We start from the raw sequence: 115,343 nt of genomic DNA, 5'->3' as shown, positions 1-115,343 counted from the left end.
CGATTGGCCGCCTACGCGGGCACCATCCAACGGCCGCTCACCGCCGCCTACGCGCGCTACGTGGAGGCACTGGCGGATGGGGCCGAGGGACACGCGGCCCGCGCCGCCGAGGGCTTCCAGGCCGCGGGCGCCCGCGTGATGGAGCTGGGCGGCTGGCCCTTCCTCCGGCGCGAGTGTCTGGTGGCCGAGACAGGCGCGCGCGTGGACGCGGATCAACGGGCCGAGGCCCGCGTGGCGCTGCGCCGTGCGCAAGCCTTCTTGGAGCGGCTGCCCTCCGCCTGGTACGCCGCGCTGCTCACGCGCCACGAGGGACTCTTGCTCGTGCGCGAGGGACGTACTCGCGAGGCACGCGAGAAGCTGGAGGCGTCCCTGGGGACCTTCCGGCTCGCGGGCGACCTGCCCGAATCCACCCTCACCCGCCTCGCGCTCGCGAGACTGGCGCGCGCGGAAGGGGACCCCGCGGCCTCCGAGCAGGCCGCGACGTGTGAAGCGGAGCTGCGCCGCTTGGGCGTGGCGATTCCTCTCGAGCCGCCGGACGCGCCGCCCCCGGACCCACGCGTCACCGAGCCGCACGCGCACGACACCGGGCCGCGGCTGGGCGCCGAAGCGCTGGTGGTCCCTTTCGAGCGACTGAGCGTGCGCGGCATGGGCGCGCCCCTGCTCCAGCGCGAGCTGCTCTCCATCCTCGATGGCCTGTTCCCCGGCCGCGCGCCGCGACTGGAGGAGCTGGACTCGCAAGGCGGCGCCACGCGGCTCCTGGGTGACAACGCCCCCCCGGCCACCGAGTGGGTGGAGTTCGGGGACGGCTGTGGCCGGCGCCTGCGCGTGGGGCTGGTGGGGCCGCTGCCCGTGGACGGCCGCGCGCTGCTCACGACGCTGTCCCGGCTGGCCGGCTTCGCGCTGGAGGTGGCGGCGCTGCGCGGCTTCGCTGAAGTCCCCTTGCCCGAGGCGCCCGCCGAATCCGACGCCGAAGTCCCGGGCTTCATCGCCGCCTCGTCTCCGATGAAGCGACTGCGCGCGGAGCTGGCGCGCCTGTCCCCCAGCCGCGCCACCGTCATCGTCACGGGCGAGTCAGGCTCCGGCAAGGAGCTGGTCGCGCGCGCCCTGCACACGCTGTCCACCCGCGCGCATCATCCCTACGTGGCCTTCAACTGCGCCGCGGTGCCGCGCGACCTCTTCGAGGGACAGCTCTTCGGGCATCGGCGCGGGGCCTACACGGGCGCGGCCACGGACCACCCCGGCGTCATCCGCGCCGCGCACGGCGGCACGCTCTTCCTGGACGAGATTGGCGAGCTGCCGCTGGACGTGCAGCCCAAGCTGCTGCGCTTCCTGGAGAACGGCGAGGTCTTCCCGCTGGGCGAGACGCGCCCCACGCACGTGGACGTGCGCGTGGTGGCCGCCACGCACCGCGACCTGGGGCAGCTCGTGCGCGAGGGGCGCTTCCGCGAGGACCTCTACTACCGGCTCCAGGTGGTGCCCGTGCGCGTGCCGCCGCTGCGCGAGCGCCGCGAGGACATCATCGCCCTGGCCCGGCACTTCGTGCGCCACCTCACGCCCGAGGGCAACGAGCCGCCGCAACTGGGTCCGGATGCGCTGGCCGCGCTGGTGGCGCACCCGTGGCCGGGCAACGTGCGCGAGCTGCGCAACGTCATCGAGCGCTCCATGGCCTTCGGGCCGCTGCCTGCGGTCCTGGGAACCGAGCAGATGCGCATCGCGGGCTAGGCCCGGAGCCCGGCCCGCGATGCGCTCCACCCTTTTCCCCACACCCCTGTGGGAAGCCTCGGGCCGAGGAACACCCCAGGTCGGGCAGGGGGGGAACCTCCGACCCGGGGTGCGACTGCTGCTGCGTTCACGGCCTCGAAAAGACGCCCGCGGGTCGGCGAGGGGGGGGCACCGACCCGGGGCAAGGAGGCGTCCAACATGACGCCTCCGAAATCCGTCACGTGGCAGACACAGAGCATCTCGCGTGCCAGCGCGCACGGGCCGGTTCCCCGCGTTTGGAAATCATCCCGTGCATCCAAACCCGGGCTCGGGAGCATCCGACCGGGCGTATCCGGATACGGTGGACCGTTCGCGGAGAGCAGGCGGGCTGATGGACGGCGCATCGCGAACGTGGCGGCGCGCGGCGTGGGCGTGCGTTAGTGCGGGCGCCATGACGTTTCCCGCCTCGTCGCGTCGGTTCCGGATCTTCAGCTCCCTGGTGCTCGCCTACACCCTGGGCGTCATCCTCTGGGGCGCCTTCGTCCGTGCGACAGGCTCGGGGGCGGGCTGTGGCGCTCACTGGCCGGTGTGCAACGGCGAGGTGGTTCCTCGCGCGCCCACCCTGGCCACCGTCATCGAGTACACCCACCGGCTGACGAGCGGACTGGCCACGGTGCTGGCCGTGGCCCTGTGCGTCTGGGGCCTGCGCGCCCACGCCAAGGGGCACCCGGTGCGCCGCGCGGCGGTGATGTCGCTGGTGTTCATGCTCACGGAAGGGTTGGTGGGCGCGGGCCTCGTGCTGCTCGAGTACGTGGCGGACAACAAGTCCATGGGGCGCGCGGTGTGGATGGGCATCCACCTCATCAACACGTTCCTCCTGGTGGGCGCGCAGACGCTGGTGGTGTGGTGGTCGGCCGGGCGCGCGCGCGCGACGTGGCGCGGACAGGGGTGGACGGGCGTGCTCCTGGCCGCGAGCGTGGTGGGACTGCTGGTGCTCGGGGTCAGCGGCGCCGTGGCCGCGCTGGGCGACACCCTCTTCCCCGCGTCCAGCCTGGCCGAGGGCATTCGCCAGGACATGTCCGACACGGCGCACGTGCTGGTGCGCCGGCGCGTGCTGCACCCGCTGCTCGCGGTGGGAATGGGCGCGCTGCTCGTGCTGGCCAGTCGCGTCGTCGCGCGGATGCGACCTTCGGCGGAGGTGCGACGGGCGTCGATGCTGCTCGTCATCGTCTACGCGGCGCAGCTCTGCGCGGGCATGGTCAATCTGGTGCTGCTGGCGCCCGTGTGGATGCAGCTCGTGCACCTGCTGCTCGCGGACCTGGTGTGGATGGGCGTGGTGCGGCTGTGCGCCTCCGGGCTCGCGGTGGACGCGCCGGGTTACGACGCGAAGCAAGCGCCGGTGCTATCAGGGGTCGCCTCGCAGGCGTAGCCCTCGGGGCACCACCCCGCGCTCCACCAGCTCGAACAGACCACTGACGAGCAGGGCCAGCACGGCCGCGGGCACCGCGCCCTCCAGAATCAACCCCACGTCATCCAAGCGAATGCCCGTGAGGATGGGCTGGCCGTAGCCCCCCGCGCCCACCAACGCGCCGAGCGTCGCGGTGCCCACGTTGATGACCGCCGCCGTCTGGATGCCCGCGAGGATGGAGGGCGCGGCCAACGGCAGCTCGATGCGCCACAGCCGCGCGCGCGGTGGAAGCCCCAGCGCCTCGGCGGACTCGCGCAGCTCCCCTGGGATGCCCGAGAGCCCCGCGGTGGTGTTCCGCACGATGGGCAAGAGGCTGTAGAGGAACAGCGCCGCGATGGCCGGCCGCGAGCCGATGCCCAGCAGCGGAATCATGAACACCAGCAGCGCCAGCGAGGGCACCGTCTGCACGATGCTGGTGAAGCCCAGCACGCCCTGCCCCAACCGAGGCCGCCGCGACGCGAGCACCCCCAGCGGCACCGCGAGCGCGATGGCCGCCGCGAGCGACACGCCCACCAGCGACAGGTGCTCACGCGTGCGCCGCCACACGCGCGACACAGCGCCCTCATCCCGGACCTTCGCCGCCACGCCCAGCCGACTGGCGAGGAAGTCGGCGGACACGCGCGACTCGGGCACGCGCTCCAGTCGCGCGCGGGCGTTGAGCGCCACCATGTCCTGCTCGGACAGGTGCCCTTCGAGCCGCAGCACCGCGTCTGCCACCCGCGGCTCCCGCTCCGCCCAATCCGCGCGGTACACGAGCACGGCGTCGTAGGCGGGAAAGTGGTGGAGGTCATCCTCCAGCACGCGCAGCGTGTACGCGGCGATCTCCGCGTCCGTCGAGTACAGGTCCGTCACGTCGATGGCGCCCGAGTCCATGCCCCGGTACGCGAGGTCGTGGTCGAGCCCGCGCACGTCACGCTGGGGGAGCTGATAGCGCGCGCGCAGCGCGGGCCAACCATCCGCGCGGTCCATGAACTCATTGCTGAAGCCCAGCTTCAGCTCGGGGTGCTGACGCAAATCCGAGATGCGGCGGATGCCCGACTTCTCGGCCTCCGCCTCCTTCATGCCCAGGGCGTAGGTGTTGTTGAAGCCCAGCGGGCGACTCATGCGCAGGCCCTCCTCCGCGAGCGCCTTCGCCAACGCCGCATCGTCCGCGAGGTGGCGGCGCGAGAAGAGCTCCTGCCGGAGCGTGCCGGTGTACTCCGGATAGATGTCCAGCTCGCCTCGGCGCAGCGCCTCCCAGAGCACCGTGGTGCCGCCCAGCTCACGGCGGTGAACGGCGTTGGCGCCCGCGCCGCGCGCGAGCTGCGTCACCATCTCGCCCAGGAGCACGGACTCGGTGAACTTCTTCGAGCCCACTCGCACGGGAGGCCCGCCCCCTTCCGTCACCGACGCCTCCGTGCACGCCCCCAACAACAGCAGCCCCAGCACTCCGCACAGCGCCGCCCTCACGACGCCACCTCGTCACCGGAGAGCGGCAAGGGACGCTGCGCCTGGATGAAGCGGGTGACGAAGGGATCCGCGGGCCGCGCCTCCAGCTCTCGCAACGCGCCCTGCTGCACCACCCGCCCCTCGCGCATCAGCACGAGGTCATCCCCCAGGAACGCCGCCTCCGCGAGGTCGTGCGTCACCAGCACCACCGTCTTGCGCAGGCGCGCGAAGATGCCGCGCAGGTCCGCTTGCAGCTCGTGGCGCACCAGCGGGTCCAACGCGCCCAGCGGCTCATCCAACAGCAGCACGTCCGGGTCCAACATCAGCGCGCGCATCAGCGCCACGCGCTGCCGCTGGCCTCCCGAGAGCTGCGCCGGATAGCGCTCCAGCGCCTCGGCGGGGAAGCGCGTCAGCTCCAGGAGCACGTCCAAGCGCTCACGCGTGCGCGCCGCGGGCCAGCGCAGGTGCTGGGCCATGAGCGTGACGTTGTGCGTGCCCGTGAGGTGCGGAAACAACCCGCCGCCCTGAAGCGCGTAGCCCACGCGGCGCCGCAGGGCGAGGAGCGGGTCGCCTTCTGCTGGCAGAGGCTGTCCCTCGAAGAGGACGCGGCCGGTGTCCGGGCGCGACAGGCCGTTGAGCAAGCGCAGCAAGGTGGACTTGCCACAGCCGCTCGGACCGAGGAGCACCGTGGTGCGGCCGGACGGCAACGTCAGTGACAGCGGATGCAGTGCCCAGGTGGAGCCGAAGCGCTTGGACACGTCCTCCAGCTCGTACACGGGCACCGTCCTTCAGCGAGGGGTGAACACACCATTGCACGCAGCGGGGAACCCCAGCGCGCCCGACGGGAAATCACAGGCCGCGAACAGCGCACCGCCTTGCCACGTCACGGCGGCGGCCCACAGCACGCGCGCGCCCTCGGGCCCGGGCGTGGTGAACCGGAAGCAGCGCGTGGGCCGCACCTCCAGCCGACAGTCCACCTCCTCCACGGGCCCCGAGCCGGGCAGCGCGTCGTGCAACTCCGCCACGCTCTGGTCGCGCCAGCGCGCGAGCCCCGTGGTGTTCTCCGTCGGAGCGAAGACGCTCCATGAGAACGTCGCGTCCTCGCAGCGGATGCGCCCGGACCGACTCGTGGAGCTGGCCAGACGACAGCCCGGAGGCACCGTCAGCACGCGCCACGGCAGGCGCGGCGGCAGCAGCAGCGCGGCGGGGTCCAACACGTCGCCCTCGGGGTTGCCATGCGCGGCGAGGAACTCGAAGCGCTCCAGGCACCGCGCCAGCTCCGCGCGGTCCTCTCCCGGAACGATGCAGCCGAGCTGACGCCGCCGCCCCGCCAGGGGCGCCACCACCGTGACGTAGCCCGACGCGCGACACGCGCCCTCCGGAGCGCGGGCGGCGAAGCGCAGCGCGGGCCACGACGCCCCCACGAGCGGCAGCGACTCACGCGACTCCGTCAGCCCCGCAGCGCCCAATCGCGCGATGACGCGAGCCCGGGCCTCCGCGAGCGCCCGCGCGGGCTCCAGGTCCTGACGCTCCTCCAACCACAGCGACATCCCCGCGCAGCGCCACGTGCGAGCCGTGGGACTGTCCGGCAGCGGCGTGCAGCCCGCGAACAGGTCACGCGCCTCGGGGACGAAGGGCCCCTCGGACGTGGCGCCAACGAGCGGCACCGCGGGGGGCGGCGGCGCCGGGGTGGCGCAGGAGAAGAACAGCGCCGTCGCCAGCACTGCCCCCGTCATCCAGGCCCCGGTCCTCATGGGGCCGGGATAGGCGCCGGGCCCGGGCCGCGTCAACCGGCCCGAGCCCCGGACGACCACCGGACTACATCGCGAGGGCTACGGCATCTTCGACGACTTCATCTGCTTCTCGAGCTGCTTCGCCGTGCTCTCGTGGCTGTCCACCACGGTCTCGGTCTTGTTGAGCAGCGCGAGGAACGTGGCGTCGTTCTTGTACTCACGACGACCGTCGTTCAAGAGCTCGCGCCCGTCCTTCTGGTCGTCCGCGATGCGCGACAAGAAGGCCTTGTCGAACTCCTTGCCCTGCTTGGCCTTCAGCTCGTTGATTTCCTTGCGGTCCTCATCGATCTGCTTGCCCAGCTTCTCGCCGACATTCTTCATCTTGTCGTTGTAGCCCTGCTGCATGCCGGAGCCACCGACGCCCTCCTGATTGCCGGAGAGGTCCACGGTGTCGACTTCGATCTGCTTGCTCTGGGCCCAGGCCTTCAGGTCCGCTTGATTGCTCTGGTGGTCCTGGAGCAGCTGGCTGGCGAAGGCCTTCACTTGCGGATCCGTCGCCTGTTGCTCGGCCAATTGCGCCAGGGCGATCTGCTTGGAGTTGAAGAGGGCCAGCCGCCCCACGTACTTCGTCCGCTTGGCGGCGGCTTCGCCCACTTGCTTGTCCTGCTTCGCCATCTTGTCGTCCGCGTGCGCGACGACGCCGAAGCCGAACGCCCCCGTCATCATCGTGGCCAGGACGGCTCGCTTGCCCCACGTGTTCTTGCGCATGTCTGCCTCCCATCGAGTGACGCCGAGGGAAGCTGCGAACGCCTGACGAGCACCGGCAATCCGAGCCCGCCTGCCCGCCCCTCCCCACGGGGCGACGGAGCGCCCGTGGGGAGACACGCCCGAACCCCGCACCGCGTCGTTACAGCGCCTTGCGAGGCTCACCCGCCGACCCGGCCGGGGGACGAGCAGCCGGCGCGCCACTCCGCGCCGACTCCTTCGCGGACATCGGCAGGCCCTGGGTCGCCGCGAACATGCGCGCGAGCATCGCCTCGGCCAACCCGGACTGCCCGCCCTGGCCACCGCCCACCGCGATGTCCGGCACGAGCTTCACGCCGTGCTCGGCCAGCACCGTGGCGATCTGCATCGCGGTGTACGCCGCCGCGCCCAGCGCCTCCTGTCCCATGCGATACGCCTCCGCCTTCGCCAGGCCCACCTGACGCACGGCCTCGGCCTCGGCCTGCGCCCGCGCGGCGCCCACGCGGCCCACCTGCTCGGCCTCGGCCTCCGCTTTCGCCAGCCCCACGCGCTTGAGCGACTCGGCCTCGGCTTCCGAGCGGGCGCGCACGGAGGCGGCCTCGCCCTTGGCCGTCTCCACCTGCGCCCGCGCGTTCTGCTCGCAGATGCGCACCTGCTGCTCGCTGCGCACCACCTCCGACTGGATGTTGGCGATGGCCAGCTCGCGCTGGAGGTCCTGCCGCTTCACCTCCGCCTCGCGCTGCACCTCGTACGTGCGCTGAAGCTCCTCGGCGATCTTCCGGTCCGTCTGCGTCTTCATCAGCTCCGCGGGCGGCACGATGTCGCCAATGAGCGTGTCGATGCACTCGACGTCGTACTCCTGCAACGCCACCTGGATGGCGTCATAGGCCTGCTGCTGCCGAGCGCTCCGCGCCGACAGGAAGTCCAGCACCGTCACCTCCTGCGCCGAGTTGCGGAAGTAGTTGCCCACCACCGGCTGGAGCACGTGGTCCACCAGGTTCTGCATGCTGCCCACGCGCGAAATCACGCGCGGCGCGTTCTTGGCGCCAATGTGGATGATTTGCGACACGTCCAGGCTGAACCCGAAGCCGTCCTTGCTGCGCACCAGGATGCTGGACAGCTGCGAGTCGTAGTGGTGCGCCTCCGTGCGGTTGGCCCAGTTGAGGACGATGTTCGTCGTGGGCACCAGCTCCACCTTCATCACGCGCGTGTTGAGCGGGTGCTTGCCCGGCAAGAGCGGCTCCACCCAGACACCCTTGCGCCCGCGCTCCACCAGGTCCCCGTGCGTGAACGCGTCACCGGACACGTCCAGGTGCTCGCGCCCCACATAGGACACCACGACGCCCACGTAGCCGATGGGAATCTCGGTGAGCGGAATCAGCTCCACCTTCACGAACCACGGGTTGAGGTTCCACGCGCCCGCGAGCAGCACCTCCTCCTGCAAGCCTCGGCAGCCGCCCGCGTCGATGAACGCCTGCGGACGCTGGAAGCTGTCGTGGTCCGGGATGATGGGGCCGGCCATGTCGCCCGCCGGCACCGGCCGACCGTCGTTCGCCGTCACGATGCCCACGCGGTCCGGGGGCACGTGGAACACGCGCAGCTCGGTGGGGTCCACGCCGTGCCGCTTGGCATTGGCCACGGTCACCACGTCGAACAGCGCGGGGTTGATGCGGTACGTGCCCGCCGTGAGGATGGAGAGCTGACGGCCGCGCTCACCGCCATGGTCGAGGAACGCCTCGGCGTCCTGGAAGCCGTCGCACTCCACCGCGCACCCCAGGAGCCGCTCGCCGGGCAGGGGCTGACCGTCATTGGCCACCACCAGCGCGACCTCGCCGGGTGGCACCACGATGAGCGGCACGCGCTTCACCTTGTAGCGCCAGCGCCACAGCCCAAGGTGCCAACCCGGGGACAAGAGTCGCGCCTGATACCCCGCCTCGCCCCCGCGCGCGATGAGGCGCCCAGGCGGCAGCGCCGCGCCGAAGCGCTTGATGACCAGTCCGGACTCCCCCTCTCCAATGACGACGCAGCCCACCTTGAACACGAGCCAGAGCAGCACGACGGGCACGCCCACGCCCACGCCGAGCAGCACCTCGTGGGACGCCATGAAGTCCAACATCCGATGTGACCTTCCTTTCGAAGTCGCCTGCTCGGCACTGCATCCACCAGGCCACACGCCAACCCGCTGGAATCACTTGGAGCGGGTGGCGGGGCGTCGCGACGAAACCGAATTGGATTTCCGCATGGCCGGTGATTGATTTCGGCGCATGGCCAACATCCGGTGGGAGGGCCCGCCCCCTCCGTCGTCGCTGTCCGCGCGGCTGACGTCGGCGGGACATCGGCTCGTCACGAGGGGCACGGCCGACATGGTCGTGCTGCACACGGCGGGCGGGGCACGCGTTCCCTCCGCGCCCCCAGGTGGACGGCCGTGGGTCTGGGTGTCGCGAGCGAAGCTCTCACCGCAGGCCTCCACCGAGGCCGCGCTGGCGGGCGCATACGACGCCGTGTGGCTGGGTGGGCCCGCGGGGACTGAGCGCTTGATGGCGCGGCTCGCGGAGCTGGCGGCGCCAGAGACCGCGCCCACCGAGGCGAGCACCTTCGTGGCACGGAGCGCGGCGGCGCGTGCCGTGCTGGAACAGATGGCGCGCGCGGCACGCACGTCGATGCCCGTGTTGATTACCGGGGAGACGGGGACGGGCAAGGAGGTGACCGCGCGCTTGCTGCACGTTTGGAGCGCGCGTCGCGAGGGCCGCTTCGTCCCCATCAACTGCGCCGCCATTCCCAATGAGCTGATGGAGGGAGAGCTGTTCGGCTACGCGAAGGGCGCGTTCTCGGGTGCGACGCACGGCTTCGACGGGCAGCTCATGGCGGCCGAGCGCGGCACGGTGTTCCTGGATGAAATCGATGACACGCCGCTGTCGCTCCAGATGAAGTTGTTGCGCGTGTTGGAGGACCGGGTGGTGACGCGGCTGGGAGAGTCCGAGCCGCGCAAGGTGGACTTCCGCATCCTCGCGGCGACCAATCGAGACTTGCGCGAGCTCATCGCGAAGGGGGCGTTTGGGGCGGACCTGTACGAGCGACTGGCCATCGTGAGCATTCAACTGCCCCCGCTGCGCGAGCGCGCGGAGGACCTGCCCGCGTTGGCGGAGCACTTCATCGCGCGCTTCCAGCGCGAGGAGCCCACCGCGCCGCAGGGACCGCTGCACGTCACGCCCGAGGCACTGGCCGCGCTCCAGGCGTATCCCTGGCCCGGCAACATCCGAGAGCTGCGCAACGTGCTGTTCGAGGTGCTCGTCTACAAGCGGGCGGGCACGGAGGTCCTCCCGTCGGACCTGCCGCGCCGCGTGTTGAAGCGAGGACTGGAGCACACGGCGCGCGGCTGTCTGGACGCGAGCGCCCTGTCACGGGCCATGGACGCGGGCACCTTCAACCTGCGAGCGGAAGTCGAGTCACTCGAGCGAATGGCCTTGTCGGTGGCCCTGGAGCGCGCGGGAGGAAACGCCGTGCGAGCCGCGGCCCTGCTGGGCGAAGTGGGCCGAGGCCGCAGCGCGGACCCAGGCGCCACCGTGCGAGCCATGATGCGCCGACTCACCGTGGGCAGAACCGCCTGACGCCCCGTCAGCGGGGCACGGGCTTCCCGTAGGCGCGCTGGAGCAGCGCATCGCTGGACAGGCCACTGGATTTGGCTGCCTCCACGTCCAGTCCCTCGCCGTGGCCCTTGCCCTGCCCCTCGAACACCACGCGCTCGCCGTCGAACGAGGCCTGCCGTGGACACGCCAGCAACTTGAGCGCCGAGCGCAACAACTCGCAGGGCAGCGTGCGTGCGTCCTCGTACGGCGTCCCCGCCTCCACCACGCCGCGCAGATACAGCACACGCCCCGCATCGAAGCGCAGGGACACCAACCCCTTCCCCAACACCGCCTCCACCTGCTCGCGCGGGCGCTCCTCCTTCCAGGGCTCATCACCTCCCTGGGAGAATGGCAACCACGCATCCCAGGGCAGCGCCGGCAGCGACAGCGCGCGCGTCTCTTCCCTCTTCGCCCGCACCGTGCCTCGAAAGGCCTGACAGTGCGTCGTGTCACAGACGGCCCGGTCCGGATGCCGACTGTGCCGCTCGTTGTGCGCCACCACGCGCGCCAGCGCCACGCGCGCCTCGCCCGTCAAGAGCGCGTCCTCCGCCGTCACCACGCCCGCCACGTACTGGAGCCGCGTGGTGCGAAAGACGAAGTCCGAGCCCCGCCGCGCCTTCAAGGCCCGAGGCGTCGTCGGCACTCCCGGCGGCGGTCGATACGCTGGCGGCACGTCCCACGTGAACACCCCCGCGTAATCTCGCCCCTCCTCCGCTCCATCGGGGAAACGCACGCGCCACGGCATCCCCAGACACACCGCGGGTCCCTTCGCCACCAACCCCGCCAGCGCAGAGAACGCTCCCGGCACCGCGCGAGGAACTCCGGCCTCCAGCGCGAACCCAAGTCCCGGGCACCGCGCCTCGACGACAGTCGGGGCCACCAACCCCAGCACCTGTACGCGCGCCGCCTCCGCCCCTCCACGCCCCTTCCCCCGCGCCAGCACCTTCGGGACCTCGTCCGCGAACTGCCGAGGCATCTTTCCAGGCCGCAGGAGCACCGCCACCACGTCCCCATCCACCGCGACAATCCACCCGAACTGCGGGCGGCTCGCCGCGTCGCGCACCGTGCCCGTCTTGGTCGCCACCCCCACCAGCGCCGAGGACGCGGGCAAGTCGCTCAATGTCCCTCGCGCAGCGTTGTCCGCCAGGAGCGCCATCACGTCCGGACGCGCCTCCGCGAGCAGCCGGTAGGCCTGCGCCATTCCCCATGGGGACACCGCCCGCGTGGAGCGCAGCCCGATGGCCTCCGCCATGTCCACCGCGTCACCCGCGAGCCCCACCGCGGACAGCACCGGCCCCCAGGCCCCGAATGACCGAGGCGCCGAGCCCGCCGCCTCCCAATCCAGGAAGTACCCATTGCACGAGCGAAGGAGCGCCGTGCGCGCATCCACCTTGTCGGGCAGGCCCGGCCCACACGCCCACTCCTGCACGCCCTCTCGCCGCGGCAACACCGGCTGCTCACGCGACGCCGCGTACACGAAGGGCTTCAATGTCGAGCCATACGGCAGCGCACGCCGCACGTCGCCCTCCGCCAGCAACACCTCGCCCGAGTGCCGACTGAGCACCAACGTCGCGGGCGCGGCCTCGCGCACCGCCACGTCCGCCAGCTCATCCAAGGACAGCGGCACCAGCCACCGTGCGCCGTCCTGACACTGGCGCAGCCGTCGCGTCAGCGACGCGGGGAAGCCCGGGCTCTCTCCCAGGATTCGGGCCAGCCCGCGCCGAGCCCGGAGCGTGTCCACCGACGGCGCGAGCGCCACCTCCGTCGCCGCACGCGACAGCGACTGGTACGGGGCCTCGCGCCACGCGGCCAGCTCGCCGCTCGTCATGAGCGCGAACGCCTCGTGGAAGAGCCGGTCCTCACTGGACGCGGGACAGGCCCACCACAGGAACTGATGGGCCAGCTCGTGGCGCAGCGCCACCCGCAGCCGCTCGTCCAACACGCCCGGCGTGTTCTGCCGCAGCTCCACCCATCCCGGCCGCCCCTGCGCGTTGCGCTCGGGGGACAGCACGCTGCCCTTCTGGAGCACCACCGTGCCGGGAGCCCGCGTGGGCGCGCTCCCGGCCTGGGCGACGTACACCGCCTCCACGGACGCCCACGCGGCCTCCGCCTCGCGGCGAAGGTCCGCCTCGGGCGTCACGTCGCCCCGCGTGACGAAGGTGGGAGAGGCCGCCAGCAGCGTGGCGACCACGGCGGCCCACCCCATGAACTACAGGTCGCCCTGGGGCTTCTGCGAGGGCGCAACCTTCAGCACGTCCGCGGCCGTGCGGCCGTGGATGCGCGCCGCGTACATGTCCTCGATGGTGGCGGGCGGCGCCGAGAAGGTGCCGGCGAACTGCGCGCGCATCACGTAGCCGATGACGCGCGGCGTGTTGCTCCACCACGCGGGCTCCTCGAAGAAGAAGGTGGCCCGCTCCGGGCTGAGCTGCCGGCGCTTGAGCGCCTCGGCCGCCAGCGGCAGCGCGTGCGGAGGACCGCGGAAGGCCTTGTCCTCCTGGAGCGGCACGAAGCCCGCGGGCACCGCGTCCTCCACCACGTAGTACGCCGACCGCGCCCGGTTCTCCCCGCGCGCATCCAGCGTCAGCTCGACGTAGACCTCCTCGCCCTGCGACACGGGGGTGCCGGACTCCAGCTTCACCTTCCCACCCTCGCGAAGCACGTAGTACGCGCGCTGGATGGACATGCCCTCGGACTTCGCCTGAACCGAGGAGAGCGGCGTCAGCGCGGACGCCTGCAGCGTGGCCACGCCATCGAAGCCGCCCACGTCCACCGTGCGCGTCCCCGGCGCCAGCGTGGCCACCAGCCCCATGCCGCGCGGCGCGAACTTCACCGCGCCCTTCGTGCCCTTCACCTCCGGCGGCGACATCCCACGGAACGCCTTCGCGTCGCGCTCGATGAGCCACAGCGAGTGCAGCAGCGCGGTGCTCCGGTCGAACGTCGACAGGTCCGGCTCGCTCAGCAATTCCAGGACGCGCTTGCGAGCACGGGTGACATCCAGTGTGCCGAACGAGGCCGCGTGCGCGGTGATGGCCGTCAGGCCCACGCGACGCAGCGGATAGCGGAAGAACGCCTCGGACAGCTGCGGCTCCTGGCCCTGCTTCAAGCTGGCCAGGGTGGCGAAGCCCTCCGTGCTCCGAGCCACCAGCGCGTTGATGCGGTCCTGGAGGGCCGCCTCCTTCATCACGCCCGCCTTCTCCGCCGCGAGCACCGCGAGGGCCAGCGAGTACAGGTCGCCCGGCTGTGCGCCCTGCACGAGCGCACGGACCCGCGCCGCCTGCCGCGGCCCCTGCAACCGCGCCAGCACGTACGCGCGCGTGGCCTCGTACTCCGGCGGCAGGTTCTGCTGTCCGTCGAGCCACGTCGCGGTCTCGGTGATGCGCGGGTCATCGCGATCCGCCAGCCCCGCGTCCACCGCATACGCCAGACCATCCATCGCGATGAGGGTGAGCGGCAGGCTCGGCTCGCTGTAGCCGCCAAACCACGTGAAGCCGCCACCTCGGACCTCCAGCGCGAGGATGCGCGCGGTGCCCTGCACGGCGCGGCTGCGCGCCTCCGCCAGGAGCGCCTGCGTGTCGGTATCCAGCTTGTCCAGCGTGCCCGCCTTCTGGAGCACCTGGTACAGCGCCACGTTGGGCACCGTGGTGGAGACAAGCTGCTCCAGGCATCCGTATGGGTATGTGAGCAGCTCCCGCACGTTGGTGAGCGCCGCGTCCACCAGCGAGGGTTGGAGCACGAGCTGCACGCTCGTCAGCGTCGCCGAGTCCGCCGCGGGGAGCGCCAGCGCGCCACCGCCCCACGCGCTCACCTTCACCGCGTCCTCCACCGCGGCCGGCCGCACGTCGAAGCCCTTCGTGTCCCGCAGCGGGTCCCTGCCACCCGTCACCGCCACCGCGAGCTGCGCGGCGCCCGTGGCCGAGGCCTTCAGCGTCACCGGCACCACCTTCTCGCCGCCCTTGGCCAGCTCCACCTTGGCCTGCGACTGGTCCGCCTTGAGCGCCCCCGCCGACGCCAGCTTCACGTCGAGCACCTGGCTGCCCTCGGCCTTCTCCCCTGCCGACAGCCGCACGGACGCGAGCGCCTCATCGCCCTCACGGAGGAACTGCGGCAGCGCGGCGTACAGGTTGATGCCGCCCCGCGTGGCGAACTCGGACGTGCCCTCGCCGAAGCGACCGGACGTGTCCGCGGCCACCGCCGTAATCACCCACAGCGTCTGGTTGGACGGCAGCGTGAAGCGCACCGTCGCGCGGCCATCCCGGTCCGTCACCACCGCGGGGTCCCAGTGCGCGGTGTCCTTCTCCAGGTCGCGCGCCTGACGGCTGGGCGGCTTGATGGACGCGAAGGCGTGGTCCGGCAGCCCGGACAGCTTGCGCGCCAGCGCCTCGCCGTAGCCGTAGCCCTGGAACTCGGACGAGTAGAAGTTCGAGACGTTGTTGCGCGCGGGCGGGTAGAAGAAGTCCAGCACCTTGGGCCGGAACTCGCTCTGGATGGCGTACACCGCCTTGTCCACCACGCCCACGGACACCTGCGCCACCACGCCCCGGCCCTCGCTATCGGTGACGCGCAGCTCGAGCGCCTGGTCACTCAGCGGCGCCGTCTCCGCGCGCTGCGGCTGCACCGTCACGGTGAGCGTGCGCTCGCGAGGCACCACGCGGAACGCCACGGTGCGCTCCTCCCAGCGGCCCGAGGCCGTGGGATACGCCACGGACGCATACACCGCGCTGCCGAAGCGCTTCTCCACGTCGAAGGCGTGCACCAGCGTGCGGCCCTTGAGCGACACGAGCTGCGTGCCATAGAGCCCCGCGCCCGTCAGCGTCACCCACACCGAGCCCGCGTCCCGTCCAGCCGGACCCCAGCCATCTGGCAGCAGCGCCACCAGCCGAGCCGTGTCCCCCGGCTCCAGCGCGCCCGACAGCGACGCCAGCGTGAGGTTGGGAACCTGCGCCACCGGCTCGTCCTCGGCGCCGATGACGAGCAAGGACTCCTCGCCCGTCCACGCCTCGCCCCGCTTGTCCTTCAACGTCACGCGCGCCAGCACCGCGCCCACGTCTCCCGTGGGCACCTTCTCCCGATGCGTCCCGTCCGCCGCCGTGGTGAACGAGCGCTTGCCCAGGCTCTTCTCCTTGCCGTCCGCGCGCCGCAGCACGAACTCCACCTCGCCCTGCGTGGTGCCATAGGCCTTGCCCGACAGCGTGGTGGCGCGCATCGACAGCATCGCCTCGCCCCCCTTGGACACCACCGGCTCCGAGTAGCGCGCCGTGCCCAGCACCTCCACCTTGGACAGGAAGAAGGCCGCAGTGGCGTTGGCGAACGTCTCCTGGTCATCCCGCGCGCGCACGGTCAGCGTGTAGCGGTACGGCAGGCGCTCCTCGCCCGGCTTCAGCTCGGGGACGGCGATCTCGATGGACGCGTCACCGCTCGCGTCGAACGCGCTCGCGCTGGACCACGGGTCCTCCGTGGCGCTGCGCTCCGCGACCGACGAGTACAGGCGCTCGGGGACGCTCAGCTTGCCCTCCGTGGTGGAGGCGGTGCCGTACGTCACCGCGCTGCCCTGCCCGCCCTTGCCCGCGTCATCCACCCACGCCGGCGCATCCAGCAGGCTGCGGTAGAGGAACACCTCGTACTTCGCGCCCGCCGGGATGCCGCCCGCGTAGCGGCGCGCGTGCACCTTCGCGCGCAGCGTCTTGCCGGGCACCACCGTCTCCGAGTCGGGCTCCACCTCCAGATAGAACGTGGGCTTCACGTAGTCCTGCACCCGGGCCTCGCCCTGGTACGGATGCGTGTCGAGCTCCGCCTCCACGCGCAGCACCCCCGTGCCCAGGTCCTCCGGCACCTTCAGCGTGCCGTTGAACGCGCCGAACTCGTCCACCGTCGCGCGCGTGGTGAGCGCGCGTCCCTCCTGGGACACCAGCTTCACCAGCACGTCGCGCTTCTTCGGCGTGAACAGGCGCGCCAGGAAGGTGTCCGGCTGCCGCACGAGCCCGCGGAACTTCACCTCGTTGCCCGGCTTGTAGATGGGCCGGTCGCTGTAGATGAACACGTCCGGCGCCACCGCCAGCGCGGAGTAGAAGTCCGTGTCCACGATGGCCGTGTCCGCGTCCACCGTCGCGGTGGCGATGAGGCGCGGCTCGTCCACCGCCAGCGTCACCTCACCCTTCGCGTCCGTCGTGCCCGCGGGCCCCTTGCCCTTCGACAGGTACACCTGCACGTGCGCGCCCTCGCGCGGCTTCTGGTCCCGCCCCGCCACGCGCACCAGCACCTGTCCATCCGTCTGCTTGAGCTGCACGGACAGGTCGCTGACCACGAGCACCACCTGCCCCTCCACCCGCCCCTGCACGAGTTGGAGGACGTAGGTCCCGGGCGGCAGCGGCGCGAGCACCACGCGGCGCTCCTGGAAGCCGCCGCTGTAGCCGCTCGTGTCGAAGCCGGGGACGTTGAAGTCCCGCTCCGACCCACCCAGGTCCAGGTTCAGCCACTGGCTGCGCACCACGGAGAAGCCCGGAGGCGTGCCCACCAGCTTCTCCGGCCCCTCGGACACCTTCGCGAGCTGCTCGCCCGAGGACGAGGCCGCCGGCGCCGGCGGCAGCACGCCGATGAGGTCCTCGCGGATGGGCAGCGACATCGAGTTGAGCAGCCACCGCCCCGGCGAGTGCACCGCGTTGAGGCCTCGGCTGAGCGCGCGGCCCGGGTTCACCAGGGTGGGCGGCGCCTGATACGCGCGCCGCAGGTCCGTCTGCGCGCGGATGAACGCGTCCACGTTCTCCGGCTTGAGGACGCGCAGCTCCACGGGACCCTTGTCCTCGAAGGCCACGTCCACGCCCACCGGCTCCTGGCTGCCATAGGAGCGCGGCACGGTGATGTAGAGGGGCTTGGCCGCGGCCACGCCGGACAGCGCGAGCGCGACGAGCGCCACGATGCGATGAGCAATCTTCATGACCCGAAACCTCCAGGAACCAGCGCGTCGCCCTTCACCGTGCCGTGAAGGCCCAGGTACGGGAGCGACTCCAAGTCACGGCGGGCCGCCTCGATTTCGGGCGGCACGGCCTTGGGAAGAGGCGCGTCGCGGCCCGCGCGCACCTCGGATGCATAGCCATCTCGCGTCAGGCCGCTGAGCAGCCGTCCCAGGTTGACGCCCAGGGACACGGACGCGGGCGTCCGCAGACCCGCGACCACCGGGCCCGCGGCGTTGAGCAGGTTGGGGCTCTTGCCCTCGCAGGCGCGGCGCAGGCGCTCCAGCTCCTCCGCCGTGCTGGCCAGCGCCACGTGGTTGCACAACGTGGCGCGCTGAAGCGTGTGCGAGCCCCCCGTGAAGAGCTTCTCCAGCGCGGGCGCGTCCTCCTTGCGCCCCCAGAGCAACGACAGCGCCATGGGCAGCGACGCGTCCCCGCGCGGCGTCCACACCACCGCGACCTGCCGCGTGACGGTGGGGCCCTTGCCGCCGCCCTCCACCTTCCAGAAGTCCTTGAGCGCGTCGGGCTCCATGGACGCGGGCAGCTTGAGCTGGAGCGTCAGCAGCACCGGCGCGTCCTCGGGAATCAGGCGCAGCAGGTCATCCGACAGGGGCGCGCTGTCCAGCCGCGCGGGCCCGTCCATCAGCTCGCCCGCGATGCCCTTGCCCACCAGCCGGTCACCCTCCACCGCGAACTGGAGGCGCGTGTGCTCGCCCAGGCCCAACACGTGGCCGAGCAGCTGCGCCTCGCGGCCGTACGACTTGGGGTCGAACCCCAGCTCCACGTCCACGCCCGAGTCCCCGTCCAGCTTGGGAAGCCCCGTGCACAGGCCCTGGAGCACCACCACCGGGTGCCGCGCGAGCACCAACCGGTCCTCGGACCGCGCCGCCCACAGCGTCTGCTCCGCCACCAGCCAGCGCGACAGGTGGAAGCCCCCCGCGGGCGCCTGACCCTCCCCCCCCGGGCACCCCTCCGCGGTCATCTCGCTGCGGCGCGCCACCTTGTCCAACGCCTGCCACGCCGACGTGGAGGCCGAGTCCGGGCGCGGCAGGATGAACGCCGGAGTGCCCGCGCGCGCATCGCCGCTGAACCACACCGCCCGGAAGGGCACGTCCAACAGCCGGCCCGCCACCACATCCAGCACGGCGCCCTTGAAGTCCGCCTTCAAGTCCTCGCCGGTCGTGCCGAAGAAGGCCGCCCACCCGCCGATGAAGCCCTTGCCCACGGGCTGCGCGAGCGTCTGCTTCAGCCACGCGTTGCGCACCATCGCGTCGCGCACCTTGCCGGGCGCGTACACATCCACCCAGACCGCGGCGGGTGCGGCGCTCCCCGGAACGTCCATCTTCACCGCCTCGGCGGGGACCTCCGGCAAGCCCTCCACGGAGGCACCCGCGGTGGGCGGCCCCTGGCGCTCGCCCGTCGAGAACGACGCGCCCGAGCCGATCCCCGTCCCGCTGCGACGGCCCAGCACGAAGGCGCCCGCGACCAGGGCGCCGATGAGCACCACGCCCGCGGCGATGAGCACGCCCTTGGGAGGTCCGCCGGCCTTGCGGGGACCCGAGGGCGGCGCCGCGGGAGGCGGCGTGCCCGAGGGGCTCGTGGGAGATGTCATGGCATCCACTCCTTGAATCGGAAGAAGCCCAGGAACGCTGCGTTCTGGGGCACCGGGCGCCACTCCAGGGGCGCCTCGGCGGAAAGGGTGTCGAGCACGCCCGTGCGCACCACGGCGCCCGGCTCGCCCGGGTGATAGACAACGCGCGCGGGCGCGTGGGCCCGGTCCTCCGGGCGCACCACCAGCATGAGGTGGAACACAGGGCCCGCGTCGTGCTCCTGGCGGAACGCGAGGATGTCGCCCGTGCGCAGCGACTCGCGCGCGGCGGCATCACGGCCCAAAGGGCCGAAGCTGTGCGTCAGCAGCGTCTCCGCGTCCGCGAAGTCCACGGGCGCCCCCCGCGTGTCCCGCCACAGCGGCGAGGCGAGGCGCCCCGCGTCCACGCGCTTGTAGGCGACGCGATAGGCGAAGCGAATCAGCCCCGCGCAGTCCCGCTGCTCCGGGTGCCACGTCGCGTCCATGCGCTGCACCTGCGCCAGCGCGATGCGCGCCACTTCCTGGCGCAGCCGCACGGCCCGCGCCTCGACCGAAGTCGGCGCCACCGGAGCCGGCAGCACCGGCTTCGGCGCCACGGCCACCGGTCCGGTGGCCACCAGGGACAGCATCAGGGACAGGGCAAGCATGGGAAGCGCGACCGGGGCGGTGGCCCAGGCTCAGTAGTCGCCCTCGCCACCGGAGTCGCCGTTCGCCTGGATCGCCTTGAGCGCCGCATCCAGGTTGGTGGGCCAGCCGGAGCCCTGGGGCTTGGGGTCCTGCGAGGGCACGTAGGTCTCCGCCTGGCCGTCGCCCAGGATGTTCACCCACGCGAGCACACGGGTGGTGCCGGGCGTGGCCAACGGAATGCGCACCATGCGGCGAATCTCGTGCGGCGTGCCCTCGAACAGGACCAGGTTCAGCGTCGCCACGGTGTGCGCCTTGTCACCGCTGGGCCAGTAGTTGGTGGCGATGAGGTACACGCCCTTGGGCGGCGCGCGGTGGACGTAGAGGTACGGGCCGTAGGCGGGCTGATCGAAGTCACCGCCCTGCTCGTTGAGGAAGAAGGTGCCGCCGGACGGGCTCGCCGTGTTGGCCCAGTACACGTGGGCCATCGTCTTCACGTCGAGCGTGCTGCCCGACTCGCTCTTGTCCGTGGGCTCGTAGATGTGCAGGTCCGTGTACACGCCATCCGTGTCGCTCGTGAGGATGGCCTTGAGCGGCACCGAGGGGACCTGCGCGTAGCTGGTGGCCTGCGTGCGCGCCGTGCCGGCCTGATTCGTCGCCATCACCGTGACGACGTTCTTGCCGCTGGCCGCGGGGAACTTGCGGCTGAAGCGCCCGTTGTTCGTGCGCATCAAGTAGCGGTCGCCGTTGATGGAGACGACCACGGGGTCGATGGTGGTGTCGCTGAGCGTGCCCTCCACCAACATCATCCGGTCCACCGTCCAGCCTCCAGACGGAGCGGACAGACGGACGGTGGGCAAGGTCTTGCCCTTGCCAATGGGCACACCGTGCTGACGAGAAGGGGCCTCGGGCGCGGCTTGCGACAGGAGCACGGCGAGGAGGACAGGAAGCATCGCGGGGCTCATCCAGGTAGGCAAAAGGGCGACAGGAGCGTCGTCGAACGGACAGCGTGGGGCAGCACCGTCGCCCATTTCAAGCCGTCTGCCAACTGACTCCCGGCGGGCCGCTCGTGCCAGGTGAGTCCCGGACCGCACGGACCGAGGTCACCCAGCCACGCCCGCATCCAGGCGCGTGGCTGAGGCCCCACGGACCGTGGCGGCGCACGGCGGGTCTACGCGGGCGGACGCTCCCAGTCCTGCCCCTGGACCAGCCCCGCCACCATCGCGGCGATCTGATCGCGAATCTTCTGCACCTCATCCTGCGACTTGCCGGCGGGGTCCTCGAGCGGCCAGTCCACGCGCTGGAGCGCGGGCGGCGCGTTCGGGACAGGCCCGAACGTGCCCAGGGCGACGAGCATCAGCGCCTCGCGCGTCATCGCCTCCGTGAGCAGCTGCGGCTTCACGCTCGACAGGTCCACGCCGATGTCCGCCATGGCCGCCAGCACTTCCGGGCGCACCTTCTGGCCGGGCTCCGAGCCCGCCGACAGCGCACGCGCCTTCGTGGGGTCCGCCAGCAGATTGAAGAAGGCCGCCGCCATCTGGGAGCGACCCTCGTTGTGCACACACGCGAAGATGACAGTCTTCATCCGTACCGCCTCCAGAGGAGCGTTGGCAGTCATTGCGTCCCGCCCGTCCGTTCGAACTAGCACATCCAGCGCGAGTCCGGGCGTCGAAGGCAACGGAGCGTGAAACAACGTTTCAGAGCGTCGCTCCAACCATGAGTGCGTCATGCCCCACGGGGTGGGTGATGGTTCCAGGTGGACACTGCCCCGCTGAACATCCGACCAGCATGGGACCCGTCGCACCCTGGCTGTGCCTAGCTTCGCCGCCGACATGGAGCACACGCCGGCATGGATGTGGTGGGTCTTCTGGGCGCTGCTGCTCACGCTGCTCGGCGTGGATCTCCTCGCTCACAGGGGGAGCCGGGGACAATCCCGCGGGGCAGCCCTCGCGTGGACTGGAATCTGGGTGGCCGTGGGGCTGGCCTTCGGTGGCTTCGTGTGGGCCACGCGGGGCGGCGAGGCGGCCAGCACGTACCTGGCGGCCTGGCTCATCGAGAAGAGTCTGAGTCTGGACAACCTCTTCGTGTTCCTCGTCATCTTCCGAGGCCTCGGCGTCCCCCCCGCCCTGCAGCACCCGGTGCTCTTCCTGGGCATCTTCGGCGCGCTGGTGCTGCGCGCGGGCTTCATCTTCGCGGGCGCGGCGGCGCTGGAGCGCTGGTCCTGGGTGTCCTACGTCTTCGGCGCCATCCTGCTCGTCACCGCGTGGCGCGTGCTCCGCGAGGACCCCGCGAAGCAGGGCGACAGCCGCGCGGTGCAATGGCTGTCACGGCGCCTGCCGGTGACGCGGGAGCTGGAGGGCTCGCGCTTCGTGGTGAAGCGCGAGGGCCGCTGGTTGGCCACGCCGCTCTTCCTCGCGGTGGTGGGGCTGGAGGTGACGGACATCCTCTTCGCGGTGGACTCCGTGCCGGCCGCGTTCTCCGTCACCCACGACACGTTCCTGCTCTACAGCTCCAACGCCTTCGCCATCCTCGGCCTGCGCGCGCTCTACCTCGTCATCGCCGAGGCGGTGGGGTCGCTCGAGTACCTGCACTACGGGCTCGCGGGGGTGCTCGGCTTCGCGGGCCTGAAGATGCTGCTGGCCAGCTGGGTGGAAATCTCGCCGCTGCTCTCCGTGGCCCTCATCGTCGTGCTCCTGGGCGCCGCGGTGGGAGCCAGCCTCCGCCACGCACGGCGCCACCGCCCCACGCGGCGCGAGGCGGAGGCCTGAGCCGAGCTACTCCTTGTGCTCGGCGGTCGAGTCGTCGTCGGAGTCGTCCGAGTCGGCCTCGGTGGCCTCCTCGGAGCCCGAGCCCGGCATCGCGCCCGCGCCGTTCGCGGTGAACAGGTCAAAGGCCGGGTTGGCCACCTTGGCGATGCGCGCCTCCATCGGCTTCATGAGCGCGAGGTTGGCGGCCATCGTCGCGCGCTGCTCAGGGGACGCGCCGTTCTCCTGCGCCTCGTGCAAGTCATCGAGCTGCTCCTGGAGGCCCGCGCGCAGCTGCTCCGCCTGGGTGCGCGCCGCGCCGGTGAGCGAGTCACCCGCGAGGTCCTGGTCCAGCTTGGCCACCTGCTTCTCCAGGGCGGCGCGACCCTGGCGAGCCGCCTCCTCCTGGGCCGTGCCCATCGCGGTCACCAGGGTGGACACGTAGAGGGCCTGGGTGATGGTGGTGAACTCAGCGGGGGACATCTTCTGCTTCGTCAGGCCGGACACATAGGCCTCGCGGCAATCCGCCACCAGCCCCGACATGGCATTGGCCGCCTGGAGCAGCTCGGTCACGCCCGGCCGGTGTCCCTGGTCGCGCTTCGCCTCCAGCTCGTGGCTCTTCTCCGCGAAGGCCGCGTAGGCCGGCAGCGCGCCCTCGCGCACGGCGAGGTAGGCCTCCAGCCGCGCGGCGTCCAGCTTCAGGACCTGTCCGTCCGGCGGCGCGGTGAACGCGTAGGTCGTCTGGAGATGGGTCAGCGCCTCCTCCTGCTTCTGGAACCGCGCCGCCGCGGTCCCCAGGTTCGACGACTCCACGGCCTTCTTGCCCACCAGGAACAGGCCAATCCCCGCCATGAGGCCCAAGATGAGGAGCGCTCCACAGCCGATGCCGACGCCAATCAGGACCTTCTTCATGATTTCCCCCTCCCGGTAGGGAAGCGCTGACGTGAGGGGCCGTAGCTACCCGGGCTCGGAGTCCAGAGCAAGCCACGGGCCGGCCGGGAGCCCGGAGTCCAGGCGGCGCGGCAGCGCCACCCGGAAGGATGTGCCCTCTCGCTCGGTGGACCGGACCCGCACGGAGCCGCCATGCGCGTCCACCACGTGCTTCACGATGAACAGGCCGAGCCCCAGCCCATGCCCCTGGCTCGGCCCCTGGGCTCCTCCCGCGCGCTTGAGGGGCTCGAACAGGTGCGGCATCAGCTCGGGCGGGATGGACGGGCCCTGGTTGTGCACAGACAGCACCACGGACTGGGCCTCGCCTCGCGTGCGCACGAACACCGGGCACTGCGGGTAGCCGTACGACAGCGCGTTGTTCACCAGGTTGGTGATGACCTGCGCCAGTCGGTCGGCGTCCCACACCCCATGGCCATCCCCCAGGCACTCCACGTGCAGTCGCCGCGTGGGGTGCGCCAGCTGCACCTCCTCCATCACCTGGCGGACCAGGTCGTGCAGGTCCACGGGGCGCGGCTCCATGCGGATGCCACCGCCCAGCCGCGCCTGGGTGAAGTCGAGCACATCGCGCAGCATCCGCGCGGCGCGCGCGGCGCTGGAGCGAATGCGCGCCACGGCCTTGCGCCCGCGCTCGTCCAGCGTGTCCTGTCGCTCCAGCGTTCCCGCGGCCATGGTGATGGCGGAGATGGGGTTGCGCAGGTCATGCCCCACGATGCCGATGAGCAGCTGTTCGAACCCGGCCCGGCGCTTCGCCTCCTCCTCGGCGGCGCGGCGCTCGGTGATGTCCTGGAGCGCGCCCACCATGCGCACCGGCCGGGCCAGGGCGTCGCGCACCAGTCGGCCGCGGTCCTCGATGACGGCCCACGTGCCGTCCCCGCGCAGGAAGCGGTACTCGGCGTTCCAGTCCTCACCGCCTCCGTCGAGCACGGCGCGGAAGCCCTGGATGATGCGCTCGCGCTCGTCGGGATGGATGCGGCCGGTCCACCACTCCAGGCTCGCGGGCACCGAGCCCCAGTCCACGATGCGGAACACCCGGGGGGCCAGCTCGCTCCAGCGCATGATGCCGCTCATGGGGTCCCAATCCCAGATGACATCGCGGGTGGCCTGGGTGGCCAGGCGGTAGCGCGTCTCCGAGGCCCGCAGCTCCTCCTCCGCGCGCCGCCGGTCCGTGATGTCCACGGACAGGCCCGACACGCTCGTCACCTGCCCGTGGAGGCCACGCACCGGGGAGAAGCGCACCTCGAACCAGACATCGAAGAGCTTCAGCTCCGCGGTGAAGGACTCTCCCGCCAGCGCGCGCAGCGAGGCCTCGCGCACGTCCTCGCGCCCTTGGAAGATGTCGAAGATGGAGCACCCCAGCAGCGAGTGGGGATCCATCCCCACCGAGCGGACGCCCTCGCCCTCGAACAGCGTCATCACGCCCCGGGTGTCCATGGCCCACAGCACGATGGGCAGGTGGGTGAGCACGCGCGTGAGCTGCTCGCGGACCTCGTCCCGCTCTCGCTGGGCGCGCCGCGTCTCCAGCAGCTCATCCGCCGCGACCTGCGCCTCCTCGAGCCGCCGCGGCAGTCCGCCTCGCGCGAGGCCCGGCTCCGGCGGCTCGTTGTCCAGCGTGCGCGCCACGGCGTGCGCGAGGCTCGTGTCGATGGCTCGCGACAGCGCGCGGAACGCGGCCACGTCCACCACCTGATGCTCCTCCTCCAGGACATCCAGGACCACGTCACGCAGGAGGCCGTACTCGCGCACCAGCACCGCCGCGTCCGCGCCCGCCCGCGAGCGGACGCGGCCCTGCTCGCGAGTGAACGCCTCCACGGCCTCGAAGGCATCTGGGTCCCGCAGCGCCGCGAGCAGCGCGTCCATCAACCGCGGCAGGCCCACGTGCTGAGGCGGCGGACTGGCGCCGAGCAGCACGCGCACGCGCGCCTCCCAGCGGCGGAGGATGTCCGCGCGTCGCGCCTCGACCCGGTCGGCGAGTCCGTCGGAGGTCACCGCCCGCGGATTCACGGCGCGCCCTTTCTCCACGAGCACGACGCGGTCACCGGGGCCCGGTGACGCGCGCAGCCGCCTCTTGCCGCAGGAGTCTTCGTCACGCGACCTCGTCTCCCCCATGGCCTGCCCGAAGTGGATGGAAGATGGTCACGACCGCGCGGGCTTGGATACAGCCGCTGGGGCATGTGCGCACCCCATCCTCCTGACAGGCTCGGACACGAAAGGCTGCCACCCCACCGTGACACTTGCCAGCGAGCGCCACCCGTGCGGGTAGGCCGTGAAAGAGGCGACGTGTAGGTACACTGGGCTCCTACCCGGAGTCTGGGTCAGACTGCGGGGCCACACAGTGGCGGGAGATGCACACCATGGGACTGGCTGAACGCAGGGCCGCGAAGAAGTTCGAGGACACGCTCTATCCCCCTCTCAAGCAGCAGGTCGAGACCGCGGCGCACTTCGCCGTTCCCATTGACGTGAACTGGCAGAGCCTGGCGACCGACGAGCAGGCCCATCTGTACGACGAGTGCTGGCCCAAGGTGTTCTTCACTCCACTCACCGAGGCACTGGAGGGCATCACCACCGACGACATGGGGCGAGACGCTCTCAAGTCGGGACTCCATCGCATCGTCATCCGCAACACGGGTGGCATCTACTCAGCGAGTGGAGGCTTCGTGACCTTCGAGGGCGGCGTGCTGACGCTCGACCACGAGCCGTGCACCAACGTGGATGACATTCGCGATCGCCGTGATGCCATCCAGAAGACGCTGGAGAAGGCGCTCTAGCCATGGCCTCGGGCACGGACGTGCTGGCGCCCCTGGAGACATGGGGCACCTGGAGCGTGAGCGAGGTCCTCGAAGCCCTGGCCGCGCTGGCCGAGCGGCGCCGGGCAGGCCTGCCCGTGCGCCTGCCGTATGTGACGCTGCACCTGCGCAGCGGGAGGGACGCCGAGGGCTTCGTCCGTGACCTCGTGGAGACCCGGCACGGCCACACCATCGTGATGCACGTGCCAGGACATGACGCGCGCCTGCCCCGCGCGGACGCGACGTTCATCCCGGCCGCGGCGGTCGAGTCCCTCAGCGTGCACGAGGTCTCCGTGCTCGACATGGTGGACGCCGAGACCCCGGCCCCCACACCGCTCGCGGTGAAGCGAATCCTCGCCGCGCTGTCGGAGCGACTGGGCCGAGTGCTCGGGTCGCCCCTCCGAGTGGAGTGGGAACCCAGCACCGAGCCCGAGGACCCCAGCGATGCACATGCGCTCGCGTACCTCGCGGAGCGCTCCACCGAAGTGCTCGACACGCTCGCCATGAGCGCCGACTCTCGCGATGCCCTGCGCGCGAAGGTCCACCAGGTCCGCTTGCGCGTCGCCCGGGACTCCGCCGTGGCGCTCACCGACGGGACCCTGATGCTCACCACGGGCCATCGGCCGCGAGACTGGTTCACCCGCGCCGAGCTGTCCCGAGCCGTGGCGGCCTTGCTGTAGCGCCCCGGCCCTCATTTCCGACACACCTCGGGACACGCTGACCACAAGCCGAGGCCCGCGCGCCGGGCCTCGGCCTCCAGCGCCTTGAACTCGGCGCGCCGGGCCTTCCCCGCGGGAGGCACGAAGAGGACACATCCATAGCCGCGCTCCACCAACAGCGCGTTGACGTCGCGGCCGTCCACGGAGACATACGCGAGCCGCCGCCCATAGCGGTCCTCGCAGGCCTCGCCGTCGGACAGGTGCACCACGCGCCCCGCCACGAGGCTCCGATTGAACGCCTTCGCCTCCGCGCCATAACACTCGTGCGCGCCTCGGGTCGTCTCCGGCGTATCGACCAACAAGTAGCGAACCCGCTCGCCACCTTCGAGCACGAGCGTGTCTCCGTCGATGACCTCGGCGACCACGCCCGACCCAGGCCCGCAGGGCGAACCGCCACAGGCCGCGAGCCCCAACCCCAGCACGAGCATCACGGCGCGCATGCGACGTTCTCCCGGCCCGGCGTGCCCCGGTCTCCCGCGCCGTATCGCGCGCTCACCGGCGCGAGACAGAAGTTGCCCGGCACATCGTTCCCCACCGCGTCACGCACACCGGGCCGGAGCTGTGAGGCCACGCCCGGAGTCGCCGCGCTGGAGTACGCCACCATGTCGAGCATTCGCCCCTCGAGCGACAGCCGCAGCCAGTGCGCCCCCGCGCCGTTCACGAGGTTGAACCCGAAGGTCCCCAGCACCGCGGGCAACCCACCGTTGAGCGCGGCCTCCTCGCTGCGCGCGATGACGCCCAGACCTCCCGCCTTCAAGTTCAGACACAGCGGGGAAGACAGCAGGCTCGACCCACTCTCGCTGGAGAGCACCAGTCCGTTGAGGTCCACGTCGCGCAAGGCCAGGACCTCCACCCATTCCCCCACGGTGTCCGCGACCGCGCTGGGGTCCGCCATGAACTCCGTCACCACGAGCATGCCCGGGTCGGGACTCCGAAGCGCGCGGGCCCTCCCAGTCGTCCGGTCGATGCACGTCGGGCCCGTGATGCCCGCATCACTCCCCGCATCCGAGAGACCGGCATCCACGCCCGCATCCCCGGTGCCCTTCACCGAGCAGTCGCGGTTGGCACGTCCGGGAGTCCCCAAGTCACCGCGCGCACCGAAGGGCTCCGTGGCCCGGCACCACGCGTCTGGCGAGTCGTTGTCTCGCGCATTCGCACGCGAGGCAGACAACTGGACCGCGACGCCTTCCTCCGCGCCGCTCAATACGACGCCATCGATGAGCGTGTCACCGGAGCGGAGCCACACGCTCCCGCCCGCGTTGCGCAAGTCCATTCCGAATGTGGCCACCGGCGTGGGCAGTCCGCCATTCAGCGTGGCCTCCCGTTGTCGGGCCAGCACCGCGTACTCCCCCGCCGCGAGCGACAGACACCGCGACGACTCCAGCGTCGCCGCCGCCGAGTCCGTTCCCAGGCTCACGCCGTTGAGGTCCACGGGCTCGGTGGCGAGCACCTCCACCCACTCCCCCAAGGTGTCGTCCCCGCGAGGGTTCGCCATCACCTCGGTCAGCACCAGAGAACCGGGGCGAGGACGCAGCAGCGGGCGCGGCCCCACCGCTCCCGGTGGCACACAGGTCTCCCGCGTCCCGGCATCCACACCCCCATCGCGGATCAACCCTCCATCCGAGGTGCCTCCATCCGGAGCCGTCGAGGCACAGGGCTGGTTCGGCTCGCCAGGGCTCCCACGGAACCCTCGCGTGGCCGCGCCCGGCGCATCACACCAGCGCGAGGCGTCGTCATTCCCTTCGGCATCGGGCACCCACCGCCCGTCGTACGTCCGAGCCACCCCGGCCTTCGCGGGCGCGGAGAGCGACACCTCGTCCAGCACGCGCTCACCACACCGCAACCCGAGCACTCCACTGGCATTGCCCAAGCCCCCCAAGGCGTCACCGTACGCATGATCCACATGCTCCGGCAGCGGTCCTTCGCGCACGTCACCGAGCACGAGGTAGCCATTGGCCGGAATCACCACGGACTCCATGAAGGCATGGTCGCGCGCCTGCGAGCCATCCGCCCTCGCCGCATAGAGCGTCACCCCTCGCAGGTCCACGGCGGCTCGCGGCGTCGCATGAACCTCCACGTACTCGTGGCCGGTGTCCGGTCCCTCGGGGTCATTGAGGAACTCGGTGATGACCACGTCTCCAGGGAGCAAGCCCGCACAGACCTCACTCACCGCTCCCTCCTTCGCGCCTCCACATCCCATCCCCCACGCCAGCACCCAGGCCCCACCCACGCTCCCCATCAGACGCTTCACGCTCACGCACCTCTCCCACCAGCCGCGTCAGAAACGGCTCTCCCACTCCAGTTGGAACACATGCCGAGACACCGCCGTCGGCACTCGCTCTGTCCCTGCCTCGAGCTCCCACGCGTAGCGCGCTCGCACGGAGACCGCGCGATGCGCGTCCCATGCCACCTCCGTGCTGGCCCGGGTCGCGCGTTGAGGCCGAGTCCAACTCAGGCGCCCGCGCAGACGCAGGGACGCATGAGGCCGCAGCCGCAGGTCGAGCACGGCGCGCGTCTCATCACGGGCCTCGCTCGTCGCGGAGTCACGCGTGCGAGCCACACCGAGCTGCGCGGCCAGCGACACCGCGTCACCGAGCCTCGACTCCACACGCCCCGTGACACGCAGCCCCGCGTCCGCACAGGGCGCTCCGCCCGCGCGCTCGACACAGTCGCCCGATTCACCGACCCCCGAGTCCTGGTACTCCCCCCAGAGTGACGGCTGGAGCCACGAGACCTCGGTCCAGTCCACCCGTGCCGATGCGCGCAGTCGCACCGTTCCCGCGGTCCCCGGCGCCGCGCCATCTTCAGGGAGCGCCCACGCATCCACCTGACCTCGCGCGCGCCAACTCCTCCCGAGTCGCTGCACATAGCGCGCTCGCGCGCCCAGCTCATTGCGCGCGCGCGAGCCCTCCAGCGAATCCGCCCCCGCGGGCGCGCCGGTGTAGGGATTGGCGAAGCCCCGGGCGTAGTAACGCAGCAGCAACTCCAGCTCTTGCTCCTCCGCGGAGAGCACGGTGCGCTGCACCACGCCCACGCCACCCCCACCCTCGGGAGCGGAGTCGAAGCTGCGCGCCACCTCCAGGAAGAGGTCCACGGGCCCCGCCCCCACGGCCGCATCCACTCCCGCCGCGCCGAAGCCGCCGCCCATCGGGTAGCCCGCGCTGGGGCGGAAGTCGAGCGAGGCACCTTCGACGCTCCACACGGGACGCGCGCCCCACGCGGTCGCGCCCACCCGCACGCGCGAGGACCATCGCAGCGTCGCGTTGCCTCCTCCTGCCCACTCTCGGAATACGCCCGGCAACAGGCGCGCGCTCAGCGTGCCTTGCGGCGTCCGCTCCTTCTCCACCCAGACAGGCACCGCGGGACAGGACCTCCCCCTGCACGGCCCTGCCTCACGCAGCATGGAGGAGGACAGCGAGCGGGACTGATAGGAGCCGAACGCGGTCAACACCCCCTCCGCGCGCTCCCCCACGACACCTCGCACGGTGGCCGCCGCGCCCCGGAAGCCTTCGCTCCAACGAAAGTCCGGCGTGACTTCCTCCGCTTGGGACTCCGCGTCGCACGCGCCCGCGCCCAGGAAGCACCAACGTTCGGGAGCCCCCGCGCCACGGACCTCGTCATCCGGCACGAAGCCCTCGGGCGTGGGCAGCCCCGTCGTGTCCAGCGTGAGCCGCTGACCGAAGCCCAGTCGAAACGCGCCCACCAACACCCGCGCACGCGCGAACGTCCCCTGCACATAGAGCTTGGGGAGCACCACGGCCCGATGCGGAGGGCTCACGACGAGCACCTCTCGACGAGGCTCCCACGTGGGCGGCTCGAACCGACGGCGCGCGAGCGCGGCCAACAGCCCCACGCTCCATCCATCCGGGCTTCGCGCGCGTGCCTGGAGCGCGAGGGGCGGCATCAGCCGATCCGCCATCGCGAAGGCCGTCAGGAGCCGCACGTCTCCGGAGAAATGCGCGGGGCGCTCTCTTGTCCAATATGGCCGCAAGGTTCGCCGCTCGTCGTCGGAGAGCGCGGCGATGAGTCCTCCCGGCGCGGACGACTCCGCGCGCAGGAGCGCGTCCACGCGCGCGTACGTCAGCCCTGGCAACGCATACAGCCAGCCTCGCGTCGCGGACCGCGGATCCACCCCCGTGCGCCGCAGCAGGCGCAGCCCGTCCCATGCGTCCTCCGAGATGGCGCCGTCCTCGTCTTGGGACTCCAGCGCTCGCGCGTCGTCCGACTCGGGCGTGAGCACGTGCGGCGCCGCGTGCCCTCGGGACGCGGTGAACAGCAGCAACAATCCCAGGCAGAGGACCCAACGCACGCTCCGGCCCTCTGCAGGACCGAGACCACCCTTCCCTACAAGAAGGACCGCCGTGCGGGCATCCCGCCCGCGAAGCGAGCGTCCATGCGCGAGACGCGGACCGGGCCGACCGCGCCATCCATGTATGCTGGCGGGCACGCCACACGCAGCGACCGGGGTGCCCCCGGCCCGTGGCTCGCCATGGGATACGTCCACATCGTCCGAGACTTCCCCTCGACCCCGGAGGGCTTCCGCCGCACCGTGCGCATCTACACCCCGGACGGGTACGACGCCGCGGCCGAGCACCGCTTCCCGGTGCTCTACATGCACGACGGGCAGAACGTCTTCGCCCATCCCGAGTCCGCCCTCTTCGACACGTGGTGCGCCAACCTCGTGCTCGAATCGATGGTGAACGAGGGGCGCTCGGAGCCGTGGATCATCGTCGCGGTGGACTCGGGCACCGGCCGGCTCCAGGAGTACTCGCCCTGGGACGAGCCTCGCAGCGGCGTGAAGGCGCGCGGCGAGGCCTATGCGCGCTTCCTCGTGGAAGAGCTGAAGCCATACATCGACCGCACCTACCGCACGCGGCCCTCCGCCGAGTGGACCGCCACCATGGGCTCATCCCTCGGAGGACTGTTCTCGCTGTACCTGGGCCTGCGCTCGCCCGAGGTCTTCGGCCGCATCGGCGCGCTGTCCCCCACCGTGATGTGGAGCGGCAACCGCCTGTTCGACCAGTGGACGCAGCACAGCCGTCAATGGACGCGCATCTACCTGGACGCGGGCAGCCACGAGTTCATCCAGCCCGCGGGCGTGCCGCTCAACTACGGCGAGGCGACGCGCGACTTCTACTTCCACCTCAAGCGCCTGGGGTACGCGGACCACGAGCTGTTCCTCGTGCTGGAGCCCGGGGGTGGGCATCACGAGCGGGACTGGCAGCGGCGCCTGCCCTTTGCCTTGCGGTGGCTGCTGGGTTGAGGCGCCTCGAGTGAGCCCTCGCCGTCCGCTGCCCTACGAGCAGCGCCTCGTCTACGTCCAGGTGGTGGAGGGACTCCTCACGCACGGGCTCCAGGGCCGCGTGTCCCTGCGGCTCAAGGAGCGGCTGCGGCGCGCGGGCATCGACTTGGATCGCCCGCTGATGCCGGCCTACTCCGTCCCGCTGTGGATGTACTGCCTGTCCATCATCGTGGAGGAGACCCATCCCGACGTGCCGCCCGAGGAGGGCTATCGCCGGCTCGCCATCGCGCACGTGGAGGGCTACGGGCACACGCTCATCGGGCGCGCCTTGTACGGGGTGATGCGCCTGCTGGGACCGCATCGCTTCGTGCAACGCATCCCGCAGCTGCTGCGCGGCACGGACAACTACACGGAGGCGGACCTCACCGAGCGCGAGCCCACGCGGTACGAGCTGCGGCTCAACTCGAACCTGCCCATGCCGGGCTACACGGAGGCCCTGCTGGAGTCCATGCTGCGGCTGGGCGGCGCCACGTCTCCGCGCGTGACGAAGCTGCACGCCGACGCGGACAGCACCCTCTTCGCGCTGTGCTGGCAGGAGCGCTGAGCGTCAGGGCGTGGCCTGGATGAAGCGCGCCGCCGCGTGCATGGCCTCCAGGTCCGCGTGCCGGGTCAGGTACATCTCGTTGCCCAGGAGGCTGTGGTAGACGGCCGGCAGCTCGCGGTGCAGCAGCAGCTCACGCCCCAGGTGCTCAACGATTTGCGCGTGCGAGTGCAGGTACTTCCGCTCGGCGCGCCGCGCGCTGTGACACACGTGGAAGCGCGGCGTGTAGCGGAAGTCTCCCACGGGGTCTCCCGTCACCACGCGAGCCCAGAGCCGGTACACGTCGATGTCGCACGTGTAGTTCATCATGTCCGTCATGAAGCCGCCCGGTGGACGCAGGTTGGCCTCCAGCGCCACGAAGCGCCCGTCCGGCAGACGGAAGAACTCCAGGTGGAACCAGCGCTCACGCAGCCCGAACGCCGCCACCACCTGCCGGCCCAACACGTCCAGAGCCGGAGGAATCTCCTGGAGGCTCCAGAACGAGATGTCGCGCTGCTCCAGCACCGTCTCCATGCCCCCATCGCTGTATTGATGGCTGAGCGCGAAGACGATGGCGCCGTGACGGTCCACGATGCCGTCGTACGTGACGATGGTGCCGCGAACGAAGGGCTGCGCCACGTATGACGTAGGCAACGGCTGCGCGAGCGCGGTGTCGACCTCGGCGTCGCGGGTGACCTTGAACGTGTGCGCGGCGCCCACGCCCACGTCCGGCTTGAGCACCAGCGGATAGCCCACGCGCGCGGCGAAGGACTTCACCTGCTCGGCGTCGCGCACGCGCTCCAGGTCGGGGTGCGCCACGCCCGCCTCGCGGAACACCTCCGCCATGCCCGACTTGGAGCGCAGCCGCGCCATCGCCTCGGGCAAGAGCCCGGGCACATGGAAGTCCTCGCGCAGCCGCGCCTCGGCCTCCAGCCAGGACTCGTTGAGGGACTCGATGCGATGGATGCGCCCGTGGCGCCACGTCAGATAGCCCGTGGCGCGCAGCAGCGCGTCGTCATCGTGGAGGGTGGGGACCAAGAAGTACTCGCGCATCGCCTCGCGCAGCTCGGGGCGCAGCGAGTCGTAGGGCGCGTCCCCAATGCCGAGCACGGTGACGCCACGCTCGCGCAAGGCGGAGACGAAGTGGAAGTAGTGGGGCGGGAACTGGGGGGAGATGAAGACGAAGTTCATGGCTCCTGTCGGGCGCGACCCGCTCCGCCACCATAGCGCGCTCCAAGCGCGGCCTGAACGCCACGGGCCGCCGCGGCGCGACAGCCCACCCCGTCAATCGCGCCGCGGCGCGAGGTCCTTCACCGAACTCACCGCCACGTCCACCTCCGCGAGGATGCGGCGCGCGTGCGAGAGGAACACCTCGCCCGCGGGCAGTAGGCGCATGCCACGCGGAACGCGCTCGAACAGGCGCGTGCCCAGCTCGTCCTCCAGCGCGAGGATGTGGCGGCTGAGGGGTGGCTGGGTGAGGTGGAGCCGGCGCGCGGCGCGTCCCACGTGCCCCTCCTCGGCCACCGCGACGAAGGATTGCAGGTGCGTGATGCTCACGGGCGCAAGGCTAGCCCGAGCCGCGCCCGCCTCGCACGCCCCGCCGGCGTCATGCCGAGACAGCATTGGACCGCTCAACACAGCGGGTGCCACCTTGCCCGCATGAACATCCCCCTCTTCAAGGGACAGGAGCTGGAGCGCATCCGCCGCGCGAGCGAGGCCGCCGCCCGGACGCTGACCCACGTGGCGGAGCGCCTCACCCCGGGCATCACCACGGCGGACATCGACGCGTGGGTGCGCGAGGACACGGCGCGGCGCCAGGGCACGCCCAGCCAGTTGGGCTACAAGGGCTTCCCCGCCTCGGTGTGCACCAGCCGCAACCAGGTGGTGTGCCACGGCGTCCCGCGCGCGGACGAGCAGCTTGGGCTCGGGGACATCATCAACGTGGACGTCACCACGTGCCTGGAGGGCTACCACGGAGACTGCTCCGCCACGTTCTGCGTGGGCGAGGTCTCCGAGGACGCGCGCCACATCGTGGACGTGGCGCGACGGTGCCGTGACGCGGGCATCGCCGTGCTGCGACACGGCGTCCGCATGGGCGACGTGGGCGCCGCCATCGATGAGCTGGCGCGCGCGGAGGGATGCAGCGTGGTGGAAGAGTTCGGGGGACACGGCATCGGCCGGAGCATGCACGGCCCGCCGCAGGTGTCCCACGTGGGGCGCCGGGGCACGGGCATCACGCTGCGCTCGGGCATGGTGCTCACCATCGAACCCATGGTGAACCTGGGGCGCCCGGACATCCGCATCCTCCCCGACGGCTGGACGGTGGTGACGGCGGACGGGAGCCTCTCGGCCCAGTTCGAGCACACCGTGCTCATCACCCGCGACGGCTGCGAAATCCTCACGGGCCCGGTGCCTCCCGTGACGTGAGGCCGCAAGTTCCCCGGCGGGAAAAACAGGCGGGTCGTACATTGGGCCTCGATGAAAGGACCCGCGATGACGTCACTGGATGAGCTGTTCCCTTCCGACGCGCAGATTCCCGAGGCCGTGCGACTGCCGGCCTACCTCGAGCAGCGGGAGTACCTGGTGGACGGAGAGCTGCGCCGCTGGGAGGGCGAGCTCAACCCGGTGCAGAGCCCCGTCTACGTGCGCACCGAGCAGGGCCCGCAGCCCCGCGTGATTGGCGCCACGCCGCTGCTCACCTCGCGCGAGTCCCTGGCGGCCCTGGACGCGGCGGTGAAGGCGTATGACCTGGGGCGCGGCGTCTGGCCCACGCTGCGAGTGGCCCAGCGCATCGAGCACGTGGAGCGCTTCCTCGCGGCCATGCGCCAGCAGCGCACCCCGGTCGTCAACCTGCTCATGTGGGAGATTGGCAAGACGCAGGGCGACTCGGAGAAGGAGTTCGACCGCACGGTGGACCTCATCGTCGAGACCATCCGCGCGCTCAAGGAGCTGGACCGCACCTCATCCCGCTTCGTCCAGGAGCAGGGCATCATGGCGCAGATTCGCCGGGCGCCCATGGGCGTGGCCCTGTGCATGGGCCCGTACAACTACCCGCTCAATGAGACATTCAGCACGCTGTTCCCCGCGCTGCTCATGGGCAACACCGTCGTGTTCAAGCCCGCCAAGTTCGGCGTGCTGCTCATCCAGCCGCTGCTGACCGCGTTCCGCGACTGCTTCCCGCCAGGCGTCATCAACATCATCTACGGCAAGGGCCGCGAGACGGTGGGCGCGCTGATGGAGAGCGGCAAGGTGGACGTGTTCGCGTTCATCGGCACCAACAAGGGCGCCAGCGAGCTCAAGCGCATGCACCCGCGCCCGCATCGGCTCAAGGCCGTGCTCGGCCTGGACGCGAAGAACCCGGCCATCATCCTGGAGGACGCGGACCTCGACAACGCGGTGAAGGAGTGCGTCACCGGAACGTTGTCGTTCAATGGCCAGCGCTGCACCGCGCTCAAGCTGCTGATGGTCCACCGCAGCATCGTGGGGCCCTTCCTGGAGCGCTTCACCGCCGCCGTGGAGAAGCTCAAGCCCGGCATGCCGTGGGAGCCGGGCGTCTCCATCACCCCGCTGCCCGAGCCCGGCAAGGCCACGTACCTCCAGGGGCTCGTGGATGACGCGGTGGCCAAGGGCGCGCGCATCGTGAACGCACGCGGCGGTCAGTCCGCCCGCTCGTTCTACGCGCCCACCATCGTGTACCCGGTGACGGGCGACATGCGGCTCGCGACCGAGGAGCAGTTCGGGCCCGTGGTGCCGGTGATGGTCTTCGACGACGAGGACGAGGTGGTGAAGTTGGTGGTCAACTCCAGCTTCGGTCAGCAGCTCAGCCTGTTCGGGCGGGACTCGGCGCGCATCGGCCGGCTCATCGACGCGTTCTCCAACCAGGTGGGCCGCATCAACATCAACTGCCAGTGCCAGCGCGGCCCGGACACGTTCCCCTTCAACGGCCGGAAGGACTCGGCCGAGGGCACGCTCTCCGTGGCGGACGCGCTGCGCGTCTTCTCCATCCGCACGCTCGTGGCGGCGAAGACGACGCCCGACAACACCGCGCTCGTGCAGTCCATCCTCACGCGGCACGAGTCGTCATTCCTCACCACCGACTTCCTCTTCTAGTCGGAGGCCGGCCGGCTCCCTTGAAACAAGGAGCCGGCGGGGAGCCGGCTCCCACGCGACGGGGGAGCCGGCGTCACCTCGCCTCAGTTCTTGTTGAGCGGGCGGTAGCGGATGCGGTGCGGCTCCAGCGCGTCGGGGCCCAGGCGCTTCTTCTTGTCCGCCTCGTAGTCTTCGAAGTTGCCCTCGAAGAAGAACGCCTTGCTGTCGCCCTCGAACGCGAGGATGTGCGTGGCGATGCGGTCGAGGAACCAGCGGTCGTGGCTGATGACCACCGCGCAGCCCGCGAAGTTGAGCAGCGCGTCCTCCAGGCTGCGCAGCGTCTCCACGTCCAGGTCGTTGGTGGGCTCGTCCAACAGGAGCAGGTTGCCGCCCGCCTTGAGCATCTTCGCCAGGTGCACGCGGTTGCGCTCACCGCCGGAGAGGTCCTTCACGCGCTTCTGCTGGTCCTGCCCCTTGAACGCGAAGCCCGCCAGGTAGGCGCGGCTGGGCACCTGCCCCGCCTTGCCCAGGTCCAGGTGGTCCAAGCCGCCGCTGACCTCCTGGAACACCGTCTGGTCGCCGTTGAGCGCGTCGCGGCTCTGGTCCACGTAGGCCATCACCACCGTCTCGCCCACGCGCAGCTCGCCCGCGTCCGGCTTCTCCACGCCCGTCATCATGCGGAACAGCGTCGTCTTGCCGGCGCCGTTGGGGCCAATCACGCCCACGATTCCGCCGGGGGGCAGCTTGAAGTTCAGCTCGTCGATGAGGAGCCGCTCGCCGTACGCCTTGCGCAGCCCCTTGGCCTCCACCACCAGCCCGCCCAGCTTGGGCCCGGGCGGGATGATGACCTCGCCCGTGGCGTCGCGCTTGTCCTGCGTCTGGTTGAGCAGGTCCTCGTACGCGGAGATGCGGGCCTTGCTCTTGGCCTGACGCGCCTTGGGCGACGCGCGCACCCACTCCAGCTCGCGCTTGAGCGTCTTCTGCCGGTGGCTCTCCGACTTCTCCTCCAGCTCCAGGCGCTTCTGCTTCTGGTCCAGCCAGCTGGAGTAGTTGCCCTTCCAGGGCACGCCCTCGCCGCGGTCCAGCTCCAGAATCCACTCGGCCACGTTGTCGAGGAAGTACCGGTCGTGGGTGATGCAGACGATGGTGCCCTTGTACTCCTTGAGCGCCTGCTCCAGCCACGCGACGCTCTCCGCGTCCAGGTGGTTGGTGGGCTCGTCCAGCAGGAGCAGGTCCGGCTTCTCCAGGAGGATGCGGCAGAGCGCCACGCGGCGCTTCTCACCGCCGGACAGCCTGGACACATCCGCGTCGCCGGGCGGCAGCCGCAGCGCGTCCATGGCCATCTCCAGCGTGCGGTCCAACTCCCAGCCGTTGCTCGCGTCGATGGCGTCCTGGAGGCGGCCCTGCTCGGCGAGCAGCTTCTCCATCTCCTCGTCGCTCATGGGCTCGGCGAACCTGGCGCTCACCTCGTTGAAGCGGTCCAACGCGGCGCGGATCTCCTTCAGGCCCAGCTCCACGTTCCCCTTCACGGTCAGCGTGGGGTCGAGCTGCGGCTCCTGCGGCAGGTAACCCACCTTCGCGGTGGGGTCCGGCTTCGCGATGCCGAAGAACTCCGTGTCCACGCCGGCCATGATGCGCAGCAGCGTGGACTTGCCGGAGCCGTTGGGACCGATGACGCCAATCTTCGCGCCCGGGAAGAACGACAGGTAGATGCCCTTGAGAATCTCCTTGCTGTTCTTGACCTTGCGCAGGTCCTGCATCGTGAAGATGAAGTTCTGGGCCATCGCGGCTCTGCCTGTCTCCGGAGGGTTGGGGGACCTGCGGATACTAGGGAGGGCCAGCGGGCGCAAGACGGGACCTCGCGACCCCGCCACGCCTCGGACAGTCCCCGCTGACCCGAGGGGCGCGGTGCGTTGGCGCACTCTGCCCTGACGCCTGGGCGCCAGGGTGTTAGAGGAAGCGGCGCCATGTCCGAGCCTCCTTCTCCCGCCCTGGAGCTCCAGGGTCTCTCCAAGCGGTACGGCAACTTCACCGCGCTCCAGTCGGTGGACCTCTCCATCCGCCCCGGCGAAATCTTCGCGCTCCTGGGGCCCAACGGCGCCGGCAAGACGACGCTCATCGGCAGCGTGTGTGGCCTGGTGCGCAAGACCGCAGGGACCATCCGCGTCTTCGGCCGGGACCTGGACGCGGACCCGGTAGGCCCGCGCTACGAACTGGGGCTGGTGCCGCAGGAGATCAACTTCGACCCGTTCTTCACCGTGGCCGAGTCCCTGCGCATCCAGCAGGGCTACTACGGCCGCCCGCGCGACGACGCCCGCGTGGACGAGGTGCTCACCGCGCTCAACCTCCAGGGCAAGAAGGACTCGCTGACCCGCGCCCTGTCGGGCGGCATGAAGCGCCGGCTGCTCATCGCCAAGGCGCTGGTGCACAAGCCGCGGCTCGTCTTCCTGGACGAGCCCACCGCGGGCGTGGACGTGGAGCTGCGGCGCGACCTCTGGACGTACGTGCGCAAGCTCGCGTCCGAGGGCACCACCATCGTGCTCACCACGCACTACCTGGAAGAGGCCGAGGAGCTGGCGGACCGCGTGGGCATCATCAACGAGGGACGCCTGCTGATGGTGGAGGACAAGGCCGCGCTCCTGCGCCGCTTCGGCGAGAAGCGCCTGGTGGTGACGTTCGCCACGCCGCTGCCCGCGCTGCCCGAGGCGGGTCAGCGCTTCGCCGCGCGCCTGTCCGACGACGGCCGCACGCTGACCTACGTGGAGCGCGATGGCTGCGCGCCCGCGGGGGACCTGCTCCGCGCGCTGTACGCGGCCGGGCTGCCCATCGCGGACGTGGAGACGCGCCGCTCCCGCCTGGAGGACGTGCTCATCGAAGTGCTGCGGGGCCGCCCCTCCGCCTCCGCCGCCTGAACACCCCTTTCGCGCGAAAGTCCTCCGCCGCCATGAACGTCCTTGGGATGCAGACGCTGTTCGTGAAGGAGGTCCGGCGCTTCATGCGCGTGCCGGGCCAGACCGTCCTCTCACCCCTCATCAGCACCACGCTCTATTTCATCGTCTTCGGCTACTCCATCTCCGGCCGCGTCCACGAGGTGGAGGGCCAGCCCTACCTGCACTTCATCGTGCCGGGGCTCGTCTTCCTGGGCATCGCCAACAACGCGTTCCTCAACAGCAGCTCGTCGCTGTTCATCACCAAGATTCAGGGCACGGTGGTGGACCTGCTCGTCGCGCCGCTGGGGCCCGGTGAGCTGATGGCCGGCTTCATCGGCGGCGCCATGGTGCGCGGGCTCGTGGTGGGCGGGCTCACGTGGGCGGTCGCCGCGCTCTTCTCCGGCTTCAGCCTGGAGCACGCGCTGGTGACGGCCTACTTCCTGTTCATCTCCAGCTACGTCTTCAGCGTGCTGGGCATGCTCGCGGCCATCTGGGCGGAGAAGTTCGAGCAGATCAACTTCTTCCCCACCTTCGTCATGCTGCCGCTCACGTTCCTCGGCGGCGTCTTCTATTCCGTGCGCGAGCTGCCCTCGCCGTGGAACACCATCAGCCTCTTCAACCCCATGGTCTACATGGTGGAGGGGTTGCGCTACGGCATGCTGGGCTCCAGCATCTTCTCGCCCGTGGTGGGCGGCGCCATCCTCGCCGTCGTGGCGGCGGTGGCCACCGGGGTCGTCTACGTCGTGCTGCGCTCCGGCTACCGCATGAAGGCTTGACGCGCGCCCGCCCCCGCTCCGCCACGGCGCGGGGGCGCACAGCAGGTCACATTCGAGCCGCCCTCACCACCTCTGTATTTCCCGTCCGGTGAGAAAGAGGGATATCCTCCGGTGGCTCATGGCGGTGCCTTTCGGGAAGTACGAACTGCTGCGAAAAATCGCCTCCGGCGGGATGGGCCAGGTGTTCCTGGCGCGTGAGCACGGAACAGGCTTCGAACGCCTGGTCGTGCTCAAGCTCATCCTCCCGCACCTGGCCGAGGACGAAGAGTTCCTCGACATGTTCCTGGAGGAAGCGCGACTGGTGGCGCGCCTGTCCCACCCCAACCTCATCACCATTCTCGACCTCACGGAGATTGAAGGCCGGCACTGCCTGGCCATGGAGTACGTGCAGGGCGAGGACGTGCGCCGGCTGGACAAGTTCGCGCGCGCGCAGAACCGGCCGCTCCCCATGGGGCTGGTGCTGCGCGTCATCGCGGATGCGGCGGCGGGCTTGTCCTACGCGCACAACGCGCGTGACGCGCAAGGCCAGCCGCTGCGGCTGGTGCACCGCGACGTGTCACCGCAGAACGTGTTGGTCGGCTTCGACGGTGGCGTGAAGGTCATCGACTTCGGCGTGGCCAAGGCGGCCACCAGTGGCCAGCAGACGGCCACCGGCGTGCTGAAGGGCAAGTACCCGTACATGTCACCCGAGCAGGCCAGCGGCCTGTCCGTGGACGCGCGCAGCGACCAGTTCGCGCTCGGCGTGGTGATGTGGGAGCTGCTCACGGGCAAGCGGCTCTTCAAGGGCGAGTCGGACCTGATGACGCTGCGTCTGGTGAAAGACTGCCAGGTGCCACCGCCGTCGCAGCTCAACCCGGCGGTGCCCGCGAGCCTGGACGCCATCGTGCTCAAGGCGCTCGCGCCCACCGCGGACGGACGCTACGCGGACTGCGCCGCGTTCCGGTTGGCGCTGGAGGACTACGCGCTCAACGAGCGGCTGCCCTCCAGCAGCGCGCACCTGGCCGCGTACCTGCGCGAGCTGTACACGGACCGCATCACGAAGGAGGCGGATCCGGCGACGTTGGACCAGCTCGCCGAGGACGCGGACCTCGACTCGCGCTCCAACTCGTCGCGCAGCGGCGTGCCCAGCGCGATGCCGCGCCCCACGAACTCGCGCGCCGTGCCCCGGCCCGTGGGCGTGCCCTCCACCACGCGCTCGCGGCAATCGACCCCGCCGCAGGCTCCGCCACCCGCGGCGCCCGCCCCGGGGAAGGAGGGCACGCGAGGGACCGCGCGCCTGCCTCGGCCGGACTTCGAGTCGCGCAAGCCGCGGTGGCTGCCGGTGGCCGCGGGGGGCGCCGCGCTGGTGCTGGCGGGCGCGGCGGTGCTGATGCTGCGCGAGCCCGCGGGCGCGGCGAGCGTGACGCCTCCGCCCCTTCCGCAGGCCCAGGCGCAGGTCCCCACGGCTCCGGTGGAGCAGGTCCCCGTGAAGCCGGAGGTGGAGCAGCCCGCTCGGCCCGAGACGCCGGAGTCCGTCTCGCTGCTCGTGACGAGCGAGCCTCCTGGCGCCGCGGTGCAGGTGGCGGGCGAGGCGCATGGGAACACGCCCGTGCAGCTCCCGATGGTGCCCGGCGCGCCCGCGGTGCAGGTCACGGTGGCGCTCAACGGCTACGAGCCGGTGACGCGGCTGGTGTCCGCCGCGGACGCGCCCCAGGTCCGGGTGGAGCTGCCGCGCCGCGCGGTGAAGCCGCCCGGCGGCGGAACGAAGCGCACACCGGGCACGGGTCCTTCGCTCGGCATCAAGACGGGGCGCTGACGCCCCGTCTCGGTTGCCGCGCTAGCGCTTGAAGTGGTCGGCGAGCACGCTCGCCACGCTGGCGGTGAGCTTCTTGCCGGTGGGGATGTGCAGGAACTCGTTGGGGCCGTGCGCGTTGCTGGACGGCCCCAACACGCCGGTGATGAGGAACTGCGCCTCCGGGAAGCGCTCGCCCAGCATCCCCATGAACGGGATGGAGCCACCCTCGCCCATGGCCATGGCCGGCTTGCCGAAGCAGTTCGTGGAGGCGGTCTGCACCGCGCGCGACAGCCAGGGCGCCAGCGGCGGCGCCTCCCAACCCGCGCCGGCCTTCTCCCCCTCGAACGTCACCTTCGCGCCGTAGGGCGGCTCCTTCTCCAGCGCGTTCTTCAGCGCCTGCGTGGCCGCCTTGGAGTCCACGCGCGGCGGGATGCGCATGGACAGCTTCACCGCGGTGTAGGGCCGCAGCACGTTGCCGGCGTTCGCCAGCGACGGCATGCCCTCGATGCCCGTCAACGACAGCGCGGGACGCCACGTGCGGTTGAGCACCAGCTCCGTGCCGTCCTCCGTCACCGGGCGCGCGCCCTTCACCCAGGGGAACTTCTCGTACACCTCGCCGCCCAGGGACTCGGCCGCGGCGCGAGCCTGGTCACGGCGCTCCTGCGGAATCTCCGTGTGCAGCGCGTCCAGGAGGATGCGGCCCGTCTTCTCGTCCTCCACGCGCGACAGCACCTGCCGCATGATGCGGAACGAAGAGGCCGCCACGCCGCTGGCGTCTCCCGAGTGCACGCCCTCGGTGAGGATGTCCACGCGCAGGTTGCCGCCCACCAGGCCGCGGAGGCTGGTGGTCATCCACAGCTGCTCGTAGTTGGCGCAGCCCGAGTCCAGGCACACCACCAGCGAGGGCTTGCCGATGCGCGGCGCCAGCGCCTCGATGTACGCGGGCAGGTCGTAGCTGCCGCTCTCCTCGCACGCCTCGATGACCACCACGCAGCGCGCGTGCGGCAGGCCCTGCTCCTTCAGCAGGCGGATGGCCGCGAGCGACGCGAAGGCTGAGTAGCCGTCATCCGCGCCGCCTCGGCCGAAGAGCTTGTCGCCCTCGCGCACGGGGGTCCACGGCGAGAGCCCCTCGCGCCAGCCCACCATCTCCGGCTGCTTGTCCAGGTGGCCGTACAGCAGCACGGTGTCATCCGAGCGCGCGCCGGGAACCTCCATGTAGATGACGGGCGTGCGGTCCTTGCCGTCCGGCGTCTTGAGGCGCACCACCTCCACCGTCAACCCCGGCAGGTGCGCCGCCTGCGCGCGGCACCACTCCGAGATGAGCTGCACCGCCGCCTCCATGTGACCGGAGCGGACCCAATCCGGGTCGAACGAGGGCGACTTGTTGGGGATGCGGATGTAGCGCTCCAGGGCAGGAATGATTTCCTGCTCCCAGATGCGATCGGACGTAGCGAGAGCGGTGTTCACGTTCATGGCGGCGGCATGCTGTGCACGGGCTCGCTTCCGTGTCGATTGGAACGCGTCACCGAGCCCCAGAAAGTAAAGCATTCCGCTCCATCCCGGCCGCCCGGAGCACGAGCGACCCGGCGCCCTCCCCGGCTGAACCTCCTAGGGCTGGATTTCGCGGACACTCAGCCACTTGAAGTCCACGTCCAGCGCGTTGTCCCAACGGAACGTTGCAATGGGACCGCCCCAGGTGATGGGCATGGCGGCCGTGGTGCCGCCACAATGCTGCGCGTCACCGCCCCAGCCGCCGTCATCCACCAGGTCGTAGACCTTCTTCCAGGTGATGCCGTCCGCGGTCTCGTTGACGTACATCTCCAGCCGCACGCCGAGCTGGGTGGTGGACACCGGCACGTTGCGCATCACCGCCTTGAGGCCCACCCAGCGCCCCAGGAGCGAGGTGGTGGCCATCACGAACGGCGTCTGCTCGTACGAGACGTGCCACGTCTCCTTCTGCCATCGGGCGCGGCCGTCGAAGTGCAGGCCCGCCTTGTAGCTGCTGCCCTCGCAGCCCAGGTGCAGGTCGTTGTGCTTGCCGCCGCGCGCGTACCAGTCGAAGTTGTCCGCCGGATCCAAGGTGGAGTTGAGCTTCACGAAGCCGGTCATCTCCACGTTCTTCCAGTCGTTGGGGGCCTGCATGTAGCCCCGGCCCGCCAGCACGTCGCGGTCATAGGTGGTGATGAGTTGCGCGTCGTAGCCGGTGGACGTGAAGACGCCCATGCGCACCTGCTGCTTGCGCATCTTCCACGAGCCATCCGCGTTGCGCGTGATGATGCCCTGGGGGTCGAACCGGCCGTCCCCCGTCGCGTTCTCCGCGAGGAACCACTGCTCGCCGCCGACCTTGTCCGGGTAGAGCATGGTGACGCCGAAGGGGTCCTTGCCCAGCTCAGGGTCGGGCTCTGGCGCGAGGGGCGCGACGGCCAGTTCGGAGATGCGCGCGGACTCGGCGGGGGCATCGCCCAGCACGGTGATGCGCACGTAGCGCGCGACGCGGGGCGCGAACGTGTAGCGCTCCATGGCGGACGTCGTGCCGGACGAGGCGCCGGAGAACACGCGCGTGTACGTGATGCCGTTGGTGGAGAGGGCCAGCGTGAAGCGGCGCGTGTGCGCGTCGCCGTGCAGCCACGCGATGTCCACCGCGTCCACCGTCCGCGCGTCGCCCAGGTCCGCGCGAAGCCACGGCCGCGAGCCCTGACAGGCCCAATACGTGTCGAGGTCTCCGTCGATGGCGGACACGGGGCGGTGACCATCATCGCCGCTCGCCTTCGCGGCCACGAAGCCCCCGGCGGCCCGCGCCTGCGCGCCGAGCGTCAACGTCAGGACGAGCCACCGCGCGAGCCGTGGCGGCGCGCGCCGGCGGGCGCAGGGCGGTGCCATGGCGGCGAAGCCACCTCGGTCGGGATGCGTGGGATTGCCCATCCGTCCTCCTCGCCCCGACCTCCCCGTGTCGCACCGCTCAACGCCCCAGCCGCACCACCGCGGCCGAGGGCCCGTGGAGGTGCAGCCTCCCCGCGTGAAGGGGTGACTCGGAGACAGCGCCCCCGAAGCGCGGGGCCTCGCTCCACAGCAGCAGTTCCGCGGAGGGGAACGCCTGGTCCAGCGTGCCGCGCAGGTTCAGAACGACCGCGAGCCGGTGGTCCCCCGTCCACCGCTCCAACAAGAGTGCGTCCGGGCCCAGGGCGCGCGCATCGTGGAAACCCCGGTGTCGGTCTCGGAGGCTGGGGTCGGTGGCGCGCAGCCGGAGCAACTCTTGATAGAGCGCGCGCACCTCGCGGTGGCCGGGGCGCTCGGCCTCGCTCCAGTCCAGCCGTGAACGCAGGAAGGTCTCCACGGCCTGAGGGTCGGGCACCTCGGTGCCGGCGAAGCGCGCGAACGCGGCGAACTCCTTGCGGCGGCCCTCGGTGACCTGGCGCCCCAACGCCTCGTGGTGGTCCGTGAAGTAGAGGAACGGTGTGGTCGCGTTCCACTCCTGTCCCATGAAGAGCAGCGGCGTGTGGGGCGCCAGGAGCAGCACGGTGCTCATGGCGCGGAACGCGGCGGGGGAGACGTCGTGGCCCAGCCGCTCGCCTCCCGCGCGGTTGCCCACCTGGTCGTGATTCTGGAGGCAGACGACGAAGCGCCACGGCTCCAGTCCCTCGGAGGAAGTGCCGCGCGCGTGCCCTCGGCTGGGGGAGCGCTGGCCCTCGTAGAACCAGCCCCGGCGCAGGGTGCGCGCGATGTCCTCGGCGCTGCCCGTGTAGTCCTGGAAGTAACCGTCGCTGTCGCCCGCGAAGGCGCGGCGCAGTTGGTGATGAAAGTCATCCGCCCAGACGCCATCCAGGCCGAAGCCCTCGTCGGAGGGAGGTCGCAGCAAGCGGCGCTCGTTGCGCTCGTCCTCGGCGATGACGATGACCCGGCGGCCCGGCGCCACGTCGCGCGCGCGCGACGTCAACTCCGCGAGCAGGTGGGGCTCGCCGTCATCGAAGAGCGCGTGCGTGGCATCCAGGCGCAGGCCGTCCACGTGGTAGTCGCGGATCCACATCTCCACGTTGGAGAGCACCAGCGAGCGCGCCAGGGCGGACCGCGCGCCGTCGTAGTTCACCGCGTCGCCCCATGGGGTGTGGTGGCGGTCGGTGAAGTAGTCGTGGGCGAAGACGCGCAGGTAGTTCCCGTCCGGCCCGAAGTGGTTGTAGACGACGTCCACGAGCACCGCGAGGCCATGCGCGTGGGCGGCATCCACCAACCGGCGCAGCCCCTCCGAGCCGCCGTAGCAAGTGGAGGGCGCGAACAGGTCCACGCCGTCGTAGCCCCAATTGCGTGAGCCCGGGAAGCTGGCCACGGGCATCAGCTCCAGCGCGGTGATGCCCAGGTCGCGCAGGTCGCGCAGGCGCGGAATGAGCGCCTCGAAGGTCCCTTCCGAGGTGGCGGTGCCCACGTGCACCTCGTAGAGGACGAGCGAGCGGGGCTCGGGGCCTTCCCAGTCCGCGTCCGTCCAGGCGAAGGCGTCCGGGGCCACGACCTCCGAGGGACCGTGGACCCCCTGCGGTTGGGAGCGCGACCAAGGGTCGGGGAAGGGGCCCTCGCCGTCCACGCGCAGCTTGTAGCGGAGGCCGGCGCCCTGTCCGTCGAGCACCGCGCCGAAGCAGTCACCGGGCTCGGGGAGCATGGGGAGCGTGCCGCGATCGGAGCCATCCGCGTCGAAGAGCACCACCTCCAACCGAGCATGGCCCGGGGCCCAGACGCGCCAGTGCACCCGAGGGCCCGCCTCCACCCAGGCGCCCAACCTGGGCGCGCGCGACCGTGACTCGTCGGACAGGACCATGTCCGACCCAGTTAGCGCAGGAGCCTCACGCGCGGGAGGAATCCCTGCGGCGCGTCCGCGCGCGGCGCATCCTCGTGTTCACCGCTGGACCCCCGGTCTGCCCGCGAGTGGGCATCGACGAAGGCCCATGAACCCACCCCGGCTCGAGCACCCGGCCCCGGTGCCAGCAAGCACCCCAGGGCCCGCCGCGCGAGGGCCCGCTTGTCGCGCCCGCACGCGCCCGAGACAATGCGCTCCGTGCGAGCCGCGCATCGCGGGCCCGCCCCTTCCCGGAGCCTCTTCGGATGAGCCACCACCCCGCCGGTGCCCCCCGCCAGCCCCTCGACGACGACACCGACGTGCCCTCGCGCCTCCGCTCGCTGGAGGTGCTGTCACCTCGGGACATCGACGCCCGCTTGTCCGAGCACGGCTACCGCGGCCAGCCCGAGGCGCGCCGCGCCGCCTCGGTGCTCGCCTACCGCCACATGCAGCGCCTGCGCCGGCTCCACCTGGAGGGCATCCCGCCCGAGCCCGGCACGCGCGAGAACTGCCTCTTCCTGGGCCCCACCGGCTCGGGGAAGACCTTCCTCGTGGAGCTGCTGTTCCGAGAGATTCTCGGCGTCCCCACCGTGCTCGCGGACAGCACGCAGTTCTCCGAGACGGGCTACGTGGGCGATGACGTGAACACGCTCCTGTCGCGGCTCCACGAGGCCGCCGGACAGGACTCCGAATGGGCCGCGTGCGGCGTCATCTGCATGGACGAGTTCGACAAGCTCGCCACCCACCGCTCCGATAGCCGCTTCGCGGGACAGCAGACCACCAAGGACGTGACGGGGCTCGGCGTGCAGCGCAGCCTCTTGCACCTGCTCTCCTCCGCTCGCGCGGACTTCCCGCCGGACTTCGGCTTCACCAGCCGCACCCGCGCGCAGACGCTGGAGATGTCCTGCATCACCTTCATCGCCTGCGGCGCCTTCAGCGGCTTGAAGACCACCGTCGAGGGGCTCGCCCATGAAGAGCGCCTGGGCTTCGGCCGCACGCCCGGGCGCGACACCGCGTCCATCGCCTCGCGCGTGACGGATGACCAACTGGAGAACACCACCGCGTTCGCGCGCTTCGGCTTCATCCCCGAGCTCATCGGCCGCTTCAACCGCATGGTCTCCTTCGCGCCGCTCGACGCGAGCACCCTGATGGACATCCTCCAGCACAACGTGCTGCGCGCGTACGAGCGCGAGTTCGAGCTGGAGGGCCTGCGACTCCAGGTGCCCCAGGACGTGCGCGAGCACGTGGTGGCCCGCGCCCTCAAGCGCGAGACCGGCGCTCGCGGGCTGCGCGCCACCCTGTCACCGCTCCTGGAGCGCGCTGCGTACGAGCACTTCGGGCAGCCCCGCGCGAGCACCGTGCGCCTGGTCCTGGAGGGCACCGAGGTGCGCGCCCTCTCCACCTAGCCCCGCGAGTCCCGGCAGCCGACGCGGCAAGGGCGCGTCCGCAGTCCCCCCGACGCGACGGGGGACCAAGCCCGTCGCTCACCGCGGGGCCACGCGCCTTACGGTTGGCCATGAAACGGGAAGCGGAGGCACCTGCATGCACCACACTCGTGAAATCCCCCGCTCGGGCTGGGCGGACTATCTCTCCCTGCTGAGCAGCCTCGAGCGCGACCATTGGGTGCGCATCGAAACGGACAGCGAGGACACGGGCGAGCAACCCCTGGCCCAGCGGCTGCCGCTCATCGAAATCGCCCTGGAGGAGAAGGGCAGCGACCAGGGCGCCATCGAGGTCATGGTCGGCCGCCCAGGCGACGAAATCACCCACCGCATCTTCTCGCCGAACCACATCTACGCGGAGGAGAGCGACAGCGGCGAGCTGGAGTGCCTCGACATCGAGGACGCGGACCACGTCAAGACGCTCATCTACTTCGACGAGCCGCGGGCGAGCGAAGAGCTGCCGTCCACCACCTGACCCACCTGTCCCCACGAGCGACGCCCGAGGGGCAGGCATCCGCCATTCCAGGAGGGTGCCTGCCTTTCTTCGCCGTCCTCGCGCACGATGGGGCCCATGGACGTCGTCACCTGGGCAGTCTCGCTGTGGCCCCACGTGGTGGCCATCCTGACCGTGCTGGTCAGCGTGCTCGCCACCGCGCACGCGGTGCTGCACAAACGGGATGTCCGCGCCACGGTGGGCTGGGTGGGCGTGGTGTGGCTGGTGCCCGTGCTGGGCGCCGTGCTGTACCTGCTGCTCGGCATCAACCGCATCCGCCGCCGCGCGCGCTCCCTCACCTTGCGGCAGGAGCACGGCCGCTACCCTTCCGCGCCCGCCGCCCCGCCCCTCACCGCCGAGCACGTGGGCCTCCAGCAACCCGCCGCCGCGCACCTCGCCCCGCTCGTGCGACTGGGTGACGCGGTGATGCACCGGCCGCTGCTCCCGGGCAACCAGCTCACCGTGCTCGACTCCCGCACGGACGCCTACCCCGCCATGCTGGAGGCCATCGCCCAGGCGCGGCACACGCTGTCGCTGGCCACGTACATCTTCGACAACGACCCCGCGGGCCATCTGTTCGTGCGCGCGCTCTCCGCGGCCGTGGGGCGCGGCGTCCAGGTGCGCGTGCTCGTGGATGCCGTGGGCTCGCGCTACACGTGGCCTCCCATCATGGGGCGCCTTCGCCGCGCGAAGGTGCCGGCCGCGCGCTTCCTGCCCTCCTGGGCGCCCTACCGGTTGCCCTTCATGAACCTGCGCAACCACCGCAAGGTCATGGTGGTGGACGGCCGCGTGGGCTTCACCGGGGGCATGAACATCCGCAAGGACTTCCTCCCGGGCGAGCACGCCGCCCGGGACTTGCACTTCCGTCTGGAAGGCCCCGTGGTGGGACAGCTCCAGGAGATCTTCGCCGAGGACTGGGCCTTCACCACGCATGAGCACCTCCAGGGCGAGGCCTGGTTCCCGGTGCTGGAGCCTCGGGGCTCCGTGCTCGCGCGCGGCATCCCCGACGGCCCTGACGAGGACTTCGAGACGCTGCGCATGGTGCTCCTCGGCGCGCTCGCGACGGCGCAGAAGTCCGTGCGCATCCTCACGCCGTACTTCCTCCCGGACGCCGCGCTCATCACCGCGCTCAACGTGGCCACGCTCCGCGGCGTGCAGGTGGATGTCCTGCTGCCCGAGCGCGGCAACCTGCCCGTGGTGCAGTGGGCCAGCACCGCGCAGCTCTGGGAGGTCCTTCGTCCCGGCTGCCGCGTCTTCCTCACCGCGCCCCCGTTCGACCATGCGAAGCTCATGGTCGTCGATGGCGTCTGGTCCCTGGTGGGCTCCGCCAACTGGGACCCGCGCTCGCTGCGCCTCAACTTCGAGTTCGATGTGGAGTGCTACGACCCGGTGCTGGCCGCGGCGCTGGGGGCCCTCATTGACGCGCGCCAACGGAACGCGCGGCAGCTCACCCTGGAGGAGGTGGACCGCCGCGCGCTGCCGGTGCGCCTGCGCGATGGGCTGGCGCGCTTGCTCTCGCCCTATCTATGAGGCCGCGTCACAGCAACACGCGGCGCGCCCGCCAGTAGGTCTCCTTGGCCGTCCGGAAGAACGCCGAGTCCGCTGGCACGAGTGAGCGCAGCAGCTCCGCGGACTGCGTCTGTAGTGGGCGGATGCAGTGCGTCTCCACCTGCGAGCGCAGGAAGCCGAGCGGATCCCTCCGGCGATACTCTCCGAAGTATTCGCGCAGCTCGTTGCGCGTGCGCGCCTGCCCGTTGTCCGCGTACTTGGCCACATAGGGGCTGAAGTCCGGGTAGAGACCTCGCGCCCCGAACTCGCCGTGCAGGGTCGTCTTCATGAAGTTGCCGATGAGCAGGTCATCGAACACGCGATAGCGCACCGCCGTCGCGAGTGACTGCCGCGGCGCCTCGAAGGTGATGCCTCGACGGAAGCGGCGGCGGTGGAACTCGACGACGTGGTCCTGGCCGCCCACGCGGAAGCGCACGAAGTCCAGCGCGTCCTTCAGGTGATGGATGGCGCGGAAGTATTCCTGGAGCGCGTGGGCCTCCTCCTTCTCCAACAGCTCGCCCCAATCGTCACCGAACTCCTTGGGGTCCACCGGGTGAAGGGCCCGCTCCCGCGGATGGATTGGCTCCACCGCGTCGCGCGTGAAGTCGCGGCGGATGAACGCGGGCAGCAGCGTGCACGACTCGGACTCGAAGCCCCGCGCATAGTCGTCCAGCGTGGTGGTGTACGCGGAGGCCCAGACGCTGTCCGCGCGCTGGTATTTGTGCATGGAGCTGAAGGGCACGAAGTAGCGCACCCCGTACTGCTCCGCCTGCCTCGCGATGGTGCGGCCCACGGGCGTCTTGCGCGCGGCATAGGGCGGGATGCGCTGATTGTCCTCGGTGAAGAAGTTGATCATGTCCGCGTCGCCGTAGCCGGACAGCGCGAGGAGATAGGACTCTTTGTACTCGCGGACCACCTTGCGCACGAAGCGGCCCCAACCCCGGTCGCCCGCGTCGTTGAGGTTGACGAGCAAGCGCCCGCCCACGTCCACGAGCAGCACCGAGTCCTGGTTCACATCGGGGATGCACAGCACGCGGATGTGCGGCGACAACTGCGTCCACACGCGGTCCGGCAGGACGTGCACGGAGAAGCCCATGCCGCGCAGGTCATCGCGGATGCGCCCGCCGAAGTGGTTGGCCACGAGGAGCGTCCGGTCCCGCAGCTTCTCCAGCGTCTCCATGCTGAGGTGATCCGGGTGTCCGTGAGACAGCCAGACGAAGGGGCACTTCTGGATGGCGGCGCGCTGCTCGGCGGGGACCTCGTGAGACAGGGTCCAGCTTCCGAAGTATGCGCTGCCCTCCATCCATGGATCCGTGACCAGCACGGGGCCATGGTCATGACAGATGAGCGTGGCGTTGCCGATCGTCTCGAAGCCCAGTTCCATCGTGCGCCCCCTCCTGCCCGGGTTTGGAGCCGAAAAAGTGAAGCCCGCGGTGCCCCCACCCCACTGCCCCGGCGGACCGGGGCCATGACTCCGCGTCTGGTCGTCCGCCCTGCCCTCCGTCGAGCGGGCCGAGACGTTCCACGCTTGCCGCCTTCCCTCGGGACACGCGGAGCAGCGCCGGTGGAGCAAGTGGGTGGGCCCCGTCTCATTCAGGCAGGGCAACCCCTCGACCACGGGCCGCCCTGCCCCCGGCCGGCTGGCCCCTGTCGAGCGGGCACGAGCCTCGACACTGAACGATGCGCCCTACGGATTCACGCCAGGGATTGCGACGCGCGAAGCACACTCACGTCATGACAGGGTCAGCGCAAGCTGACTCGGTGACAGATGACAGAGGAGGAGCGACGGATCAGTCGGCGCAAGGCACGGTGCGAGCGGGCATAGACTCCGGGCACCATGAAAGAGCGCTTCCTCTACGCCGATCTCTGGACTTCCTCACCCTTGGCCCATCTGCGCGAGCGCGTGGCGGAGGCCGCCGCATGGTGTGAAGCCCATGCAGCGCGCGGCGACAATGAACGATGTCTGCGCAAGCTCAACAACCCCCTGGATGTCGAGCGGTTCGGCATCTTGAACCAGACACCGGACTGGCTCGTCAGAGACATCTCCTCTCAGCGCACGAAGGCCCTCTTGACCCACCGCATCCCAGTTTCCCCTTTCGAATGGGACAAGCTCCCGGGCCGGCTCCTCGTCTACTGGCCCGACGACAACACCAGCGATGGCGGCGCGGCGAGCGTCACTGCGGAGTTCTTCGATATCCACAACACCCCGCCCTGGGACACGTGGGCCGGCTACTTCGTCGACTCGAAGTACTGCGATCCGCTGGAGCCCGAAGCGATGCGGAGATACGTCCTCGCGTACATCCCAGCGGCGTTCGTGGACCTGGTCGAGGAGGGCATCGGGGTCAACCCCGAGTACTGCATCATGTGGCTGGAGGACTCGAAGACGACCCTGTCCCGAATCCTCGCCGAGGCGGGCTATCGCTGGCGCGGAGCCCGCGACTCAACCCCGACGGGCCACCAGTGAGAGCAGCTGCGCGCCGTAGCGCTCCGTGAGCGCGGGGCCCACGCCGTGGATCGACATCAGCTCGGCGCCCGTGGCGGGCCGAGCCGAGGCGATGGCCCCCAACACCCGGTCCGTGAGGATGCGGAACGCAGGCACGCGCCGCTTCCGAGCCTCCGCGAGCCGCCACGCCTTCAGGGACTCCACGAGCACCGGGGAGGCCTCGGCCGTGGCTGCGCCCCGTCCTCCCGCGCGACGCGTGCGAGCCCCCTCGTAGGCAGCCTCCTCGTCCCCAGAGGGCTCGCTCCACTCCTCCTCATCCGCCGAGAGCCGAGACGCGTTCCACGAGGCCCGCTGTGGAGGCGCCTCCGGCAACGCGCCCTTGCGCCATCCCGCCGGCGACTTCGCCCCAGAGCTTCGCGGAGTCGCTACGTCCTCCGAGCGTCCCTCGCTCGCACGCACACTGTCCCGCGTGCCCGCGCGCCCCTTCGCCGCGCTCTTTCGCGAGGCGCGCTTGGGCGTCTTCGCCGCACCCTTGCGCGAGCCCTTGCGCTTCTTGGACGCGGAGGGCTCCTGCGCCGCGGGGAGCACCACCTGTCCTGGAGCAATCGCGCGCGTGCGGCGCCCCGTGTCCGTCAGGGCCAGCCGCTGGAAGTGGATGACCTGTCCATCCTTCTCGAACGAGTCCTCGTCCAGCCGCGCCAGCCCCGCGCGCACGAGTCCGCCCACCAGCCGCTCGAAGTCGCGGCGAGCCAGGGACTCGCCATACAGCTCACGGTGCATGCGGCCCGTGGCCTGGGCGTCCCGCTCTTGCAGCGACTCCAGGATGCGGCCCAGCGCATGGGCCTCCACGGCCGAGGGCTCGCTGAAGCGCACCATCGCGCAGGAGTCGGGCGCGCAGACATCACACAGTCCACACGCGGCCCCCGAGTCCTGCACGTCACCGAAGTGCGCCACCAGCTGACGCATGCGGCAGCCATGGGCCTCCGCGTACCGGCCCATCTGGTCCAAGTGCAGTTGCTTGCGCTCTCGCTGCGCCACATACGCGGGTACCCAAGACGGCCGCCCGCGCTGCACCGTCTCATCCGGCGTCATGTCCACGCCGCCATGAATCCAGAGCTGCTCCAGCGACTTGTCGAAGACGTCCGGATCCATGCGCACGCGAGCCTGGAGCGCGACCTTCGGCTCCGGCACGCCAGCGGTGGCCTGATAGAGCCGCTCCAACACGCGGGGCTCTGGATAGTCGCGCTTGTGAAAGAACTCGTGCGTCCGCCGGTCCACGAAGGAGTGGAGCAGGACCGCACGCGAGGGCTTGCCGTCTCGGCCCGCGCGCCCCAGCTCCTGGTAGTAGCCCTCGATGCTCGCGGGCAAGGCGGCGTGGATGACGGTGCGAACATCCGGCTTGTCGATGCCCATGCCGAAGGCCGTCGTCGCGACGATGACCTCCAGCGAGCCCTTCAGGAAGGCAGCCTGAACACGGTCGCGCTCGGCGGGAGAGAGACCCGCATGGTACGCGGCGCACGGGAACTCGGAGGAGAGTGCTTCCGCGTACTGCTCGGCGTGCTTGCGCGTGGCCGCGTAGACGATGGCGGGCCGGTGCTCGGCCTCCGCGAGCAGTTCGCGGATGGCGTCACCGCGTCCGCTCGGGTTCAGTTCACGGACTTCGATGGCGATGTTGGTGCGCCGGAAGCCGTGGATGAACGTGCGCGCTGGACCGTTGCTGCCCCCGGCTCCACGCAGCCCGAGTTGCTGAACGATGTCCTTCTGCACATCCGGGGTCGCCGTCGCGGTGAGGGCCACGACGGGCGCGGGACGCAGCAGGGGCAAGCGCGCGCCCAGCAGGCGATAGTCGGGTCGGAAGTCATGCCCCCACTGCGAGATGCAGTGCGCCTCATCGATGGCGATGAGCGCGGGCATGCGGCGCGCGAGGAACTCCCCGAAGCCGGGAACGCCCAGGCGCTCGGGCGCGATGAAGAGGAAGTCGAGTCTGCCCTCCAGGTAGTCCGCACAGACCTGACGGGACGCGGCGCGGTCTCGTCCCGAATGGATCCGGTCCGCCGCGAACCCCAAGGACTGGAGCCGAAGGACCTGGTCCTCCATCAGCGCGATGAGCGGGCTCACCACGAGGGTCGTGCCCGCGCGAGCGAGCCCCGGGAGTTGGTAGCAGAGCGACTTGCCCGCGCCCGTGGGCATCACGAGCAGCAAGTCCTCACCCTCGGTGGCCGCGCGACACACCGACTCCTGGTACGGGCGGAAGTCCGAGAACCCGAAGGCGGCCTTCAGCAGCCCACGCAGCTGGTTCGAGGGGGTGGGGGCGCGATGAACCCGATCAGGCCGGCTCGCCTCGGACTGCGCGCGGCGACTCTTTCGCGCGGGAGCAGGGACGTCATCTTCCTCCTGGTCTTGCGCACGCCGAAGGTCACGAGACGCCGTGCGCCCATCCCATCCCAGCGGCGCCGATGCGCCAGCGGCCCCGCTCGAAGACCGCGCACTACCACTCGCCTCCACAACGCGCGGCGAAGCGCGATGCCCCTCGCGAGGGTCTTCACCCGAGCCCCTCACACGGGACATCGCGTCAGCTGAAACACTGCCCAGGGAGTCGGGCCGGCTCCGCGTCTCCGACTCGAATCGCGTCCCCTCGCTGCCCGCCCGCGCGGCTTGTGCAAGCCTCCCGCCGAGAGAGTCCGCCCCACCTCGAGACTCCTCGGAGTCAGCACGTCCCAACATCGCGCGCTGGCGCGGAGACTCCATGCCGCCCAGGCCCGCCTCGGCATGCGCACGGCCCATCGCCCCGTGCCGAAGCGAAGCCTCCGCGCCGCCCAGGCCCGCCTCGGCATGCGCACGGCCCATGGCCCCGTGCCGAAGCGAAGCCTCCGCGCTGCTCAGGCCCGCCTCGGCATGAGCACGGCCCATTGCCCCGTGCTGAAGCGAAGCCTCCGCGCCGCCCAGGCCCGCCTCGGCATGCGCGCGCCCCTGTGCTCCACCGAAGCGCTGCGTCTGCCCATTCGACGGGGGCGGTGAATACGCGGAGGTCGGCAGGCCTCTTGCTGCGCCGGCCACCACGCGGCTGTCCGCGAACGCAGAATCCACGGGACGACGTGCGGGAGACGCGGACGGCAGGGGCGCGGCCCCCTTGGGCATGCGGCCCACGACCTCGATGACGTACTTCTCGATGCCGCGCAGGAACTCGTCGAGTCTTCCCTCGCCTCGCTCGATGCGCTGGAGCCACGCCTCCCACTGGCCCGTCATCGCGGGCGTCTTCACGTCCGCGTGCACCACCTGGATCAGGTGGATGCCCTTCTCCGTGGCCTCCAGCCGCTTGCCCTGGCGCAGGAGGTACTCGCGCTCCAACAACACCTCAATGATGGAGGCGCGCGTGGCGGGCGTGCCCAGCCCGGTCTCACGCATCGCGTCCGCCAGCTCCTTCTCATCCAACGAGCGCCCAGCGGACTCCATCGCGGTCAGCAACGTGGCGTCCGTAAAGCGCGGCGGCGGACGCGTGCGCTTCTTCACCGCCTTCACGTCCTCCACGGTCTGGGGCTGCCCCCGCTGGAGCATCGGCGGCAGCACCTGCGAGTCATCCTCGGGCTCGTCGTCCTTGTCCTCGCCCTTGCGCGAGTCCCGGAGGCGCGGCGCCTTCTGCCCGCCTCCGATATCCAGCACCTTCCACCCCACCCGCTCCACCTGCGTGCCCGCGCTGTGGAAGCGATCCACCCATGGACCGGATGCGCCCGGTGACGACACCGCAGTGATGACCGTGGTCACCTGCCACACGTGATCTTCATGCCACGCCTGGAGCAAGCGCCGGCACACGAGGTCATAGAGGCGCTGCTCATCTGGAGACAGCCTCACCGACTCCGGCGAGGTGAGCGTGGGGATGATGGCGTGGTGGTCCGTGACCTTCGCGTCATCCACGTACCGCTTGCCCAACGGACGCGTGCCCGTGCCGGGAGCGAGGTCCTCCTCGTAGGGCGCGCGGATGGAGCGCACCACCTCCGGCAAGGTCTCCGCCACCGTCTGAGACAGGTGGCGGCTGGACGTGCGCGGATAGCTCAGGAGCTTGTGCTTCTCATACAGCGCCTGGGCGATCTCCAACGTCCGCTGCGCGCTGAAGCCATACAGGCGGTTGGCGTGGCGCTGAAGCTCCGTCAGGTCATACAGGAGCGGCGCCGGCATGCGCTTGGTCTCGGAGTCCAGCGACTCCACCGCCGCGCGCCCGCGCTTCACGCGCGCGATGACGTCTCCGGCTTCGGCGCCGTCCGCGTCCAGGCGCCGCGACTCGCGCACGCCCTCCATGCCGGGAGGAATCACCGGCTTTCCATCCGGTCCCGAGCGGAACCACGTGCCCTGATAGTGCGTCCCGGGCGGTACGTCCTTGCCCTGCGGCGCGAAGGTGGCCACGACCTCCAGGTAGTCGCGCGGGACGAAGTCGCGGATGGACAGCTCTCGCTCCACCACCATGGCCAGGGTGGGCGTCTGCACGCGCCCCACACTGAGCACGTCGTCATGCGCCAGCGAGTACAGGCGCGACAGGTTCATGCCCACCAGCCAGTCCGCGCGGCTGCGGCCCATGGCCGCCGCGTACAGCGGCTCGTAGGCGCGGCCGTCCTTCAATTGGCGGAAGCCTTCCCGGATGGCCTGTTCGGTGAGCGAGGACACCCACAAGCGCCGCACGGGCTTGCGGCATCCGGCGGCCTCGTAGATGTACCGGAAGATGAGCTCGCCCTCGCGACCGGCGTCCGTGGCGCACACCACCTGGGACACCTCGGCCGCGGTCAGCACGCGCCGGACGATCTCGAACTGGGAGCGGGTCTGCTCGGAGACGACCAGCGGCCAGTCACCGGGCAACATGGGCAGGTGCGCGCGACTCCAGCGCTTCCACTCGGGCCGGATGTCGTGAGGCTGAGCCAGGCCCACCAGGTGCCCGATGGCCCACGTCACCAGATAGCCATTGCCGCGGAGGAACCCCTCGCCGCGCTCATGGGCGCCGAGCACCCGGGCGATGTCGCGCGCCACGGCGGGCTTCTCCGCCACCACCGCGGTGATGGACCCGCGCCCCGCGCGAGACGCCGTGCCTTCCGCGCCCACGTCCCGGGAATCCGATCTGTTCCACCCGGGCGACTCGCCCATTGCGTCCCACCTCACGGCTTCTCCCCTCCCGCCCTGTCCGCCCTACCCCGGACGAACCCGCGCCACACGCGGCCCACCTGCTCCCCTATCGCCTCAGGCTGACATGAGGGAGGCCCCCGTGTCCCTACTCATGAGGGCTGCCCGGGCAGCGAACAGCCAGCCGACTCGGCCCGTCAGGCGCCGCCCCGGCGCCAGCCGCCTCACGCAGCCCAGCGTGACGCTCAGTCGTCCTCGTCATCATGCTTGGGCGAGGGCGGCATCTCCGTGTTGTAGATGTTGATGGAACCTTCATCGATGCTCTTCTGCGCCCCGAAGACGAGCGTCTGAAGATGCGACGGGAACACCGTGTTGGGCACATGCATGCCAGACGCCCCCCAGTAGTGCCCGAAGGCATCCGTGGGCAGGATGAGCTTGTCCCCCAGCACCCGGGACGCGTCCTGAAGCACTTCGTAACAGGTGCGGCAGGGCGTCTTCACGCCCCCGATGAAGGCGGGCTGGAACAGGCTGATTCGCGACGCGCCATTGAGCTGCATCAAGATGGGGTAGAAGAGCTGCTCGGCGTGGATCTTCTTCTTCGTGAAGTAGACCTGCCCCTCGCCCTTCGTGAGCGCCTTGGGGAGCACCACGTAGATCTTGCCGGTCTCCACCGTCGAGTCGACGCTCCAGAACGGGTAGCCCTTGCGCGTCTTGTCCTTCAAGACGGTGATGCCCCGAATGTTCGCCGCGCTCCACCGCATGGCGAGCCGCATCTGACTGAACACGTACTCCCACTTGAATCGGAAGTAGTCCGGGTAGGTGTTCTTGACGATTTCATCCCGGTACACGCCGAGCTTCGCCTTGTGCTCGTTGCCGAAGTTGCGCAGCGACGTGTCGTAGCTCCCGGTCGTCAACCCCGGCAGCTTCAGCTTGTCCAGGAACGCCGCGACCGAGCCGTCCGACTGGAGCGCCTCCAGCAAGGCCTTGGAGAACGTGTAGTTGTTCGTGGAGAGGAAGAGCGAGCCATGCGCCCACATGGCCTGGACCTCCACCGGGTTGTTCGAGTCACCACCGCCGTTGAACTCCACCACGTACACGAGCGAGCAGAGCCGCCGCAGGAACGAGTTGGGTCCCAGTTCGCGGTAGTCCCACGTCAACGACCGGTCCACCAGCTTGGCGCCGTTGACGACGACCGGAGAGGACTTGCTCATCTTCGGGTACGTCACGCCGTTGATGTTCTCGGAGTGCCCCAGGTCCGACTGATACTGCGTGAACGGCACCGGCGTGCCCACGTGCATCGTCGTCTTCATCGGGTCGCGCGCGTCGGAGAGTTCCCCGAAGCGCTTGTTGAACGCCTTCCGGAACTTCTTCTTCTCCTGATAGCGCGACTCGCTGCGCGCCAGCTTCGCGCTCGAGGAGGTGGACCCCAACGTGAACAGCCGAACCTGGTCATCCTCCTGCTGGAACGGGAACAGCGTGCGCTTGGTCTTCTTGATCGCCTGCAATAGCTCCTCGTTCGCGGTCTTCTCCAGGTCCTCGGTCTGATAGAGGCCCAGGTCCGTGACCTCGTCGGGCGGCAAGACCCCCGGGTGCTTGCGCTTCTTCAGACGCTCGGGCTTGTTCCGCACGTGCGGCTTGACGAAGTAGACGTCATCCACCTGGGCGCACTTGGGGCACCGGGGACGAATGCCTTTCTGTGTGGGGTAGTCCAGCGCGGAGCACATCCCAGACGTGTAGTCGCACTTCCGGCAGTGGAAGATGTAGTAGTTGACCGCGATGCGCTCGACCTTGTTGCTCGGGCCGAACTTCTTCGAGCACTCGGAGCACTGCGCTGGCTCGTCAGGCAGCTCGCTCTCGGGGATGAGGTCGCTCACCTTCTTGCAGCTCTGACACTCGAAGTAGAAGAACATCCGGTCGCTCCCTGGCTCGGGTGCCCATGCTTGAGGCACGCCCCCCAGGCGTCAAGTGGCGGACAAGCCAAGCCTGCGCCGCCTGTCCCCGCTCGGCGGGCTGCGGCACGCGGGCGCCGTCGTGTCCAGTTCTCCACGGAGCGCGCTTGCTACCGCTCCGCGAGGAGGACACACCATGGCACTCAAGGAATACCCGAGAGGAAGCACCTTCCCAGGCGTCATCGGCCGCACGTGGGAGCAGTCATCTCCTGCGTGGCCCGCGCCCATCCGCGCGCGCCAGGGCGCGCCCAACGTGCTGTTCATCGTGCTGGATGACACGGGCTTCGGCCACCTGGGCTGTTATGGCTCGCCCATCCGCACCCCGAATCTGGACCGGCTCGCGCGGGGCGGACTGCTCTACAACAACATGCACACCACGGCGCTCTGCTCGCCCACGCGCTCGTGCATCCTCACCGGGCGCAACCACCACTCCAATGGCATGGCGACCATCACCGAGGTGTCGCTCGGCTATCCCGGCTACAACGGCACCATCCCGTTCGAGAACGGCTTCCTCTCCGAGATGCTGCTGGAGCACGGGTACAACACGTATGCGCTGGGCAAGTGGCACCTGACGCCCGCGGAGCAGACCAGCGCGGCGGGGCCCTACAACCGCTGGCCACTGGGGCGCGGCTTCGAGCGCTTCTATGGGTTCCTGGGTGGAGACACGCACCAGTATTACCCAGACCTCGTCCACGACAATCACCCCGTCCCTCCGCCGCGCACGCCCGAGGAGGGCTACCACCTCACCGAGGATCTGGTGGACCGCGCCATCGGCTTCATCGCGGACACCAAGCAGGTCGCGCCCGACAAGCCCTTCTTCCTCTACTTCGCCACCGGCGCCATGCACGCGCCGCATCACGTGCGCAAGGAGTGGTCGGACAGGTACCGCGGCCAGTTCGATGACGGCTGGGACGCCTACCGCAAGAAGGTCTTCCAGCGTCAGCTGGAGCTGGGCATCGTGCCGCCCGGGACGCAGCTGTCTCGGCATGACCCGGACGTGCAGGACTGGGACGCGCTCCCACCGGAAGAGAAGCGCCTCTACGCACGGATGATGGAGGTGTTCGCCGGGTTCCTCGAGCACACGGACCATCACATCGGCCGGCTGCTCGACGCGCTGGAGGAGAGCGGCGAGCTGGAGAACACGCTCGTGATGGTCATCTCCGACAACGGCGCCAGCCCCGAGGGCGGTCCGCATGGCTCGGTGAACGAGCTGAAGTTCTTCAACAACACGCCCGAGTCCCTGGAGCAGAACCTCCAGGCGATGGATGCGCTGGGCGGCCCGCAGTACTTCAATCACTACGCCTGGGGCTGGGCCTGGGCGGGTGACACGCCCTTCCGCCGCTGGAAGCGCGAGACGTATCGCGGCGGCACCACCGACCCGTTCATCGTCCACTGGCCGCGAGGCATCCCCGCGCGCGGCGAGCTGCGCACGCAGTACTGCCACGCCATCGACATGGTGCCCACGGTGCTGGACTGCCTGGGAATCTCGCCGCCCGAGCAGATTCGCGGCGTCACCCAGTCCCCGCTGGAGGGCGTCAGCTTCAAGCACTCCTTCACGGACGCGCAGGCGCCCAGCCGCCACGTGACGCAGTACTTCGAGATGTTCAGCAACCGCGCGCTGTACCACGACGGCTGGCGCGCGGTGTGCCCCTTCCCGGGCCCGTCGTTCAAGGAGGCGGGTGAGGAGTTCGGCGCCTCGAAGCTCGATGAGGACCGGCTGCGCCGGCTCGACGCCGAGGGCTGGGAGCTGTACCACGTGGCCGAGGACTGCTCCGAGACGCGCAACGTGGCCGAGCAGAACCGCGGCAAGCTCATCGAGATGATCGCCCTCTGGTACGTGGAGGCGGGCAAGTACCAGGTGCTGCCGCTGGCCTCGCCGGACCGCGCGGTGTTCTCCGCCGAGCGGCCCCAAATCTCCCCGGACCGACAGCGCTACGTGTACCGGCCGAACACCTCGCCCGTGCCGGAGAACGTCGCCGCGCACGTGCTCAACCGCCCGCACACCATCACCGCCGACGTGGAGGTGACGGACGGCGCCGAGGGCGTGCTGCTGTGCCACGGCGGCATCACCGGCGGCTACAGCTTCTTCATCAAGGACCACAAGCTGCACTACCTCTACAACTTCGTGGGCGAGCGGGAGTTCCACCTCGAATCCGCGGTGGAAGTCCCACGCGGACACGCCGAGCTGCGCTTCGAGTTCGAGCCCACCGGCAAGCCGGACCTCGCGCAGGGACGCGGCACGCCCGGGCGCGGGCGCCTGTACATCAACGGCGATCTGGTGGCCCAGAGCGACATCGACGCCACCATGCCGCTGGTCATCAGCCTGGGCGAGGGCCTCACCTGCGGCCGGGATGACTACTCACCCACCAGCTCCATGTACGAGGCGCCCTTCGTCTTCACCGGCGATCTCCATCAGGTCGTGGTGGACGTGTCCGGCGAGCACCTCCACGACGAGAAGGCCGAGCAGAACGCGCTGATGGCGCGGCAGTAGCCAACCACCCCGGGGATGCGCCGGCGTGGCGCATCCCCGGGGGCGGCTTCACTGCGCCTTGGCGGAGCCCTGCTGCTGGCGCCACGCGGCCAGCACCTCGCGCTCGCGCGCGTCCGCGATGCCCGCCTCCAGTTTGCCTTGACGCGCGGGCGGCAGCGTCTTGAACCACGCCAGCGTGTCGCGCACGGTGTCCGCGGTGGGCCGGAAGGAGAGCCCCTGCGCCAGCGCGCGGGCAATGCCCACGCGGCCCATGCCCTTGTCCTCGCTCGTGCGCGAAATCCACACGGGCATGTCCGACCACGCGTTCACCTTCTGCTTCGTGAGGAACGCGGCCTCCGCCCAGGTGAAGCGCGCGTCGCTGCCCGTGGCCTGCTTGCACGTGTCGAGCAGCGCGCGCATGGGCACCGGCTCTTGCGGGCCCGTGGCGTTGAACGTCCCCGTCAGCTTGCGCTCCACGCCGTGGATGAGCCACGCGGCCAGGTCGCGCACGTCGATGAACTGCACCGGGTCCTCGCCGTCGCCCGGCGCGAGCACCTCGCCGCCGCGCGCCACGCGCACCGGCCAGTACGTGAAGCGGTCGGACGGATCATCCGGCCCCACGATGAGCCCCGGACGGACGCTCAGCGACCGGCCCGGCATCGCCGCCTCCGCGGCCTGCTCGCACAGCGCCTTGAGCGCGCCGTAGGACTCCTCGGTCACCTTCTCCATCGTGGGGTCGGCGATGGTGGCCACGGGCGAGCGCTCGTCGATGCCGTACTCGCGCAGGTCCTTGTAGACGGAGATGGAGGACACGAAGACGTAGTGCCCCACGTGCGGCGCGAGCAGCTCTGCCGAGGCCTTCACCAACCGGGGGAAGTAGCCGGACGTGTCGATGACCGCGTCCCAGGCGCGGCCCTCCAGGGCCTTGAGCCCCTCGCCCTTGCTGGGGTCGCGGTCGCCGCGCAGCTTCTCCAGGTCCGGGAACAGCTCCGGACGCGTCTTGCCACGGTTGAACAGCGTCACGACGTGACCGCGCGCGCGCGCCGCCTCCACGAGCGCGGGGCCCAGGAACTCCGTCCCGCCGAGGATGAGGATGCGCTGGGACCTGGCGGGGCCCGAGGCCTCCGCGCCTTGCTCGCGCGAGGCCGGCGCCTCCGAGCCGCCCGTCTTCGTCGTCGCACAGCCCAGGGCCTGGGCCGCGCCCAGCACCATCGCGCCCTGAATCACACCTCTGCGAGTCCACCTCATGTCGGGGTTCCTCCGGGGTCCAGCAAGGGACGCTGCATGCCCGCCTCAGCGAGCCGGGGCATTCTCTACTGGAGCGACCCCTTCGGGGGATGCGGATTCCACGCGCGCGCGCTGACGTCGGGCCAGGAACATCGACACGCTCAGCCACAGCCCCGCCAGCGGCACCGCCACCAACGACAAGCCCACGTTCCCCAGCCCCAGCGTCGTGAGGCCGCCCTGGAGCCACGAGCTGACCGTGTCGCTGCCTCGGTACACCACCGTGTCGATGAAGCTCTTGGACTTGTAGCGGGCCTCGCGGTCCACCGTGGTGAAAAGAATCTCGCGAGAAGGTCGCTCCAGCGCGTAGTGGCTCGCGCCGCGCAGCGACTTCACCGCGATGAGCATCCACAGCACGGGCATCGCCGCGAGCGCCAGGAACCCCAGCGCGGTGAGCACGGGCGCCACCGCCATGGCCGCCGCGAGCCCCAGCTTCGAGATGACCCGCCCCGTGACGAGCGCCTGCAGCCCCAGCGTCAGCACCTGCACCCAGAAGTCGATGTCCGCGAACGCCGCCGTGCGCGCCGCCGCGTCGCTCGCGTGCGCCGCCACCAGCTGCACCTCCTGGTAGTACAGGAACGTGGAGGTGGCCGCGTACAGCAACACCTGAAGGCCCATGGCCAGGAGGAAGGGCGAGGTGAACATCAGCCGCAGCCCCGCGAACATGCTCCCGCCCACCGGGCCCTCGGAGGTGGGCGCCTGGTGCTGCACGTCATGCGCCCACCGGCTGAGCTTGCGCACGCAGACCGCGCTCACCTCCAGCATCACCGCCGAGACGAGGATGAGGTTGAGCGGCCCCACGGACTCGGCCAACCGGCCCACCAGGAACGGGCCGACAATCATCCCGGCCGTGCCGCCCGCCGCGATGAAGCCGAAGAGACGCTTGCCCTGCTCGCTGGCGAAGACGTCCGCCATGAAGCTCCAGAAGATGGAGACGACGAACAGGTTGTAGACGCTCAGCCAGACGTAGAAGACCCGCGCCACCTCCGCGCGCGCCACGCCGAAGCGCAGCAGCACGAAGAAGACCACCAGGTTGGCGAGGAAGAAGAGATAGACACGCGGGATGACGATGCTCCGAGGCCACCGCGCCACCAGCGCGGAGAAGGCCGGCACCGCCACCAGCATCACCAGGAACGTGGCGGTGAAGAGCCACGACAGGTGCTTCACGTCACCCGCCGTCCCCATCTCGTTTCGGATGGGGCGCAGGATGGCGTAACCGCACATCAACGTGAAGAAGTAGAGGAAGGACCAGAGGACCGCTCCGACCTCCTCGTCCCGGACATCCACGAATCGCTTGAGCATGAGGGAAGGTCGCGCGTCTCGCCGTTCTCGGTGAGCGGGAGCAAACCCTATCTCAAGATCGCTATTCCCGGATTCCACTGAAGGAGGCGCGGCATCGCTCCCGGGTCAGGAGTGGGACGCCGCGCCCCGTTCGGCCCTCAGCGCGACGCGAGGACCTCGCGCACGGTGGCCTCCACGCGGGGGAGCGCCTCTTCGATTTCCGCCACGGACGTAGCGCCCACGGAGAGGCGGAACCAGCCGGAGTCCTCGTTGAGGCCGAACGCCTGGAACGGCACCACCGCGAAGCTGGCCTTCTCCAGCAGCCGCTTGCGGATGTCATCGTTCGTCTTCAGGTCGCCCTTGCCCACCAGGTCGAAGCGGACCGAGAGGTAGATGGCGCCCTGCGGCGCGATGGCGCGCACCGGCAGGCCCGCGGCGCGCATGCGCTCGAAGCCCTGGTACAGCGCCTCCAGCCGCACGTCCACGCTGCGGCGCATGGCCTGCAGGTACGTCTCGCACGCGGCGGTGTCGTCCAGGTAGCGCGCCGTCGCCACCTGCTCGGCCTTGGGAGCCCACGCGCCCACGTGGCCCAGCACGTCGCGCATGCGCGAGATGATGGACGGCGGCCCCACGCCCCAGCCCACGCGCACGCCCGTCGCCGCGAAGGCCTTGCTGATGCCATCCACGAACACCGTGTACGGCGCAATCTCGGGCACCAGCTCCACGGGCGTCACGTGCTTCGTCTTCCCGAAGGTGAGCACCCAGTAGATGTGGTCGTACATGAGGATGAGCGGCTTCTGGCCGCGCTGCTCACGCGACTTGTTCTCGTCCACGATGCGCTGGGCAATGGCCCGCAGCGCGCCGGGGTCCACCATGGTGCCCGTGGGGTTGAGCGGGCTGCACAGGCATAGGAGCCGCGCGGTCGAGAGGTGCGGCGCAAGTTGCTCCAGCGTGGGCATGAAGCCCTTCTCTGGATCCGTGGGCACCACCACGCTGCGGGCCCCGAGCATGTGCGCGTAGTGGTTGTTGTTCCACGAGGGCACCGGATAGATGACCTCGTCGCCGGCATCGAGCACCGCGCGATAGGTGCCGTAAATGATGGGCCGCGCGCCGCCGGCGACCACGATTCCCTCCAGCGGGTACTTCAGGCCCAGCGAGCGCTCATAGAAGCGCTGCACCGCCTGGCGCAGCTCCAGCACGCCATCCGAGGGCGGGTAGTTCGTCTCGCCCGCCTGGAGCGCGGTGCCAATGCCCTGCCCCAGCCCCTGCGGGATGGGGAACTCCTTGGGGCTGAAGTCACCCACCGTGAGGTTGCACACCTTGCGCCCCTTGGCGACCAGCTCGCGAATCTCCGCCGCGATGCGGAGGATTTCGCTGCCAACGAGCCCGCGCACCATCGTGCCAACGGTCGAGTCGTCACGCGTGGGGCGCGGAAGGGAAGTGAGGTCCAGGGCCATGAGAGGGTCTCTCCAGTTCCGGAGTCAGTAGAGGGGGGCACGCGACACCGCGGCCCGGCGGACCCTACACGCCGGGCGCCCCGCATGTCTCAGCCACCTGCATGTGCGCGGACCGCGAAGCACGGGCATGGGGACGACGCCCCGTTCCGCTCGGGCGCGGGGCGACCGGGCATGGGTGTCAGTCCCGTCACACTCACGCCGCAACGAATTCCGAGCGAGCCCCGAGAGGCCGATATGCCCCGGAACCCGTCCCGTTCCAGGGCATGCGACATCCACCCCACCCCGGAAGAGCGTCCCGTCCGTGCGCGTCGCGCGCGGCGGCCGCCGTCCCTCATGCCGAGGCCCCGCCATGAAGCCCCTGACGCAGCACCTGCTCGCCCTCTCGTCCCTCCTCTTGCTCGGCGCGGGCACCGCGCGGGCCGCGCCGCCCTCGTCCATCAACACGCGCATCTTCGGCACGCGCGCCATCGTGGCGTGCGACCCCGTGGGACATCAGTGCGGCATCGCCGTCATCTCGTTCCCCACGGGCATCACGGCCCTGGTGCCGTACGGGCGCTCCGACCTCGCGGTCGCCACCATGGCGCTACCCTCGGTGGATGATGCGCAGGCCGTCATCGCGCGCATCGACGGCGGCGCCGCGCCCCAGGCCGCCATCGACTCGGTGCTGGCCGAGGACCCCTATGGCCCCATCCGCCAGCTCGCCGCGGTGAAGCTGCACCCCGATGGGAGCATCACGCTGGGGCAGACCTCCGGAAACCAGACGGCGGACGCCACGTGCTCCGTGAAGGGCGCCACCTACGTCGTGCAGGCCAACAACATGTCCACCGGCAACCTCTGCCAGGCCATGGCGGATGGCTTCGAGCACGCCACCGGCAGCTTCCCGCGGCGACTGCTCCAGGCGCTCCAGGCCGGCGCGCGCGTGGGCGGGGACAAGAATGGCGAGCGCTCGGGCGTCGTGCGCGTGTGGAACACCACCGCGGACAGCGCCTTCTACACGCACGTGCTCGCGGACGCCGTCGTCAACAGCAGCTACAACGCGCTGGAAGAGCTGGACGTGCAGCTCCACCGCTACCTGGGCGTGCTCGCCGTCCAGGACCCCGCGGACCGCATCGCGCTCGACAAGCCCACGGCGAAGCGCCTCAAGAAGGTGCTGCACCGCACGGGCTACTACGAGGGCCCCATGGATGGCACGTGGTCCAACGCGGCGGATACGGCCCTGGCCGGACTCGTCTGGAACAACTGCTTCTTCGAGAAGCCGACCACCGTGGTGAACGGGACGCGCATGGTGGACGGCCCGCTCGTGCGCTTCATCCTGGACGTGGACCCGCGCGCGCTCGCCCCCGCCACGTCGGCGCCGTGACATCCCCGGCGCGCTGAGCCCTGGCTCCCAGGTGCCCTCCCGTGCGAGAGGAGGGCACCGGCCCCACCCGGAGGGCCGTTGGGAGGACACGCGATGCGGCGGTCTGGACGTGGGATGCGGTCGCTGTGGCTCGTGGGCGCGCTGCTCACGGCGGGGGGATGTTCCAAGAAGGACGAGCCCGCGCCCGAGCGCACCGTGGCGCCCACGCCCACGCCACCCCTGGGCACCCTCCCTCGCGAAGGCGAAGCCGAGGCACGTCCCCCTGTCCACGTCGCCTCGGGCAGCGTCCTCCCCCAAGCGCCGACGCCGACTCCCCCCGGCCCCGAGGAGAGCGCTCCCGCCGCCGAACCAGACTCGCCCGCGTGGACCTCCAGCCCCACCGAGGTGAAGCGCCGTGAGCAAACCCAGGCCACGCTCGTCTCGGTGCGCACGGGCCCCCACGAGGACTACGACCGCGTGGTGTTCCAATTCGAGGGCGCGGAGCTGCCCGGCTATCAGGTCGCCTACGCGAAGACGCCCGCGGTGCAGTGCGGCTCGGGCGACCCGGTGAAGGTGGAGGGGCAAGGGCCGCTGGAGGTGCGCTTCATCCCCGCGCGTGCGCACACGTCCGAGGGCAAGGCCACCGTGAGTGACCTCACGCTGAAGCCCGCGCTGCCCATGGTGCGCGAGCTGGTCCGCACCTGTGACTTCGAGGCCGAGGTGACGTGGCTGCTCGGCACCGCGCGCCCTACGAGCTATCGCGTGCTGGAGCTGAAGGGCCCGTCACGCATCGTGGTGGACGTGAAGCACTGAGGCCGAGCGCAGGGCGTGGTCGCGGGCTCGCTGGCGCGCGATGAGTTCGCGAGCCTCCGCCTCGGTGTCGGCGAACTCGAGCGGCACGCGCCACCGGCCCAGCAGATAAAGGGCCAGCATCAGCGCCTTGGCACCCGCGCGCTCGACCGGGCCCGTGCCCAGGTACACCTGGCCCTTGAACCACGCCTCGCTCGAATGGTGGACGAGGTGGTCGCGCGCCTCGCGCTCCAGCGTCGAGTTCGCCACGTCGGAGATGACGTAGAGCGGATGTCGCGCGCCCAGCTCCTCGCAGATCTCCAGCACCCGCTTCACATCCTCCAGCCGTGAGGGCCCGACGAAGCGGAAGACGAGCAGGTCCGGCGCCTCGAAGGTCGCGCGATGCGTCCCGAATGCCCACTCACGAGGAGTCGTCACGGCGAGGCTCAGCTCCATCCCGAAGACCAGCGGCGCTCGAACTGTTCTCTAGATAGAAGATATCGGCGCCACACGGAAGACAGCCTCCCTCGTGGGCAGGTGGGTCGCGCGAGACGAGCACTCGCACTTCACGGGTCGCGGCCTACTCCCCTGCGTGGGACAACTGGTCCAGTCGGCGCAACAGCGCGGCGTGACGGGTGCGTGACTCCGCGCCACGCGCGCGCAGGGCCAGCGCCAACACACGTGGCAGGTCCAGGGCCGCACCCACGCGGAGACGCTCGCGATAGCGCTGCGCCCAGTCCTCGGGCACGCGCAGGGACCAGTTCCGCGCATCCACGGTGCCCGGCACGTTGTAGGTCTCTTGCATCCCCAAGAGGTCAGCGAAGAAGACCATCACGTTGCGCGCGCGACACGCGAAGAGGTCCGCGAACTTCGCCTGAGCCAACTCGGCGGGGTTCTCCGCGAGCCGTCTCGCGAAGTCCTCACGGCCCTCCGGCTCGGGATGCAGGCGCTGGGACAGGTACGCCGCCTGCGCACGCGAGGCGCCACGCCACTGCCATGTCCCCACCCAGCGCCACAGCGAGGGCGTGTCGTGGTTCCCCACCATCACCCAGTCGTCGGGCGCCGCGTTCTCGCTGCGGTACACGTCGGAGGGGTTGTCGAGGGCTGCCTTCTGCGTCACGCGGAAGCGCCCCAGGCCATGGCGCGCGAGCACGCATCCCAGCTCATAGGGCATCGTGCTGAGCACCTCGCACAAGAGGTCCTCTCGTGCTCGCCCTTGGCGCTGCGCGGTCCGCACCACCGCGTCGAAGAGGACGCTGTAGCGCTCCACCTGCGCGGGCGTGAGCGAGCGCACCCAGCCATCCGCGTGACGGGATTGCGTGCGGTCCAGTTGCTCCGGCCCGACGATGGCGTAGCGAGCCAGCTCGGGATGGTCTGGCAGGTCGGGAGAGGAGAACAGGCGCGCGCCCTGCTGCACCGCGCGCAGGGCATCCGGTTCTCCCGCGCGGTACACCCACGGACACACGAGCCCGTGAGGATGGTCGATGCGCAGGCCGTCGTACTCGCCCAGCATCTTTCCCAGCCGTGCATCCATGAAGCGCAGCACGGGCCCGGGCTGGCGCGCGTCGGCTTCGAAGTAATGCGCGGGATCCATCACCGGATAGTTCCAGGGCTGCCCTTCCGGGTTGGTGCGACTGGGAGGGGCGCCCATCAGGTCCGTGCGCAGGAACAAGCCCCGCCACGCCCACGCGTCCCGAGGCGAGAAGCCAATCTGGAGGTCGCCGTAGAACTTCAGCCCCCAATCCACCGCGCGCTCGCGCAGCTGCGCGTGTTGCGAGTGCACCAGGAACTGGAAGAAGGCGTAGCGGTCCAGGGAGGTCGCGTGCCGAGTCTCCAGTTCGTGCACACGCGCCTCGGCGGCGTCCGCCTCTTCGGGGTGCGGACTGAACAGCCTCGCGTCGAGCGATGGCTCCCAGTGCCGCCAGTCCGCGTCGCCACGCTCGGCGCCGAGCACATCGAAGAGCGAGTCCGGCGTGAGCCATGATGCGTTGTCCCGTTGGAATGACGCGAAAGCCCGCGAGAGTTCGGTGGGTTGTTCTCGTTGAAAGGTGGCCCACGCTTCGTCGAGCGCGGCGGACTGCGCGCGGAACGCGAAGCCGTAACGGACGTCCGGGCGTGAGGTGAACGGGCGCTCGGAGACGAAGCGGGCCAGCGTGTCAGGCGAGAGCAGTCTTCCCCAAGGACCATGCGGGTCGGTGAGCGGCGTGAGCGCGACGTTGAGCACGTTGCGCGAGAACAGCGTGCCGTCGTACGGCGACGCGTTGTACTCGGTGGTCTGCCCTTGGGGCCCGAGCTGGACGCCGGTGAAGCCCAGGTCGCGCGCGAAGGAGAACAGGCGCGCGGCGCCCTCCGAGTACGGCGAACCCCGGCCGAAGTCCTGCCCCGGCAGGCCCGGGAAGCTCGGGTCCTGGATGCTGAGCACCCAGCGCGTGACGCCCAGCGCCGCCAGGGCCTCGGTGACGACCTTGCGATGATCTTTGGGCAGCGGTGTCAGGCTTGCGTCTCCAGGGAGAAGCGACCCTAGAGCCCCGGCGCGCTCACGCCAACCGCTCCGGCGCGCGGACGTTCAGCAGCGACACTGCGCGACCGCGAGCACGTCACGTCGTGAGGGGATGGACGTGCACGACGCGGCCGACGACGTCTCGACGAGGCGCCCAGCCATTGATGCGGCCCACGTTGTTGCCGATGAGCAGTTGCTCCGCCGTGGCCCGCTTCACGAGATGCAGGAGGACCCCACCCCTCCACCGCACCAGCACGATGTCATCGACCTGAACGTCACGCGGGTCCACCGGGCTCAGCGTCACGCGCTGATTGTCCTCGATGCGACCTCGCATGGACCCGCCTCGGGGCCTCACCTCCACGCGCGACCCGCGTGACAACGCCTGCACTGCCTCTGTCGCCCAGCCCAAATTTCGACTCCGTCATTCGAGGGAAAGACGGGCCGACGCCCGGACCGGGAGCGACTGACAGCTGCGCGCGCCGACGAGCCACAAGTGGAGACAACCTTCAAGAAGCGCGGGTCTTCGAACCACGCGAGCGCGGAGAAGCGCGGGAGTGGAGGGCCGCGCAGCGGAGCTCGAGGCGCGAACAACTAGCGGCTGGGGAGGCTTGGGCCACGCTGGGCTGGAAGAGAGGGCGAGATGAGCGCCCTGGAGGAATGCCAAGCCGCTGGACAAATGAAGTCGCTACCTCTGCGCGACAGACACCAACAAGAAGCGCCCGTGTCACGAAAGCGTGCCCCCAGAGGCCCGGGGGCACGAGCTTCGAGCGTGAGTGCCGTCATTGCGGGGAGCGATTCTGGCTCTGTTGAAGGTGCGACAGGGGGCAGACCTACTGCCGCGAAGTGTGCCGCGCCCTGGCGCGCAGAGCGCCACAACTTCCTCTCGCCCAATCAGACCCGGAGAAAGCTGATGCAGTCGAAGCAGACGGCCTGATTACGACCAACCTGGTGTCTCAACAACCCGGTGCGACACACGATCCACTTTCTTTGTAAAGATGGCGGCCACATTATCCATGTGCAATCAGCCCACTGCCGCTCCTTTCGAGTACTTCAAAAACACGGGCGAGTAAGGTCGCTCTCGCTCCGAAGCAAGACTACTTTGGAATTTCAGGAACACTAAAAGTCAGTGGAGCTGGTGCGCCAGGGAAGACTGCTTGCATCCTGACGTAGAATAGCTGCCCCCGAAACAAAACGTCATGGCCAGAACTCTGGAGACGCCAGAGCCATCGATAGACTTCAGCGAACTGCGAACCCGGCAACAGCGCGGTCAACCCACTCTCGACTCCGCTCTGAGATCCATCCGAGAACACGGTCGACGCCGTCCATGAGTCAGGCCAAGCAACGCCGCCATTGGTCGAAAACGTGACGGGCACAAACTCAAGCAAGACAGCATCAGGAATATAGACACGAGCGTCGACCGGAACACATCCAGCCAACCCATCTAGAATCCTTAGAAATGCGGAGGGAGTGCGAGGGCGATCCCCTTTACCTTCCTCCGGCTCCAGTATTCCATTAACCACCATTTGTCGCACCCCCTCATCGCGCAGTCGCCATTGCAGAATGTATTCTGGAGCATCAGTACCCTCAGCAGCAAAAACAAACGAATCAGCCAATCCCGCCCCCTGTTCTCGCACCAAAGAAGACAAGGCTCGACACTGCACAGAAGACATTCCTCCGCGCCAGAACGTTGGCGCCTCGTCCAAATTTCGAGACACCCTCCTCAAAATCCGGCCATCGCCATAAATAGCAATCTTCGGCGACCGATCTAGACAGGGAAATGGACATAGCGACCACAAGACAACCTCAGGCTTCAAGCCAGTATCAACCGTACCCGAAGGAGAGCTAAGTCCTTTGGGGACGCACCCCCCCGACAGCCCAATGAGACAAAAACACACCAAATTTTTGATAAATCCCACGCAATCACCGACCAATATCGCGCCTAGTCGTCCCTGCCAGCACTGCGCCCCTATACGCAGCCAATCGCCGCTGAATTTGCTCACGCGAAGATTGCCAATCCGCCTCCGAAGCAAATCCCTCCGTCTGGAAAACTTTATTTACCTTGCCGTCGGCCAGGCCCGACAAGATATCCGAAATATGATATTCCTCGCATTCAGGGACCGGCATCGAGCGATTCTCAACCATGTCTCGAGTAATTGCAATCTTGGCCATGTCGTTTCGATAAGAGCCTATTTCGGTAGGGAAGAAGGTCGGCCTCCTGCCGGGTTGAAGAGGCAGGAGGACGCGGCCATGGGGTAGTGAAGAAGGACGACGGCTGGCGGGCATTGATTGGCGCTGGCTGGCGTTGGACGGGCCCCAGGGCAAAGCGCCGCTGGGCGGGGGAAGAAACCGGCCTCAATCCCACCGACAGAGCGAAGCGGGGCACCAAGCGCAGTCTGCTGACAGACTCGCGCGGCGTCCCCCTCGGCCTCGAGGTCGCTGGAGCCAACACGAACGACTTCAAGCTGGCGCGCTCCACGCTTGAATCGATTCCCGTCCGACGGCCCCTGCCAAGTCGGGGCAGTTGCCAGACGCTGTGTGGTGACCTGGGGTATGCCTTCAGGTCCGTGCGCGAGCTGGCCCAGGAGTATGGCTTCACGCTCCGGGCCCCCAGACGACACTCCCAGGTGAGGCCCCGGTGCGCACAGCGTCGACGCTCTTCGCCGCGATGGGTCGTCGAGCGAACCCACTCCTGGCTCAACCGCTTCCGACGTCTGCTGGTGCGCTGGGAGAAGCGAGAGGACACCTACGTCGCGATGCTGCACTTTGCGCTGGGCATCATCACTTGGTTCCACGCGCTCCTACCGAAATAGGTTCTTAGAGCCCCGGCGCGCTCACGCCAACCGCTCCGGCGCGCGGACGTTCAGCAGCGATACTGCGACCGCGAGCACGTCACGTCGTGAGGGGATGGATGTGCACGACGCGGCCGACGACGTCTCGACGAGGCGCCCAGCCATTGATGCGGCCCACGTTGTTGCCGATGAGCAGTTGCTCCGCCGTGGCCCGCTTCACGAGATGCAGGAGGACCCCACCCCTCCACCGCACCAGCACGATGTCATCGACCTGAACGTCACGCGGGTCCACCGGGCTCAGCGTCACGCGCTGATTGTCCTCGATGCGACCTCGCATGGACCCGCCTCGGGGCCTCACCTCCACGCGCGACCCGCGTGACAGCGCCTGCACTGCCTCTGTCGCCCAGCCCATGTTTCGACTCCGTCATTCGAGGGAAAGACGGGCCGACGCCCGGACCGGGAGCGACTGACAGCTGCGCGCGCCGACGAGCCACGAGCATCGCGACAGATTGTCCGCGGCCACTGTCGCGCTTGGACAGGAATGCGCTGACGGCGGAGCTGCGCGCGTCGAGTCAAGCGAACCCAAGAGGGAGAAGCGCCGCGGCACACGCCTTGAAGATGGACGCGTGTCATGTCCATTCCGACGCAGGTTCCTCCGAAGCAGTCCTTCGCCCGCATCGCCCGCAACATCTGGCTCACATTGTTGGGGATGTTCGTGTTGCTCCTCATCATCGTCGCGGTCGCCCCTTGCAACCTGGAGCACCCCGAGGACATCGCGAAGCTGGATCTGCACCACATCCGCGCTGCGTTGAAGCTCTATTACAACAAGCAGAGACACTTTCCCTCGACGAAGGAAGGCTTCGCGGCCCTGGTGGCGACCCAGAATCTGGAGAAGATTCCCACGGACCCGTGGGGCCACGAGTACCACTACGTGCTCGATGACGAAGGCCCACGCGTCTGGACGAATGGCGCGGACGGAGCGCCCGGTGGCGACGGACTCAACGCGGAGATCACCATGGCCCGGTTCGACGCCGAGCTGATCTGCGAGATACCGGCGAGCGCCTCCTCTGCCACGAATGGGGCGAGGGACACGGCCCCCACCCACCCCGTGCCTCCCGCCTCACGCCCTCCGCGTTGAACATGCGGCGCAGCCGACTCGGCAGCCACGCACCTCTGTCCGCGAGGATCGCATGAACTTCACCGCTCCCTCTCGCCCACCTTACTCGCCCTGGCGCGTTCTCGTGCTCCTCCTCCGGAATATCCTGGCCGTGTTCGGCGGACTCGTTGTCCTGTGCATACTGCTCAGCAGCACCGGGGTCCTTCCACACTTGGGCGAAATACCCAAAGACGAGCGAGCGATGGAGGACCTGCGTGCCATCCGCACGGCGCTGAAGCGCTATTACAAACAGCAGGGGCACTTCCCCTCTGTCCAGGAAGGGATCCCGGCATTGGTGGCAACACGGCACCTGGACAGGATTCCCACAGACCCGTGGGGCCGTGAGTATGACTACTCACTCGATGATAAGGGTCCACACGTCAGGGCGTATGGCGCGGACGGAGCCCTCGGCGGAGAGGACTCCGACGCGGACATCGAAATGGACCCCATCGAGGCCGAGTTCATCAATTCCTCGCCCGCGAACGTCACTCCTGCCGTGAATGGGGTGCCGGACGCGGCTCCCCTCCCCCGTGCGGCTCCCGCCTCGCGCCCTCTGCATTGAACACTCGGCGCAGTCGATTCAGCAGCCACGCTCGACCGTCGGAGAGAATCTCGTAGACGGTTGGAATCACCAGCAGCGTGAGCAGCGTGGAGGTGATGACGCCGCCAATCACCGCTCGGCCCAGCGGTGCACGGAAGTCGCCGCCCTCGCCGTGCCCCAGCGCCACCGGCACCATGCCCGCGATGAGCGCGAACGTCGTCATGATGATGGGCCGTAGGCGGATGCGCCCTGCTTCGATGAGCGCTTCGCGCAACGGCGTGCCTCGCGCATGCGACCACTTGGCGAAGTCGATGAGCAGGATGGCGTTCTTCGCCACGATGCCCATGAGCAAGATGACTCCAATCAAGCTCATGATGTTCAGCGTGTCGCCCGTCACCAGCAGCGCCAGCACCACGCCAATCAGCGACAGCGGCAGCGACACCAAGATGGCCAGCGGATCCACGAACGAGCCGAACTGGACCACGAGGATGAGATACATCAACAACACCGCCACCCCCAGCGCCAGGAACACCCGACCGAACACCTCGCGCTGATCCGCTGACTCCCCGCCGAGCGACATCACGTAGCCCTTGGGAATCGTCACGCCCTTGAGCTTCACGTCGATGTCTCGCGTCACCTCGGAGAGCGAGCGCCCCTGCACATTCGCCTGGACGTTGATGACCTTCTCTCGGTTCAAGTGATTGATTTGCGCCGGGCCCAGCGTCTGGCGCACCGATGCCACCTGCCCCAGCGGCACCACGATGGGCGCACCATTGGGACCCGCTCCAATGACCAGCGGAAGCTGCGCCAGATCCGAGGGCTGTGTGCGTGACTCAGGCGCCAGTCGCACCATCACATCCCGCGTCTTGCCCGAAGGGTCCACCCAGTCTCCCGAGTCGAGCCCCGCGAAGGCCGGTTGCAGCGACTGCGCCACCTGCCCCACTGTCACGTTGAGCTGTCCTGCGAGTCCTCGGTTCAGCTCCACCTCCAGCTCGGGCTTCTGGCCTCGCGTGGACAGGCCCACGTCCACCGCGCCAGGAACCTGCCGGACCGCCGCCATCACCTTCTCCGCCAATGCGTTGAGGGGCTGCGTCTCCGGGCCGCGCAGCTCCAACTGGATGGACTTCAGCGCGCCTCCAAAGCCACTGGTGAAGACAGAGGCCGTGGCCCCACCCACTTCGAGCAACTCGCCTCGGAAGACGCGGCCCAGCGCATCCTGGTTCTCCTTGCGCTCGGTCCTGGGCTTCAGGCGCACGTACACCAGCGCCTGGTCCACGCCGGGCGCGCGCAGCGGCAGCGGCGTCCCGATGGTCGAGTATGTGTAAGCCACTTCGGAGTGCGCGCGAATGCGGCGCGACACCTCCTCCACCTTGCGCCGCGTGTACTCCAGACTGGAGCCCGGCGGCGTCTCCACCAGCACCTCCAGCTCGCCGCGGTCGCTCACGGGGACGAAGCCCGCGCCACCAATCGTCGCCTGGAGCATCACCGCCCCCACGAGCGAACCCACCGCGAGCAGCACCATCACCAACCGATGGTCCAGCGCCCACGCAATCACGCCCTTGTAGCGATCCGCCTGCCGGTCGAACCAATGATTGAAGTACGTCAGCCCTCGGGAGATGAACCCTCGGCGCGCACCGGACTCCGTCTGGGGATCGGCCCAGTACGCGCTGAGCATCGGGTCCAGCGAGAAGCTGACGAACAGGGACACCAGCACCGAGCACGCGATGGTCAGCGCGAACGGCTTGAACCACTGCCCCGCCACGCCGGACATGAAGGCCACCGGGATGAACACCGCCACGATGGAGAACGTGGTGGCCGCCACCGCGAGCCCGATTTCATGCGTGCCCTCGCGCGAGGCGGTGAAGTGGTCCTTCCCCATCTCGATGTGGCGCACGATGTTCTCGCGCACCACGATGGCATCGTCGATGAGGATGCCAATGGCCAACGTCAACCCGAGCAGGGACATCGTGTTGAGCGTGAAGCCAAACACCCAGACGCTGATGAAGGACGCCAGCGCGCTCACGGGCAAAGCCAGTCCCGTGATGACCGTGGAGCGCCACGAGTTGAGGAAGAGGAACACCACCAGCACCGTCAACAGCGCGCCCTCCACCAGCGCCTGCTGCACGTTCACCACCGCGGCGCGCACCCGCTTACCCGCGTCTCGCACCACCTCCAGCCGCGCCTGCTCGGGTAGGCGCTGCTGAAGCACGCGCACGCGCTCGCGCACGGCATCAGCCACCTCCGTGGTGCTGTATCCCTTGGACTTCAGCACGTCGATGCCCACCGCCTTGCCCCCGTTGAAGAGGGCCTCGGTGCGCGGCTCCTCGGTGCCGGCGAAGACATCCGCTACTTCTCCCAGGCGCACCGTGCGTCCGCCTCGCTCGGCCACCGCCACGCGCGCGAAGTCCTCCGGCGTCTCCAGGCGGCCTCGCAGGCGGATGGTGCGCTCCTCCAGCTCCGTGTTGAGCCGCCCCACCGGCGCGGCGAGGTTCTGGGCCTGCAGCGCCGCGACGATCTGCGCGACGGACAGGCCCGCGGCCTGGAGGGCGGCGGGACGGACCTGCACCGTCAGCTCGCGGTCCAGGCCCCCCACCACCGTCACCTGCGCCACGCCCGCGACCGACCGCAGCTCGCTCACCACCAGCGGATCCGCCAGTCGTGACAGCGAGGGCACGTCGAGCGAAGGCGACGTGAGGACCAGCGACATGATGGGCTGCTGAGACGGATCAAACCGCGTGAGGATGGGCTCCTTCATCTCTTGCGGCAGGTCCGCTCGCTTGCTGGAGATGGCGTCGCGGATGTCCTGAGAGGCCTGCTGCACGTCCTTCGAGAAATCGAAGAAGACCGTGAAGTTGGCCAGGCCATCCGTCGCGCTGGAGGTCGTCTTCTTCGCGTCCACGCCGCTGATGCTGAAGATGGCGTCCTCGATGGGCTCGACAATCTCTCGCTCCACCGTGTCGGGCGAGGCCCCCAGGTAGACGATGGACACGGCGATGACCGGCTGCTGGATGTCGGGGAACTCGTCCGTCTCCAGGTTGAGGAGCGCGACGATTCCGAAGACGACCAACGCCACCATCGCGGTGATGGTGACGATGGGACGCTTGATGGCGAAGTCCGAGATGAACACCGAGCGACTCCCGTGAGGATGAAGGCCCGCGCTACGGGGCGCGCTCCGGAACCGAGTCACGCCCCGCGCCGCCCACGCCCTGGTTCGGAGCGCGAGGCGCTGGGGAGGCGGTCACCTTCACGGGCGTCCCCTCGGTCAGCTCGCGCGCGGAGCCGAGCAACACGAGGTCTCCGTCCTGGAGGCCAGAGCGAACCTCCACGGCCTGCGCCACCTCGTCACGCAAGCCCAGTGTCACGGGAGCCCGCGCCACCTTGCCATCGTGGATGCGCAGCACGGAGGGTGGGTCGCTCCGCGGATCCAACGCGTCCAGAGGCACGGCCAATCCCTGGCTCGCGGTGGAGGCCACGCGGCCCTGCGCGAAGAGCCCCGAGAGCAGCGCCCGCGAGTCATTGGGGACGTCCACATAGATGCGCACCTGCCCCGTCGTCGGATCGACCGCGGGGTTGATGTGCTCCACCTGCCCGCGGAACGTCCGCTCGCCGTAGCCGGTGACATGGAACTCCACGGGCGTGCCAGCCTTCACCTGCGCGAGCTGCACGGCGGGCACCGCGGCCTCCAACCGAAGCGAGCGCGGATCCACCACCGTGAAGAGGGGCGAGCCCACCTGAACGATGTCGCCTGTATGCACCGCGCGCTCACTGACCACGCCATCGAACGGCGCGACGACGCGCGTGCGGGTGAGCTGCTCTTCCGCCAGCTTCAGGCGCGAGCGTGCATCCGCCAACTGTCCTTCCGCTTGCGTCCGAGCGAGCTGAGCACGCTCGAAGTCGCGTTGGGTGATGACCCCCGCCTTCGCCAGCCGCGAGTTGCGCGCCTCATCCGACTGGGCCACGCGGAGCGCGTTGTCCGCCACGCGCAGCGAGGAGCGGGCCGCGAGCACCTGGGCCCGCAGCGTCCCTTCGTCGATGCGCGCGAGGGGCTCGTCCTTGTGCACCGGCTGGCCGGGCTCCGCCTTCACGTTCAAGACGCGGCCACCGACCTCCGCGCGCATGTTGGCGGCCCTCGGCGCCTGGAGCGTGCCGGAGAGGACCGGCCCGCTGCGCAGCTCGGCCGGCTTCACTTGCACCACGTTCTCCGGCCCCAGCGTCACCGAGGCCGGAGTGGCTGGCTCCATTTCGTTGGAGCGCGCGCGACAGCCCGACGCCAGCATCGCGAGCACCGACAGCCCACCACTCCATGCCCACCGCCCACCCATGGCGTGTCTCCTCGCGCTCCCAGCCACCGCTGCTCCACCTGGAGGTGCCACCGGCGGGTTAATCACCGAGTCCCGACGCGCCCACCGAGGGGCCCGCGCGCGCTCCGCCACCGAACGAAGCGCGCGCCCAGGCCGTCCAAGGGCGGACATCACCGAGCCCGTCCCCGGCCTCCCATCACGGCGCGACGGGAGGAATGGCGCCCAACGGCGACTCACTCATCAGGAGCGTGCCGGCTTGGAAATGGGCCGACGCGCCGCAGTCCGGACGATTCAGCCGTCCCGGGCAGCTCACCTCCGTGTGCGCGCGTGTCACGGCGGTGAAGCAGCGCGAGCCACTCACGTCCCACTCCGCCTCGGGGACCCACGGCTCGGTGTCCTGCTGCACGCCGATGGCGTCGTAGACATTCACCCACTGCCCATCTTGCGTGTGGGATTCCCCATCGCCACAGAAGTCCGCGCGCACCATGCGCGTGCAGGCCTGGTGGTACGCCGCCAGACTCCGACCGTCCGGCCGCAGCGCCCACGGCTTGTAACCAAAGTGGATGCACTTCGCGATCGCCGCGCCCTCGCATGCGAAGGTGAAGGCGGACGGATCATCCAGCTTCGCCCCCCCCGCGCCGGGCACCCCCTGGCGGTAGTCCCAGCGCCCCGCCGCGGGGATGGCGCGCAGCGGCTCGTCGTTCGGGCCCCGGCAGATGGAGCGCCACTGCCCATCCTTGTCGAGGAAGGACACGGCATAGGACCACACGTCGTGCTCGGCTCCAGCGCCCTGGTCGGCGTCATCCACGCGCAGCTCCACCGCGCCCCCCTCCCCCAGACGCCCCTTGAAGCGCACCCCCACGAAGTCCGCGCCCGACAACACGTGCGTGCCGATGTTCCCCACGAAGGAGGAGCCCACCAACCGCACCGAGTCGAGCGGGCGCAGCGTGGGTCCCTGCCGCGCATTCGCATAGTCCACGGCGATGAGCATGCCGCTCAAGTCCGAGCCGTTGAGGTTGCGCCCATTGAGGTTGCGGCCGTTGAGGTTGCGCCCATTGGGTGTCGACAGCTCCGCCCCCTGCGAGGACGCCGCCAGGGGCACGGGTGGCCCCCACTCGCTTCCGCAGCCCCACAGCACTCCGGCAACCACCACCACCCCCAGCACCTTGCTCGCGCTCACGGTACACCTCCCGACGCCACTCCTCCGTCTTGCGTCCTGCGACCTCCAAGGTTTGCAGCCGGGGTCCGTGGAGCAAGGTGCGAGCAATCCCCGGTACGGTTGCGATGTCGGTCACGCGTCAATCGTCTGGCACGGCCGGACAGCCCGGCGCGCCGAGAGACCTGCGCGGGGAGCGCGACTCAGGGATTGGACGGCGGTGGATCCGCGCAGACGCGCAGCCCCAACGCCACGTCGCGCAGCGACGGCTCGGGCAGCTCGCGGTTGCTGGAGCGCGCCGAGGTCGATGCGAATGAGAAGCTTCCACCTCGCGCCACGGGACGCCCGGGCTCCAACCACGAGCGGGTCCATTCCCAGACGTTGCCCGCCATGTCATCCGCGCCGAATGGGCTGCGCGACGCCGCGTGGCTGCCCACTTCGTCCGGACCGAAGCCCCCGGGCTCCTTGCCGTACGTCGTGTCGACGTTCGCCTCGTCGGGCTCCAGTCGGTCTCCGTGCGGGAACTCGCGCCCGTCCACACCGCGCGCGGCACGCTCCCACTCCAGCTCCGTGCACAGCCGCGCCCCCGGCACGCGCCCCGTGGACGCGAGCCAGGATGCATATGCCTGCGCATCCGCGAAGGTGATGCCGCTCACCGGGAAGCGCCGCCAGTCCTGTTCGGCGCGGCGCTCCCGCTTCGCGTAGCGCAGCGGCTCACCGATGCGCGCGGTGTACGGCGTGTCCCCGGGCTGGAAGCGCAGGCGCCATGTCCCTCGCTCGGGCTCCAGCGCGAGCAGCCCGACGTAGCCACCGCTGCCCACGTGCGGACGGCGCCGCGCGCGCTCGGAGGCAGGCAGGGCCTCCAGGTACTCCAGCCACTCCGCGAAGGTGGTCTCGTTTCGCGCCACGAGGAAGCCCGGGACCTCCACGCGATGCTGGGGCACGGTGTTGAAGAACTCACGCACGCTCGCCTCGGCGGCGCTGCCGAAGCGCACGTCTCCGGGCGGGACATACGTGAAACCGTGAGGCAGCGTGCCCGCGCGCAGCATGGGCACCACGAGTCGCCGCGACTCTCCGCGCTGCAACAACACGGGCTGCACCGCGTCCTCATGGCCCGGTGCGCGGGCGGTGAGCTGATAGCTCCCCGGTGGCACGGGGACATCGCGCCACGGGCCCACGCCCACGCTCATCGGCGGCCCGAGCACCTCGCGGCCCTGGGCATCGCGCGACACAGGGCGCAGCTCCACGGTGGCGTTCGGAGCCAGCCCCTCCAACGCGAAGCGCGCGGGCGCGGTCCACCGGCGCCACCGCTCCCCGCTCGTGTCATACAGGCGCAGGCGCTGGAGCAGCGCGGGCAGGCCGCCCGTCTCACCTTCGACCTCGGCCCACAGCGCTCGCTCCAAGAGGAAGTCCGCCAGCGCCGCGCGCACATCCGCGCGAGAAGGCGCCAGCGCCAGTGCGCGCTCCAATCGGTCCGCCACCGCGTCGAAGCGACGATGCAGCCGCGAGGCTCGCGCCGAAGCCCGTGCCCAGGCCTGATCCGCCTCGGCCTTCTTGCCCGTGTCGTAGAGCTGGAAGGCGTCGGCACGCTCGGCCTCCAGGGCCTCATGCTCGATGCGGACCTCTTCGTCGGACCGCGTCGCTTCGATGAGCTCATGGCGCACGCGTGCGTCCAGCCGCCAACGCTCGCGAAGCTGGAGCCCACCATAGAGGAGCGCGAGGGAGAGCAGGAAACCCACCGCGAGCACCTGCCGCACCCGCCGACTGCGCACCATGGTGCGCCGCGACTCCTCCAGGAAGTCCCGCTCCCGCCGCGTCAGCTCACTGCTGTCCAACACCGCCGCTTCAGCGAGTTGACGCGGGCCCCACAGCGACTCACGCGCGAGGCACAGCCGCTCCCACTGCGCAGCGGCGGCCTCCAACCGAGCCTGCACCTCGCGGCGCTCGCCCGCATCCGCCAGCCATCGCGCGAGGGTTCTCCAGCCTGTGAGCAGCGCCTCGTGCGCCACCTCGTAGGCCGTGCCCTCTTCCGCCTCACGCGCCACCAACAGTCGAGCCTGGACCAACGCCTCCAGCGCGGCGCGGTAGCGCGGATCATTCCCCACCAACTCCCGGTCCGTCTTGCGCGCGCGCGTCCCATCCGCCGTCACCAGCCGAAGCAGGACCCCTCGCGCGGCCGCGCGACGCTCGGGGAGCAAGAGCGCCACCGCCTCGTCCGCGTGGCGTGCCAGCGCCCCAGCCACGCCCCCCATCGAGTCCAGCGCGGCCTGGGTCATGACACCGGCCGCGCCATCGCGCGCATCCCACAGCTCCGCGAGCGCGAACTGGAGCAGCGGCAATCCACCATCCGCGGCCGAGGAGGCCACCAGCGCACCGACCATCGCTTCCGATTCGAAGCGCACGCCCTTCACGCGCGCCGGCCCGACGATGGCCTCGCGCGTCTCCTCGGCAGACAGGGCGCGCAGGAGGTACAGCGCGCGCGGCACGTCCGAGCCCAGGCCCGGCACCGACGTCAGCCGCGTGAGAAAATCGCTGCGCCCCGTGGCGAGCACCCGCAGTCCACTCGGCCCCTCCACCAGCGAGCCCAGTGCCGAGCCCGCGAGCTGCGCCTCCTCGGGCGACGCGAGGGTGATCAACTCCTCCAGTTGATCCACATAGAGCACCAGACCCTCGGCGGCGCCGAGCCGCACGCGCAGCCAGCGCACCAGCGAGCTTGGGTCGATGCGCATGGCCTCGGCCAACGCCTCGTCCTGCAACTGGAGCAGGGGCGCCACTGCCGCGGCGAGCGCCGCCACGGGCCTACGGCCGGGCACGAGCCGCGCGGCATGCCACCGCCGTCCATCTTCCAGTGCGCCATCCGCCACGGCGGGGAGGATTCCCGCGAGGCACAGCGAGGACTTGCCCACGCCCGAGTCGCCGGTGATGAGCAGGAACGTCTCGGCCTTCAGCCTTTCCAGCACCGCGCGCTGCTCTCGGCGGCGCCCGAAGAACAGGGCCCGGTGCTCGGCCTCGAACGCCTGGAGCCCACGATAGGGATTGCCCTCGGGCACCTCCACGGCCGCGTCCTCGCGGGACAGCAGTTCGAGCGCGTCGAGCAATTGCGTGGCGGAAGCGAAGCGCTCGGCGGGGTTGCGGCGCAGACACCGGTCGACCGCGGCGGCGAACGATGCGTCCACGCTCGGAGCCACCTCGGCCAGGGGGCGCACTTCGCGGGAGCGCACGACCTCGGACAGCTCACGCCAGGGCACGTCACGAAAGGGCCCCACGCCCGCGCACAGCTCATACAGCACGATGCCCAATGAGTAGACATCACTGCGCGCTGTCAGCTCGTCACCAGCCCATGCCTCCGGCGACATGTAATAGGGCGTGCCCACCAGCGCGCCGCGCGGCAATGAGGGCAGGAACAGCCCCCCCAGCGAACGTGCTCCCAGCATCGCGCCCGGCTCACTGGCCAGGTCCAGCGGCAGGGCTTGTGCGCCCAACCCCGCGGGCCGCTTCGGCTCATCCGGCACCGCCGCATGGTCCAGCAACTTGGCGAGCCCGAAGTCGAGCAGCTTCACCTCACCGCCCTCGGTGAGCACCGCGTTACCGGGCTTGATGTCGCGGTGGAGCACGCCTCGGTGATGCGCGGCCCCGAGCCCTCGCGCGAGGTCCCGTCCCATGGCCAGCGCGCGCTCCCACGGAACGGGCCGAGCGAGCTGATCCAAGCTGACACCTCGGATGAACTCGGACACAAGGTAGGGCTGATTCTCCAGCTGCCCCACGCGATACAGCGTCACCACGTTGGGGTGCTGGATGCGCGCCGCGGCGCGAGCCTCCACGAGAAACCGAGACAGCGCGTTGGTGCCCAGCGCGGGGATGAACTTCACCGCGACCGGGCGTTCGAGCAGCGTGTCTTGGGCCAGGTACACCCGACCGGTCCGCCCTCGACCAATGGGCCGCACCAGACGGTACTCATCGAACTCCTTGGGAGGAGTCCACGTGTCGGACGAGGAGCTGGCGGCGGGTGGGCCCACACGGGGTGGCCTATACATCTGCGCCACGAGGAGCAACCCGACCACGGGAGGAAGCGAGGCGCGTGAGGACTCACGAGCCAGCGGTGTCGGCTGGCCGGCAGTCGCGGTGTTCCGAGGCTCACTCCGCGCTTCGCTCCGGAGTCACTCGGGAGTGAAGCGCCCCTTGCCCTTGCTGGGCTTGAGCATGTCTCGAATCTTGTTCTCCAGGTCCTGCGGCAGGCAGGGCTTGGCCACGAACTCGTCCGCGCCCGCCCCCAGCGCGTTCTCCGCGTTGCCCGCCAGCACGTGACCCGTGAGCGCCATCACCGGGATGTCTCGCGTGCGCGCGTCCTGCTTGATGCGCCGCGTGGCCTCCCAGCCATCCATCACCGGCAGCGACAGGTCCATCAGGATGATGTCCGGCTCGCCCTCCTGCGCCTTCTCCACCGCCTCCACCCCGTTGCGAGCGGTGTCGACCTCGAAGCCCACGAACTCGAGGTACTCCGCATACATCTCGCGGGCGTCGTCGAAGTCATCCACCACGAGGATTCGCTTTCGCGCGCTCGCCTCGGAGGAAGCATCCTCACCCAGGGGAACTCCCGGAGCGGTCATGGCCGTGTTCTTCATGGAGCGAGGGCCTCGCATGTAGGGAAAAGGCGGCGCTGAATCTATTCACGCGCCGCCCAACGTGCCCACGCTCCGCGCTCCTGTGTGAGAGGCACGGCGGAGTCATCGCGTGTTCGGAATCCAACGACAGAGGCCGTGAAAGACAGCGCCCCCGTGGAGACATCTCCACGAGGGCGCCGGACTTCAGGATGCGTCGCGAGCCAGAACTACGGGGCCGGCGTCGGGATGGGCAGCGCGGTCAGCGTGGCGAACGTGAGGTCCGTCTGCTGCTGGATGCCCCACGCCGTCGTGTACACAGACGACTGCGGCGCCACGCGCTTGAACTTGATGGTGGCCGTGGGGAAGAGCAGCGACGGGTTCAGCTGCTTGCCACCGTAGGTAAAGTAGAACCGGGTGGTATAGCCCGTGTTGAGCAGCGGGAAGACCGGGGTCTCCGCGGGGGTCTTGGTCCGGATGGGGCCGACCGGGTCAGCAGGGAGCAGGGGGAAACCCGAGAACGGGACGCCCCCCTCGTAACCCAGCTCTCCAATCGCATCGCCAATCTTGTTGCTGCCGTTGAAGTCCGCGTTGAAGAAGACCTCGGACGGAGCAGTGCCGTAATCGAACGCGAGCACCTGGTTGAAGTTGACGTAGATGTTCTCGTTCGGGTCCAACAGCCCGTTGATGCCGCCCGCGGACTCCTCGTAGTTCGCACTGACGACGGCGACATTGTTCGGCGGCGTGGAGACGTCACCCGCGTAGAAGGCGTGCGTCTGGGTCACGGAGTTGGCGCCCGAGAGCGAAGCCGCGCGGAGATAGAGATTGTACTCCTGGCCCACGCTGATGTTCTGCGCCGGGGTCACGGTGAGCACCGTGTTGCCCATGGACAGGGCCTTGTTCACCGACAGCAGCTCGCGGCCGTACTCGTCCGTCATCTGCACGACGAGCGAGGCGGGCTGGATCGGCTGGTTGAAGGAGAAGTAGAGCGCCTCGCCCGGCTTCAGCATGTTGAACTGGGGCTTGAACGAGCCGCCCGAGAACGAACGGAGCGAGGAGTAGCTGATCGACAGACCCATGTTCGGGTCGTAGGCGTACGGCAGCTCCAGCGGGTGCACGTAGGCATAGGAACCCGTCGCGATGTCCGCGCCCGAGAAGTTCCGCACGATGCCGCCCGTGTCGATCACTCCGTCGCCGTTGGTGTCCGTGGCGTTGACGACCAGCCGATAGGAGCTGCCCAGGCGATCCATCTCATTGGGGGACGGAACCTTGTCGAAGGTGACAATGCCCTCCGCGCTGGACTCGGCCTCGACCACGACGCTGCTGCTGGCGTTGCTGCCGCTGCTGGAGACGATGCGGCCCGCCGTGTCGATGGACAGGGTGGCCTTCGCCTGCGCCGCCGGGCGACCGTTCGGACCGATGAGGCCGAACTTCACCGTGCTGTCCGACGAGCCGAGGATGACGGCGCCGATGTTCGCGTTGCCGTTGTTGAGCGGGACGTTGCCGGCCGTCGAGGGAACCGTCGCGGCCGTGCGCAGGGGCGCGTAGCCATTGCGCGTGAACGTCAGCAGCACCTGGGCGCCGCCCGGCACGTCCGGGAACACGAAGTTGCCCGTGGAGTCCGTCGCCGCCGTCTTCGGCTGAGCCGAGCTGCCAATCGTCATCGACACCGTCACGCCATCCAGCGGCGAGTAGCGGCTGTCGAGCACCTGCCCGGACACGGTGCCCTTCGGCGTGGCCGGCACCACCACCGAGACGTTGTTCGGGTCACGAATGCCATCGGCAATTCCATCACCGTTCGCGTCCGTCGGATCCTTGCCACACCCGATCGCCAGCAGCGGCACCACGGCCATCACCAGATGCTTCTTCATCGTCCCCACCTTGTTTGCTTGAATTTTCACACCCGGGCTTCCCCCAAGGGCGCAATGGCCGACACTCTCCGACCTGGGCCCGCCGCGTCAAGACGGCCACCCGAGCACCCATCATGGGTGGTAGCATGTCGCCTCATGTCGGACGTCAATTCACCGTGTCTGGGCTGCGCCATCGTCAGCGGTACCACGCGCCCCGTGGGCGGAGTCCTCGCGCGCGCGTCGGGCTGGGTCCTCCATGGCGTGGCGGGGCCCAGTCCCGTCCCCGGCTGGGTCGTCCTCTCCAGTGAGCGCCATGTGCGTGGCTGGTACGACTTGGAGGACGACGTCGCGCGCGAGCTGGGGCCACTCACCGCGAAGGTGATGCGCGCTCAGCGCGCGGTGCTCGGCGCGGAGCACGTCTATGCCTTCGCCATCGGTGATGTGCTGCGGCACTTCCACCTGCACCTCGTCCCGCGCTACGCGGACACGCCCCAGCGGCTGTGGGGGCGCGCCGCCTTCGATGCGCTCCCGGGCGATCACCGCGCCGCGGAGGAGCTCGAGGCCGCCGCCCGCTCACTGGCCGCCGCGCTCGCGGGCTGAAGCTCCCATCCTTCGCTGACAGTGCGGCCCCGTCCACGCCTCGGTCGCGGGCCGCCTCTCCTCTTGAATCCCGCCCTCGCGCCCGGCCTACGTCTCAGGTCGGTCTCCGGACTGGCAACCGGGACCGAACATGGACCGGGCCGAGCGGAGAGGGAAGAATGGCTCGCGCCCCATGTCATCGTCCCGTCTGGCTCCGTGGCTGCTCTTCGTGTTCCTCACCGCCTCCGTCCCCGCGCTCGCGGACAACACGGCGGACGAGGCGGATATCGCCTTCGAGCTCGGCAACGAGGCCTACTCCCGAGGCAACTACACCGAGGCGCTGCGCTCGTACTTCAACAGCTACCGCCTGGTGCCCAACCGCAACGTGCTCTTCAACATCGCCCGCTGCTTCGAGGCGCTGGGGAAGTTCAACGAGGCGTACCGCTACTACAACGACCTGCTGGGTGAGAACCTGCCGGACGAGGACGCCTCGGAGGTCGCGCGCTCGCTGGAGCGGCTGCGCCCCAAGGTCGCCCTGGTGAAGGTCACCACCAGCCCCAAGGGCGCGGACGTCTTCGTGGACCGCATGGACCTGGGCAGCCGGGGCCGCTCACCTCAGACGCTCGCGCTGTCGCCCGGCCGCCACAAGGTGATGGTGAAGAAGGAGGGCTACCGTCCCACCGAGTCCACCGTCACCGTGGCGCGCGGCCGTGAGGTCCCGCTCGAGTTCGACCTGAGCCTCATCACCGGCGGCGTGGAGCTGACCGGCTCGCCCGAGGGCGCGGAGGTGCGCGACTCCCCCAATGGCCCCGTGCTGGCCCGCGTCCCGGGCAAGCTGCGGCTGCAGCCCGGGCAGCGCGTGCTGTACCTGCGCGCGCCCGGTCACGCGCCGGGCCAGTACGTGGTGGACGTGCCCGCGGATGGCAGCGCCACGCTCGCGGTGGCCCTCAACGTCCAGTCGCGGCCCACGGGGCGCGTCGTCGTCACCGCCACCCGAGACGGCGCCGCGGTGCGCGTGGACGGCAGGCCCGCGGGCTTCACCCCCGCCGTCGTCACCCTGCCCGAGGGGGAGCACGTGCTCGAGGTGGAGAGCCGTGACGTGCGGCCCCTGAGGCAGAAGGTCACCGTGGTGCCGGATCAGGAGCTGAAGGTCCACGCCGACCTGCACTACGAGCCGCCGCCCGTGCGCGCCGCCTCCAAGAGCCTGCTGTCCGTGGACGAGGCCCCCGCCTCCACCACCGTGCTCTCTCAAGAGGAGCTGCGGGCGTTTGGCTGGCACACGCTCGCCGAGGCGCTGGCCGGCGTGCGCGGCATGTACCTCACCGACGACCGCACGTACACGTACCTGGGCGTGCGCGGCTTCTCTCCGCCGGGCGACCTCAACACGCGCGTGCTCATCCTCTGGGATGGCCACTCCATGAACGACGTGTGGGCCGGCCAGGGCTACGCGGCGCACGACCTGAGCGTGGACCTGGACGAAGTGGAGCGCATCGAGGTGGTGCGCGGCCCGGGCAGCGCGCTGTACGGCACCGGCGCCTTCTTCGCCGTCATCAACGTGGTGCCGCGCGAGTCGCTCGGCCCGGATCGCAACCTGGAGCTCACCGGCGCGGTGGGCGCGCTGGGCATCACGCGCGTGCATGCCACCGCCGCGTGGGAGGGCGACGACCGCTCGGTCCTCTTCAGCCTCGCGGGGATGAAGTCCGTCGGCGCGGACACCACGCGGCTGGGGGAAGGTAAGGACAACCTCGTCTCCGGCCTGGATGGAGAGAAGGCCGCCACCGGCTCCTTGCGCGCGCGCCTGGGCAACCTGTCCCTGGTGGCGCATCTGCACGCCCGCTCGAAGAACGTGCCCACCGGCCCCTATGACTCGTTGGTGGGCGTCCCTGGCACGCGCGTGGAGGACCTCCGCGCCTTCACCGAGGCCCGCTACGAGCGTTCGCTGTCCGAGCGCATCACCTTGTCGCTGCGGGGCTCCGCCGACTTCAGCCGCTACCACGGCTACTTCGTCTACAACCAGGACGCCAACGGCAACTCCGAGCCCAACACGGAGGCTGGCGCCGCGGACTGGCTCACCGGCGAGGCGCGCCTGGGGTTGGCGCTGTTCGAGGGCAATCACCTCTCGGTGGGCATGGAGGGGCAGGCCCAGCTCCGCGTGGATCAGAAGAGCATCGGGCCCGCGGGCAGCGCGGCGCTGGAGACGAAGCAGCGCACGCTCCTGTCGCTCTACCTGCTGGACGAGTGGCGCCTGCACCCGCGCCTCTCGCTCTCGCTGGGCCTGCGCGTGGACAAGTACCTGGACCTGGACGCGGTGCCGCTCACGCCCCGGCTCGCCGTCATCGGGCGGCCCTACGACGGTGGGCTCACCAAGCTCGTGCTCGGTCGCGCCTTCCGCGCCCCCAACTATTACGAGCTGTATTTCCAGGACAACTTCGTCACCCAGCGCCCGGCGGATGACCTCAAGCCGGAGACCATCACCACCTTCGAAATCGAGCACTCGCACGACCTCACGCGCGAGCTGCGCGTGACGGTGGCCGGCTACCACAACCGCATCTCCAGCCTCATCGCCACGCTGGAGGAGAGCGTGGAGCCGCAGCGCTGCGGCTCGCCCGTGGGCACCTCGCCCTGCCTCGTGAACGTCAACGGCGCGGGCACCACGCTCGCGTGGGGCGCGGAGGCGGGCCTGCACTGGCAGCCGGGCCGCTGGCTGCTCGTGGACCTGAGCTACTCGTACGTGACGCTGCGGCACGCCTCGCAGGACGTGTCCGCCGCCACGCCGTCGCACCTCGCCTCGGGCCGGCTGCTGATGCCCGTGGGAGAAGGCGACCTGCGCGTGGCCACGCAGGCCACCTACGCGAGCGCCCGCCACAGCGGCCCCGGCGGCGCCGCCAGCGGCGAGGCGTTGCTCATCGGCTTCGGCGTGTCTGGGGACTACGGCCGCCTGCGCTACTTCGCGGGTGTGAACAACCTGCTGGACGCGCAATACACCGTGCCCGTGGGAGCGAACTTCGCCGCCGCGCCGGTGCCCCAGTACGGCCGCACCTTCAATCTGCAGCTCACTGGGACCTTCTGATGGCCGCGCTCGACTTCATCCACCTGGACCATCCGCTGTACGCCCGCGAGCTGGACCTGCGCTTCCGCGTGCTGCGCGAGCCCCTGGGCCACACGCGCGAACAGGTGCTGTTCCCCTTCGAAGCGCAGAGCCTGCACCTCATCGCGCACGACGCCGGCGAGGTGGTGGGCTGCGTCCTCTTCCACCCCGAGGACGCGCACGGCGGGCGCCTGTTCCAGATGGCGGTGGCGCCTCAACTCCAGGGACAGGGGCTGGGCGCCCAGCTGGTGCGCACGCTGGAAACGGGCCTGCGCGAGCGAGGCTTCACGCACGTGCACCTCCACGCGCGCGCGCAGGTCGTCCCCTTCTATGAGCGCCTGGGCTACGCCGTGCATGGCGAGCCCTTCATCGACGTGGGCATTCCCCACCGTCACATGAACAAGACGCTCGCGCCGTGACTCACGTCGTGGGCACGGGGCGCGCCACGCTGCCTCGGCCCCGCAGGAGCGCGAGCAGGCCCACCACCGACAGGGCGATGCCCACCGAACACACGCCGCCCCAACCGAAGCGCGCCCACGCGGTGGTGCCCAGCCACGCACCGCTGGCGCCTCCCGCGAAGTACGACACCATGTAGAGCGTGTTGAGCCGGCTGCGCGCCGCGGGCTGCAACGCATACACGCGCATCTGGTTGGACAGGTGGTTGCCCTGCGCTCCCAGGTCCAGCAGCACCACGCCCAGCCCGATGCCCCACAGCGAGTGTCCCGTCGCCCACATCACGACGAAGGACAGCCCCAGCACGCCAATGGACAGCGCGTTGATGCGGCGATCTCCCCCGCCCTGATCCGAGTAGCGCCCCACCACCGGCGCCATGACCGCGCCCACCATGCCCACCACGCCGAAGAGCCCCGCCACCTGCGCGTCGTAGTGCTGCGGGAGGCGCTGGAGATACAGGGCCAGCGTGGCCCAGAACGCGCCGAACGCACCGAACGTCAGCGCGCCCAACAGCGAGTGCAGTCGCAGCGCGGGCTCGGTGCGCGCCAGATGGCCCAGCGAGCGCATCAACTCCGGATAGGACATGGCCGCCGCGGGGGGCTGCGCGGGCAACGTCATCCGCAGCAGTGCGGCGAGCGCCACCATCAGCCCCGCGCCCATCCAGAACATCGCGCGCCAACCCAGGTGCGTCCCCACGAAGCCCGCCGCCGTGCGCGACAGCAAGATGCCGATGAGCAAGCCGCTCATCACCGTGCCCACCACGCGCCCACGCTCGGCGGGCGGGGCCAGGTGCGCCGCGAAGGGCACCAGCAACTGCGGAATCACCGTGGTGGCGCCCACGAGGAAGCTGGCCAACACCATCCACGCCAGGCTCGGCGCCAGCGCCGCGGCCACCAACGCCAGACTGACCAGCCCACACATGATGAGGATGATTCGCCGCCGCTCATGGCTGTCCCCCAGCGGGACGATGAACAACATCCCAATCGCGTACCCCACCTGCGTCATCGTGGGGATGAGCCCGAGCGAGCTGCCCGAGGCCGCCAGGTCCCGCCCGATGTCACCGAGCAGGGGCTGGTTGTAATAGAGGTTCGCGGCGGTCGCGCCCGAGGCGGCGGCCATCAGCCACACGAGTGAGCGGCGCATTCCCGCCGGCGCGGCCGATGAGGACTCTGAAGGTGTCGTGGACATGGGAAGACCGCGCACGGATAAGCCGCTCGAGGGAGCGCTTCAAGCAAGAGTGGCGCGTGGAGCCCTCGAATCGCCCCCATCTGTCCGAGCAAGCAGCGAATGCCCCTTTGCGCGGTGCGCGTCGCGCAGGCAGGCTCTCGCCCGTCTCGTCCTCTCCTCCCGAAAAGGCCCCGCCCGATGCTCCGAGCCCTGACCTTGTGTGCGCTCCTCCTCGCCCTGCCCGGTTGCGGCTCCAGCGCCGACTCGGGCGACCCCACGAAGGTGACGTACGCGGCGGAGCTGGGCGTGGACCTCACCGCGATGTCTCGCCAGGAGAGCGGCCTCTACATCCAGGACCTGGAGACGGGCACCGGCGCCGAGGCCGTGAAGGGCAAGGTCGTGCAGGTGCACTACTCGGGCTGGCTCCCCGATGGCCGGCGGTTCGATCAGAACACCGGGTCGGACAAGCCCTTCTCGTTCACGCTCGGGCGCCGCCAGGTCATTGACGGGTGGGACGAGGGCGTCGCCGGCATGCGCGTGGGCGGCAAGCGCCGGCTCGTGATTCCCTCCGAGCTGGGCTACGGCGGCGACGGCGCGGGAGGCATCATCCCGCCCGACTCGGTGCTCGTCTTCGACGTGGAGCTGGTGAACGTCATCTAGACGGATGAATCCAGGCCCGGACCTGGAGTAGGAGCACACCCCATGGGCGCTCAGTGGAAGCACAAGGGCCGCACCGAGCACGCGGCCGCGAAGGGAAAGCTCTTCACCAAGCTGGTGAAGGAAATCATGGTCGCCGCCAAGGCGGGGGGCTCGGACCCGGAGAACAACCCCCGGCTGCGCATGGCCATGGACGCCGCGAAGAAGGCCTCCATGCCGCGCGACACCCTGGAGCGCGCCATCAAGAAGGGCGCGGGCGAGCTCGATGAGCAGGTGAACTACGAACTCGTCACCTACGAGGGCTTCGCGCCCCACCAGGTGCCGGTCATCGTCGAGTGCCTCACCGAGAACAAGAACCGCACCGCCACCAACATCCGCATCCTGTTCCGCAAAGGACAGCTCGCCACCAGCGGCGCGGTGTCGTGGGACTTCAACCGCCGAGGCGTCATCGAAGCCACGCCACCCGCCCCCGGCACCGACGCGGAGACGGCCGCCATCGAGGCCGGCGCGCAGGACGTGGAGCCCGCGGATGAGGGCGCCACCCGCTTCGTCACCGAGGCGGCCGAGCTGGACACGGTGAGCAAGGCGCTCGCGGGCCAGGGCTGGAAGGTGTCGGCGCAGAGCCTCGCGTGGCTCGCCAAGAACCCCGTGCAGCTCGACGACGCGGCGCGCCCGGACGTCGAGGCGTTCCTCGAGGGGCTCGACGGCGACGACGACGTTCAGAACATCTACGTGGGGCTCAAGGACTAGCCCCCCGCGTCAGGCGGCGGAGGCGGCACGCGCTTCCTCGGGAAGCTGGAGCGCCGCCACGGCAGCCCGCGGATGGCCACGCTCAGGAGCATGGAGACGGGCAGCAGCATGCCCACCACCTGCATCGTGTTCGTGGGGGGATGGGCCACCATGCCCAGCCCCATCACGGCGACGAGCACGCCACACACCAGCCGGATGAAGATGTCGTTCACGCAATGCGCCCCGTCACGTCGAGTGGCGCGAACATAACGCGGGCTTCGGACACTGCACGTCCGCACCGAGCCCGTTAAGGTGCCTGCCCGTGAGCCTCCCTTCCCACTTCGAGCCCGGACACGAGCCCCCTCACCGCCCCCGGGATGGCGCCCTCTTCTTCCTCGCGCGCGGCCTGGACCTGGTCATCGAGGAGCGCGACGGCGCGGTGGTCATCCCCACCGGCGCGAGCTTCCCCACCTTGATGGCGGACGCGCACTTCCTCGGCGTCCTGGACGCGACCACGGACTGCTACGCCGTGTCGTTGCCGCCGGACCACCCGCTCCCCGCCCCCCTGAAGGTGGTGGCAGCCCGCACCCTGTTCAAGCGGGTGGACGAGGCGCGCTTCGCCGTCGTCGGCCGCGCGCTGGCCATCGCCGAGTGGGACCTCATGCACCGCTTCTGCGGGCGCTGCGGCCACGCCACCCAGCTCGTCCCGGGCGAGCGCGCGCGCCGCTGCCCGGTGGACCACACGCCCTTCTACCCGCGCATCGCCCCGGCCATCATCGTCCTCATCACCCGAGGCGACCAGATGCTGCTGGCGCGCAACGCGACGTTCCCCGAGCCCATGTACAGCACGCTCGCGGGCTTCGTGGACGCGGGCGAGTCCCTGGAGGAGACCGTCCGGCGCGAGGTGAAGGAGGAGGTCGGCCTGGAGCTGCGCGACGTGCGCTACTTCGGCAGCCAGCCCTGGCCCTACGGTCGCTCGCTGATGGTGGGCTTCACCGCGGAGTACGCCGGCGGGGAGATCGCCGTGGACGGCAAGGAGATCGCCGAGGCCCGCTGGTTCTCGGTGGATGACCTGCCCCGCATCCCGCCGCCCATCAGCATCGCCCGGCACCTCATCGACTCCTTCATCGCGCGGGTGAAGGCCACGCGGTAAGTCCCGGGAATCCCACGGCCCGCGCCTCCTGTTCGTCAGCGAGGCCGGTGTGCCCTTGACCCGGCCCCCTCGGGTGCGCTTGATGCGCCCGCTCCCGTACGACCATGCCCGCAGCGCGCCCGCACATCGAACCCCGCCGTGTCCCCGCCGCCGACTCCGTGGTGGTGAAGGAAATCTATCTCTCCGTCCAGGGGGAGTCCTCGCACGCGGGGCTGCTCTGCGCGTTCGTGCGCCTCACTGGCTGCCACCTGCGCTGCTCGTATTGCGACAGTGAGTTCGCCTTCCGCGGCGGCCAGCGCGTGAAGAACGCGGACGTCGTCGCGCAGGTGCGCGCGATGAACACGCCCATGGTGGAGGTGACGGGCGGTGAGCCCCTGCTCCAGCCCGGCGTCTATCCGCTCATGGAGGCGCTCTTGGACGCGGGCCTCAAGGTGCTGCTGGAGACCAGCGGCGCCATCGACGTGCGGCTCGTGCCGCCGGACGTGCACAAGATTGTCGACATGAAGACGCCCTCGTCGGGCGAGTCCGGCCGCAACGACTACCGCAACTTCGCCTCCATGAACGCGCGCGACGAGCTCAAGTTCGTCATCGGCTCGCGCGAGGACTACGAGTGGTCGCGGGCGCTCGTGGCCGAGCACGACCTGACCCGCCGTCCCTACGGCGTCCTCTTCTCCACGGTGTTCGACAAGCTCCACCCACGCCAGCTCGCCGAGTGGATCATCGACGACCGGCTCCCCGTGCGCTTCCAGCTGCAGATGCACAAGTACATGTGGGAACCCAACGCGCGCGGCGTCTGAGCGCGGCCCGTCAATCGGCCGTCCACAGCATCGTCCCCACCACCACGAGCCAGACGAGCGTCAGGCCCAGGTTGACGCGCGCCACCCCGCGCAGCGCCCGCACCCGGTTGAAGGCCCGCGAGTTCCACCGGGCGTCGGGCACGCGCCGGGCCTCCTGCTTGACGCACAGCAGGCCCCCCGCCCCGCCCACGAAGGCGCCCAGCGGGAACAGCAGGCCCAGGAGCAGCGCCAGCCCCAGGAAGTTCACCCCCATCCACACGGTCACCGCGCGCGAGGGCGAACCCTGCTCGCGCAGCCACACCACGCACGCGCCGCACAGGGCATCCTCGGCTTGGACCTCGAGGCAGTCACCGCAGAGGAAGCGACCGCAGCGCGCGCAGGTGACCACCGCGCCACGCTCCGGGTGCTCCGCGCAACGGGCGCCGATGAGCAGGACCGAGTCATCGGTGCCCATGGCGCGCGCTTCCGCTCAGAAGCCGGAGGGGGCCACGTGCGCTGTGGCCGAGGCCACGCCGTGCCCGCCCAGGCCCAGGAACACCGCGGCGAGCACCGAGCAGGCCATGAAGCCCGTGACGATGAGGTTCTTGCGCGGGTGCTCGAACTGACTGAAGGCGTAGAACAGCACGTAGAAGGGGATGAGCAGCACCATCATCCCTGTGCCCACGCTGCGGCGGAAGGCATGCATCAAGAGGAACGCCGCGCACACGAGCGCGAGCACCGCGAACAGGATGGCGAAGGGCAGGACCGACACGGCGCCAACCCTTAGCATGCTTGCCCCCTGGCGTGTCCTCGGTGCGCATACTAAGGACGGCCCGCCGCTCAGTGAGCGAGGAGGTCGCCGCCATGTCCGCCGTGAAGACGTTCCTCAACTTCATCTTCGGCTTTGCCCTGCTGGGAATCTTCGTGGCGTCGCTGATGGCCCCGAGTTTCCTCGAGTGGTACAACAGCACCCCGCTCGCCACGCAGACCATGTGCAACCTCCCCCAGGTCGTCCGGGAGGTGACCCACGAGCTCCTGCGCTACCAGCTCATCGGCGCGTCGGTGGGCGCGGGCGTCGGCCTCATCCTCGGCATCCTGCTCGCCGTGCGGGCCCGCCGAGTGGCCCGCCGCGATGACACATCGACGCCGCCTCCCGCCTCGGCGGCGTAGGAGCCGCGCTCAGCCCTTCGAGACGTAGATGGGCGCGGTGCGGCCCAACAGGCCGCCCCCGTTGCCGTCCTGCACGTTGACGTAGATGAAGAGGGGCGTCTCGGGATGGTCCGCGTTCTGCGGGGGCACGACCCATGTGGGCGCGCGCGCGTGGGGATCCGAGAACTGCCCCGCCGGGGTCTCCGGCTCCTGGCGCCAGTTGAACTCCAGCGTGTCGCCGTCCTCGTCATTCACCTCGAGCTGGAGTTGGACGGTGGTGCCCTCCGTCACGCGCACACCGCCCTCGGAGACTCCCGCGAGGGACAGCCGCGGCCCCACCGTGATGCGCGGCAGATGGTTGCCGTCACCGCATCCGATTCCAACCGCGCCCACCGCCAGCACGACGAACATGGACGTACGCACTCGAGACATGGACATCTTCTCCCTGCAAGGAACGACCGAACCCTAGAGCTGCCCTCCGAGGCACCACACTGGTCCTCGAGAGCAGGGTGTCCGCGACTTCACGATGAACCGCACCGGCCAGCGTTCCATGAGCGATTGGGCGGGCGCCAGTCCCATCCCCGCCGCGCCAGGCTCCCCGGCCGCTCGGACGGGGGAAGAACGATGGGCACCGCGCGACATATCCCTCGGACCGGAGGCTAGGGTGTGCGGGCGCGCGGCGGCAGCAGGCGCAGCTTGTCCGCCCGGGTCAGCCGCTTGATGGCGGCCTCGCGGCGGAGCGCGGCGCTCCGGTCCTGCGCGGGCTCGCTCCACACCAGGGTGATGGGCAGGCGGGCGCGCGTGTAGGCGGCGCCGCGTCCCTTCGCGTGCGTGGCCACCCGGCGCGACAGGTCATTCGTGGCGCCGGTGTAGAGCGTGCCGTCGCGGCAGCGCAGCATGTAGACAGTCCAGCCGGGGGATTCGCGGGGCACGGGCCTGGGCACTCTATCCGCCGCGCGGACCCCACCTCCAGGGGCAGCCTGGGTGTCGAGCATCCGGAATCGGCGCGGCAACAGCCCCGGGTCGGACGTAGACTCGCGCCCGTGACACGAAGACAGGTAGCGCGGCTGGGTCGTATGGCGGATCTCTTCTCGCGGGCGATGGACCGCGGCAAGGAGGGGTTGCTCACGCTCAGCTTCCGGCCCGACGAGCTGTATCGAGTCCCCACGGACGACGGCGCCGCCATCGCGCTCGGCCGCTACCATCCGCGCGGCGAGCGCCGCCACGCCGAGCCCGTCATCCTCTGCCACGGGCTGGCCGCCAACCGCTTCCACCTCGACTTCAACGAGCACTACAGCATGGCGCGCGCGCTCGCCCGCGCCGGCTTCGAGACCTGGGTGCTGGAGCTGCGCGGACGCGGGCTCGCGGGCGAGTGCGGCGACTTCACCTTCGACGACCAGGCGGATTACGACGTGCGCGCCGCCCTGCGCACCGTGCTGTCCACCGGCGCCAAGCAGGTGCTCTGGGTGGGGCACTCCAAGGGCGGACTGATGATCTACGCGCACCTGGCGAAGAATCCCCAGGCGCCCGTGAGAGCCGCGGCGGCGCTCGGCAGTCCGTTCACCTTCGCGGTGCAGCCGGGGCTGCGCTCCTTCATCCGCCGCATGGAGCCCCTGCTGAGCCTCAAGGCCATCCCCACCCGCCGCATCACCGGCATCGCCTTGTTGGGCGCCCCCCCGGGCCCCATCAGCCGCTACCTCATGCTGGCGGAGAACATGGAGCCGGAGGTCATCCGCCGCGCCATGGCCAACGTCCCCTCGGACATCTCGGGCGGCGTGGGGCGCCAGTTCGCCCGGTGGATCGTCACCAACCAGTTCACCACCCACGACGGCAGCTTCGACTACCGCCCGCCGCTCGCGCAGGTGCGCATCCCCTTCCTGCTCCTGGCCGGCAGCCGCGACCTGCTCGCCCCGCCCATGGCCGTGGCGCGCGCGAAGGAGCACCTGGGCGGACCGGTGAAGTTCCTCGTCGCCGGGCGAGCCCACGGCTTCGGCGCGGACTACGGCCACGCGGACCTGATTCTGGGTCGCCGCGCGCCGGACGAAATCTTCCCCCTGGTGGAGGCGTTCCTGTCCTCGCACGCGACCCGGGCCTGAGCGGCCGGGTGCCCCCTCCTCCGGTTGTCCGGGCTCCCCCGCCGTGCTAGCCGGAATCCGCCGCCCATGCCCCTCTCCGCCCGCCCCCTTGCCCTCGCCCTGCTGGCGCTCGCCGCGTGCGAGCGCGCGCCGGCGGACGGGCGCGCGGTGATGGACCTGCGGCACACCCGCGCCCCCCGCTCGCCCCCGGCCGTCAGCTGGTCCGGCGACGGGGTCACCACCGACGAGGTGGCCCAGCGCTTCCGCGAGATGAGCCCCGCGCTGCGCGAGCGCTACCAGTCGCCTCCAGCCCGGCGCGAGTACGTCGAGGCGCTCGCCCGCTTCGACGTGCTGGTCCGTGAGGCCCTGGCCCGCGGGCTCCAGGACGACCCGGAGGTGGTGGAGGCCACCAAGCGCGCCCTGGTGAACCGGCTGATGCGCGCGAAGCTGGAGGAGGCCGCCATCGCGGTGTCCGACGCGGACGTCGACGCCGCCTATGCCGCGCGCCGCGAGGACTTCACCCGCCCGGAGGTCGTGCGCCTGTCCCATGTGTTCCTCGCCGCGCCCCGCTCGGACGCGGCCCGCGTGGCGAAGGCGCGCGAGCGGGCCGAGGCCGTGCGCGTCCAGGCGCTCGCGCTGGCTCCAGATGACTTCGCTGGCTTCGGGAAGCTCGCGCGCACGCTCAGCGAGGAGCCCCGCACCGCCCCGCTGGACGGCGACCTGCGTTTCCTTTCGGACGCGGAGCTGACCCAGCAGCTCGGCCCCGAGGTGACCAGCGCCGCGCGCGCGCTCACCGCCGAGGGCGCGCTCAGCGGCGTGGTGCAGACGGACGCGGGCCTCCACGTGCTGAAGCTGCGCGCGCGGCGACCCGCGCTGGACGTCCCCCTGGAGGAGGCGCGCGAGGGGCTGCGCGTGCGCCTGGAGGGCGAGCAGCGCGCCCACGCCTGGGCCTCGTACCTGGAGGACGCCTCCCGCCGCCTGTCGCTGAAGGTGGACACCGCCGCGCTGGACGCGGTGCCCCTGGATGTGGGCGGCCCCATGGAGAAGCCCTCGGGTCCACCGCCCGGAACGGTACCCCCACCGTGAGCCCCCGCTTGCCAGCTCGCCTTCCCGGCACCACCTTCGGGGGGACTTTGTCCTCCCCCACCCCGAGGCCTCCGCGCATGCGCCCCGCCTTTGCCCCCACCTCCTGGCTGCTGTGGTCCACCCTGGTCCTGGGCGCCGGCCTGGCCGGTTGCCACAAGCCCTCGCAGGAGGCCCCGGACCCGTCCGTGGTGGCCACCGTGAACGGCGAGGTGCTCAACCGCACCGACTTCGAGCAGGAGCTGTCCCGCGAGCTGGCCTCCACCGAGGGCCCCGAGCGCACTCCGGAAGAGGTGGAGCCCTTCAAGCGGGCGCTGGTGGACACGCTGGTGAAGCGGATGCTGCTGCTCCAGGCGGCCCGGCAGAACAACGTCGCGGTGACGCCCGAAGAGGTGGACCGAGGCGTGCTCCGGCTGTCGGGCGACTACCCGGCGGGCAACTTCAACGAGGTGTTGGCCCAGGGCCAGCTCTCCATGTCCGAGCTGCGTGCCCGCGAGACGAGCCGGCTCACCATCGAGAAGCTGTTCACCCATCACGTGTACTCGCGCGTGGCGGTGACGGAGGAGGAGCTGCGCGCCTTCTATGCCACCCGTGAGGCGGACTTCCACGAGCCCGAGGAGGTCCACGCCGCGCAAATCGTGGTGAAGGGCCTGGATGAGGCCCGCCGGCTCCAGGCGCAGCTCAAGTCCGGAAAGAAGTTCTCGGACCTGGCGCGCAGGTACTCGCTGAGCGCGGACGCCAAGGTGGGAGGCGACCTGGGGTTCTTCCCCCGAGGCCAGATGCCGCCCGCGTTCGACGAAGTGGTATTCAAGCTGGGGGTGGGGCAGGTTTCGGACGTGGTCTCCACCGAGTACGGCTATCACCTGTTCAAGGTGTTGGAGCGCAAGCCGGCCCGCAAGCGCGAGTTCGCGGAGGTGCGGCAGGTGGTGGAGACCCGGGTGCTGGAGGAGAAGCGGTCGCAAGCCCAGGAAGCCTTCGAAAAGGACCTGCGGGACAAGGCGCAGGTCTGGGTGAACGAGGCCTCGCTGCAGGCCATCCGCGGGCGGCCCACGCCGCACGCGGCCACGGGTGATTGATTGTTCGGGTCTGGGTTACCGGCCTGATGATGGCGAGGACTTGAGATGAAGAAGCTGTTGGCGTTCATGGCGGCGGTGGCGCTCCTGGCGGGCCCGACGGCCGCGCGCGCGGAGCTGGTGGACAAGGTGGTCGCGGTGGTGAACCGCGACGTCATCTCGCTCTCGGAGCTGGAGCAGCGCGCCGCGCCGGAGATGCAGCGGATCAACGCCGAGCGCGACTCGCGCAAGCGCGCCGAGGAGCGCGGCCAGGTGCTGAAGACGACGCTGGACACGCTCATCGGCGAGAAGCTGATGGAGGGTGAAATCCAGCAGCTCGGCATCACCGCCACGGACGCCGAGGTCGAGGAGCTGGTGGCCGACGTCCGCAAGCAGAACAACATCACGGACGCGGCCCAGTTCGAGCAGCTCCTCGCCGGCGAGGGCCTCACCATGCCCCGCTACCGGGACATGATGCGCAAGCGCATCCTGCGAGACCGCCTGCTGCGAATGAAGGTGGGCCCCAAGGTCAAGGTGACCGAGGAGGACCTCAAGGCCGCCTACGCGCAGTACTCGCGGCTGGAGGGCGAGGACACCGAGGTCCACGCCCGCCACATCCTCGTGCAGGTGGACGCCAAGGCCACGCCCGAGGTGGTGGAGGCCGCGCGCAAGAAGGCCGAGGGCATCGCGCAGGAGGCCCGGCGTCCCGGCATGGACTTCTCGGCGCTCGCGCGCGCGCGCAGCGAGGGCCCGAGCGCGGCGGATGGTGGTGACCTGGGCTTCTTCAAGCGCGGCGTGATGGTGGCCGCCTTCGAGAAGGCCGCCTTCACGCTGAAGGACGGCGAGGTGAGCGAGCCCATCCGCACCAACTTCGGCTGGCACATCCTGAAGGTGGAGGAGCGCCGCAACGTGAAGGTCTCCTCCTACGACGAGATGAAGCCCAAGCTGGAGTCCAAGCTGCTCCAGGAGAAGACGGAGAAGTTCCTGGACCAGTACGTCCAGGAGCTGCGCTCGAAGGCCAACGTCGAAGTGAAGCTGTGACGCGCGGCGCGGGGAGCGCCCCCCAGCGGCCCGTGGTGGGCATCTCGCTGGGGGATGTCTCGGGCATCGGGCCGGAGGTGACGGCCGCCGCGCTGGCGCGCCCCGCCGTGCGCCGCGCGCTCGTCCCGGTGGTGTTTGGAGACGGCCCCACGCTGGAGCGCTTCCCGCAGTTCCGCGACTACCAGCGCGCGTCCCCCGAGGAGCTGGGCCGCGTGCATGGCCCCACGGCGGTGGAGGTCACCCGGCTCGCCGCGAAGGACCGCGTGCCGGGCAAGCCCTCGCGCGTGGGCGGGCGCGCGCAGTATGCCTACGTGACGGCGGCCATCGACGCCATGCGGGCGCGCCATGTGGATGCGCTGTGCACCGCGCCCGTGTCGAAGGAGCAGATTTCGCGCGCTGGCATTCCGTTCATGGGCCACACGGAGGTCCTCGCGGAGTCCTTCGGCGTGGAGGTGCTCATGATGATGGATGGTCCGCGCATGCGCATCGCGCTGGCCACCAACCACGTGCCCGTGGCCTCGCTGTCCTCGCGGCTCACGGTGGAGGGGCTCACGGAGCAACTCCAGCTGTTGTCTCGGAGCCTCGCGCCGGTGGTGGGCCGTCGGCCGCGCATCGCGGTGCTGGGGCTCAACCCGCACGCGGGCGAGGGCGGACTGTTGGGGCGCGAGGAGGTCGAGGTGATTGGCCCCGCCATCCAGCGAGCGCGGCGCGCGAAGGTGGATGCGCACGGGCCGCTCGCGGCGGATGGGCTCTTCGCGCAGCCGGAGCGCGTGGGCGCCGAGTACGACGTGGTGCTGGCCATGTACCACGACCAGGGACTCATCCCGGCCAAGGCGCTGGACTTCGAGCGCACGGTGAACGTGACGCTCGGGCTGCCGGTGCCGCGCACGTCGCCGGACCACGGCACGGCCTACGCGCTGGCGGGCACGGGCAAGGCGAGCTGCGTCCCCATGGTGGAAGCGCTGCTCAAGGCCGCGGCGCTCGCCGCAGTTTCGCCTCCAGGTGCGCGACGAGGTCCTCGCCGTCCCGCTCGGGGTCGATGAGCGTCGAGTGAGAGCCCCGGCCGGTGGAGTCGGGGATGACGAGCACCGTCACCTGCCCCGTGGGGCAGCGCCCGAGGCACGGGGCGGGAACGATGCGCGTGCGCTCACCCAGCCCCCGCGACTGGAGCGTCTCTCGCACCCGGCGCGGCAGGTCCACCCCGCCCGCGCTCGCCTCCAGGCGAACGAGGCAACGGTGACACAGATGCAACTCCGTGGTGTCTGTCACTCGGATTCCGGGGGGCGCATGACGTCGAGCCCCGGAGGATAACCGCGGGCCCCCGTGAAGGCACCGTCCCGCGCGCCTCGCTCCGTGGCGTGCACGGGCCCGAGGACCCGTGCACGCCACCTGCCCACGCCCTGCCCCTCGCCCACCACTCGACCCTCCCACCCCCGCCAGGGCATCAAGCCAGGGCGACCTCGCGCCCGCGCCACCCCGCCCGTCTTCTCTTGAACGCCGAATCCTCGCGACGCGGAAGCCACCCGTGAGGACTGTTCCGGACCCACCGCCGCGCGCTACCAGCGCTCCACGTCGTCCGGGCGGAGCGCCATCAGGGGCGAAGGCGGCGCCTTCACCCCGTTCACCGACAGCCCACCGTGCATGTAGATGGGCGTGGCCGTGATGAAGGCCGCCGGGAACCCCAGCGTTGGCGCGGAGGCGTCATCCAACGCCTTCACCTGCGCGTCCGTCAGCTTCAGCTCCAGCGCGCCCAGGTTGTCATCGAGCTGCGCCAGCGTGCGCGCGCCGATGATGGTGGACGACACGCCCGGCCGCCCCTGCACCCACGCGAGCGCCACGCGCGCCACCGTCGAGGACTGCTCCTTCGCCACGCGCTGGAGCACATCGAGGATGCCGTAGGTGCGCTCGGTGAGCGAGGCATCCAGCCGCGCGCCCCGGTCCGACTTCAGCTTGCCCGCGTTCTCGCGCGTGAACTTGCCGCTGAGCGCGCCTCCCTTGAGCGGCGACCACGGCGTCACCCCCAGCCCCAGCTCGCGCGCCATGGGGATGAGCTCCCCTTCCACCGTGCGCTCGATGAGCGAGTACTCAATCTGCAGCGCGATGAGCGGCGCCCAGCCTCGGAAGGAAGACATCACCTGCGCCTGCGCCACCTTCCACGCCGGCGTGTCGGAGATGCCCGCGTAGCGAATCTTGCCGGCGCGAACCAGGTCATCCAGCGCGCGCAGCGTCTCCTCGATGGGCGTGTGGATGTCGTAGCAGTGCATCCAATACAAATCGATGTAGTCCGTCTGCAGGCGGCGCAAGGACTCCTCGCACGCGGCCACCAGGGACTTGCGGCCCGCGCCACCTCCGTTCGGATCCGACGCGAACAGGTTGCCGAAGAACTTGGTCGCGATGACGAGCCGGTCGCGCTTGTTCGGGTGGCGACCGAGATGGTCCCCAATGATTTTCTCCGAGTGGCCCCGCGTGTAGAGATTGGCCGTGTCGATGAAGTTGCCGCCGCGCTCGATGAACCGGTCCAGGATGGCCGCGGAGGTCTCGACCGAGCTGCCGAAGCCCAGGTCCTCTCCGAACGTCATCGCGCCCAGACAGAATGGACTGACCCGAAGACCGGAACGACCCAGGGTGAGGTAGTGCTGGAGTGACATGGAACTCCCTACGAGAGGACGTGAGAAACGGCGGCCGGAGAGCTAATCCGACGCACAGCCCCTCGCCACTCAACTCCCTGCGTTTCCTCTCCCCTGAGGCCGCGAGAATCACTCAGGCGGCCGTGACATCACCGCGATGCGTCGCAGCGCACGCCCCTCGAAGCCCTGCTAGGCTCGCGCCTGGGGAGACATTCACATGGCAAACGTTCACGACCACCGCCGCTGGCTCCTGCCAGCCCAATCCACGGATTGGCTCATTGTGTCATCGCTCGACACGGAGGCGCGGACCCCAGAACGAACCCGCGTCCCTGAGGTCTTCGTCACCTCGTACCTGGACCGGTGGCTCTCCACCCCCGTGGCTCGAACACTGGATGCCATGTACGAGACGCTGGGTGGCCACCGCCCCCTGGGGCTGACCGGACTGGAGCGCAGCCGCTACGAGCAGCGATTGAAGCACCGCCTGGAGGAGGCCTTCGCCCGAGGGGAGCTGGTGGCGCTCCAGGTGGACCGCCCCACGCTCGTGCCCCCCGCCTGGCCCGCGCCGCCCCGGCAGAAAGCGGCGGAAGATGCCCCGGCGGAGCTGACCTTCCTGGCCATCGAGCTGAAGGACGAGTCCGGCAAGCCCGTTCCCCACGCGCGCTACGTCGTGACGCTGCCGGACGGCAGCAAGCGCGAAGGCACGCTCAACGCAAACGGTCATGCCCGCGAGGACAATGTCGTCCCGGGCCAATGCCAGGTCTCCTTTCCAGAACTCGACGGACAGAGCTGGAGTTGAGGGGGCCCCGCCAAGCGCGTGGCCCGAGGTTTGGGCTAGTGTCCGCGGCGCCATGGACGCCTCGGACAACGAGCGGTTGACCTCGCCCGCATGGACGTTCCTCACCAACCACGCGCATGTCTTGCTTTGCATCGCGGCAGACCCGGAGATTCGTCTCCGAGATGTCTCCGAGCGCGTGGGCATCACCGAGCGGGCCGTACAACGCATCGTCAGTGACCTGGAGGAAGCGGGGTATCTGCTCCGCGCACGGGAGGGACGGCGCAACCACTACACCGTCCGCGGAGATCTGCCGTTGAGACACCCGGTCGAGCAGCACCACGACGTCTCGGTGCTCCTCGCGCTGGCCACGCCCCCGTTGGAGGCGCGGCCCGCGCGGGCAGCCCATCAGGTGGGGCGCCCGATGCGCTGAGCCCCGTGCGGGACATCCCGTCCGCACGCGGCGCGGGGGCTCAGGCCGAGCCCGCCCGCATCGCGGCTTCCACGTCCGCGAGTTCCTTCGGAATGGCCGCGGTCAACACCTCCTGGCCCTGCTCCGTCACCAGCACGTCGTCCTCGATGCGGATGCCGCGCACGTCCGAGAACCGCGCGAGCACGTCGCGGTCCAGGCGGTCCTTCGCCACGTCCATCAAGCGCGCATCCGACAGGATGGCGGGCACCTGATACACGCCCGGCTCGATGGTCACCGCCATGCCCGGCACCAGGTCTCGGTCCAGGCGCAGGTACGCGAGCCCGAACTCCTTCGAGCGCGTGCGGCCCGGCGCGTAGCCGGCGCGGTCGCCCAGGTCCTCCATGTCATGCACATCCAGGCCCAGCAGGTGGCCCACGCCATGGGGGAACAGCCGCGCGGTGACGCCATCCGCCACCAGTTCCTCCGCGTCCCCGCGCAGGATGCCCAGCGCCAGGAGCCCCTCGGCCGTCGCGCGGTGCGCGGCCAGGTGAACGTCGCGGTAGCGCACGCCAGGACGAACCGTGGCGATGGCCGCCTTCTGCGCGCGCAACACCACCTCGTACAGCTCGCGCTGCGTGGTGCTGAAACGCCCGCTCACCGGCCACGTGCGCGTCACGTCCGCGGGCCAGCCCCCCGGGCTCTCTCCGCCCACGTCCGCGAGCAGCAGGTCCTGGGGCTGCATCATGTGGTGATACTTCACGTTGTGCAGCACCTCGCCGTGCACCGTGACGATGGGGTTGTAGGCAGGCGCCACATCGCGCGCGAGGAACTCGGCCTCCATCGCCGCGCGCACCACGGACTCGCGCAGCCCGGGCCGCGTGGCCCGCATGCCCGCCAGATGCGCGGCGCACGTGACCTCCGCCGCCTGCCGCATCTGCGCGACCGCCGCGTCGTCCTGCCGCAAGCGCAGGGCAATCATCGCGTCCGCCAGCGGCTCGTCTCCAGGCGCCAGGCGCCCCGGCTTCACCTCGCGACCGAGCAGCTCCGCGAGGTCCAGACACGTCTCCAGGTGCGGCGTGGGCAGCGTGGCCACCAGCCGGCCGCGCAGCGCGGCGGGCAAGGCGGAGCGCGGCTTCACCGGACACGCGAGCGCCACGGAGATCTCCGTGAAGGAGGGCACCGCGCCATCCCACAGCACGTCGTCCGCGGCGGGCTCGGGCAGATACAGCGTCCACGTCTGGCCGTCGTAGAAGGCCATCGCGTCCGGCAGCCCCGGACCGAACAGGTAGAGGAAGTGGCTGGACGCCCGGAAGGGGAACTGGTGTGCGGCGTAGTTGCGAGCACGCGGGCGACTGGAGGCCAACAAGGCCGCGGTCCCTCCCAGGGCACGGGCAAGCAAGTCACGGCGCCGCAGGAAGGCGGCACGCTCGGTAGCATCGGGCAGCATCGAATCTCCGTTGAGTCAGCAGAGCGGCTGGCCCCGAAACACTACCCCACGGGCTTCATTTCGAAGATTCGAGCGCGGCGACCCTCACAGCGCGTGCGAGGGCAACAGCTTCAGCAGGAACGCGAGCAGCTCATCGAAGCGTCCATCCTTGCGGAACAGCGCATCCGCGGTGGGCGACAGCCTCGCGTCCTCCTTGCCGGTGACGAAGACGACCTTCGCCTCGGGCATCACCTGGCGCACCAGCGGCACCAGCGCGCTGCCCACGCCATCTCCCAGCTCCTGGTCCAGCAGCACCACGTCGATGGCGCGCGGACGCTGCAAGAGTCCCGCGGCCTCGCGAAACGAGCCCGCGGTGATGACCGCGAAGCCCACGTCCTCCAGCAGCTCCGCGAGCGCCAGCCGGATGAACTCATCGTCCTCCACCACCAGCAGGCAGCGGCCCATGGCCCATGACGCATCCATCACTTGCCTCCCTTCAAGAAGACGCCGCCCACGCACTTCGCCGCGGGCCATTGCCCACGGCGCGCGGCGAGGGATGGAAGGGGAGGGAATCCGGACGCGCGGGGCGCTCCGAGGCGGGCGGGGAACACACGCCGCTCCCTGGCGCGACACGCTCAGCGGAACGGTGGGAGGGGTGTCAGGGCCGCCGCCACGTCGAGCGCGACCGCCGCGTCATGCCCTGCCAGGCCGTGAGCCCGCGCGCACTCCTGGACCCGTCCCCGCGTGGGGGAGACGGGCGCCCGGGGCCGCCGCGGCCCCTCGTTGGCTCCGCCAGTGTAGCGTCGCGAGCGGTGAGACGGGACCCGGGCCCCGAGCGCGAGTGTTCAATCTCCGTCGGATGCGCGCCGGAAACAGCGCGGCCGCGCCACCGCCCCGAGCGAACAGGAGCGGCGCGCGGCCAGCGGGGTGACGCGACCTTCAGCGGCGATGGCCGTGCAGGGAATCTGCGTAGTGTTGGAGTTGGCGGCGCGCGGCGTCGAATGCGGCGCTCACGGCCTGGTAGGCATCCACGTGGGTCGTGCGCTCGTGCGAGTCGTTCCCCACCACGATGTCCTTGCCCGGGACGTGGAGATCCACGCGCACGTGAAACGGATTGCCTTGCTGCTTGTGGCGGTGAGGCTCCTCCACCACGACGTGGCACCCTACGATTCCATCGAAGAACTGCTCCAGCTTCTCTGCGTGGTCACGGATGTGCTCGCTCAGGGCATCGCTCGTCGCCATACCCCGGTAGGTGATTTGCAGCGCTCGGTTCATCGTCCGCCTCGGATGGGGCCCCGCGCGGGGCCGGTTTGCACCGTCTTCCCAACGCCTTCGCGACCTGCGAATGCCTCACTCTCTGAAGGGCGGCGGAAAGTGCCACCGCCTTGTGACTCAGCATATAATGGCTCGCACGGGCCTGCGCAGGGCCCGCGCGCAACCGACGCGAATTCGCACGGGCCGCCACGTCACGGCGGCACGCAGCGAGCCGTCTGGCCTCGCGCCGCGCGATGTCTGTCCTTCAATGGCTGACGGTGAAGTGCCCTCGCGCGAGGAAGACGTGCGCATCGTCGATGAGCACCTCGGCGCCGGGCTCGCCACGCCACAGCGCGATGAGCGCCGCCATGCGCTCCGGCGTGACGGGCAGGATGTTCCCCGCCGGGGGCTTCTCCACCAGCACCCAGTCGTAGACGAGCGAGCCCTCGGCCTGCGGACCGCCCACCGCGTAGACCTCGTCGCGCGTGACCAGGTCCGCCACCAGGTTGCCGCCCAGCAGCGCGCGCCCCTCCGAGCGCGACGCGAGCACGTCGAGTCCTCGCCGCACGCTGGCGAGCCGGAGCGCGTCCGCCGGGCACACGCGAGGGAAGGACTCGGGATGGGTGAGCGTGCGCAGCCCGTCCCGGAAGTTCACCTCGTTGGTGGTGATGAGCAGCACCGCGGTGGACACGAGCACCCACGCGGGTGGCCGGCGCGTGCGCACGAGCGGCAGCAACGCGAGCACGCCCAGGGCGAGCACCGGCGCACCGTAGTGCTCACGCCACGCCATGGCCGCCACGCGGATGGCCACCAGCGGCAACAGCATCAACAGCCACGGAACATCGGGCTTCCACTGCTCGCGCCAGGCCCACACGCCCAAGGGAACGAAGAGCAGCAGCAGCGTGCCCATGCGCCGCAGGTGCCACGGCGCGAAGCGCGAGTGCAGATACGCAAGCCAGTCCTGGCCGGGCGCGGGCAAGAGCCGCCCGCGGTAATCCACCGTGGGTCCCCACCACCAGGGCCTCACGACCATGACGAAGAGCAGCCACGCCGCCGACAGCGCGAACACGCTCAGCGCGAGCCGCCGCTCCCCGCGCCACCACAGCCCCAGCGCCAGCATGAGGCCCGCGAGCGGGAACTCCTCCTTGCACGCGAAGAGGAGCACCAGCGCGAGCAGCATCACGCCGGACTTGCGCAGGTGATACGCCACGGCGAGCAGCACGCACGGCAGCACGGACCACGTGGTCGGGTGGATGGGGAAGACGAGCGCCTCGACGATGCTCGTGTTGAGCAAGAGCAGCGCGCACAGGAACGCGGTGGACACGCGGTCCAGCAATCCCCGCGCCTGCATCCACACGAGCGGCGCCACCGACAGCGACACGAAGAGGGCCTCGGCCAACAGCCCCGCATGCAGCGGGGAGAGGAACACACCCAACGGGCGCGCCAGCCAGAGGACCGGATCGAAGTGGTCGTTGAAGATGAAGACCTGACGCGCGCTGAGCCAGGGGTTCGGCTCGCGCAGGGACAGCCGCGCCAACGCTTGCGTGTAGATGCCCAGGTCGTAATGCGTGAAGCAGTGCCGCGCGGCCTGGAGCCAGACCGGCGCTACCACGCACACGGACCACGTCAGGAAGACGACCGGCAACGCCAGCATTCCCAGCCAGCGCGTCACATGAGACGTCCCGGAGTCGGGCGAGGATGACATGGAATTCCACGGGGTGGGCCCCCCATGGCGCCGCTCCCCCGGCGCTGCTCTATCGCGTCCCGCTCGGCGGCGCCACTGGGCGCCCGGCGCTACTCGGGAACCTCCAGCACGGCCGCGCCCTTCACCTGTCCGTGACGGAGCGCGGCGAGCGCCTCGTTCGCGGCGGCCAAGGGAAACACCTGCACCTGCGTGCGCACCGGCACCCGCGGCACGAGCGCCAGGAAGTCCATGGCGTCCATCCGCGTGAGGTTCGCCACCGAGCGCACCTGTCGCTCCTCCCACAGCCACGCGTAGGGGAACGAGGGGATGTCACTCATGTGGATGCCGCCGCACACCACCACGCCGGACTTGTCCACGGCGCGCAGCGCGGCGGGTACCAGCGCGCCCACCGGCGCGAAGAGGATGGCCGCGTCCAGGGCCTCGGGAGGCAGCACGTCCGAGCCGCCCGCCCACGCCGCGCCCAGCTCCCGGGCGAAGGCCTGCCCGCTTGAGTCCCCCGGGCGCGTGAAGGCATACACCTCGCGGCCTTGATAGCGCGCCACCTGGATGAGCATGTGCGCCGCCGCGCCAAAGCCATACAGGCCCAGCCGCTTCGCGTCCCCCGCGAACCGCAGGCTGCGAAACCCGATGAGCCCCGCGCACATCAGCGGCGCGGCCTCGACGTCCGAATAGCCCTGCGGCAACGGGAAGCAGTAGCGGTGGTCCGCCACGGTGTATTCGGCGTAGCCCCCGTCGATTTGATAGCCGGTGAAGCGCGCTCGGTCGCACAGGTTCTCGCGCCCGGACAGGCAGAAGCGACACTCGCCGCAGCTCCACCCCAACCACGGCACCCCCACCCGTTGCCCGAGCGGAAATGCCCCCGCGCCCGGCCCCGCGTCCACCACCGTGCCCACGATTTCGTGGCCCAGAATGAGGGGCCGCTTCGCGTCGGGCAGCTCGCCATCCACCACGTGCAGGTCCGTGCGACACACGGCGCAGGCCGACACCCGCAAGAGGAGCTGCCCTGGCCCTGGCGTGGGAATCGGCCAGCGCTCCTCGCGCAGGGGCTGCCCTGGCTCCGGGAGCACCATCGCGCGCATCGTGCCAGTCATCGCGTCCCACCTCCCGCCCGACCCTCGCCGGGCGCGCGCACGAGGATAGGAGTCACGCGCCGAGCGCTCGCGCGCACCGGGTGGAGGTCCGTCCACCACGGGACGCCCGCGACGTCAGGTGGCCCGCGCGCGTCGGCTGGGACACGCGCGTCTGGCCTCAATGGCGGACGAGCTTGCCGCTCCCGCTCACGCGAACCGTTCGCACCGCGGCATCGCCCCACAGCTCCACGTTCCCCGACGATCCGATGAAGACGTCGACCGAGCCGCCCTCCGCCCGCGCCCGCACCCCACCTGAGCCCTCGGATGACAGGTCCGCGTTCGTCGCCCGCATCGCGGTCGCGTCCAAGTCGCCGCTGCCGCCCACGCGGGCGCGCAGCTGCTGGGCCTCACCCTGGAGCGTGATGCCGCCCGAGCCGCGCGTCTCCGCCTCCAGGCTCCGCGCCAGCCCGGACCAGCGCACGTTGCCCGAGCCCGACGCGGTCAGCGACACCGACTCCGTCACCGCGCCCTCGGGCGCGCACAGCGTCACGCTGCCCGAGCTGGACAGCTCCGCGGTGAGCGAGCGCGCCGGGCCGCAATAGCGCAGATCCCCCGAGCCGCGCGCCACCAACCGCACGTCCTCCTCGCGCGTCAGGTCCCCCACCGTCAACGTCCCCGAGGAGACCAGCGTCGCGCCCAGGAAGCGGGGCAGGCCCACGCTCACCACCCCATCACCGCGGAACGAGAGCGGCCCGCCGCTGTCGATGATGAGCGTGTCGCCGTCCACCCACGTCTCCAGCTCATCCTGGAGCTGGCGCTCCAGTGTCACGCGGACCTCGGCGCGCGCGGCCTCGTGGACCTCCACCCGCATGGACGTGCGGTTCTCCACGCGGGTGAAGCCCTCGAGCGAGCGCGACTCGGTGACCTTGAAGCCGTCCTCCTCGTCGTCCACGTGGAGATGACAGCCCATCAGCAACGCGGCCGCGACGGCCCCCACCCCCGTGAGCTTCCACATGCGCGACTCCCTTTCCTGGCAATGCGCCAGGGGAACACCGCGCACATGAAAAGCTGTCACTCAAATCTGCACGCCCAACAGGAAGCCCGGCCACACGCGCACGGTGGTGCGTCCGTTGTCAGACACGTTCTTCCACTCGGGCCCGATGCCCAGCTCCTCCCAGCGGTCGCTGCCGTGCATGGTCACCAGCGTGTTGCCGGTGATGCCGCCAATGAGCGCGAAGCGCCGCGCCACCTGCCACCCGCCCACGAGCCGGAGCTGGCCGAGGATGTTCTCGCCGTCTCCATCCTTGAACAGCCGATCATCATGGACGCTGCTGCCCATCACATCCATGTCGATGAAGAAGCGCTCCATGGGGATGTGCGCGCCGAAGGCCGCTCCCAGGAGGTAGCGGCGGCGGCGCGTGTCCGAGCCCGGATTGAAGCCCACGGTGAGCAGCGTGTACAGGTGCTTGCCCCCGAACTTCACCGCCGCGTTCATCGCCGCCAGGTCGCCGCCCCAGAGCTGGAGGTTGCCCTGGCCGTTGCCAACGAAGCTCATCAGGCCCACGGACTCGCCCTCGGACTCGCGCGCCACGTTGATGACCCCGAGCTGCAGTCCGTCCACGCGCCCCCCGACGTTGACGATGCCCACCTGCGCGCCGTCGATGTCGCCGCCCACGTTGATGATGGAGAGCTGGGCGCCGTCCAGCTTCCGCGCGGAGCTGACGCCCGAGGACATCTGGAGCCCTGTCATCTCCTGAGCGACGTTGAGGCCCGCGGTGGCCTGGAGGCCGCGGAAGGTGGCACCGGCGATGTTCGCGCCCACGCCGAGCTGCGCGCCCACGCCGCCCGCGCTCGCGACGTTCGCGCCCGCGCTGAACTGCGCGCCATTCATCAAGCCACCCGTGATGTTCGCGCCCACGCCGAACTGGGCGCCCTCCATCCCGCCGCGCACCACGTTGATGCCCGCGGACTGCTGGATGCCGACGAGGTCCTGCGTGGCCACGTTGGCGCCCACCGCGAACTGCGCGCCAGACACCGGCCCGCGCGACACGTTGGCGCCCACCGTCATCTGCACGCCGGACAGGCCCGCCTCCACCCAGTTGGCGCCCAGTGACGTCGCCAGGCCGTTCACCCGCTTCGCGTGGGTGGCCAGCAATCCGAGCGAATAGTTGGTCACCACGTTGCCGGTGTGCATGCCCGCGGTGCTGATGTTGGGCAGCAGCGTCAGGCTGATGGGCACGTAGACTTCATCCGGCGTGGCCTGGGCGCTCGTCGCCACCGCGGGCGCGGCGGACGGCGCGGCCACCGTGCCGGCCCCCGTCGTCGCGTCCACCAGCGGCGCGGGAGACAGCGGAGCCTGCGCCACCGGAAATTCCGCGGGAGCGCTCACGCCCTGCTCCGCGGCAGGCGCGGCCGAAGCCTCCTCGGCCCTGGCCGAGACCGCGACCACCGCCGCCATCACACCCGCAACCACCGAAATCTTGCGCTTCATCGCCGGGACCTTCCTGAACAGAGACGAGTGGGGCCGTGTCGCCGCCCCTCGCGACAGGAAACACCCGTCCCTTGCGGAACTGTCACCGCGCGGATTCAGACCTCGCGCCCGAGGCCCGGACGCTCAGAGCTCCGGGTCCGGCGTGTAGTCGAGCTCCCCGCTCGGCGCGAGCACCAGCCCCGTGCCGGGCTCGCCCGCCTCGTCGTCGCGGCCCACCTCGAGCGTCTCCTCCTCGGTGTTCCACTGGCCCAGGTAGTACTCGCCCCCCGCGTTCATGCACGCGCGGCCATCCGACACCACCGTCTCCACCACTTCCTTCTTGTCGCTGGTGAGCCGGTAGAGGGTCCACGTCTTGCCCTCCTCCCGGAAGCCGCCCACCAGGTCCTTCAGCTCGGCGTCGCGCGGCTCTCCCCCCACCGTCAGCTCGCGCTTCCACTGGCGAGGCTCCTTGGCGGGCTGCCGCTGCTGCCACGCGCGGGCCAGCTCCACCAGCTTCTCCTCCGCCGCCGACTGCTGCGCCTGCATCTCCGACGGCAGCTCGATCTCCTCGAGCGCCAGCAACGCCGTCTCCAGTTGCAGCGCCTTGAGGCTCCACTCGTTCCACGCCGTCTTCAGCATCCGTGTCGCTCCTTCAGCGTCATCCCCGGCCGCGCGCCCGGGAGCATCCGGGCACGCACCTATCACACCGCCCGCCCGCCCTGGCTCCGACCGGGCCCGGGCTCGCTGCCGCCCACCTCCCCGCTGCGCACCTTGAGTGCACAGGGAGGCAGCCATGGCCAGTCAGCAGAAGGACCCGCGAGACGCCCTCGACCACCTCGATGCCCTC

At 70.1% G+C, this 115,343-nt stretch carries 93 protein-coding genes and 1 pseudogene (2 of these 94 cut by a window edge); 39 read left to right on the top strand and 55 right to left on the bottom strand.

The genetic code is table 11. The features are described from left to right. A protein-coding gene (locus KRR26_RS09790) for a sigma-54-dependent transcriptional regulator (RefSeq protein ID WP_217079670.1) crosses the window boundary here: on the top strand, positions 1-1,722 show its 3' portion. 1,179 nt of this gene lie to the left of the window's left edge; 1,722 of the gene's 2,901 nt are visible here — the last part of the coding sequence; the start codon falls outside the window, past its left edge; its stop codon occupies positions 1,720-1,722. Positions 1,723-2,152: 430 nt separating this feature from the next. Beyond that, entirely contained in the window at positions 2,153-3,130 is a 978-nt protein-coding gene (locus KRR26_RS09785; protein ID WP_120204272.1) for a COX15/CtaA family protein, read from the top strand. Here the strand turns inward: KRR26_RS09785 and KRR26_RS09780 are convergent. The 5 genes from KRR26_RS09780 to KRR26_RS09760 form a co-directional block, all read right to left on the bottom strand. Beyond that, complete coding sequence (locus tag KRR26_RS09780) at positions 3,107-4,618, bottom strand: ABC transporter permease/substrate-binding protein (protein ID WP_328707097.1); 1,512 nt, start codon at positions 4,616-4,618, stop codon at positions 3,107-3,109. The two genes, KRR26_RS09785 and KRR26_RS09780, sit on opposite strands and share 24 nt — an antisense overlap. Then, on the bottom strand, positions 4,615-5,373 hold the full coding sequence (locus KRR26_RS09775) for an ATP-binding cassette domain-containing protein (protein ID WP_217079669.1): 759 nt from the start codon (positions 5,371-5,373) through the stop codon (positions 4,615-4,617). Before KRR26_RS09775 ends, KRR26_RS09780 begins: the two co-directional genes overlap by 4 nt. A gap of 12 nt (positions 5,374-5,385) precedes the next feature. Continuing rightward, positions 5,386-6,333 carry a hypothetical protein gene (locus tag KRR26_RS09770; RefSeq protein WP_120204269.1) on the bottom strand — a complete coding sequence of 316 codons (948 nt, stop codon included), beginning with the start codon at positions 6,331-6,333 and terminating at the stop codon, positions 5,386-5,388. A gap of 96 nt (positions 6,334-6,429) precedes the next feature. Continuing rightward, positions 6,430-7,098: a DUF4142 domain-containing protein gene (locus KRR26_RS09765; protein ID WP_120204267.1), complete on the bottom strand. Its 669-nt coding sequence runs from the start codon at positions 7,096-7,098 to the stop codon at positions 6,430-6,432. A 139-nt stretch (positions 7,099-7,237) separates the two neighbouring features. After that, on the bottom strand, positions 7,238-9,190 hold the full coding sequence (locus KRR26_RS09760) for an SPFH domain-containing protein (protein ID WP_217079668.1): 1,953 nt from the start codon (positions 9,188-9,190) through the stop codon (positions 7,238-7,240). 148 nt (positions 9,191-9,338) lie between these two features. On the opposite strand from KRR26_RS09760, the gene KRR26_RS09755 reads away from it, so the two are divergent. Beyond that, positions 9,339-10,682 (top strand): sigma 54-interacting transcriptional regulator, encoded by a 1,344-nt coding sequence (locus KRR26_RS09755; RefSeq protein WP_120204264.1) that lies wholly within the window; start codon positions 9,339-9,341, stop codon positions 10,680-10,682. A 7-nt stretch (positions 10,683-10,689) separates the two neighbouring features. Here KRR26_RS09755 and KRR26_RS09750 read toward each other — a convergent pair whose 3' ends face one another. The 6 genes from KRR26_RS09750 to KRR26_RS09725 all read right to left on the bottom strand — a co-directional run bounded on the left by KRR26_RS09750 (position 10,690) and on the right by KRR26_RS09725 (position 21,444). After that, positions 10,690-12,906: a SpoIID/LytB domain-containing protein gene (locus KRR26_RS09750; protein ID WP_217079667.1), complete on the bottom strand. Its 2,217-nt coding sequence runs from the start codon at positions 12,904-12,906 to the stop codon at positions 10,690-10,692. A gap of 3 nt (positions 12,907-12,909) precedes the next feature. Further along, positions 12,910-17,631 (bottom strand): alpha-2-macroglobulin family protein, encoded by a 4,722-nt coding sequence (locus tag KRR26_RS09745; RefSeq protein ID WP_120204260.1) that lies wholly within the window; start codon positions 17,629-17,631, stop codon positions 12,910-12,912. Beyond that, the gene (locus KRR26_RS09740; protein WP_217079666.1) at positions 17,628-19,259 is read right to left on the bottom strand and encodes a hypothetical protein; all 1,632 of its coding nucleotides are present in this window, start codon (positions 19,257-19,259) and stop codon (positions 17,628-17,630) included. Before KRR26_RS09740 ends, KRR26_RS09745 begins: the two co-directional genes overlap by 4 nt. Beyond that, positions 19,256-19,882, bottom strand: coding sequence for a DUF1175 family protein (locus KRR26_RS09735; protein ID WP_120204257.1), 627 nt, complete (start codon positions 19,880-19,882; stop codon positions 19,256-19,258). Before KRR26_RS09735 ends, KRR26_RS09740 begins: the two co-directional genes overlap by 4 nt. 30 nt (positions 19,883-19,912) lie before the next feature. Further along, complete coding sequence (locus KRR26_RS09730; RefSeq protein WP_120204254.1) at positions 19,913-20,812, bottom strand: DUF2135 domain-containing protein; 900 nt, start codon at positions 20,810-20,812, stop codon at positions 19,913-19,915. 218 nt (positions 20,813-21,030) lie between these two features. Further along, positions 21,031-21,444: an arsenate reductase/protein-tyrosine-phosphatase family protein gene (locus KRR26_RS09725; protein ID WP_120204253.1), complete on the bottom strand. Its 414-nt coding sequence runs from the start codon at positions 21,442-21,444 to the stop codon at positions 21,031-21,033. A 268-nt stretch (positions 21,445-21,712) separates the two neighbouring features. On the opposite strand from KRR26_RS09725, the gene KRR26_RS09720 reads away from it, so the two are divergent. Further along, positions 21,713-22,627 carry a TerC/Alx family metal homeostasis membrane protein gene (locus tag KRR26_RS09720; protein ID WP_233576762.1) on the top strand — a complete coding sequence of 305 codons (915 nt, stop codon included), beginning with the start codon at positions 21,713-21,715 and terminating at the stop codon, positions 22,625-22,627. Positions 22,628-22,633: 6 nt separating this feature from the next. Here KRR26_RS09720 and KRR26_RS09715 read toward each other — a convergent pair whose 3' ends face one another. Continuing rightward, positions 22,634-23,515 carry a hypothetical protein gene (locus KRR26_RS09715; protein WP_120204251.1) on the bottom strand — a complete coding sequence of 294 codons (882 nt, stop codon included), beginning with the start codon at positions 23,513-23,515 and terminating at the stop codon, positions 22,634-22,636. A 45-nt stretch (positions 23,516-23,560) separates the two neighbouring features. Then, entirely contained in the window at positions 23,561-25,555 is a 1,995-nt protein-coding gene (locus KRR26_RS09710; protein ID WP_233576761.1) for an ATP-binding protein, read from the bottom strand. 350 nt (positions 25,556-25,905) lie between these two features. Between KRR26_RS09710 and KRR26_RS09705 the strand changes: the two genes are divergently transcribed. After that, on the top strand, positions 25,906-26,319 hold the full coding sequence (locus tag KRR26_RS09705; protein ID WP_217079665.1) for a hypothetical protein: 414 nt from the start codon (positions 25,906-25,908) through the stop codon (positions 26,317-26,319). 2 nt (positions 26,320-26,321) lie between these two features. Next, complete coding sequence (locus KRR26_RS09700) at positions 26,322-27,017, top strand: hypothetical protein (protein WP_217079664.1); 696 nt, start codon at positions 26,322-26,324, stop codon at positions 27,015-27,017. An 11-nt stretch (positions 27,018-27,028) separates the two neighbouring features. On the opposite strand, the gene KRR26_RS09695 is transcribed toward KRR26_RS09700, so the two are convergent. Genes KRR26_RS09695 through KRR26_RS09685 form a run of 3 tightly spaced genes read right to left on the bottom strand, consistent with a single transcriptional unit; the run spans position 27,029 to position 31,365 of the window. Continuing rightward, positions 27,029-27,496, bottom strand: coding sequence for a thermonuclease family protein (locus KRR26_RS09695; protein ID WP_217079663.1), 468 nt, complete (start codon positions 27,494-27,496; stop codon positions 27,029-27,031). Then, positions 27,484-29,313 carry a lamin tail domain-containing protein gene (locus KRR26_RS09690; protein WP_217079662.1) on the bottom strand — a complete coding sequence of 610 codons (1,830 nt, stop codon included), beginning with the start codon at positions 29,311-29,313 and terminating at the stop codon, positions 27,484-27,486. Before KRR26_RS09690 ends, KRR26_RS09695 begins: the two co-directional genes overlap by 13 nt. A 21-nt stretch (positions 29,314-29,334) precedes the next feature. After that, positions 29,335-31,365 (bottom strand): hypothetical protein, encoded by a 2,031-nt coding sequence (locus KRR26_RS09685; protein ID WP_328707096.1) that lies wholly within the window; start codon positions 31,363-31,365, stop codon positions 29,335-29,337. A 180-nt stretch (positions 31,366-31,545) separates the two neighbouring features. On the opposite strand from KRR26_RS09685, the gene KRR26_RS09680 reads away from it, so the two are divergent. Then, complete coding sequence (locus KRR26_RS09680) at positions 31,546-32,319, top strand: alpha/beta hydrolase (RefSeq protein ID WP_217079661.1); 774 nt, start codon at positions 31,546-31,548, stop codon at positions 32,317-32,319. Positions 32,320-32,329: 10 nt separating this feature from the next. Further along, a complete protein-coding gene (locus KRR26_RS09675) occupies positions 32,330-32,902 on the top strand; it encodes a DUF2378 family protein (RefSeq protein ID WP_217079660.1) in 573 nt (190 codons plus the stop codon). 3 nt (positions 32,903-32,905) lie between these two features. Here KRR26_RS09675 and KRR26_RS09670 read toward each other — a convergent pair whose 3' ends face one another. Both KRR26_RS09670 and KRR26_RS09665 read right to left on the bottom strand, forming a co-directional pair. After that, complete coding sequence (locus KRR26_RS09670; RefSeq protein WP_217079659.1) at positions 32,906-34,069, bottom strand: ATP-grasp domain-containing protein; 1,164 nt, start codon at positions 34,067-34,069, stop codon at positions 32,906-32,908. 93 nt (positions 34,070-34,162) lie between these two features. Beyond that, positions 34,163-34,435 carry a LysR family transcriptional regulator gene (locus KRR26_RS09665; RefSeq protein ID WP_120204239.1) on the bottom strand — a complete coding sequence of 91 codons (273 nt, stop codon included), beginning with the start codon at positions 34,433-34,435 and terminating at the stop codon, positions 34,163-34,165. A 102-nt stretch (positions 34,436-34,537) separates the two neighbouring features. Between KRR26_RS09665 and map the strand changes: the two genes are divergently transcribed. Both map and KRR26_RS09655 read left to right on the top strand, forming a co-directional pair. Next, the gene (gene map, locus KRR26_RS09660; RefSeq protein ID WP_120204237.1) at positions 34,538-35,305 is read left to right on the top strand and encodes a type I methionyl aminopeptidase; all 768 of its coding nucleotides are present in this window, start codon (positions 34,538-34,540) and stop codon (positions 35,303-35,305) included. Between the two features lie 66 nt (positions 35,306-35,371). Continuing rightward, a complete protein-coding gene (locus KRR26_RS09655; RefSeq protein WP_120204235.1) occupies positions 35,372-36,988 on the top strand; it encodes an NADP-dependent glyceraldehyde-3-phosphate dehydrogenase in 1,617 nt (538 codons plus the stop codon). 83 nt (positions 36,989-37,071) lie between these two features. Here the strand turns inward: KRR26_RS09655 and ettA are convergent, their stop codons facing one another. Continuing rightward, complete coding sequence (gene ettA / locus KRR26_RS09650; protein ID WP_120204234.1) at positions 37,072-38,751, bottom strand: energy-dependent translational throttle protein EttA; 1,680 nt, start codon at positions 38,749-38,751, stop codon at positions 37,072-37,074. Between the two features lie 183 nt (positions 38,752-38,934). Here ettA and KRR26_RS09645 point away from each other — a divergent pair, with 183 nt between their 5' ends. The 3 genes from KRR26_RS09645 to KRR26_RS09635 all read left to right on the top strand — a co-directional run bounded on the left by KRR26_RS09645 (position 38,935) and on the right by KRR26_RS09635 (position 42,468). Then, the gene (locus tag KRR26_RS09645; RefSeq protein WP_120204232.1) at positions 38,935-39,879 is read left to right on the top strand and encodes an ABC transporter ATP-binding protein; all 945 of its coding nucleotides are present in this window, start codon (positions 38,935-38,937) and stop codon (positions 39,877-39,879) included. A 32-nt stretch (positions 39,880-39,911) separates the two neighbouring features. Further along, a complete protein-coding gene (locus KRR26_RS09640) occupies positions 39,912-40,673 on the top strand; it encodes an ABC transporter permease (RefSeq protein ID WP_120204231.1) in 762 nt (253 codons plus the stop codon). 118 nt (positions 40,674-40,791) lie between these two features. Further along, positions 40,792-42,468 (top strand): serine/threonine protein kinase, encoded by a 1,677-nt coding sequence (locus KRR26_RS09635; protein WP_217079658.1) that lies wholly within the window; start codon positions 40,792-40,794, stop codon positions 42,466-42,468. 21 nt (positions 42,469-42,489) lie between these two features. Here KRR26_RS09635 and KRR26_RS09630 read toward each other — a convergent pair whose 3' ends face one another. From KRR26_RS09630 to treZ, 3 genes are all read right to left on the bottom strand, one after another. Continuing rightward, entirely contained in the window at positions 42,490-43,920 is a 1,431-nt protein-coding gene (locus KRR26_RS09630) for a M20 family metallopeptidase (protein WP_120204226.1), read from the bottom strand. A gap of 135 nt (positions 43,921-44,055) precedes the next feature. After that, positions 44,056-45,369, bottom strand: a complete 1,314-nt coding sequence (locus KRR26_RS09625; protein ID WP_321202757.1) for a discoidin domain-containing protein — start codon at positions 45,367-45,369, stop codon at positions 44,056-44,058. A 37-nt stretch (positions 45,370-45,406) separates the two neighbouring features. Then, on the bottom strand, positions 45,407-47,251 hold the full coding sequence (gene treZ / locus KRR26_RS09620; protein ID WP_217079657.1) for a malto-oligosyltrehalose trehalohydrolase: 1,845 nt from the start codon (positions 47,249-47,251) through the stop codon (positions 45,407-45,409). Positions 47,252-47,535: 284 nt separating this feature from the next. Here treZ and KRR26_RS09615 point away from each other — a divergent pair, with 284 nt between their 5' ends. The 3 genes from KRR26_RS09615 to KRR26_RS09605 all read left to right on the top strand — a co-directional run bounded on the left by KRR26_RS09615 (position 47,536) and on the right by KRR26_RS09605 (position 50,734). After that, on the top strand, positions 47,536-48,675 hold the full coding sequence (locus KRR26_RS09615) for an AAA family ATPase (protein WP_120204223.1): 1,140 nt from the start codon (positions 47,536-47,538) through the stop codon (positions 48,673-48,675). 136 nt (positions 48,676-48,811) lie between these two features. Then, on the top strand, positions 48,812-49,186 hold the full coding sequence (locus tag KRR26_RS09610; protein WP_120204221.1) for a DUF5335 family protein: 375 nt from the start codon (positions 48,812-48,814) through the stop codon (positions 49,184-49,186). Positions 49,187-49,282: 96 nt separating this feature from the next. After that, a complete protein-coding gene (locus KRR26_RS09605) occupies positions 49,283-50,734 on the top strand; it encodes a phospholipase D-like domain-containing protein (protein WP_236068440.1) in 1,452 nt (483 codons plus the stop codon). A 7-nt stretch (positions 50,735-50,741) separates the two neighbouring features. Here the strand turns inward: KRR26_RS09605 and KRR26_RS09600 are convergent, their stop codons facing one another. Continuing rightward, a complete protein-coding gene (locus tag KRR26_RS09600) occupies positions 50,742-52,136 on the bottom strand; it encodes an MBL fold metallo-hydrolase (RefSeq protein ID WP_120204220.1) in 1,395 nt (464 codons plus the stop codon). A 453-nt stretch (positions 52,137-52,589) separates the two neighbouring features. Here KRR26_RS09600 and KRR26_RS09595 point away from each other — a divergent pair, with 453 nt between their 5' ends. After that, the gene (locus KRR26_RS09595; RefSeq protein ID WP_120204218.1) at positions 52,590-53,216 is read left to right on the top strand and encodes a hypothetical protein; all 627 of its coding nucleotides are present in this window, start codon (positions 52,590-52,592) and stop codon (positions 53,214-53,216) included. Here KRR26_RS09595 and KRR26_RS36700 read toward each other — a convergent pair. After that, entirely contained in the window at positions 53,193-58,322 is a 5,130-nt protein-coding gene (locus KRR26_RS36700) for a DNA topoisomerase 3 (protein ID WP_236068467.1), read from the bottom strand. The two genes, KRR26_RS09595 and KRR26_RS36700, sit on opposite strands and share 24 nt — an antisense overlap. 221 nt (positions 58,323-58,543) lie before the next feature. Continuing rightward, positions 58,544-60,208 (bottom strand): hypothetical protein, encoded by a 1,665-nt coding sequence (locus tag KRR26_RS09580; RefSeq protein WP_120204215.1) that lies wholly within the window; start codon positions 60,206-60,208, stop codon positions 58,544-58,546. 175 nt (positions 60,209-60,383) lie between these two features. On the opposite strand from KRR26_RS09580, the gene KRR26_RS09575 reads away from it, so the two are divergent. Beyond that, positions 60,384-62,738: an arylsulfatase gene (locus KRR26_RS09575; RefSeq protein WP_120204213.1), complete on the top strand. Its 2,355-nt coding sequence runs from the start codon at positions 60,384-60,386 to the stop codon at positions 62,736-62,738. A 48-nt stretch (positions 62,739-62,786) separates the two neighbouring features. Here the strand turns inward: KRR26_RS09575 and KRR26_RS09570 are convergent, their stop codons facing one another. The 3 genes from KRR26_RS09570 to KRR26_RS09560 form a co-directional block, all read right to left on the bottom strand. After that, positions 62,787-63,965 carry an SDR family oxidoreductase gene (locus tag KRR26_RS09570; RefSeq protein WP_217079655.1) on the bottom strand — a complete coding sequence of 393 codons (1,179 nt, stop codon included), beginning with the start codon at positions 63,963-63,965 and terminating at the stop codon, positions 62,787-62,789. A 45-nt stretch (positions 63,966-64,010) separates the two neighbouring features. Continuing rightward, on the bottom strand, positions 64,011-65,303 hold the full coding sequence (locus tag KRR26_RS09565) for an NTP/NDP exchange transporter (RefSeq protein ID WP_199723715.1): 1,293 nt from the start codon (positions 65,301-65,303) through the stop codon (positions 64,011-64,013). Between the two features lie 137 nt (positions 65,304-65,440). Then, a complete protein-coding gene (locus tag KRR26_RS09560) occupies positions 65,441-66,739 on the bottom strand; it encodes a pyridoxal phosphate-dependent aminotransferase (RefSeq protein ID WP_120204210.1) in 1,299 nt (432 codons plus the stop codon). Between the two features lie 349 nt (positions 66,740-67,088). On the opposite strand from KRR26_RS09560, the gene KRR26_RS09555 reads away from it, so the two are divergent. Further along, positions 67,089-68,099 carry a DUF1028 domain-containing protein gene (locus KRR26_RS09555; protein ID WP_217079654.1) on the top strand — a complete coding sequence of 337 codons (1,011 nt, stop codon included), beginning with the start codon at positions 67,089-67,091 and terminating at the stop codon, positions 68,097-68,099. Between the two features lie 114 nt (positions 68,100-68,213). Then, positions 68,214-68,891, top strand: a complete 678-nt coding sequence (locus KRR26_RS09550; protein WP_236068439.1) for an AMIN-like domain-containing (lipo)protein — start codon at positions 68,214-68,216, stop codon at positions 68,889-68,891. On the opposite strand, the gene KRR26_RS09545 is transcribed toward KRR26_RS09550, so the two are convergent. From KRR26_RS09545 to KRR26_RS09530, 4 genes are all read right to left on the bottom strand, one after another. Beyond that, on the bottom strand, positions 68,862-69,305 hold the full coding sequence (locus KRR26_RS09545; protein WP_147422912.1) for a hypothetical protein: 444 nt from the start codon (positions 69,303-69,305) through the stop codon (positions 68,862-68,864). The two genes, KRR26_RS09550 and KRR26_RS09545, sit on opposite strands and share 30 nt — an antisense overlap. Positions 69,306-69,447: 142 nt before the next feature. Then, complete coding sequence (locus tag KRR26_RS09540) at positions 69,448-71,352, bottom strand: 4-alpha-glucanotransferase (protein ID WP_217079702.1); 1,905 nt, start codon at positions 71,350-71,352, stop codon at positions 69,448-69,450. A 112-nt stretch (positions 71,353-71,464) separates the two neighbouring features. Next, complete coding sequence (locus KRR26_RS09535; protein WP_236068438.1) at positions 71,465-71,701, bottom strand: hypothetical protein; 237 nt, start codon at positions 71,699-71,701, stop codon at positions 71,465-71,467. Positions 71,702-73,287: 1,586 nt separating this feature from the next. Next, positions 73,288-73,536, bottom strand: coding sequence for a hypothetical protein (locus tag KRR26_RS09530; protein ID WP_217079652.1), 249 nt, complete (start codon positions 73,534-73,536; stop codon positions 73,288-73,290). A 100-nt stretch (positions 73,537-73,636) separates the two neighbouring features. Here KRR26_RS09530 and KRR26_RS37805 point away from each other — a divergent pair. After that, positions 73,637-74,177, top strand: a pseudogene (locus tag KRR26_RS37805) (IS5 family transposase); the annotation flags it as partial. 79 nt (positions 74,178-74,256) lie between these two features. On the opposite strand, the gene KRR26_RS09520 reads toward KRR26_RS37805, so the two are convergent. Further along, complete coding sequence (locus tag KRR26_RS09520; RefSeq protein WP_236068437.1) at positions 74,257-74,493, bottom strand: class II aldolase/adducin head domain-containing protein; 237 nt, start codon at positions 74,491-74,493, stop codon at positions 74,257-74,259. Positions 74,494-74,787: 294 nt separating this feature from the next. Between KRR26_RS09520 and KRR26_RS09515 the strand changes: the two genes are divergently transcribed. Together KRR26_RS09515 and KRR26_RS37800 are read left to right on the top strand one after the other, a co-directional pair. Further along, a complete protein-coding gene (locus tag KRR26_RS09515; protein ID WP_217079650.1) occupies positions 74,788-75,294 on the top strand; it encodes a type II secretion system protein GspG in 507 nt (168 codons plus the stop codon). Further along, the gene (locus KRR26_RS37800; protein ID WP_407931711.1) at positions 75,233-75,874 is read left to right on the top strand and encodes a type II secretion system protein GspG; all 642 of its coding nucleotides are present in this window, start codon (positions 75,233-75,235) and stop codon (positions 75,872-75,874) included. The genes KRR26_RS09515 and KRR26_RS37800 overlap by 62 nt, the downstream gene beginning before the upstream one ends. On the opposite strand, the gene KRR26_RS09505 is transcribed toward KRR26_RS37800, so the two are convergent. The 6 genes from KRR26_RS09505 to KRR26_RS09480 all read right to left on the bottom strand — a co-directional run bounded on the left by KRR26_RS09505 (position 75,798) and on the right by KRR26_RS09480 (position 87,779). Next, positions 75,798-78,980: an efflux RND transporter permease subunit gene (locus KRR26_RS09505; RefSeq protein WP_217079648.1), complete on the bottom strand. Its 3,183-nt coding sequence runs from the start codon at positions 78,978-78,980 to the stop codon at positions 75,798-75,800. The genes KRR26_RS37800 and KRR26_RS09505 overlap by 77 nt on opposite strands. A gap of 31 nt (positions 78,981-79,011) precedes the next feature. Further along, positions 79,012-80,175, bottom strand: coding sequence for an efflux RND transporter periplasmic adaptor subunit (locus KRR26_RS09500; RefSeq protein ID WP_217079647.1), 1,164 nt, complete (start codon positions 80,173-80,175; stop codon positions 79,012-79,014). Positions 80,176-80,350: 175 nt separating this feature from the next. Then, a complete protein-coding gene (locus KRR26_RS09495; protein ID WP_217079646.1) occupies positions 80,351-81,334 on the bottom strand; it encodes an ADYC domain-containing protein in 984 nt (327 codons plus the stop codon). A gap of 179 nt (positions 81,335-81,513) precedes the next feature. Continuing rightward, positions 81,514-85,326: an nSTAND1 domain-containing NTPase gene (locus KRR26_RS09490; RefSeq protein WP_217079645.1), complete on the bottom strand. Its 3,813-nt coding sequence runs from the start codon at positions 85,324-85,326 to the stop codon at positions 81,514-81,516. Between the two features lie 141 nt (positions 85,327-85,467). Further along, positions 85,468-85,932, bottom strand: a complete 465-nt coding sequence (locus KRR26_RS09485; protein WP_199723830.1) for a response regulator — start codon at positions 85,930-85,932, stop codon at positions 85,468-85,470. Between the two features lie 206 nt (positions 85,933-86,138). Next, complete coding sequence (locus KRR26_RS09480) at positions 86,139-87,779, bottom strand: carboxypeptidase-like regulatory domain-containing protein (RefSeq protein ID WP_120207632.1); 1,641 nt, start codon at positions 87,777-87,779, stop codon at positions 86,139-86,141. A gap of 135 nt (positions 87,780-87,914) precedes the next feature. Here KRR26_RS09480 and KRR26_RS09475 point away from each other — a divergent pair, with 135 nt between their 5' ends. From KRR26_RS09475 to KRR26_RS09465, 3 genes are all read left to right on the top strand, one after another. Further along, complete coding sequence (locus KRR26_RS09475; protein ID WP_120207630.1) at positions 87,915-88,358, top strand: HIT family protein; 444 nt, start codon at positions 87,915-87,917, stop codon at positions 88,356-88,358. A gap of 172 nt (positions 88,359-88,530) precedes the next feature. Beyond that, positions 88,531-91,407, top strand: a complete 2,877-nt coding sequence (locus tag KRR26_RS09470) for a TonB-dependent receptor domain-containing protein (protein ID WP_236068435.1) — start codon at positions 88,531-88,533, stop codon at positions 91,405-91,407. Next, positions 91,407-91,844 (top strand): GNAT family N-acetyltransferase, encoded by a 438-nt coding sequence (locus tag KRR26_RS09465; protein WP_217079643.1) that lies wholly within the window; start codon positions 91,407-91,409, stop codon positions 91,842-91,844. The genes KRR26_RS09470 and KRR26_RS09465 overlap by 1 nt, the downstream gene beginning before the upstream one ends. A gap of 1 nt (position 91,845) precedes the next feature. Here KRR26_RS09465 and KRR26_RS09460 read toward each other — a convergent pair whose 3' ends face one another. Then, positions 91,846-93,021, bottom strand: a complete 1,176-nt coding sequence (locus KRR26_RS09460; RefSeq protein WP_236068434.1) for an MFS transporter — start codon at positions 93,019-93,021, stop codon at positions 91,846-91,848. 222 nt (positions 93,022-93,243) lie between these two features. Here KRR26_RS09460 and KRR26_RS09455 point away from each other — a divergent pair, with 222 nt between their 5' ends. Both KRR26_RS09455 and KRR26_RS09450 read left to right on the top strand, forming a co-directional pair. After that, positions 93,244-93,705, top strand: coding sequence for an FKBP-type peptidyl-prolyl cis-trans isomerase (locus KRR26_RS09455; protein WP_120207624.1), 462 nt, complete (start codon positions 93,244-93,246; stop codon positions 93,703-93,705). Positions 93,706-93,747: 42 nt separating this feature from the next. Continuing rightward, positions 93,748-94,452 (top strand): YebC/PmpR family DNA-binding transcriptional regulator, encoded by a 705-nt coding sequence (locus KRR26_RS09450; protein ID WP_120207622.1) that lies wholly within the window; start codon positions 93,748-93,750, stop codon positions 94,450-94,452. Here KRR26_RS09450 and KRR26_RS09445 read toward each other — a convergent pair. Beyond that, positions 94,449-94,664, bottom strand: coding sequence for a hypothetical protein (locus KRR26_RS09445; protein ID WP_120207620.1), 216 nt, complete (start codon positions 94,662-94,664; stop codon positions 94,449-94,451). The genes KRR26_RS09450 and KRR26_RS09445 overlap by 4 nt on opposite strands. An 89-nt stretch (positions 94,665-94,753) precedes the next feature. On the opposite strand from KRR26_RS09445, the gene nudC reads away from it, so the two are divergent. Together nudC and KRR26_RS09435 are read left to right on the top strand one after the other, a co-directional pair. Then, positions 94,754-95,584, top strand: a complete 831-nt coding sequence (gene nudC / locus KRR26_RS09440; RefSeq protein ID WP_217079641.1) for an NAD(+) diphosphatase — start codon at positions 94,754-94,756, stop codon at positions 95,582-95,584. Between the two features lie 104 nt (positions 95,585-95,688). Then, a complete protein-coding gene (locus KRR26_RS09435) occupies positions 95,689-96,381 on the top strand; it encodes a radical SAM protein (RefSeq protein ID WP_217079640.1) in 693 nt (230 codons plus the stop codon). Between the two features lie 10 nt (positions 96,382-96,391). On the opposite strand, the gene KRR26_RS09430 is transcribed toward KRR26_RS09435, so the two are convergent. Both KRR26_RS09430 and KRR26_RS09425 read right to left on the bottom strand, forming a co-directional pair. Further along, positions 96,392-96,835, bottom strand: a complete 444-nt coding sequence (locus KRR26_RS09430) for a hypothetical protein (RefSeq protein WP_217079639.1) — start codon at positions 96,833-96,835, stop codon at positions 96,392-96,394. 15 nt (positions 96,836-96,850) lie between these two features. Further along, positions 96,851-97,132 carry a hypothetical protein gene (locus KRR26_RS09425; protein WP_328707093.1) on the bottom strand — a complete coding sequence of 94 codons (282 nt, stop codon included), beginning with the start codon at positions 97,130-97,132 and terminating at the stop codon, positions 96,851-96,853. 92 nt (positions 97,133-97,224) lie between these two features. On the opposite strand from KRR26_RS09425, the gene KRR26_RS09420 reads away from it, so the two are divergent. After that, positions 97,225-97,530, top strand: a complete 306-nt coding sequence (locus tag KRR26_RS09420) for a hypothetical protein (protein WP_217079637.1) — start codon at positions 97,225-97,227, stop codon at positions 97,528-97,530. A gap of 9 nt (positions 97,531-97,539) precedes the next feature. On the opposite strand, the gene KRR26_RS09415 is transcribed toward KRR26_RS09420, so the two are convergent. Then, positions 97,540-97,941: a hypothetical protein gene (locus KRR26_RS09415; protein WP_120207711.1), complete on the bottom strand. Its 402-nt coding sequence runs from the start codon at positions 97,939-97,941 to the stop codon at positions 97,540-97,542. 227 nt (positions 97,942-98,168) lie between these two features. Beyond that, positions 98,169-98,408: a GIY-YIG nuclease family protein gene (locus KRR26_RS09410; protein WP_233577230.1), complete on the bottom strand. Its 240-nt coding sequence runs from the start codon at positions 98,406-98,408 to the stop codon at positions 98,169-98,171. A gap of 177 nt (positions 98,409-98,585) precedes the next feature. Here KRR26_RS09410 and KRR26_RS09405 point away from each other — a divergent pair, with 177 nt between their 5' ends. The 5 genes from KRR26_RS09405 (at position 98,586) to pdxA (ending at position 103,803) form a co-directional block, all read left to right on the top strand. After that, on the top strand, positions 98,586-99,605 hold the full coding sequence (locus KRR26_RS09405) for an alpha/beta fold hydrolase (RefSeq protein ID WP_217079636.1): 1,020 nt from the start codon (positions 98,586-98,588) through the stop codon (positions 99,603-99,605). 66 nt (positions 99,606-99,671) lie between these two features. Beyond that, on the top strand, positions 99,672-100,670 hold the full coding sequence (locus tag KRR26_RS09400) for a peptidylprolyl isomerase (protein WP_120207607.1): 999 nt from the start codon (positions 99,672-99,674) through the stop codon (positions 100,668-100,670). A 77-nt stretch (positions 100,671-100,747) separates the two neighbouring features. Further along, positions 100,748-101,743, top strand: a complete 996-nt coding sequence (locus KRR26_RS09395; protein WP_217079635.1) for a peptidylprolyl isomerase — start codon at positions 100,748-100,750, stop codon at positions 101,741-101,743. Between the two features lie 45 nt (positions 101,744-101,788). Continuing rightward, entirely contained in the window at positions 101,789-102,760 is a 972-nt protein-coding gene (locus tag KRR26_RS09390; protein WP_120207603.1) for a peptidylprolyl isomerase, read from the top strand. Continuing rightward, on the top strand, positions 102,757-103,803 hold the full coding sequence (gene pdxA / locus KRR26_RS09385; RefSeq protein WP_328707092.1) for a 4-hydroxythreonine-4-phosphate dehydrogenase PdxA: 1,047 nt from the start codon (positions 102,757-102,759) through the stop codon (positions 103,801-103,803). Before KRR26_RS09390 ends, pdxA begins: the two co-directional genes overlap by 4 nt. On the opposite strand, the gene KRR26_RS09380 is transcribed toward pdxA, so the two are convergent. After that, entirely contained in the window at positions 103,727-104,029 is a 303-nt protein-coding gene (locus tag KRR26_RS09380) for a hypothetical protein (RefSeq protein WP_233577205.1), read from the bottom strand. The genes pdxA and KRR26_RS09380 overlap by 77 nt on opposite strands. A 287-nt stretch (positions 104,030-104,316) precedes the next feature. Continuing rightward, complete coding sequence (locus tag KRR26_RS09375) at positions 104,317-105,408, bottom strand: aldo/keto reductase (protein WP_120207601.1); 1,092 nt, start codon at positions 105,406-105,408, stop codon at positions 104,317-104,319. Positions 105,409-105,604: 196 nt separating this feature from the next. Here KRR26_RS09375 and KRR26_RS09370 point away from each other — a divergent pair, with 196 nt between their 5' ends. Together KRR26_RS09370 and KRR26_RS09365 are read left to right on the top strand one after the other, a co-directional pair. Next, on the top strand, positions 105,605-106,183 hold the full coding sequence (locus tag KRR26_RS09370) for a carboxypeptidase-like regulatory domain-containing protein (RefSeq protein ID WP_199723829.1): 579 nt from the start codon (positions 105,605-105,607) through the stop codon (positions 106,181-106,183). Between the two features lie 52 nt (positions 106,184-106,235). Continuing rightward, positions 106,236-106,592 (top strand): helix-turn-helix transcriptional regulator, encoded by a 357-nt coding sequence (locus tag KRR26_RS09365; RefSeq protein ID WP_120207599.1) that lies wholly within the window; start codon positions 106,236-106,238, stop codon positions 106,590-106,592. A gap of 40 nt (positions 106,593-106,632) precedes the next feature. On the opposite strand, the gene KRR26_RS09360 is transcribed toward KRR26_RS09365, so the two are convergent. The 8 genes from KRR26_RS09360 to KRR26_RS09325 form a co-directional block, all read right to left on the bottom strand. After that, positions 106,633-108,018, bottom strand: coding sequence for an aminopeptidase P family protein (locus KRR26_RS09360; protein WP_217079634.1), 1,386 nt, complete (start codon positions 108,016-108,018; stop codon positions 106,633-106,635). A gap of 84 nt (positions 108,019-108,102) precedes the next feature. Then, positions 108,103-108,480 (bottom strand): response regulator, encoded by a 378-nt coding sequence (locus KRR26_RS09355; protein WP_199723828.1) that lies wholly within the window; start codon positions 108,478-108,480, stop codon positions 108,103-108,105. 456 nt (positions 108,481-108,936) lie between these two features. After that, positions 108,937-109,272 (bottom strand): HPF/RaiA family ribosome-associated protein, encoded by a 336-nt coding sequence (locus KRR26_RS09350; RefSeq protein WP_120207593.1) that lies wholly within the window; start codon positions 109,270-109,272, stop codon positions 108,937-108,939. 244 nt (positions 109,273-109,516) lie between these two features. After that, the gene (locus tag KRR26_RS09345; RefSeq protein WP_199723827.1) at positions 109,517-110,956 is read right to left on the bottom strand and encodes a DUF2079 domain-containing protein; all 1,440 of its coding nucleotides are present in this window, start codon (positions 110,954-110,956) and stop codon (positions 109,517-109,519) included. A gap of 89 nt (positions 110,957-111,045) precedes the next feature. Further along, positions 111,046-112,047 (bottom strand): zinc-dependent alcohol dehydrogenase family protein, encoded by a 1,002-nt coding sequence (locus tag KRR26_RS09340; protein ID WP_120207591.1) that lies wholly within the window; start codon positions 112,045-112,047, stop codon positions 111,046-111,048. A gap of 157 nt (positions 112,048-112,204) precedes the next feature. Then, on the bottom strand, positions 112,205-113,041 hold the full coding sequence (locus KRR26_RS09335; RefSeq protein WP_120207589.1) for a GIN domain-containing protein: 837 nt from the start codon (positions 113,039-113,041) through the stop codon (positions 112,205-112,207). Positions 113,042-113,101: 60 nt separating this feature from the next. Next, positions 113,102-114,517, bottom strand: a complete 1,416-nt coding sequence (locus tag KRR26_RS09330) for a hypothetical protein (protein ID WP_120207587.1) — start codon at positions 114,515-114,517, stop codon at positions 113,102-113,104. 123 nt (positions 114,518-114,640) lie between these two features. After that, entirely contained in the window at positions 114,641-115,135 is a 495-nt protein-coding gene (locus KRR26_RS09325) for a hypothetical protein (protein WP_120207585.1), read from the bottom strand. Positions 115,136-115,289: 154 nt separating this feature from the next. Between KRR26_RS09325 and KRR26_RS09320 the strand changes: the two genes are divergently transcribed. Then, a protein-coding gene (locus tag KRR26_RS09320; protein ID WP_120207583.1) for a pyridoxamine 5'-phosphate oxidase family protein crosses the window boundary here: on the top strand, positions 115,290-115,343 show its 5' end (the start). It continues 477 nt past the right edge of the window; 54 of the gene's 531 nt are visible here — the first part of the coding sequence; it begins with the start codon at positions 115,290-115,292; the stop codon falls past the right edge of the window.

The organism is Citreicoccus inhibens, assembly GCF_019039035.1.
Lineage (GTDB): Bacteria > Myxococcota > Myxococcia > Myxococcales > Myxococcaceae > Citreicoccus > Citreicoccus inhibens.
This window is presented reverse-complemented; position numbering and strand designations above follow the sequence as displayed.

Bases quoted from the DNA above. Each gene is read 5' to 3' on its own strand.
- KRR26_RS09785 (WP_120204272.1), top strand. From the start codon at position 2,153: ATGACGTTTCCCGCCTCGTCGCGTCGGTTCCGGATCTTCAGCTCCCTG.
- KRR26_RS09770 (WP_120204269.1), bottom strand. From the start codon at position 6,333: ATGACGGGGGCAGTGCTGGCGACGGCGCTGTTCTTCTCCTGCGCCACC.
- KRR26_RS09765 (WP_120204267.1), bottom strand. From the start codon at position 7,098: ATGCGCAAGAACACGTGGGGCAAGCGAGCCGTCCTGGCCACGATGATG.
- KRR26_RS09760 (WP_217079668.1), bottom strand. From the start codon at position 9,190: ATGTTGGACTTCATGGCGTCCCACGAGGTGCTGCTCGGCGTGGGCGTG.
- KRR26_RS09755 (WP_120204264.1), top strand. From the start codon at position 9,339: ATGGCCAACATCCGGTGGGAGGGCCCGCCCCCTCCGTCGTCGCTGTCC.
- KRR26_RS09750 (WP_217079667.1), bottom strand. From the start codon at position 12,906: ATGGGGTGGGCCGCCGTGGTCGCCACGCTGCTGGCGGCCTCTCCCACC.
- KRR26_RS09745 (WP_120204260.1), bottom strand. From the start codon at position 17,631: ATGAAGATTGCTCATCGCATCGTGGCGCTCGTCGCGCTCGCGCTGTCC.
- KRR26_RS09740 (WP_217079666.1), bottom strand. From the start codon at position 19,259: ATGACATCTCCCACGAGCCCCTCGGGCACGCCGCCTCCCGCGGCGCCG.
- KRR26_RS09735 (WP_120204257.1), bottom strand. From the start codon at position 19,882: ATGCTTGCCCTGTCCCTGATGCTGTCCCTGGTGGCCACCGGACCGGTG.
- KRR26_RS09730 (WP_120204254.1), bottom strand. From the start codon at position 20,812: ATGCTTCCTGTCCTCCTCGCCGTGCTCCTGTCGCAAGCCGCGCCCGAG.
- KRR26_RS09725 (WP_120204253.1), bottom strand. From the start codon at position 21,444: ATGAAGACTGTCATCTTCGCGTGTGTGCACAACGAGGGTCGCTCCCAG.
- KRR26_RS09720 (WP_233576762.1), top strand. From the start codon at position 21,713: ATGTGGTGGGTCTTCTGGGCGCTGCTGCTCACGCTGCTCGGCGTGGAT.
- KRR26_RS09715 (WP_120204251.1), bottom strand. From the start codon at position 23,515: ATGAAGAAGGTCCTGATTGGCGTCGGCATCGGCTGTGGAGCGCTCCTC.
- KRR26_RS09705 (WP_217079665.1), top strand. From the start codon at position 25,906: ATGGGACTGGCTGAACGCAGGGCCGCGAAGAAGTTCGAGGACACGCTC.
- KRR26_RS09700 (WP_217079664.1), top strand. From the start codon at position 26,322: ATGGCCTCGGGCACGGACGTGCTGGCGCCCCTGGAGACATGGGGCACC.
- KRR26_RS09695 (WP_217079663.1), bottom strand. From the start codon at position 27,496: ATGCGCGCCGTGATGCTCGTGCTGGGGTTGGGGCTCGCGGCCTGTGGC.
- KRR26_RS09680 (WP_217079661.1), top strand. From the start codon at position 31,546: ATGGGATACGTCCACATCGTCCGAGACTTCCCCTCGACCCCGGAGGGC.
- KRR26_RS09670 (WP_217079659.1), bottom strand. From the start codon at position 34,069: ATGAACTTCGTCTTCATCTCCCCCCAGTTCCCGCCCCACTACTTCCAC.
- map (WP_120204237.1), top strand. From the start codon at position 34,538: ATGAACATCCCCCTCTTCAAGGGACAGGAGCTGGAGCGCATCCGCCGC.
- KRR26_RS09655 (WP_120204235.1), top strand. From the start codon at position 35,372: ATGACGTCACTGGATGAGCTGTTCCCTTCCGACGCGCAGATTCCCGAG.
- ettA (WP_120204234.1), bottom strand. From the start codon at position 38,751: ATGGCCCAGAACTTCATCTTCACGATGCAGGACCTGCGCAAGGTCAAG.
- KRR26_RS09645 (WP_120204232.1), top strand. From the start codon at position 38,935: ATGTCCGAGCCTCCTTCTCCCGCCCTGGAGCTCCAGGGTCTCTCCAAG.
- KRR26_RS09640 (WP_120204231.1), top strand. From the start codon at position 39,912: ATGAACGTCCTTGGGATGCAGACGCTGTTCGTGAAGGAGGTCCGGCGC.
- KRR26_RS09635 (WP_217079658.1), top strand. From the start codon at position 40,792: ATGGCGGTGCCTTTCGGGAAGTACGAACTGCTGCGAAAAATCGCCTCC.
- KRR26_RS09630 (WP_120204226.1), bottom strand. From the start codon at position 43,920: ATGAACGTGAACACCGCTCTCGCTACGTCCGATCGCATCTGGGAGCAG.
- KRR26_RS09625 (WP_321202757.1), bottom strand. From the start codon at position 45,369: ATGGGCAATCCCACGCATCCCGACCGAGGTGGCTTCGCCGCCATGGCA.
- treZ (WP_217079657.1), bottom strand. From the start codon at position 47,251: ATGGTCCTGTCCGACGAGTCACGGTCGCGCGCGCCCAGGTTGGGCGCC.
- KRR26_RS09615 (WP_120204223.1), top strand. From the start codon at position 47,536: ATGAGCCACCACCCCGCCGGTGCCCCCCGCCAGCCCCTCGACGACGAC.
- KRR26_RS09610 (WP_120204221.1), top strand. From the start codon at position 48,812: ATGCACCACACTCGTGAAATCCCCCGCTCGGGCTGGGCGGACTATCTC.
- KRR26_RS09605 (WP_236068440.1), top strand. From the start codon at position 49,283: ATGGACGTCGTCACCTGGGCAGTCTCGCTGTGGCCCCACGTGGTGGCC.
- KRR26_RS09600 (WP_120204220.1), bottom strand. From the start codon at position 52,136: ATGGAACTGGGCTTCGAGACGATCGGCAACGCCACGCTCATCTGTCAT.
- KRR26_RS09595 (WP_120204218.1), top strand. From the start codon at position 52,590: ATGAAAGAGCGCTTCCTCTACGCCGATCTCTGGACTTCCTCACCCTTG.
- KRR26_RS36700 (WP_236068467.1), bottom strand. From the start codon at position 58,322: ATGGGCGAGTCGCCCGGGTGGAACAGATCGGATTCCCGGGACGTGGGC.
- KRR26_RS09580 (WP_120204215.1), bottom strand. From the start codon at position 60,208: ATGTTCTTCTACTTCGAGTGTCAGAGCTGCAAGAAGGTGAGCGACCTC.
- KRR26_RS09575 (WP_120204213.1), top strand. From the start codon at position 60,384: ATGGCACTCAAGGAATACCCGAGAGGAAGCACCTTCCCAGGCGTCATC.
- KRR26_RS09570 (WP_217079655.1), bottom strand. From the start codon at position 63,965: ATGAGGTGGACTCGCAGAGGTGTGATTCAGGGCGCGATGGTGCTGGGC.
- KRR26_RS09565 (WP_199723715.1), bottom strand. From the start codon at position 65,303: ATGCTCAAGCGATTCGTGGATGTCCGGGACGAGGAGGTCGGAGCGGTC.
- KRR26_RS09560 (WP_120204210.1), bottom strand. From the start codon at position 66,739: ATGGCCCTGGACCTCACTTCCCTTCCGCGCCCCACGCGTGACGACTCG.
- KRR26_RS09555 (WP_217079654.1), top strand. From the start codon at position 67,089: ATGAAGCCCCTGACGCAGCACCTGCTCGCCCTCTCGTCCCTCCTCTTG.
- KRR26_RS09550 (WP_236068439.1), top strand. From the start codon at position 68,214: ATGCGGTCGCTGTGGCTCGTGGGCGCGCTGCTCACGGCGGGGGGATGT.
- KRR26_RS09535 (WP_236068438.1), bottom strand. From the start codon at position 71,701: ATGCGAGGTCGCATCGAGGACAATCAGCGCGTGACGCTGAGCCCGGTG.
- KRR26_RS09530 (WP_217079652.1), bottom strand. From the start codon at position 73,536: ATGGCCAAGATTGCAATTACTCGAGACATGGTTGAGAATCGCTCGATG.
- KRR26_RS09520 (WP_236068437.1), bottom strand. From the start codon at position 74,493: ATGCGAGGTCGCATCGAGGACAATCAGCGCGTGACGCTGAGCCCGGTG.
- KRR26_RS09515 (WP_217079650.1), top strand. From the start codon at position 74,788: ATGTCCATTCCGACGCAGGTTCCTCCGAAGCAGTCCTTCGCCCGCATC.
- KRR26_RS37800 (WP_407931711.1), top strand. From the start codon at position 75,233: ATGGGGCGAGGGACACGGCCCCCACCCACCCCGTGCCTCCCGCCTCAC.
- KRR26_RS09500 (WP_217079647.1), bottom strand. From the start codon at position 80,175: ATGGGTGGGCGGTGGGCATGGAGTGGTGGGCTGTCGGTGCTCGCGATG.
- KRR26_RS09485 (WP_199723830.1), bottom strand. From the start codon at position 85,932: ATGAAGAACACGGCCATGACCGCTCCGGGAGTTCCCCTGGGTGAGGAT.
- KRR26_RS09480 (WP_120207632.1), bottom strand. From the start codon at position 87,779: ATGAAGAAGCATCTGGTGATGGCCGTGGTGCCGCTGCTGGCGATCGGG.
- KRR26_RS09475 (WP_120207630.1), top strand. From the start codon at position 87,915: ATGTCGGACGTCAATTCACCGTGTCTGGGCTGCGCCATCGTCAGCGGT.
- KRR26_RS09470 (WP_236068435.1), top strand. From the start codon at position 88,531: ATGTCATCGTCCCGTCTGGCTCCGTGGCTGCTCTTCGTGTTCCTCACC.
- KRR26_RS09465 (WP_217079643.1), top strand. From the start codon at position 91,407: ATGGCCGCGCTCGACTTCATCCACCTGGACCATCCGCTGTACGCCCGC.
- KRR26_RS09460 (WP_236068434.1), bottom strand. From the start codon at position 93,021: ATGCGCCGCTCACTCGTGTGGCTGATGGCCGCCGCCTCGGGCGCGACC.
- KRR26_RS09455 (WP_120207624.1), top strand. From the start codon at position 93,244: ATGCTCCGAGCCCTGACCTTGTGTGCGCTCCTCCTCGCCCTGCCCGGT.
- KRR26_RS09450 (WP_120207622.1), top strand. From the start codon at position 93,748: ATGGGCGCTCAGTGGAAGCACAAGGGCCGCACCGAGCACGCGGCCGCG.
- KRR26_RS09435 (WP_217079640.1), top strand. From the start codon at position 95,689: ATGCCCGCAGCGCGCCCGCACATCGAACCCCGCCGTGTCCCCGCCGCC.
- KRR26_RS09430 (WP_217079639.1), bottom strand. From the start codon at position 96,835: ATGGGCACCGATGACTCGGTCCTGCTCATCGGCGCCCGTTGCGCGGAG.
- KRR26_RS09420 (WP_217079637.1), top strand. From the start codon at position 97,225: ATGTCCGCCGTGAAGACGTTCCTCAACTTCATCTTCGGCTTTGCCCTG.
- KRR26_RS09415 (WP_120207711.1), bottom strand. From the start codon at position 97,941: ATGTCTCGAGTGCGTACGTCCATGTTCGTCGTGCTGGCGGTGGGCGCG.
- KRR26_RS09410 (WP_233577230.1), bottom strand. From the start codon at position 98,408: ATGCTGCGCTGCCGCGACGGCACGCTCTACACCGGCGCCACGAATGAC.
- KRR26_RS09405 (WP_217079636.1), top strand. From the start codon at position 98,586: ATGGCGGATCTCTTCTCGCGGGCGATGGACCGCGGCAAGGAGGGGTTG.
- KRR26_RS09400 (WP_120207607.1), top strand. From the start codon at position 99,672: ATGCCCCTCTCCGCCCGCCCCCTTGCCCTCGCCCTGCTGGCGCTCGCC.
- KRR26_RS09395 (WP_217079635.1), top strand. From the start codon at position 100,748: ATGCGCCCCGCCTTTGCCCCCACCTCCTGGCTGCTGTGGTCCACCCTG.
- KRR26_RS09390 (WP_120207603.1), top strand. From the start codon at position 101,789: ATGAAGAAGCTGTTGGCGTTCATGGCGGCGGTGGCGCTCCTGGCGGGC.
- KRR26_RS09375 (WP_120207601.1), bottom strand. From the start codon at position 105,408: ATGTCACTCCAGCACTACCTCACCCTGGGTCGTTCCGGTCTTCGGGTC.
- KRR26_RS09370 (WP_199723829.1), top strand. From the start codon at position 105,605: ATGGCAAACGTTCACGACCACCGCCGCTGGCTCCTGCCAGCCCAATCC.
- KRR26_RS09365 (WP_120207599.1), top strand. From the start codon at position 106,236: ATGGACGCCTCGGACAACGAGCGGTTGACCTCGCCCGCATGGACGTTC.
- KRR26_RS09360 (WP_217079634.1), bottom strand. From the start codon at position 108,018: ATGCTGCCCGATGCTACCGAGCGTGCCGCCTTCCTGCGGCGCCGTGAC.
- KRR26_RS09355 (WP_199723828.1), bottom strand. From the start codon at position 108,480: ATGGATGCGTCATGGGCCATGGGCCGCTGCCTGCTGGTGGTGGAGGAC.
- KRR26_RS09350 (WP_120207593.1), bottom strand. From the start codon at position 109,272: ATGAACCGAGCGCTGCAAATCACCTACCGGGGTATGGCGACGAGCGAT.
- KRR26_RS09345 (WP_199723827.1), bottom strand. From the start codon at position 110,956: ATGTCATCCTCGCCCGACTCCGGGACGTCTCATGTGACGCGCTGGCTG.
- KRR26_RS09340 (WP_120207591.1), bottom strand. From the start codon at position 112,047: ATGACTGGCACGATGCGCGCGATGGTGCTCCCGGAGCCAGGGCAGCCC.
- KRR26_RS09335 (WP_120207589.1), bottom strand. From the start codon at position 113,041: ATGTGGAAGCTCACGGGGGTGGGGGCCGTCGCGGCCGCGTTGCTGATG.
- KRR26_RS09330 (WP_120207587.1), bottom strand. From the start codon at position 114,517: ATGAAGCGCAAGATTTCGGTGGTTGCGGGTGTGATGGCGGCGGTGGTC.
- KRR26_RS09325 (WP_120207585.1), bottom strand. From the start codon at position 115,135: ATGCTGAAGACGGCGTGGAACGAGTGGAGCCTCAAGGCGCTGCAACTG.